The organism is Ornithinibacillus massiliensis (assembly GCF_018310345.1).
Taxonomy (GTDB): Bacteria; Bacillota; Bacilli; order Bacillales; family Amphibacillaceae; genus Ornithinibacillus; species Ornithinibacillus massiliensis.
On record NZ_JAGXBY010000007.1, the window covers coordinates 1 to 115343 of the forward strand.

Genomic DNA, 115343 nt, shown 5'->3' on the forward strand with positions numbered 1-115343 from the left:
TTCCAAGCTGATGTCGAGGGTTCGATTCCCTTCACCCGCTCCATTAATTTATGGGCCTGTAGCTCAGCTGGTTAGAGCGCACGCCTGATAAGCGTGAGGTCGGTGGTTCGAGTCCACTCAGGCCCATTAGGCAAGTAAATTGATCGATCAACTTATACAGATTCCATACAATTGTATGTTGATATATTTTGCGCCCTTAGCTCAGCAGGATAGAGCAACAGCCTTCTAAGCTGTGGGTCAGAGGTTCGAATCCTCTAGGGCGCGTTGATAAAGGTACACACTAGGAAGGTCTTGCATATTATGAAGTCCTTCCTTTTCTCTGTGTTTTTATTCAATCTCCTAACATAAGTTCCCTTACTCAATGAATACAATATCCCCAATTATTGAACCTCATCACCATATCTTCATAAATAACACATCTATATAAAAAATCTAACTTTGAGAAGAACCACTCCAACACAAGCAACAACTAAATTCCTCTAATATTCAACCGAGGCTTAGCTATCCATTAGAATAAAAAAAGGGGAAAGAGAGCCTTAATCTCTTTTCCCCCGCTATTTTATTCTATAAGTCAAAGTATTTAAAGTTACGTTCTAGTTTCTTTTTATAACGCTCTAATCTCCGTATCTTTTTAAACGTAAGTAGAGAGCATATTGTAACAGCAATCAGTAACCATTCATGTGCTTCACGATTATTATCAATTATTCTTTCCATCGCAACCTCCTATAGTTCTGATTTATTACTTATTAGTATATAGGAATCAGAGCTTTTTTTAAAACTATATAAGAGTATTCGTTGTGATAAAAGGCGAGCTATGTTTGCATTTCGTAGTTAAAAACTATTGGACTCGAAACGTCATTTTAGAAAGGAAAAGAAAAAGTAATAAAAAAGCGAACAGAATGGCAATTGATAAGAAGTAAATAGAAACATGATTTTCTAAAATGGAGCGATAACCAGATTGTAGCCATTCTACAGGATTAATCCAACTAATCCATTGTACCCACTTAGGAGAATTGTCGAGATTGAAAAACACGCTACTACATAAAAAAAGTGGAATCATGACCAAATTAGTCGTGATACTTAATTGCCCTTCGTTTTTGGGAAAGCTAGAAAGGCAGAATCCAATTAGCGTGAATAAGGCTGAACCGACAAAGAAAAATGGAAGAAATAATAGAATCTGTAATACCGATAAGGTTAAATCAAATATACCATTTTCGATTATCAATAAAATATTTGAAACGGTACAGGCAATAATTGTTTGGCTAATGGTAATGCTGCTAAGATATTTCCATAAAGAGAATGGTGTAATGGTCAATAATTCATAAACCCCACGCTTTCTTTGGGCAAAGATGGCAAAGCTATTCGTTGTACAGCAATAAAAAAAGATACTTAATGTTAAAATGCCGAACAATAAATTGCCATTAACATTGATAGCCAAAAGAGACAAGGTAGTAAATATACCAATTGGTAGAAAAATAGACCAGAATAAGAGATAGTAATCTTTAATATCCTTACTAAGCGAAATTCCAATTATATTAAACATAATATTCCTCCTTTTTCATGAGATGATTAAATAGCTCTTCAAAATCCCCAACGTTGTATTTATTAAGTAATGTTTCAGGTTTTCCTTCTACTAACAATCTTCCTTTTCCCATAATGAAGATGCGGTCAGCCAAATTGCGAACTTCCAACATATCATGAGAAGAAAATAAGACACTTTTCCCTTTCGACTTTAGGTGGCGAATCATGTTTTGTACCTCGCGTTGTCCACTAGGATCTAGACCGGCAGAGGGTTCATCTAAAATAACAAAATCAGGGTCATGTAAGGTTGTAATACTAATGGCTAACCGTTTTTGTTGACCTAAGGAAAGCTTAGAAGCCAATGTGTTCTTTACATCCAATAGATTGTAGTCTCTTAATATTCGTTCCATCTTTTCAGTAGTAATCTTAGATTGATAAAAGGTATTGAAAAGCTTTAAGTTATTTATGACACTTAGGCCTTCAAAAAATGGTGTTGTTTGTAACTGAGCCCCTACCTTTTGGTTAAAGTCTTTTGTCCATCTCGTGATTCTTCCACTATCTGGTTTGCTGATACCTAATAGCATTCGAATCGTAGTCGTTTTCCCGGACCCATTGGCCCCGAGTAATGCAACGACTTCATTTGCGTGAATTGAAAAATTCAATCCACTGATTACTTTTCTACCTTTAAAGCTCTTTTCAACATTGATAAATTTGATCAATTCCATACACATTCTCCTTTGTATATTCAACTTTGACTATGTGGGTAAAAATCAAAGCCATTGCTAGTGGATTTGTTATTTCTGCTTTATGATGGAAATAGTAGCTTCGATAAGCCGAAGCTGTGATTCAATCATTTCAAACATATGCTCAAATACAATACGAGTTAATGGGGGAATTTCACCCTGTAGAGCTTTTTCTTTTGCTTTTAAACCTGTTTTTACAGCTTGTGATTCAAGCAATAATTTTTCTTTATTCTTAGTTAAGTGATCAATTGCTTCTTCTTTAGGTAGTTGATCAGCCAATGATATTCCGGAATATAAATCAGTCGGATAATAGACCTTGGCGTTTCCAAGGCATTCTAGTGCTAACTCTCTTTGAAATGCTTCACCACTTGCGGTGATTTTATAAATAGCCTTTTGCCGATGTCCATTGCTTTCGATACTGGCTATTTCAATGTATCCCTCTTTTTCAAGCTTTTTAAGAGCATTGTAGATGGAACCGGGCAAAACACCAGCCCATCTTGGGGAATCGTTTAGTTCAAGCATAGATTTAATTTCATAACCAGACATTGGCTGGATACTAAGCATAGCTAATACTAATAATTTTGTCACAGTAATACTCCTTTGATTATTCAACGTTGAATATATAAGTAAATATAATAGGTAATGGCTGGATTGTCAATAGGTAAGTAATAAAGTGGTGTAAGTCAGGGAGAAGAAGTATAGAGAGGAATATGCAATGTTCTTTTTCAATTATATTAAGTTAAATGCTAGAATGTATTTAACAATCATTAAATATGAGGGTGGAAAATGAGAAAATTAATGAAATATAGATTCATCGTTATCATCGCACTAGTTGTTATCTTAGCTGGATGTACAACAAAGGAATCAGGAAATAATGATGATTTATCCAAAGAAGATTTAGATACGGAGCCGGAAGAATATATTCCGAGTGAAACAGATGTGGTATTTAAGCATAATGCTTTACGAAATGTAGAGCTACTGGAAGAATTTATTGAAACTGCTGGTGGAAACGGAGAAGACAATGAAAGCAATATTAGAATCATAAAGTATGAGCCACAAGGAGCTCTTATTTACGATTTACAATCAAGATATGATGATAATGCCAATCAATCTTGGATTGAGGTTAAACCAGATCTAAGCTATTTCAATACATCGGAAGTGCCTGTACAGGACGTGTTTTATAATGCTCCAGAGCAATGTTGGTATATGTCAAAGGATACAGAAAAAGGGTATTACAAATTTCATGAATGTAGGACACATTGGGAATATTACTTGTTTCCAATCGTTAGCAATACCTTATCGTATGAGGAGCTAATAAATCCCGTTGAGGAAGAGAAATATGAAATCATGAACGGGAAATATTATGATTTGGAAGATATTACGCTTGAGCTATTCACATCAAAAAGAGATGCTGAAAAATGGAAAGAATATGATGAAAAGGACAAGCTAGATAAGCGGGATAATTTAACATCGGATAATGCGTTAAACTTGATTGCAGGAAATGTAGATCTAACCAACATTTTAGGAAATGAAGTACTTGTTACGTCTTGTGAGGATGGATTATGTGACATATACTCGGAGCAATCACACTTATTAAGGGGATTTGTTGTTCCAGAGATTAGAATAAACAAGTATTCAGCAAGGGAGGATTCCGAAAACGAACCAGAATATGAAGTGAATATAGATAAAGAAATATTCTGGGGAAAGATTAAACGACAACTAGAAAGTCTTCTGGCTGAATCTGAAGAGCTTATTATTATGTATGAGAATGGTGTCTATAAAGAAGGTAATCAAGATGATGCTAAGTTGTTATACAATAAAGTTAATGGAAGGGTAAATATTCTAAGACATACTTTGCCTCCTGATGTTAAAGAAACAGTAGCTGAATATTATCAAATCTTGATGGCTACAGAATATTTATTTAATAGTCTTTACCAGGCACAAAGTTATATTGAACGAGGGCAAGAAAAGGATTTAAGGGTGTTGGTAAAGGAGGAAATTATCCCATTAAGGGAGGAACTACAGGTGGTGTGGGACGCAGTGAACATTCCTAGGTAAACATTCGTTATTAAATCAAGTAATCAGTAAAAATGAATCGCCTTGTTATCTAAAAATAATACTTCTCGAGTGCGGATAATCTAACATGGGACATTCGACATTGTTGGAGAATCATTTGGGTGGTTTGAATTATTTATTGGTATTATCATGGTAGCGATTGTTAGGAAGGCTGCAGAACATGCTTCCACGTAAGTAATAGCAAATTAAAATAACATGGATGTAGCCGTAGAAATTTCGATAGGATATACACTACAAGTCGAAATGTGTGTTTTACCTGTCCTTGTGCTACTATCGCTACTATTTCCTACATTCATGCCACTTGTATTTACCTGGCCAGAATTAATTAGTATGGTAAAGCGGTACTTAACAATTGTAATAACCAATGATGGTGATATAAATTGGTTTGAAGGAGCTATTTTACTCCCTGCTTATTTGGTTATGGGCATTGGGGTGTATTTTTTATAGAAGATGAATGGAGAAAGGGACTTTAGTCTCCTTTCTATAAGGAAAGGAGCTTTGCCCCATTCTATATTAACCCGTATGGATTCATAGCAGGAGGGACAGAGTTTAGTGTCCCGCTAGTTCACTTAGACTCCCAAAAAAACCAGGATAAGAAACATCTATCGCCGTACTGTTTTCCAGGATAGTCTCTCCCTCTGCAATCGTACCGGCAATTGCTAACATCATTCCAATTCGGTGATCCCCGTGGCTATTTACAATGGCACCTTTCAGTTTAGTGTTACCATGAATGATCATGCCATCTTCTGTTGTTTCAATATGTGCTCCCATCTTACTCAGTTCTTGTGCTACGATGTCAATGCGATTTGTTTCCTTTACCTTGAGTTCTGCGGCATCTTTAATGACAGTGGTTCCTTCTGCTTGTGTAGCAGCTAGGGCGATAATCGGAATTTCATCAATTAGTCTAGGGATAATTTCTCCGCCGATTTCTACTCCGTGTAGGGAGGAGGCTTTCACTTGTATGTCTGCGTATGGCTCCATTGCTTCTTCGTTTTGATTTAAAGTAGTTAAGGTGGCACCCATGTTCAACAGGACATCGATGATTCCAGTTCGGGTAGGATTGATTCCGACATGGTGTAAGGTAATCTGACTTTGAGGAACAATGGCTCCAGCCACTAAAAAGAATGCAGCAGATGAGATATCACCTGGGACTTCGATGCTAGTCGCAGTTAAGTGTTGTTTCCCCTCAATCGATACGTTATTTCCTGACCTGTTTATGGATACTCCGAATGCATGCAGCATTCTTTCCGTATGATCACGTGTACGTTCGGGTTCGATAACGGTTGTCGTTCCGTCCGCTAATAATCCAGCTAGTAATATGGCGGATTTTACTTGGGCACTGGCAACTGGTAATTCATATTGAATCCCATGTAAATTTTGTCCTCGTACGGTTAGTGGTGTATACATTCCACCTTGTCTACCGTCAATATTTGCTCCCATTAAACGTAGTGGGTCGACTATTCGCTTCATCGGTCTTTTGGCAATGGATGCATCCCCTTGGATACAGGAATAAAATCCAAGTCCTGCAAGAATTCCGGACAGAAGTCGAATGGTAGTACCAGAGTTTCCGACATCGAGTACTTCCTTCGGTTCCTGTAGGTGTTCGATTCCGAGCCCGTTAATTTCTACTTGGGTTTCATTCTGGACAATATCAACACCTAGTTGTCTAAAACAGGAAATCGTATTTAAGCAGTCTTCACCAGGAAGGAAGCCTGTTACACTTGTTTTACCCTTCGCTAATGCGCCAAACATAATCGCTCTATGGGAGATGGATTTATCTCCTGGTATATGAATAGTTCCAGAAAGACCGTGTTCCAATTTGCTTAATTTTTTTCTTGTCATGTTTATCCTCCTTAGGCCGTTTCACAGGTTTTATAGTTATGATAGGTTAGGAGCGTTTGTGCTTTACTGCGGTCGTCATGCTTTGAAAAGTTAATTTGTAAAACACCAAGCAGTCCCTTTCTATTTTCCATAATGTGCAGGTTCGTAATGCTTATCCCATGCTCAGCAAGTAATGTCGTGACTTTTGCAATGGCTCCAGGGACATCAAGGACATCAACATATAAATCATAATACGCAGGGATGGCGCCTTTAGAACGAACTGGAAGAGAATCACGGTATTCCTTTGCATCTGCAAAGAAGTGAGAAATGGCTAGGTCATCGCCTCTTTCTAACACTTGCTGGAACTTCTCGATTTCCTCTGTCCACTTGTTTAATAATCTTAATAAATTGCTGCGATTATGAAATACAATATCCTTCCACATCTGTGGATTACTGGATGCGATTCGTGTAATATCTCGAAAACCTCCAGCGGCTAGCATTTTAATCAGAGGGTTTCTTTCATCCTCTTTTCTGGCGAGATTAACCAAACCAGATGCAATAATATGTGGAAGGTGGCTGATAACGCCGGTAACATAGTCATGTTCTTCTGTGTCTACTACTAGGAATTTTGCATTCGTTCCACGGAGCCATTGCTTTAGCTCATCTACTCGAGTGAGAGAATGGTTATAAGGGGTGAGAACGTAATAGGCATTTTCGAATAGGTGATCCTTAGCGCTTTCTACCCCGGATTTATGTGAGCCTGCCATCGGATGTCCGCCGATGAAGGTTACGTTGGTATCATGCCATAGCTGTTCTGCAAGTTTCATTATGCCAATCTTCGTACTACCAGTATCGGTTATGATGACATCATTCTTTAATTCGATCTGTGACAATTGCTTCATTACTTTCTCCATTTGTAAAACAGGAGTAGACAGGATGATGACGTCCGCTATTTCTGCACCTTCACGTAGAGAAGTAGCTTCTTCGTCAATTACATGTAGCGACTTAGCTGTAGTTAGTTCATTAGTATTTACATCATAACCATAGATTCGTGCTTCTGGATGCTGTTTTTTTATTGCAAGGGCTAAAGATCCACCAATTAGCCCTAGTCCTACAATTAATATTTTACCATGCATGCTAATACCTCCTGTTGTTTATGGCCTAACTTTTTCGGTAATTAGTTCTTGTAATGCATTTCTTACCTTCTCGTTTTGCTCTTTTTTGCCAATGGTGATGCGGACGGAGGTTGGAAATCCTAATGATTTCCCAGAACGTACAATAAGTCCTTTGGTTAATAAATATTCCGCCACTTCATCAGCATCTCGTTTTACGTTAATTAAGATGAAATTCCCTTGTGAAGGAAAGTAAGGTAGACTATGTTCCTCGCAAAAGCCATAATACTGTTGTAACTCAGCTGTATTATGCGCTCGGCAAGATTGTACGAAATCCTGGTCTGAGAGAGCGGTTGTTGCTGCAAGTTGACCTAAGACGTTTGTGTTGAACGGAAGACGTACAGGCTCTAAGCACTGAATAGTAGTGCTAGTGGAAATACCGTATCCAATCCGAAAGCTTGCAAGACCGTAAATCTTAGAAAAAGTTCGCATGATAATCAAGTTCGAAAATTGTTGTGTAAGTGAAAGGGAATTAGATGGCTCGGTCACATATTCCTGATATGCTTCATCGAGGACAACTAAAACATCGCTTGGAACCTGTATTAAAAATCGGCGAATTTCTTCTTCCGGGATATATGTCCCAGTTGGGTTATTCGGATTACACAGCCACACAATTGCGGTTTGATCATCCATTTTAGTGAGCATCGTATTCAAATCATGGAATCCATTGACTAGCTCCACTTCACGTACTTCGGCACCTTCAATAATAGCGGCATGCTTATACTGTGGAAAGGTGCAAGCAGCCATCACCGTATTCTTTCCAGGCTCTAGCATGGCACGTGAAATGATTTGAATTAATTCATCGGTACCGTTCGTAATGAGGAGCTGATTTTCCTCTACATGTAAATGGGAGGCTAGTGTCGTTTTTAAGTTCGCTGCGCTTCCATCTGGGTAAAAGGTATAGGATGAATCCCCATTTAGTAATGCTTGATCGACACTTGGTGAATAGCCATACGGGTTTTCATTGGAAGCTAGTTTGATGATTTCTTCAAGGTGGTACTGTTTTTTCACCGATTCAATGGACTTACCGGGTTGATATGCGCGTAACGGTAGAATTTGCTTTTTCCATTTCATGACGAGTCCTCCTAAGGTAGGTTAAAATGTTTTGGCATAGTTCCGCTGTTCTGCCACAGCTTGTTTTAATGCATCCATACGATCACTAGTAAATTGCTCGGTAATAGCTGCAGCAAGTTCCCAGGCCACTACTGCTTCGGCAACAACACTTGCGGCAGGAACAGCACAGCTATCAGATCGTTCAATACTTGCTGTAAACGGTTTTTTTGTCTCGATATCAACACTTTGAAGCGGCTTGTATAAGGTAGGGATTGGCTTCATAACGCCTCTGACAACAATAGGCATTCCAGTCGACATTCCACCTTCAAAACCACCTAATCGATTCGTGTTTCGAACATAGCCGGTTTCTTCATTCCAAAGAATTTCATCATGCACCTGACTGCCAGGCTTTCTAGCCATCTCAAATCCTAAACCAAATTCTACCCCTTTAAATGCGTTGATACTGACAATGGCTGCTGCTAGCTTGGAATCGAGCTTCCGGTCGTAATGTACATAGCTGCCAACCCCTGGTGGCATTCCTTCGACTACTATTTCTACGACTCCCCCGATGGAATCCCCATTTTTCTTTGCTACATCAATTGCTTTCATCATTTGCTGTTCTTTAGTTTGATCAAAACAGCGCACTGGGGAAATCTCTGTGCGTTGCTTCAAATCGGTAATATCATGGAAATCCCGATCTTTTGCTTGGATTCCGCCGATTTCAATGACATGGGCTGTTATGTCGATGCCAAGGAGATAGAGGAGTTTTTTCGCAACGGCTCCTGCTGCGACTCGAACCGTAGTTTCACGGGCAGATGAGCGTTCTAGTACATTACGCATGTCGCGATGACCATATTTAATCCCGCCAACTAGATCCGCATGGCCTGGGCGAGGGCGAGTGACTTTACGTCTAATGCCACTTGCCTCTTCTTCTTCAATGAGTTCGATTCCCATTACGTCCGTCCAGTGTTTCCAGTCGTTATTCTCCACGACTAGTGCAAGGGGGGAGCCGAGTGTATATCCATGCCGAACTCCACCTGCAATTGTCACCTGATCTTTTTCAATTTGCATTCTTTTTCCACGGCCATAGCCTTTTTGTCGATTTGCTAGCTCACGGTTAATATCACTGGCAGTTAGCTCCATTCCGGCAGGTAGCCCTTCAATAATGGTAGTTAGCTGTGGTCCGTGAGATTCTCCTGCTGTTAAAAATCGCATATTCATGTTCCTCCTTAGGATAGTTTTTCTTTGAATGCTTTTAGTCCGTCCATGAACTCATGGAATTCAGGAATATTCATTTGCTGCTGCGCATCCGATAGGGCGACAGTAGGGTCCGGATGAACTTCTGCCATAATCGCATCGGCTCCAATAGCTAGAGCTGCTTTTGCAGTTGGGAATAGTAAATCCTTTCTACCAGTTGAATGGGTAACATCGACAACAACCGGTAAATGTGTTTCCTTTTTCAAAATAGGTACAGCAGAAATATCTAACGTATTGCGCGTTGCTTTCTCATAAGTGCGAATTCCGCGCTCACATAGAATGACTTGATCATTTCCTTGGGCGAGAATGTATTCTGCTGCATTGATGAATTCCTCTATGGTTGCGGCTAGTCCTCGTTTTAGCAGAATCGGCTTGTTGAATCTTCCGACTGTTTTTAATAGCTCAAAGTTCTGCATGTTACGAGCACCAATTTGAATCACATCCGTGTATTGTAAAGCAACTTCTACATCATGTGGGGTTAGGATTTCACTAATAATAGACATTCCCACTTCATCCGCTACTTGACGTAAAATCTGTAACCCTTCCATACCAAGTCCTTGAAAATCGTATGGCGAGGTACGTGGTTTAAATGCGCCACCTCGCATCAGTGTAAGACCTTGAGCTTTCATCGCTAATGCGACAGCTTTGACTTGCTCATAGCTTTCTACCGCACACGGTCCCATGATGAAATGCTGTTCTCCACTGCCAAGCTTGGTACCATTTATCTCGACAATGGTGTCGTTAGGATGTGCCTTTCTTGATACTAATAATGCTTTGTTCTGTTCGTCCTCTTGAAGCTCTAAGCTAGCTTTGAATATTTCCTTGAAGATATGTTTTATGGTGGATGCTTCAAAAGGTCCTTCATGGTGTTCCATAATTAAATCTAGTGCTTGCCTTTCACGAACCGGATCGAATCGTACGACTCCTTGCTTTTCTTTGTATTCGCCAATTTGTTGCACGATACGCCCACGTTGATTTAATAAAGCGAGTATTTTTACGTTCACCTCATCGATTTGATTACGTAGCTCACTTAATTCATTGACCATCATTTTTCTATTCCTCCTGTGTGTAAATAGTATTGTTCATGCAAAAAAATCGTCCCTGTCGTTTATGTATAATAAACGACAGGGACGATTCTCATCGCGGTACCACCCTAATTGCGAACTAGTTATAGCTCACCTCTTGATTATGTTTAACGATCAATGACCGTCTTTCTCGAATTCACTCGAGAAAGAAGCTCGGGGATTGTAATTCATGCTTATCTATGACTGATTTCCACCAATCATCAGCTCTCTGGACAGGGAGATAAGACACTACTGCGATCCTTTCTTTGCTTTTGTGTTATTTAATTTTGAAGTAGGGTAGACTTATTTATAGGAAAATAAAAAGTCCCTACTGAGGTTAATCAGTAGGGACGAATATATTCGCGGTACCACCCTAGTTGTGAAAAAAGATTTTCACCACTCTAATCGGTTAACGATCAATGACCGTCCTTCTCGAATTTACTCGAGAAAGAAGCTCCGGGATTGTAATTCATGCTTATCTATGACTGATTCACACCACCATCAGCTCTCTGGGACAGGGAGATAAAACACTACTAAGGGTCCTTTCGTAGCCTTTCTATTTATGAAAATGTTATTTGCTTCTTCAATGTTATAGTTTCACATTATATGTAACATGGAGAAGTCTGTCAACAAGTTTTTTTGATTTTGAATGAAGCGTTAGGTTTTACGGCTTACATGGGATTGTTAAAATTATGCGATCGAAAGCAACGAGATTAAAGGAAAATAGGCGATTGTTTATTTGGATGGAAACTATCGATTTATTAATTTTAATGTAGTTGTTCAAGTAGTCTGTAGACTTAGTGCAAAATGGTTTGGAAGAACGGAATGATTAATAGACTACTACAATCCAATTACTATAGTCTTAGCATCAAATGAAGTTCTAAATGGTAATAGTCAAAGGAGACTAATTAATAGTTGCTTAATACGCATAATAATGATAACATATCGATAATTTACCATAAAAAAGGAGGCGCTTTTTGATGAGGACTGTCACATTATCCGATATTTACAATCATCCGATTACCCAAAAGTATGTTAGACGTTCCGGGATGGCACATGCGATATCTGTCGCTTATCATGCGTTTCATATCGGACAAGAATATGAGGTGAATCTAGATTGGGCAGCTAAGGCTGGATTCTTGCATGATATTGGTCATTATGAATGGTATCGTGACGGAGAATGGGACTACCAGCTTTATCAGGATTATGATATTCACCCGATTAAAGGTGCCGAACGTGCGCATAAGTTATTAGTACGTCTAGGTGAGGATAAACAAGTAGCGAAGGAGATTGCACATGCTATTTTATTTCATACGGATTCCGCTCTACCAAAAGGGCAATTTGAATTTACTCCTCTGCAAAAAGTGGTTCATTTAGCAGATGAAAAGGATAAACAGCCTGGCAATTTACATCATTATCGAAATATTGATCAAAAGAAAGAACGTTCATTAATTCAAGAGCTTGATAAAAAAATAGACGAGTGGAACGACCCGGCTTGACTCCTCTATTTAATAGTTTTTTAGAATCTAATCCACAGGAAAACAATTCATTTCACAACAGGCATCCATCCTAAAGGCATATGTCCCATAGTTGATGGGACAGCAAACCTTTCCCTCATAGCCCCTCTTATCCCTGTTTCTTGCTTTCTACATAATATGTCCATCCTTCTGCAACGGCTCCATTGACATCGGTAACATTTCCTTCTTGGTCTTTTATAACGGCTTCGTCTTTAACTACGGCATTGTATAATAGTGGATCAGCTTTTAATAATGCATGTTTTAATGTTGCTCCTTTAAATAAAGATATGGTTTTCTTATTAATGGTTACGTTCATCGGGCACCCTCCTAAACATGTACATTCTTCTTATAATTATACAACAATGTTTGGATTTGAATGAAAGTTTTACAAAAAATTAATGTCGGATTATTAAAAATTATGTAAAATGGTAGAAGATAATAGATTATTCTATTATGAATATAGCGCGAAAAAGGAGAGAAGTAGATGGGAAGCAGAAGAAAAATGCAAAGAACTTGGATGAGCTTTGTAGCTTTTGTCATGTTAGTTTATACCATGTTGGGACCGATTGCCTCCGTCTCAGCGGCAGAAACTTCAGAAGACAATTTAGTAGAATTGACAGTATTACATACAAATGACCTTCACGCGAAGATTAATGATTTTGGAAAAATTGCTGCGTACATAAAGGCAGAGAGAGAAGCGGCAGAAAACTCTCTATATTTAGATGCTGGGGATATATTTAGTGGGAACCCAGTAGTTGACCTCCAGTATGGTGTTCCAATTGTTGACCTATTAAATGATATAGGTGTTCAAGCGATGGCAATTGGTAACCATGATTTTGATTATGGACAAGCGGAAACAGTTAAGCGTATTAACGAATCTAACTTTCCATGGTTGAGCGCTAACACGGTCGTAAGTGCTGATACGGAAGTAGATTTTCCACAGCCAAATCCGTATCATATTTTTGATGTGAATGGATTAAAGGTTGGCGTGGTTTCGGTTACAGAGACACCTCCATCTACTGCTCCTGCTAATGTAGTAGGGATTAGTTTTGAAGATCCAATTGAAACGATGAAGCAATATGCGTACTTAAAAGACGAAACAGATGTACTAATAGCCTTAACACATATGGGCTATTCAGAGGATCAAAAGTTAGCACGGGAAGTAGACTTCTTCGATGTTATTATCGGGGGTCATTCCCATACAACGTTAAACCAACCAAATGTAGTTAATGGTACACCAATCGTACAAACAGGCGCGAATGGAGAGAATGTAGGTAATCTAACCATTACATTTAACCAAGCTACTAAGGAAGTAGAATCAGTAACTGGTAAATTACAAAAGGTTAGTAGTTTAACAGAAGTAGATAGTGAGATTCAGGCTAAAGTTGATCATTACAATGCTGAAATGGACGAGCTTTTGTCTGAAGAAATTGGTTATACTGAAACGGGATTGACCAGAAGTGGAAATCGTGATTCGTCATTAGGAAATTTTTGGACGGATGCGATGCGTTATAAAACTGAAGCAGATGTTGCGCTAACCAATGGTGGTGGTATCCGAGCGAACATTGCTGCGGGTCCAATTACAGTAAATGATATTTATACCATTGAGCCATTTGCTAATGAAATAATGAAATATAAAATGACAGGTGCAGCACTGAAGGAAGTTATCAAGTATTCCTATGAGCGCCGTAACTCTATTGATTTACAAACGTCTGGCCTACACTATAAGATTATCACCAATAATACCGGAAAATATATAGATTCGGAATTAGTAGTAAACGGTGAGCCATTAGAAGATAATAAAACTTATATTGTTGCAGTTGGAGATTATATCGGTACAGGTGGAAGTGGATATAATTTTGAAGGCGAAGTATTAGAAGCGTTATCTGGTACAATGACCGATGCTATGATTACTTATGCGAAGCATCTGACTGAAAACGGCGTGAAAATAAATTATACGAATAACCAACGTATTTCAATCGAAGTCTCTAATGATGCACCAATTGTAGGGAATGAGATTGGATCGACAAACAATGGTCTATCTTCTGATAATAAAGCATTAGGAGACGCAGGATTAGGAAACTTATATACCGATTCTGTTCGGGCTATTACAGATGCTGATTTTGCTTTCCTTAACGGTTCATCTGTATCAGGGAATATTCCAGCAGGTGTTATTACCGATGGACAAATAGAATACCTTGATAGCTTTGGGAATAAAATCGTTGTCGTAAAGACGAACCTAAATAAGCTAAAAGATGTCATTTTAACACAATCTAATTATCATAATAGTGTAGATCTACAAGTGTCTGGATTACACTATGAATTGATAAAAGAGAATAATGTTTTTACTGATGTTGTATTCTCAACACTAGAAGGTAATCCTTTAGATGAGGAAAAGGAATATGTTGTAGCTTACAATGATTATATGCATGGAAGCAGTTTTTATAATCTAGGGGATGAAACAGTCGGTGAGTATGAGGAAGTTTGGAAAGCGGTAGTGGCCTATGTGTCTAATCATAATGGTCCGATTGATTATGAGGAAGGTTCTCGTATTACGATTCAGGATAATACGGAAATCGTACCACCAGGGGAAAGAGATTATATTACAGTAGCTGAAGCAATTGCCAATAATACCGGAACAAACACGGTACAGGGTTATATTGTCGGAACCATGACAGGGAATTTCGATGGTAATTTCGCTAATACAAACTTAATGTTAGCTGATTCACCAAATGAACGTGATATGAATAAAATTCTTCCTGTTCAATTACCAAACAACTTTATTCGTACAGACTTAAATCTAGCAGATAATCCTGATAATTTAGGGAAATTGATTCATATTACTGGGTCGTTAGAAGCGTACTTTTCAAAGCCTGGTCTAAAATCCCCTACTGCATATGAGTTTGTCGAGGAAGTAGAAGTTCCAGAAGAACCAACCCCAGAAGAGCCAAGTGAGCCGATGGATATTGCTGCAGCTCGTCAAGTAGAAAATGGTGAAAAAGTTACAATTGAAGGTACTGTAACAACAAAAACTGGTAACTGGGGCAGCAAAGGTTTCTATGTACAGGATGAAACAGCAGGGATTTATGTCTTCCAAAATAATATCGACCTTGAAGCAGGAGATGTTGTTCGTTTAACAGGTGAAAAGGGTGTTTATTCTGGAGAAATTCAAATTTCAGCAGTAACAAACATTGAAAAGCTAGGAAATAGTGCTGTACCGGCAGCTAAAAAGGTTACGCCATCTGAAATCTCTAAAGAGAATGAAGCACAACTTGTACAGGTTGAAGGTGCTGTAATTTCTGAATTAGAGAAAGTAAATGATTACGGAACGTTTGAATTTATAGCTACAGTAGGTGGCGAGAGTGTACTAGTACGTGTTGATAACCGTACAGGTCTATTATTTGATGATTTTGCATTTGATAATGGAGATCAAGTAAATGTGACTGGTATCTCTAGTCAATTCAACGGTACTATTCAACTAAAACCACGTGGTGTAAATGACATTGTAGTATATGAGGAAGAGCCGGTAGTAGAACCACCAATTGAAGAAGAACCAGGAGAAGAGAACCCAGGGGAAGAAACTCCAATTGAAGAAGAACCAGGGGAAGAGACCCCAGGAGAAGAAACTCCAATTGAAGAAGAACCAGGGGAAGAGACCCCAGGAGAAGAAACTCCAATTGAAGAAGAGCCAGGAGAAGAGACCCCAGGGGAAGAAACGCCAATTGAAGAAGAGCCAGGAGAAGAGACCCCAGGGGAAGAAACGCCAATTGAAGAAGAGCCAGGGGAAGAGACCCCAGGAGAAGAAACACCAATTGAAGAAGAGCCAGGGGAAGAGACCCCAGGAGAAGAAACGCCAATTGAAGAAGAACCAGGGGAAGAAACCCCAGGAGAAGAAACGCCAATTGAAGAAGAGCCAGGAGAAGAGATCCCAGGAGAAGAAACGCCAATTGAAGAAGAACCAGGGGAAGAAACCCCAGGAGAAGAAACGCCAATTGAAGAACAGCCAGGAGAAGAGGCACCAAAACAGGACCGTGTCGATGCTAAGATTATTATCTCAGATCAGACTGTAGCAATTGCAGATGAATCTATTGCATTGCTAGAAGAAAACGGGATTATTTCTGTTGACCTTTCGAAAGTTCAAGGGAATAAAGTACAATTAGATTTGACAAGTGAGCAATTAGCTAGCCTACTTGAAAAGAATGCAACAATTGAAGTAGTTAGAGGGAAAGAGGTAAGCTTGCAAATCCCAGCATCACTCTTTGCAGACCGTCATGAATTATCAATCGTGCTAGAAAAGCTTTCCATAGAGAACCCTATTAGTCCAGTATATGACTTTACCATTTTGGACGGGGAAACTATTATTTCCGAATTTACTGGAGAAGGTATCACATTACAATTTGCTGTTAATGTTGATGGTGTAACCGATATAAATGCACTGGGTGTATACTTCTTAAACGATCAAGGTGAATGGGAACTTATTGGTGGAGAATATCGAGATGGTTATGTTATAGCTACAACAAAGCATTTCAGTACTTTTACAGTATTAGAGGCTGACGATAATGGCAAAGAAGACCCGCAAACACCAGGTGATCAAAATGGAAATAACGATTCCGATAAAGACAAAGACAAAGATAAAGACAAGGATTCCGACAAAACACCTGGACCTGGTAATAACAAAGACAATAAGAATGAAGAAGGCAAAAAACTACCAAAAACAGCTAGTTCCATGTATAACTGGCTTATGGTAGGATTCCTATTCATACTACTAGGTGGTGCAGTTTGGTACATGCAACGTAAGAGAATGGTGGAATAATAGGATAACACAACAGAATTCCTGTATAATCCAGCTAGGAATCGATTGTCACTGCTTATAATTTATACGAATAATTTCGACCATTATCGGGTCCTACTAGCTAGCATTTTTAAACAGGCGATAACTTTCAAATGATTTAGAACAAAAGAGACAATCTAAACGAGAGTCTCTTTTGTTCTTTTTTGTAGGAAACATTCCTGAAATGTAGAACCACTAATTATCAAGTTTCAGATAAATGAATAATGAATAGGTAAAAGTAATATGTATAGGAAGTAGACAAGTTTATTACCACTGAAAAGGAGATTTTTAAATTGACGGTCGTTCTACTTCTTATCTTAGTACTCGTACTGCTCTTGCCATTCTTTATGAAATCGATTGAGCGTAATTTAGAAGTATTTTTATTGGTAATGGGGACCATAGCAGCGATTAGTAGTGGTGTGTTAGACATAGCACTGTTGATGAAGGCAATTCAAAATCCTATCAAAATAACACTGGTGGTTTTGGTTGCAAGCATATTATTTAAATGGTTGAGGCAGCCAATTCAGACAGGAGTATCTAGCGTAGTTCGAAAACTAGATATGAATGTTTTTCTAACCTTAATGATTGTCGTGCTGGGGATATTATCTAGCGTTATAACGGCCATCGTTGCTGCTATTGTATTAGTATTTATCATTAGTATGTTACGAATTGATCGGGATACACTGGTGCGTACGACGATATTAGCTTGTTTTTCCATTGCGTTTGGTTCTGTATTAACACCTGTTGGGGAGCCGTTAGCAACGATTACGACGAGTAAGTTAAATCAAGACTTTTTCTTCCTGTTTCATCTGATTGGTTTAGAAGCCATTGTTGGGGTATTAGGAATTGGGATTTTTTCGCTATTTTTCCTTCGACCGAAGCATACGGAGGGGAAGGAACAGCCGGGTCAGGTAGAACGTTATGGGGAAATTCTATCTCGAACTGTGAAAATCTATTTTTTTGTTATGGCATTAACTTTACTCGGTTCCAGTTATGGTGAGCTTGTTGAACGTTATTTGTTAGATTTAAATACGGGTGTATTGTACTGGGTTAATATGGTGTCAGCAGTACTAGATAATGCGACATTAGCTGCTGCGGAGATTAGTCCAGCTATGCAAATAGAAACAATCCGATTCATTTTGCTTAGCTTAATCATAAGTGGTGGGATGTTGATTCCGGGTAATATTCCTAATATCATAGCAGCGAATAAATTAGGTATTACTAGTAAGGAATGGGCACGATATGGCATTCCAATGGGGTTAATTATCATGATATTAGGGTTTGGATATCTTATTATTATGTGATGGAAAAGGTCATCGACAATATTCTTAGGGTGATGTCGATATTTCCCGGGAAATGAAAGAACTCTTTAAGGTTACATACCACCTAATTAGAAAGGATATTCATTCCACGTTTACTTAAGTCGAATGAATATCCTTTTCATCAAACCGTTCATCTATTATATTATTTCTTCTTATTCTCTCTTGCGGCCTTTTTTCTTGCCTTCTTGCTTTGGCTAAATTCTTTAGCTTTAGAAATTGCTTTTGGATAACTAATTGCAAAATTAACTATTTTTACCAACTAAGACATGACTAGAAAAATCAAATAAGTTATAATTAAAGTAAGAAAACAGGAGGTGGGATATATGAAGATCACTATAGGAATTCTATTTTTCACCGTAATTGCTTATCATCTATTTCACTTTATCCGTTTGCTAATCAAAATGAAAGAGAATGTTGTATTTCCTGTAAATGAAGCAGAATCTTCAGCTGTTAGAAAATTTCCAGACAAAAAGTTAGAGCCCCCGACATACAAATCGCAGAAGGTAGGCATTATATTTTATTCATTTCTGCTCGTGTTCATGATCGGATTTTTTGCTATATTTGCATCAGTACAGGAATTTAATAATTGGCTTATCTTCTTATTTATTCTGTTGCCTTTTTCTTATTCCCATGATCTTTTTAATTTGTTTGCAGTATTAGAAGATGGTCTTCTAGTGGGAAGTCGTTTTATCCCTTGGAAAAGGGTGAAGTCCGTTCAATTTAAGCGGATTGATATCAAACACAGATATTACGGTCATGATAAAGAAGTGAATGACAAAGGGTATGAAATGATTATTAATAAAGGATTAAGCAGCAAAAATTGTATTGTTGCCTCAAGTGAGATGAAGGAGAAGTTAACAGAGGTGATACAAGAGCGGATGATGCAACAGGGTGAAAAAGTAATTTGGAAAGAGTCTCTTGAATAATAAGGGGACGTGTATGCTTCTTGAATTAAACCTTACTTGTCTTAACCCCTCCTTATCTTCCTTTCAAGGTAGCTATCATTGGACAATCCAGGTATCACAGAAATTTTTATGATATCACCCCTCATAATCTGGAGTACTTTCGCTTCCTCTTTTTTTGATAAATTACTATCCATGCTTCTTCGACAATTCGCTTTCCTTCCTTTTATTCCAGTAACTACTCTGGCGAAATGGCAGATTCTATTATTTTTAGTAAGTGAATGGGATTTGGGGTGTAATTTGTTATCTAGAAATAGATATGTTTATAGACATTAGTACTGGGTTCTAATATATAAAGATAAATGAGAGACGGTACGAATGTTTCGTTTAAACATACAAACCGTCTTTTTCTTATTTGAAAATCTCTACTAGTTATAGAAAATTCCCATCTAAGATAGATACAATACGTATAGAAATAAGGACTGGAGGGAAATTGGTATGTTAGGATTTATTGGTTTTTTATTAGTAGTAATAATTATGACGTTCATCATACTTATTATCAAGCGAATTATCATAGAGAACTCGAATAATCAAACAACTAGGCGACATCGAAACATACATGTCAATCAACCTTCTAAAAATTGGAGTAGCAAGGTTATTCCGCATCCAAATAGTAAGCCCATCGAACCATCTGTAAGACATCCAAGCTATAAGGAAGCAAGTGGAAATGGTTTTCTAAGTACATTCTTGAATAAAGGGAATTATGGGGAATACTTAACCTATAAGGAACTCACCCGATTGAAAGGGTATCATCGAGTGATGACTAATTTATATATACCGACAAAATCCGGAAAGAGCACGGAACTAGATCTAGTAATGATTTCTCAAAAAGGAATTTTTGTATTGGAATCAAAGAATTATAGTGGATGGATATTTGGAAATGAGAGAAATAAGAATTGGATGCAAATGCTCCCAGGAGGCAGGAAGTTCCCATTTTTTAACCCAATCTGGCAAAATAGTGGTCATATCCAGGCATTAAAAGCTGTAGTAGGTATAGAAGAAGACTCATACTACCATTCTTATATTATTTTTAGTGAGCGCTGTAAATTGAAACAAATCCAAGTTTCCTCGCCGAATGTGGTGGTAATAAAGAGAAATAGGCTTATTGCAACTATCAAACAGACAATCCAACAAACAGAGGATAAGTTGACTACGAAGGAAATCGATCAATTATATGAGAGATTGAGAGAATACACGCTAGTAGATGCTGAAACTAAACAAGCACATATTCGTCAAGTGAGCAAAAGATAAATAAATGGTCAGGTTTCTTATCCATCATAAGGAAAAAAACTGACCATTTATTATACGAAATGTAATCGATGGCTATACCATTTTCAAATAATTCCACACCGCATTGGTAAATAATTGTATTTGGGAGGTATTATCTGCTCCTTTAAATAAATCTAGAAATGGTTTCAATAGCTTTTGTACAACTATCTTGCGGATACGCTCCCGTTCCAATTCACTAAGAATGACATCAAAAAGGTCTTGCTGTTCTTCGTTAAAATCATATTGTTCCTTCAATTGGTACGCCATATCTAATAATTCCGACTTTGTGATGGCGTTTCGATGTACATTTGTTTTCAGTGTTTCAATTGCAAAATTATTTAAAAACGTACTTCCCGTCTTCTTCATATGACCTATTATAAGTTCGATAAAGGATAACAATGTTTCAATCAAGTCATGTAATACATAAGGGCTGTTTGTTACCTTGAGGGTAAATATCATATAATGCATCATTCCAAAATAAAGCACCGTTGCCTCTGATGCATACTCCCGAATATCTTCTCCTATTACCTCAACTAGTCTATTTGATAGCCATTCCATTTCGATAACGCGATGCAGCATGACGAGCTGTTTTAAATCCTCTTGGTTAGTTGAAAGGATATTTTCAAATAAGAGTTGGAGATTATTTTCCTTATTTAATTTCATTAAGATCGTAATTTGTTCAATTAACACGTCACGATCCGTAGGGTCCTTATCAATTTGCATGGCAACACGTTGCTGGCTAGCCTCATAACGGATATCCTCTAGTATCTCTGCTAAACAGTCATTCTTTGAAGAGAAGTAATTGTAAAATGTCCCCTTCGATATATTCGCTTTATCAATAATTTCCTGGATGGAAGTTTGTTGGAATCCTTTTTCGACAAATAGCCTTAAGGCGATACTAGCTACTTTACGTTTACGTTCGTTCATCATATTAATCGATCCTTTCCTTATGTGTAGTATACGTTTCTTAGGGCTGGAAAACAATACTTTTATACTAATAGTAAAAAAACCTTGCAAAAATTGAACTGCAGGTATAAAATAATCAAATGCAAACAAATTAGTATAGAAAAGAAGGGAACAATCATGAATACACAAATGAATAAACCGCCATATTTAATGATTAGTATATTATTTATTGGTGCTTTCGTTTCATTTCTAAATAATTCATTATTAAACGTAGCGCTTCCGTCGATTATGGTGGATTTAGAGATTAAAGATTATTCTACGGTACAATGGCTTGCTACGGGTTATATGCTTGTTAGTGGGATATTAATTCCAGCATCGGCATTTTTAATTACACGCTTTTCTAACCGTAGTTTATTTATTGCATCAATGGCTATTTTTACGTTAGGTACAGCAATTGCTGCTTTTGCTCCTAACTTTGGCCTATTGTTAACTGGTCGTATGATTCAAGCTGCAGGCTCTGCAGTGATGGGACCATTATTGATGAACATCATGTTAGTAAGTTTTCCACGTGAAAAACGTGGTACCGCAATGGGGATTTTCGGTATGGTAATGATTGCTGCACCTGCAATCGGTCCTACCCTATCCGGATATATTGTTGAGTATCACAATTGGCGTTTACTATTTGAAATGATCTTACCATTAGCGGTGATTAGTTTATTGCTAGCTATTTGGAAGTTCGGAAATGTCATGGAGCAAAATAAAAATGCGACACTAGATTATTTATCAGTCGTGTTATCTAGTCTTGGTTTTGGTGGGATTTTGTACGGAGTAAGTAGTGCTAGCTCAGATGGTTGGAGTGACCCGGTGGTAGTGACTACCTTAGTAGTTGGTGGTATCTCTTTAATCCTATTTATCGTTCGACAATTGAAAATGGATGAACCATTATTAGATTTGCGACCTTATAAATATCCAATGTTCACCCTAGCATCCATTATCGCCATCGTTAATGCGGTTGCAATGTTCTCCGGTATGATTTTAACACCTGCTTATATCCAGGATGTACGTGGTATTTCACCATTTGAATCTGGTTTAATGCTTTTACCGGGTGCGATTATTATGGGAATTATGTCACCAATTACGGGAAGATTATTTGATAAATTTGGACCACGTGCTTTGTCTGTAATAGGGTTAACAATTACTGCTGTTTCTACGTACATGCTTGCACATGTACAAATTGATTCAACTTACACATACATTGTAATGGTCTATTCATTACGTATGTTTGGTATGTCCATGGTAATGATGCCAATCATGACAAACGGATTGAATCAGCTACCAACACGATTGAATCCACATGGTACAGCTATCAACAATACAGCACAACAAGTATCTGGCTCAATCGGTACTGCTGTTATGGTTACAATCATGACTACGGTTGCTACATCAAAAGGTGAAAGCTTAATGAGTGGTGTGGATCCTTCTACCTTAACCGAAGCATCTGTTGCTTCGATGTCTCAACAAGCATTGCTAAATGGGATACAGTACTCATTCTATGTAGCACTTGGAATTAACATTGTCGTGCTAATCCTTGCTCTATTTATTAAACGAGTGGATACAAGCGATAAAGCAATTTATGAACTTGAGAAGCAAGAAAAAGGGCCTGAGAAACCGGAACCTGTCGTATCTTAATTTAATATAATCTCATAAGGAAGGTGTGGTGTCTGTGGATGCCATGCCTTTTTTATAGGTAAAAAGCGTTGTTTTTGATTCAAATAGTAGCTATGGTTTAGTTAAGTAGTCTATTGATTAAATAGGAAGGAAACCTTTTCCCAATAAAACAGTAGAACGTGGGAATTCATTAATAAAATAGAGGACACCTTCCAGAATGAATGACTGATTGGGTCAATTGATTAAGTAGGAAAGAAAGCTCCTTCAGAAATGAATGATTAAGGTAATTGATTAAATGGGAAGGAAACCCGATTGCAATTGAACAATAGAACATAGAATTAATTAATCCTAGAGAGTGCCTTCTTTAATTTGAACAATTAAGGTAGGAAACTTAGTTTTCAATGCTTAATTCACTCATGCTATCGCAGTTTCCACTTCTAACTGGTATAATTGACAAACACAATGGAAAATATAGCTACGAACTACCGAAAGAAAAGGAGGAATCATGATGGATCCAATAGAAGTAGGCGAAGTATTTACAATTAGCGATGAAGAACAGGAAGAGAGTGAAGTGGAAGTTATCGCGAAAGTAACATTACAAGGTACGGATTATGTTGCGGTTAGCTTTGTGGAGGATTTGAAAGAAGAAACAGAAGAGGATATTGATATCTTTTTCTTAAAGCTGGATGCTGATGGTGAATTGTCTGCTATAGAAACCGATGAGGAATTTGATCAAGTATCAGAAGCATTTGACGCGATTATAGATGAGTAAAAATTATCTACCTTTCGATGGGCATAATGGAAAATCAGTTATTTGTGTCCCGAAGCGTTAGACCAATATGAAACTTCGAATTGGCTGGAGTGATTTCGATGTATAATCGGATTCATTCCAGTCAACTTTTTTGATTGTAAGAAACAAAAGCATACTGTGTGTTCTTGTCCATAATTATTAGGTGGCTAACTAAATTGCACATTATGATTGAATCAATAAAAGAGTGATGGTAGTATAGTTAAGTATGATTTAATTAGGAGGCTAAGTATTTTGGAACGGCAAATAGAAGAGCATATTGGATATCAAATTAGGGTTGCTGCTCATTTATTTCATAATCAATTCAATGAGCAACTGGCTAAATATGATGTAACGGTAGCCCAATCAAGGGTGTTGTTCCTACTCGTTGAGAAGGGACCACAAATGCAAGGGGAATTGCAGCAGCAACTATATATTAAAGCCTCTACTATGAACGGAATTATTGAATCACTTTTAAATAAGCAATTAATTGAGAAGAAGGAATGTCCACAGGATAAGCGTTCGAGAATGATTACCCTAACTGAAAAGGGAAGAATGATTGATCAAAGCCTCTGGGATGATGTATCTGAAACAGAGGAAAGGATTTTAAAGGGGTTTAAGAAGGAAGAAATTGCCCTATTATGGATTTGGTTAGAACGGATAAAGGATAATATTATGGATATGAAAGAAGGGAAATAAGCGTGGAAATGAAAAAGCAGACAGAATTACTTGGTACACAAAAGATTACAACCTTATTGCGTAATTTATCGATTCCAGCAATGATCGGTATGTTTGTCATGACATTATATAATGTAGTCGATACTATTTTTATTTCTTATGGAGTTGGGATTGATGCAGTAGCTGGAACAACCGTTGCATTTCCTCTAATGATGATTGTAATGGCTATTTCTGCTGCACTTGGTGTGGGTGGAGCATCGGTGATCTCGCGCCGATTAGGAGAGCAAAGAGGAAACGAAGCGAATTTAGTATTTGGTAATATCATTTCGATGATTATCATCGTGAGTGTGGCTGGTTTACTTATTGCCTTCTTTTCATTGGAGCCACTACTTGTGCTCTTTGGGGCAACACCATCTACACTAGGTTATGCGATGGATTATATGTTCCCTATTATGTTTGGAACATTTTTCTTCTCATTCGGTTTTGCGACGAATAATATCGTTCGCTCTGAGGGAAATGCACGTTTTGCCATGATGACCATGATTGTACCTGCGGTTATCAATATTGCGTTGGATCCAATTTTTATTTTTGTTATGGATATGGAAGTACAAGGTGCGGCAATTGCTACGGTTATTTCGCAAGCTAGTGTGACATTGATGATTTTTAACTATTTTCGTAAAGGAAAAAGCTCCCTAAGTCTGTCTATGAAAGATTTAGCATTAAAGTGGGCTATCCTGAAGGAAGTAATGGCAATTGGTATGCCTGCATTTGTTCAACAGGCTGCAGGAAGTATTATGATGATTGCGATTAATAGTATGCTGATTCAATTTGGTAGCGAATTTTATGTTGGGATATATGGTTTAATTCAACGTATTTTAATGTTCACCATCATCCCCATTATGGGTGTTATGCAAGGAATGATGCCGATTGTTGGCTATAATTATGGTGCAAAGCACTATGAACGAATGAGGGAAACTATTTGGATTACCATGAAAATCGTTACAGCATGTGCTACCCTCATCATGTTATTGTTAGTCATCATCCCTTCACCATTTTTACGAATATTCACTGCGGATCCGGAAGTAATTAAAGAAGGCTCGAAAGCAATGCGTATTCTATTCATAGCCTTCTTTGTTGTTGGGGTGCAGGTTGTAGCGGGTGGTTTATACCAAGCATTAGGTAAACCAAAGCAAGCGCTAATTTTATCTTTATCTAGGCAAATCCTGATGTTAATCCCGTTAGTATTAATACTGCCACATTATTTTGGTGTGATTGGTGTGTGGCTGGCATTCCCAATTTCAGATGTATTATCCTTTATAATAACAGCAATCCTGCTTTATCGGGATAGGAATACGATGTTAGTAAAAGGAAAGAATGAGGATAATGATGAAGACGAATCAAAAGTTGCATTAGAAGTATAGGCTGATGTTGTAGTTAATGAGGAGTAATCACTTTCGGGTGGTTACTTCTTTTTGTTTTGAAGGGAAGGTGTGATAGAGAACGTATCTGTTACCAAAATGAGAAAGGAAAGCGAAAGAAGATAACAGAGGGAGGTTATCAGTTCCCTAAATGAGAAAGGAAAGCGGAAAAAGGTAACAGAGGGAGGTTATCAGTTCCCTAAATGAGGGAAGGAAAGCGGAAAAAGGTAACAGAAGGAGGTTATCAGTTCCCTAAATGAGAAAGGAAAGCGGAAAAAGGTAACAGAAGGAGGTTCTCAGTTTCCTAAATGAGGAAGGAAAGCGGAAAAAGGGCACAGAAGGAGGTTATCAGTTCCCTAAATGAGAAAGGAAAGCGGAAAAAGGTAACAGAAGGAGGTTTTCAGTTCCCTAAATGAGGGAAGGAAAGCGGAAAAAGGTAACAGAAGGAATGCCTCTGTACCCTAAATGAGAAAGGAAAGTGGAAAAAGGTAACAGAAGGAATGCCTCAGTTCCCTAAACGAGAAAGGAAAGCGAAAAAAGGGCACAGAGAGTGTGCCTCAGTTCCCAAGATGAGAAAGGAAAGCTGAAAAGAAGAGAGCCACTCCAGCTGTATAGTGGTTCACTGGGGGAATGGCTCTAATGCTTTTCGTTCTTGTTCGGTGAATACTCTTGATCTTGTGAGGAACCTCTTTCCTTCAGGTCCTTCAACAGAAAACATGCCGCCTCTACCCTCGACTACATCGATTATCAGTTGGGTATGCTTCCAATAGTTATACTGATCCCGTGAGATATAGAAGGGGGTATCTCCTATTTCGCCTAATAGAATGTCTGAATCGCCAACTCGGAATTCGTTTCTTGGGTAGCACATTGGTGAACTACCATCACAGCAGCCGCCGGATTGATGAAACAATAATTCTCCATAAATTGCTTTTAGCTTCACTAATAGCTGAAGACATTCTTCGGTTGCGATTACACGCTTAACCATTTCTCACACCCCTTTTGGGACAAGGGACATTCCTTGTCCCAGACTGCTTAATGCATTTTTTATAGGTTCAATCGATTAGAATAAACCTCCAGGACCGTCGCTGTAGCTAATTAATAGATTCTTTGTTTGTTGATAGTGGCCAAGCATCATGTGGTGATTTTCTCTACCAATCCCAGATTTCTTATAGCCACCAAAAGCAGCATGGGCTGGGTACTGGTGATAGCAGTTAGTCCATACTCTTCCTGCCTCAATTCCACGGCCAAAGCGGTAGGCAGTATTGATATTACGACTCCACACCCCTGCACCTAAACCGTATAAGGTATCATTAGCGATTTGCATTGCTTCTTCTTTTGTTTTAAAGGTTGTAACAGAGAGAACTGGTCCGAAAATTTCTTCTTGGAACATACGCATGTTATTATGTCCTTTGAAGATAGTTGGTTGGACATAATATCCTTCTGATAATTCGCCTTCCAGCTTATTCACACTACCTCCGACAAGAACCTCTGCACCTTCTTGTTTCCCGATATCTAAGTAGGAAATGATTTTTTCTAGTTGCTCGGAGGAAGCTTGTGCTCCCATCATTGTGTCTGTATCAAGTGGGTGACCAATTTTAATTTGATTCACTCGCTTAATAGCACGTTCCATAAATGGCTCATAAATGGATTCATGGATTAATGCTCTAGAAGGACAAGTACATACCTCCCCTTGATTTAAGGCAAACATGACTAGCCCTTCTACTGCCTTGTCTAGGAAGGCATCATCTTGTGCCATAACATCTTCAAAGAAAATATTTGGTGACTTACCACCTAATTCTAATGTAACAGGAATGATATTTTCGGATGCATATTGCATGATTAAACGCCCAGTGGTGGTTTCGCCAGTGAAAGCAATTTTAGCGATACGACTGCTTGTAGCAAGCGGTTTACCTGCCTCTAGTCCAAAACCATTTACAATGTTCACAACTCCAGGTGGTAATAGATCATGTATTAATTCCATTAGCACATGAATGGATGCTGGAGTTTGCTCAGCGGGCTTTAAGACGACACAATTTCCTGCAGCTAGTGCTGGTGCTAGCTTCCAGGTTGCCATCAATATTGGAAAATTCCATGGGATGATTTGGCCCACTACCCCTAATGGCTCATGAAAGTGGTAGGCAACGGTATCTTGGTCAATTTGACTAATACTACCTTCCTGTGCACGAATAGCTCCTGCAAAATAGCGGAAATGATCAATAGCAAGTGGTAAGTCAGCGGCTAACGCTTCTCTTACTGCTTTACCATTATCCCACGTTTCCGCAACGGCAAGCATTTCCAAGTTTTCTTCCATACGATCGGCGATTTTATTTAAGATATTGGCCCGTTCAGCTACTGATGTAGCTCCCCATGCATCTTTTGCTGCGTGTGCTGCATCAAGTGCTGCCTCAACGTCCTCTTTTGTAGAGCGAGCAATTTCACAAAATACTCCTCCTGTGACAGGGCTTACATTTTTAAAGTATTGACCATGAGCTGGGGGACGATATTCCCCACCAATAAAGTTGTCATATCGTTCTTTAAATTGAACTAATGCTCCTTCAGTATTTGGATTTGCATACTTCATTTTATCCATTCCTCCTTTATAGTTAATGAAAATCAAGATGCTACCTCTATTAAATTGCTATTCCAATATCTAGTAATTTATTCATGATTTTGGGATATTGAAGGCTTATTTATGGAATTTGCTCGAATGGAATGGAACAACCGTTCAACACTGGTAGAATGGTGGATTGAAGCAACGGAAAATATAGAAGAAGAGATGGTGAGCTATATTCCGGATATGGTTAAGTAAAACTATTAATAGGTGGGTACGGATAAAGCTAGTTACAATAAAAAAATCCAGCCTAAAACTAGACTGGATTTTATACATGTTAAGAATAAATATGAAACTTAATAAAAACGTTTAAATCCTTCAAAGTGTTTTTTCCAATAAGAGCTGTTTAGGCTTGTTATCTCCACACCATTAGATCCTGCATGGATGAATTCATTGTTACCTAAATAAATTCCGACATGGGAAATGCCAGCTTTATAGGTTCCTTCAAAGAATACTAAGTCCCCAACTTGCGGTGTATTCACATAATAGGAACGCATGTGATAACCTTCACTGGAGTATCGTCCTATGTTTAAGCCTGCTGCTTTATAGGCGTAGTAAATGAAACCACTACAGTCAAATCCACTAGGAGTAGACCCACCCCATACGTAGCTGACACCTAATTGACTTTTAGCAGTTTTAATCAATTTGTCGACATTATAGTCAGTCGCTTTAGTTGGTGTATCGGATTTTGGTGTTTCTACTTTAGCTCCATCACCAATATTTAGCTTTTGGCCTACATAGATAAGGTCAGATTTCAAGTTGTTCCACTTTTTAAGGTTTGCAACGGTTACTTTGTACTCTGATGCAATTCGTGAAAGTGTATCTCCTGATTTAACCGTATAGACTGTGGTGGAGTTAACTTGTGTTTCTTTTGGCTGCTCTGTTTTTGTTCCTGTGGAATTAGTTGAATTATTCGATGTTCCCGTTGTAGATGGTTTACTTACAACGAACACATTTCCTGGATAAATAAGGGTTGAATTCAAGTTATTCCACTTCATTAAATCATTAAGTGAGATCTTGTGTTTGGAAGCAATACCGCTAAGTGTATCGCCGGCTTTTACTGTATATGTAGTGGCAGCAGTTGATGTATTAGGTGTGGTCGTTTGATTTTTCGTAGGCTCTGTTTTATTACTTGGTTTTGACTCAGTAGAATTGGCCTGGGTCTTTAGAACCTGATTAGGGAAAATAATATCGCTAGTTAAATTGTTTAATGTTTTTAATTGTGTCACCGTCGTGTTATGTTTCTGAGCGATTTTCCATAATGAATCTCCACTTTGGACTTTGTACGTGCTAGATGCTTCGGCTTCTTCCATTCCGAATAATAATGAAGCAATGAATGCCGTTGAAGTGACTGACATTATTATTTTCTTGTTAGCCAAGTAAATGTACCTCCTCACAAAACTATTATTTGTAAAATAGTATACTATAAATTTGTCAAGTTTAGTAGATTAATGTGTAATATAGGTATCATTAACTACGAATAATTTACTATAAAATGAAATTATTATGACGAAATTCTATGAAAAAAGGGTTTGAATCGCTTAGATAGAGGGGAATTTTCTACTTTTTACGACAAATTATGCAGACAAGTTGACAATGTTATACTATAATAGAATTGTTACAAGTTTATTACAAAGAGTGAATATAAAAAGTAATTCTTTGAATCTATTTCTTTCTTTTTATAGAAATGACGTATTTGACTTACGGTATACCGTAGTCTTTTTTCTTTGCTTGAATTGGATAGTAGATGCTTTTTGCTGATTAGTTGAAAATGAATAGGATGGAGGAAGGAAGCTCATTGAAGAAGAAAAATGATGAAGTCCTAAAGCAGCTTGAGAATATGCTAGATGAGCTTAAAAAAGGTGAAGACGAAAGTACTGCAACTGCAGTGGTCGGAAGAAGAAAAGGACGCACTATGTTCGGAGCATTTTCAAAGCTGTTCTTTCGATTTTGGGGTATTAGAATTCTAATTATTGTCATCATACTTGCGATATTTATATTCGGGGGTATGCGTTTCTTCTCTGGAAGTACGCTCAAGAAAGAAACGACTACTTATGTGGAGCAGGTGCAGGATTTGGCTACACTTGCAACGGCCCAGGCTCATTTGAAGGTAGTAATTGAACAAGTGGATAATAAGTTGTTTGGAAATGAAATCTCGATTAATTTCCCAGGGACAAAGCGTGAACTAATATTAATTGTTCCCGCAACAGTTACCGCTGGGGTTGATCTTAAAACTTTAGATTCAGATGCGATTAAAGTGGATGAGAAGAATAAAGAAATTAAAATAGCCCTACCTAAAGCAACACTATTACAGGATCCAGCTATCCAAATGGATGGCGTAAGAGCCTTTTCTGATGAAGGGTTATTCCGTGGTAATGTCAGATGGGATGAAGGGTTTGACCTAGCAGCGGAGGCGCAAAAGGAAGCGGAAGAAGAGGCAATTGAAGTAGGGTTATTTGATTCCGCTGAGGAGAATGCTAGAAAGTTACTAGAGGAGTTCTTTGGTGAATTAGGTTATCGTGCAAGTGTAAGTTTCAATGAATAAACTATAAGGGAGACGGCTCTTTTGTTTCAAGAAACATGACAAAAGAGCCGTTTTTCTATTGTTAAAATGCCGTCCTATTGGACTAGTATCGAACTGAAACAGACTATTCTCCCTTTATGAAAAATTAGGTGGCAACCTTTAAAACTAATTTTCAATTAGAAAGTACGACCTTTATCTCGGCGGAAACATGTAGTAAAAGCATCTATTATATCAGCATTGTATCATTCATCTAACATTCTATTTTCCAAGAAATTTTTTAATTTATCAATTTGGTCCTTGTAAACAAATTTACCTAATCCACCGAACAGCTTGGTGATGACTCGGTAGTATAAATTGCTCGGGATGATACTAGATTCCAATACGATCCTTGTTCCGTCAGGTTCCCTATAAAGGAAGTATCTAGTAAAACTCTTTCCTTCTTTAGAGGTAGATTCCATTTCAATTCTATGTGGTGGATCATATTCTGTGATGATAACATCTACTTCAATGGTCTTCTTCTCGAAACGTTGTACACTTCTAAATTTGGTTCCAACCGCATTGACTTTCACATCATTTTCATAAATGTTTTCAATAAAATATTCATTCCATAGCTTGATCTTCTCGTCGTCATCCACATATTCAAACACAACTTCTAGTGGTGCATAAATGAACTCTTCTAATCGAAATAATAATTTTTCTTTCATTTTATTCCCTATCCTTATATGTAATGTAGAAGGTATCTCCATAGATTAGTATACGTTGAGAAGCTATGGCTTGTCGATAACAATTTGCAATGGTGGGGCGATTTATCTGCTTAAGTAGCTATAAGGAGTATAGCCTCTCTAACTAATATTTGCGCTTAGTTCGTTTCAGTAGGTTGAATTTAACAGGAAAATTAGGAAATATTCCCATTTTGCAATGCTTATGTTGTACAATAAATTAAATACTGTTCGGAAAAGGATATAGGGAAAAGCATTTCTGTCTATTTACTTGTTTAAATTGGGGGTTTCATATTGGGGAAAGAGGAGAGGAAAAGTACTCGCATTAATCATGGTAAAATCTGTCCAAAAGAAATTGAGACGATAGTAGAGCAACTGGGGAAATTGCGTGAAATACAACGAGATGCATATATTAGTAAACTAATAGAGAGAAGTGATAGACAGAAGCTCGCATTTTCTTCACTCATATATTTACGTAAGCTGATAGTACATAATTCGAAATTTGACGATAAAACAAAGAACTATTATTTAAATATTATTGAGCAATTAACCCACCAACTACAGCATACATTATCTCCAATGGAAGTTCGTTTCATCTTTACGGAGATAGCGGACTTGAAAAATAGGTTAACATCAAGAAGCAGATATTTCATACGACGGTTTTGGTCATTCTTGAGTGAGATGAGAGACTCCGCAGTAAGTTTATTGCGTACCATATTTTCAGGGAAAAAACCAAAATAAAGTCCTTGGGTCCTACTGCCCAGCTGCATGTGGGGTCTTTTTTTGATGACTTAAACGTATACAGGATTTCTGCACATGTAATAGTTGAAATGGGACACGAAGAAGTTACGTGCGGTGATAACGATGGATAGTATTATGGAAGATAGGGATACGTAAGCCACATTGCCAGTACTAATTACAGAGAAAAGAAATTTCGTATTTAATTTCTGGTAATCTTCTACCCCTTTTAGTAACTCCTCCAACTAAGTCCTCCTATTTCCTTGTACAAGAAATATTCTCAAGATGAGTCTAGCTATTTTTAAGGTAGCAATACCTAGGAGAGAAATCGTTCTATTATCCTAAATATTTTTAATCCTACTTAACACTGCTTTGTTAGCATAAATACTAGTATTAGTAGAGGGGAGGCACGTATGTAAAGACGGTTCTTCATACTTAAGTCTCAGGTTTGGGTTTATGTTTCTGTCGGATTTTGCCGATGATTTAGTTCTATTGCTGTGTATAGCTAATTCCAGACTATTAGTACAATAAGAGTGAAGGATAGTTTCATAGAGGAGGGGCTAGTATTGAATCGAAAATGGTTAAGTGGGTTCTTAGTTGGGGTACTTGCATTATCTAGTTTTACACCAGTAGTAGGAGCTGAAAGAAGTCCAATTGCAGATGCAAGATCAGCTTCATCGAATAAGTATGAACCAGTTGTTACGGTCGGTCCTAGTGGGAAAACGATACTAACAAATGAAGAATCGACCAAAATTGGTCCCGGAATGGAATTGACCGCATTCGAACGGTTTGATGCACGTGGCTGGTTGAATGGAGAAGTGATGACCATTGATTTAGGTCATCGTGCTGTTTCAACTGATTTATTGTATTCTGGAGTAGTTACAGATGCAAAGCCGGTCTCGGAGTTGGTTAAGCAATCGGGTGCAGTTGCGGGGGTGAATGGGGATTTTTTCGATATTAATAATACAAATGCACCGTCTGGGGCAATGATTCAAAATGGTAGTTTATTAAAAGGACCACAAGGGTCGCATACGTTGACTGCTGGGGTCGATGAAAATGGAATTGGAAGCATTTCTAATCTCTTCTTAGAAGGTACGGTTCAGCTTCCTTCCGGTAGTGTAGAGCTGGCAGCGCTCAATCAATCTAGTATTCCGACAGGAGGTATTGGTCTATATACATCCGTGTGGGGACAGGCTCAGCGTCCAGGTGGGAGTACAGGATATGAGGTTGTAGTACGTGATGGTGTGGTAGCGTCAACATCTAGTCAGGTTGGTCGTGGTGAAATTGAGGAAGGAAGCTTTGTTCTTGTTGGTAGGGAAGCTGGCGCAAATAAATTACAATCGATATCGGTTGGGGATGAGGTTGCGGTATCCTATGCACCTAAGGTAGATGGCGATTCGTTAATGAATTTTGCAATTGGTGGCAATGCTATTTTAGTAGAAAATGGCGAGGTTCCAAGAAGATTAGATGACAGTACTACAGCTCCTCGGACAGCAGTTGGTTTTTCAGAGGATGGACAAACGATGGTGTTAGTGGTCGTAGATGGTCGCCAATCCAATAGTCGTGGGATGACATTAAAGGAATTAGGGCAATTGATGGCAGAATTCGGTGCTCACCAAGCATTGAATATTGATGGCGGTGGTTCCACAACGATGGTAGCACGTATGCCAGGGAAGGAAGATGCAGAAGTTGTAAACAGTCCATCAGATGGCACGGAGCGTTCAGTACCTAATGGAATCGGAGTTTTCGTGGAAGCTGGAAGTGGTGTATTAAAGAGCTTTGCTGTAGAAACGGTGATGAACAACGAGCAAAGTGATCGTGTATTTCCTGGGCTAACAAGAAGTTTTATTGGAAGAGGGTATGATGAGAATTATTCACCTGTTTCAGTTGATAACATCAAGTGGAAGGCACTACCAGCTAATGTCGGATCGTTTGATAAAAATGGTGTTTTCCATGCGGAAAAGTCTGGTAAAGCTGTTGCTCAAGCACAGGTTCGTTCTTCTAAAGGGACGACGGAACTTACTGTACTTGGTGCGTTAGACCGGATTGAGCCTTCTTCTTCCTATATTGGTTTAGAAATGGGAAGAACTGCTAGCTTTTCTGTTAATGGTTATGACAGGAATGGCTACTCAGCACCAATTGAACTACGTGATATGACATTGGAATATGATGAATCTGTAATCTCGTTAGAGGAAAATGAAAATGGTAGTTATACTGTTATTCCAAATGAAGATGGTGGAGCAACGACAATCCAGATAACCGTACTGGATAAAGTAGTACAGCTACCGGTTACAGTTGGTCTTACCACAGTAGAGATTTCTGATTTTGAAACGACAGAAGGTTGGAGCTTTACCAAGTATCCAGACGCAGTAGGTGCTTCCATAGAGTTAGTGGAAGGTAGAAGTGGGAATGGGATTCAGCTAAACTATGATTTTTCAACAACCACCGCGACACGGGCAGCTTACTTGCAGACCTCTCCAATGCTAGAGCTACCTAGAGATGTACAAAATATCGGTTTGTGGGTACATGGTGATGGAAATGGTGCCTGGTTACGTACAGTAGTAGAGGATGCCACTGGTACCCGGTATACGTTGACACTTGCTGATGCAGTAAATTGGACAGGCTGGCAGTACGTGGAGACGACTTTACCAGAGGGGATTCAATATCCAGCGAAGCTATGGCGAGTTTATCCAGTTGAAACAAATAGTAATAAGCAATATACTGGCTCACTTATCTTTGATGATTTAACCGTGAAAGTGCCGCCTGCATTAGATGAGGTAGAAGAATCAAAGGTGATACCGGATTCCCTTATTGTACAACAGAATGGATTTAATCAAGATGCTTGGAAGTTTGCTGTCTTAAATGATTCTCAATTTGTAGCACAGGCACCTAATAGTGAGCAGGTTCAAATGGCTCGGAAGGCATTACGTGAGATTGTGGCACAGGAGCCAGAGTTTCTTGTTATTAACGGGGACTTAGTAGATACAGCTTGGAAAGAGGACTTTGATTTAGCTAAGGAAATATTAGAAGAGGTAGTTGGGAATACAATTCCTATCTATTATACTCCTGGAAATCATGAAATTGTTGGAAGTGGTTCTTTAGATAATTTCTTAGAGGTATTTGGTGATAATCGTTATACCTTTGACCATAAAGGAACACGATTTATATTACTTGATTCCTCAACAGGCAGCTTTAGAACAAGTGATTTTGACCAAATAATTGAATTGAGACAGTCATTGGTTGATGCTGCTTCAAATCCAAAGATTAATAATGTAGTAGTATTCGGACACCATCCAACCCGTGATCCACTGCCAACCAAAAATAGTCAATTGTCTGATCGTAAGGAAGCGGAGCTGATTGAAAATTGGTTGACCGAATTCCGAGAAGCATCCAAAGGAAAAGGGGCCATTTATATTAGTGGTCATGCTCACACGGTTCATTTAGAACGCGTTGAAGGGGTACCGTATATGGTGACTGGTTCAGCAGGGAAATCACCGTATGGTTCACCAGCTAATGGTGGATTTTATTCTTGGACGATGTTCGGTGTGGATCCTACACCGACTCCGGATAAACTATTCGGACCAGAGCATGCATCTTCTAGTAAGAAAAAAGGGGCGGAATGGATTCAAGCAGAAGTACGCCCAATTTTAGAGGACATTACGATTGATGCACCAGACAGAATCCATGTCGGTGAATCAGTAATCATTTCTGCCGATGGACACCAATCAGGAAATCTTGTTTTCCCACTTCGCTATCCAGCATCGGTTACATGGGAAGGCAGTGCGGACGTATTTGTTGGCACTGGTGCTGCGTTAGAACGTGCGAAGGATTCTGGCAAGTATACAGCTACTTTTAATCCGAGTACTAGGGAATTAACCGCTATAAAGAGCGGATTAGTGGAGTTAGCGGTAAGTTCTAATGAGATGAAGGCTGTGGTCGAGGTTGTAGTAGAGTAAACAAATTAATGCATATGAAAATCTATTTTCTAATGTATAAATTGTTTACCTTGTGGAGATAATAATTGATAGATTCATATTTTAATCTCCCCCTTATTATAGGAGCACAAATGATACAGATCATTTGTGCTCCTTTTTATTTTTGAATGATATAGCTTTGGTGACACTAATATGATCCCTTAAAGTATCAGCCTGAATCAGCAGGGTTGCAATTATTAGTCGCAACTTGTTCAGCCCATCTATTTATAAAACATAAATCAGGCTATAATTAGGTGAATATTAATATTGCTTCATGTATGTGCTTTAGACTATCTTTAAAAGTAAGCATATATTCGGAGGAGCCTGTTCATGAAAAATAGCACCTTTATCTTATATCAATCTCTATTATGGGTTGTGCTTCTAGTAACTAATATTGTATTGAATCCATATATTGGACCTCCATTTGAGTGGATAGATGTCGTTTCGATGATGATGTTATTCCTCAGCTTTTTCATCGTGTTTCTTCTCTTAAAGAAAGTATTTATCCGACATGTACGATCGGTGCGGTATAAAATAGGCCTATCTATCCTTGCTTTTATTATTGCCGTACTGTTTTTAGTGGTATTAGAAAATGTGTGGTTTGAAGTAACTGGTAAGATGTTGTTTTAAACTACTCTATTCAGCTTTTTCATAGAAGTAGGACTAATTTCCTGAAAAGTTCATAAAATCGGCTATTTCTCTATCATTTAGTCGTTATGCTTCGTGGTAGACTAAAGTTGGAGTTGATGAAGATGAATACAACACATGATGAAAAATTAATAAATGAAGCAATAACATTCATTAAAGCCTGTTATGATGAACTTCAACTTTCAGAGGAACAACAACAAGAGCGAATAAACGAGATTGAAAAGGAAATTCTCCAAACAGGGAGTTATACCCATAAAACGTTTGAATTGACCCACGGAGCAAAAATGGCTTGGAGAAATAGTAATCGTTGTATCGGACGTTTGCTCTGGGATACATTACATGTGTTTGATGAGCGGGACATTCAAACAGCAGACGAAGCGTTTGACAAATTAAAGAGACATATTGAATTTGCTACGAATAATGGAAAAATCCGGTCAGCTATCACCATATTTCCACCACGAATGAATGGAAAAAATCCGCTTCGTATTTGGAACCATCAATTAGTCCGCTATGCTGGATATGATGAAGGAGAGCAAGTTATTGGTGATTCCACATCTATTAAATTTACTAAAATGTGCCAAGAATTAGGATGGGAAAGTAAGAAAACCCCTTTTGAAATCCTACCTCTAGTTATCCAAGAAGATGGAAAAGCGCCTAAATTATACAACCTACCAGAGGAAATGATTAAAGAAGTACCTATAACCCATCCGGACTATCCTGATCTGAAGAAATTAGGTGTAAAGTGGTATGCTGTTCCGATTATTTCCGATATGCGTATGGAAATCGGTGGTATTGATTACCCAATGGCACCATTTAACGGTTGGTACATGGAAACGGAAATTGGTGCCCGTAACCTTGCAGATGAAGAACGCTACAATCTTTTGCCAAAGGTAGCAGAAATCCTAGGCCTAGATACAAGGTCCAATCACTCCCTTTGGATGGATAAAGCATTGGTAGAGCTAAATATTGCCGTACTACATTCTTATCAAGAGGCTGGTGTTACACTCGTAGACCATCATACCGCAGCAAAACAGTTCAAAAGCTTTGAACGAAAGGAAAAAGAATCCGGGAGAGAGGTGACTGGCAACTGGGTATGGTTAATCCCACCTGTATCACCAGCCACTACCCATATTTTCCATAAGCGATATAACAACCAAGTGAATGTACCAAATTATTTCTATCAAAACGAACCAAGCTAATGTAATAGGAGCAGAGGGATTGAAACCCTTCTGTTCCTATTTTTATGGATTAGAAATTCTCCATTGTTTAAGTTGCAAATGATTCATTAGAAAGAGTGCGTTTGTATGATGAATGATAGAAACACGCATTTACTCAAGTAGGAAGTAATGAAGTAGGAGAATAAAAAATTGCCAGGTGCGTGTAATTAATCAATTAACTCGAAATGAAGTTAATTGTACGAGGAGTCTCTATTTCATTCCGTTGTTTCCGATAATCTAGCTCATTATCTTAATAACAGAATAAAATTAGAAATACAACTCATAATAACTCTGATACATAATCGCAAGAAAGTAAGGATGATTATAATGAGACGAGTGGTTACGGAAAGAAAACAACTATCCAAGCCCAAATACCAATCCCATGAAAAGAAATTAGTTTGGTTGTCCTTTATTGTTGCGGCAATTATGCTGTTATCGATTATCGGAAGATTGGTTAGCGGCTAAAGGAGGAAGAATATTGATTAACGAGGAAGCGGTTTATTACAGTAGAATCTTAACGGAGGTTACGCTTTCCTTTCATATTATTTATGCAACCATTGGGGTAGGGGTTCCGTTATTGATTATGATTGCCCATTGGGTTGGGATTAGGAAAAATGATAATCATTATATATTACTTGCTAGAAGATGGACACGAGGCTATGTTATCACGGTCGCGGTTGGGGTAGTAACTGGTACAACCATAGGTTTACAGCTTTCACTATTATGGCCAAACTTCATGGAGCTCGCCGGTAACATCATTGCACTCCCAATGTTTATGGAGACCTTTGCATTTTTCTTTGAAGCAATCTTCCTTGGGATTTATTTATATACATGGGATCGGTTTGAAAATCAGTACAAGCATTTGTTGCTGTTAATACCTGTTGCTATCGGCGCTTCATTTTCAGCTGTATTTATTACGATTGTTAATTCGTTTATGAATGCTCCTCAAGGGTTTGATTTGGTAAATGGAGAAATTGTGAATGCAAATCCAATCTTAGCGATGTTTAATCCAGCAATGCCGACTAAAGTTTCCCATGTGGTTGGAACTGCCTATATGACTTCTGCCTTTGTACTTGCTTCGATTGCTGCATTTCGTTTGATAAAAGGTTCTAATCACATATATCACAAGAAGGCACTCCTATTAACAATGAAAGTAGGATTTGTTTTTACTGTTACCATCTTAATCACAGGAGATTTATCTGGGAAATACTTGGCAGAATACCAACCGGAAAAATTGGCCGCTGCAGAGTGGCATTTTGAAACGACTGAATCTGCGGAACTAATTTTGTTAGGAGTAATGAACGATGAGGGGGAAGTGAAATATGCGTTACGAATCCCTTATGCGCTGAGTATTCTTGCTCATGGCTCACCGACAGCGGAAGTAATTGGGTTGGATCAATTTGCTGAAGATGAAATACCACCGCTTTCTATTCATTATCTATTTAATATTATGGTTGGTGTTGGCATGCTAATGATAACTATATCCATTCTATTTATTTTCAGTAAGTATCGAGGTTGGTCATTTGTAGATACGAAACTTTTTCGTTGGTTGATCGTGTTAGGTGGACCGTTAACGATTATTGCAATAGAAGCTGGTTGGTGGTTAGCAGAGGTTGGTAGACAACCATGGGTCCTTAGAGGGATTATGCGTACAGCAGAAGGGGCAACAACTAATAATGATGTTGATCTTATGCTCATTTTATTCTGTGGGCTGTACGTTATCCTTGGAATTGGTTCAATTGTTATTTTGACAAGAATGTTCCGTAAGAACCCGGTGGAAAGAGAACTAGCGGAACGAAAAGGAGATGTTCCATCATGAGTGTAGACCTAGAGATTATTGGAATAGTTGTATTATGGACATTTCTCTTCGGTTATATATTAATTGCATCGATAGACTTCGGTGCAGGTTTTTTCAATGCTTATGGTCTCTTTACCAATAGACAACATATTCTAACTAAAATCATCCAACGCTACCTTTCTCCGGTTTGGGAAGTGACCAATGTATTTCTTGTTTTCTTTTTTGTTGGGGTAGTTGGATTTTTCCCGAGTACGGCTTTTTATTATGGGACAACGTTACTTGTTCCGGTGAGTATCGCGATTTTGCTTCTGGCTATTCGGGGGTCTTACTATGCATTTGAAACATATGGTTCCCGTTCCCATAAGGGGTATGCATTTATGTATGGATTATCCGGCCTCCTTCTACCTGCTGCTTTATCTATTGTATTGACGATATCAGAAGGTGGTTTTGTGTTTATGCAGAATGGGAATCCGGTTCTCGATTATTGGGCATTGTTTAGTAGTCCGCTGACCTGGAGTATTGTGGTGTTAAGTGTTTCCGCGGTACTTTATATCTCTGCCGTATTCCTTACCTGGTATGCGAATAAAGCTAATGACAAACCCGCAACCGCTTTACTCCGTCGCTATGCATTAATCTGGGCATTGCCAACCATTATTACTGCTGGTGGAATTATTTATGAGCTTAGATTTCATAATCCAGAGCATTATGAGCGTCTCCTGGGGTTGGGGTGGATGTTTTTGATTTCAGGAGTATTATTTGTGGGAACAGTGTGGCTTGTTTGGAGACGGAAGAATTATGGAGTAGCGTTTGTTCTCCTCTTTGGGCAGTTTGCATTTGCCTTCTATGGGTATGGTATTTCACATTATCCGTATTTGTTGTATCCACATTTAACACTATATGACAGTTTTACGAATGAAGCTATGGCGATTGCGCTCATTATAGCATTTATTGCTGGGCTGGCTTTGTTGATTCCATCACTATATTTAATACTTCGGCTCTTCTTGTTTAATAAGGAGTATGTCAGTGGAAAATCAAAACAGGAACATTGAGGTGACTTTGCATGGATTTTTTTCTAATCTTTATTGCGCCATTTCTTGTGCTCCTTACAGGGATTGTGGTGGCGTTTTGGTGGGTGCTTCGGGATGAGGGAGTCCATAGAGGAAAGTAATAAAAAAGTTGGCACTAGAAAAGTTTGGGTAGGAATAGATAGAATACCTTGAGGACAAATAATGCACCCAAATTATAAGTGAAATGTTGACAACTAGCTAGTATGTGTAAGCGAATGGGATTCCAAATCTAGTTAAATTTCATGAGTAAGCTTGACAAATCACTTTATTCTGGTAATATAGTGAACTATATTTCAATTTCATATTGAACCTTGTCATTCGATGAGGTAGAGGTGCGGGTAATAAGAGTAAGCAATCGGAGTATGACATCGATGAGGATTGCCTGAAAGGATTATTTGCCGAAGCGTAATGAAGGTCAAATTCATTATTGCTGGTGTGTCTTCTGAATAAGAAGCATACTGTCATGCAATTTTAGTGCATGGAGAACTACTGATCAGGATGGAGGATAACGTATTGTGTAAAGACAATGGTAGGTTATTTTCCTATTCGTTGTCTTTTTTGTTTAGTCTTGTTCGTTTGCTATACCCCAGCTAGCGGAACGTTACTCATAACAAAAAGACCTCAATCATACCTCTCTCAAGTTTTCTATGCACACCCAAAAACGTTATTTATAGAAAGGGATGTGCATCATGAGCAAAAACTCACCAAAAACACGGAAAAAATTTGAATTTCCACATAGCTTTATTATTTTATTTGGCTTAATGATTATTACAGCTATTACGACCTACTTAATTCCAGCAGGACAATATGAGCGTGTAGTAGATGAAAACGGTCGTACGATTGTAGCTGACGGAACCTATCAAACAATTGAATCTACCCCAACAGGCTTTATGCAGTTATTTGAATCGTTGCATCTGGGAATGGTTGATGCAGCGGAGATTATATTCTTTATCTTTATCGTTGGTGGTTCCTTTGGAATATTAGCTGCAACGAAATCAATTGAAGCAGCATTTGGTTCCCTTACGAAAAAACTAAATGGGAAAGAAATCTTCTTGATCCCGGTTATTATGCTATTCTTAGCGATTTGCGGTGGTTCTTGGGGAATGGCGGAAGAAGTTATTCCATTTATTTTAATTGCGGTACCACTTGCATTACGTATGGGATTTGACTCGATGACAGGTACAGCAATGATATTAGTTGGGGTATATGCTGGGTTTGGATCAGCGTTTATGAATCCATTTACTGTAGGAGTTGCCCAAGGAATTGCAGGCTTACCTACATTCTCTGGAATGGGAGTCCGTATTGTTTTCTGGCTTATCTTTGTTGCAGTAGCTATTGCTTATGTGATGATTTATGCAAGAAAAGTAAGAAAGGATCCGACTATCAGTTTAATGTATGAAGAAGATAAGAAACGTGATATTAGCCTTGATGACCAAAGCAGTCAAGGACTAACAAAGCGCCAGGTAGCAATTTTAGTTGTTCTTGCGCTGACACTAGTTGGACTTGCTGTAGGGGTTATTACACAAGGCTGGTATATTACTGAAATCGCAGCATTATTTGTCATCATGGGGATTGTTGTAGGGATTATTGCTAGATTTAGAATGAATGAGATTGCTAATGCCTTTGTAAAAGGCTGTGAAGAAATGGTACAAGGGGCATTAATTGTTGGCTTCGCATATGGTATTTTAAGAATCCTACAAGATTCTAATACAATTGATACCATTCTTTATTTTGTTTCTAATCTAGTTGCAGACTTACCTACAGCACTTGCAGCAATTGGTATGTTCATCGTACAAAGTCTATTAAACTTTATTGTTCCTTCTGGAAGTGGACAGGCAGCAATCAGCATGCCAATTATGGCTCCACTTAGTGATTTATTAGGGGTTAGTCGCCAAACTGCAGTACTTGCGTTCCAATATGGTGATGGAATTTCGAACGTCTTCACACCGACAGCTGGTGTTTTAATGGCTTCATTAGCTCTTGCGAAAATTCCTTGGATTAAATGGTTGAAATGGATTCTACCATTAGTATTAATTCAATATGCTCTAGGGGCAATATTTGTAACGGTGGCTCATTTATTTATATGGTAGGTGGATTTTTAAGGTTACCAAGTAATGGGTGATATGTCCGTGGGAGATAGAACTTACATGGACATATTGGAAAATAGTGACAAGGAAGTATTGTTAGTACATCAGTGACTCGTGATGGGTTGGAATAAAGGCTTTGTTCAATGAATCAACCATTGTCTTACCCTATAATTCCTTTTCATTTATCATGCACTTTTAAGGGATAGAGAGAAATAGCGCAGAATTCTACCAAAAAGGGTATAATATATAAAACATATTTATAAACGAGTTAACCAGTAAGACATCGGAGGAATAGAATATGCTAGAATCAATATTTACCAGATTAGAAGAAATTTATCCAGAGTTAGTTAAGCTTCGTCGTGATTTTCATATGTATCCAGAGCTTTCCCATCAGGAAGTGAATACGCCTAAAAAGATAGCGACATATTTAGAAGGTCTAGGAATCGAAGTGAGAACAGAGGTCGGTGGAAGAGGTGTCGTTGGGACGTTAAAGGGTGGTAAACCTGGTAAAACGATTGCGTTACGTGCGGATTTTGACGCCTTACCAATTCAAGAAGAAACCGGACTTGCCTTTCAATCTCGTGTGCCCGGTGTGATGCATGCATGTGGACATGATTTACACACTGCTTCACTACTTGGGGTTGCTAAAGTATTAAGTGAATATAAGGATCAGATTCCTGGAACAGTGAAATTTATCCATCAGTTTGCTGAAGAAGCTACCCCAGGTGGAGCACTACCGATGATTAAGGATGGTTGTTTGGACGGTGTTGATGTCATTTATGGTGCCCATGTGATGTCTACGGAAGATTTAGGGACGGTAAGTGTAAAAGAAGGTTACTTCTCTTCTGCACAGGATGATTTTAATATTACGATTTATGGAAAAGGTGGACATGGTTCACAGCCACATCTAACGGTTGATCCACTTGTCACAGGTAGTCAACTCGTCGTTAATTTGCAACAAATCGTAAGTCGCCGTGTCGATCCACAACAAGCGGCAGCTGTAACGGTTGGTTCATTTGTTAGTGGGGAAGCGAATAATATTATTCCGGATACAGCTGTCATAAAAGGAACAGTTCGTACATTTGATGAAGAGGCACGCACAATCATTGAGGAAGCATTGGAAAGTGTTACACGATCTACCTGTGCACAAAATGGCGCGAAAGTAGATTATGAATATATTAAAGATTGTCCATCTATTTATAATGATCCAACCGAAACAAAGCGAGTAGAGGACGTTGCTAAAGGATTGTTTGGTGAGGAAAATCTATCGACGGATGCACCAATGATGGGGAGTGAGGACTTCGCGTTTTATACGAAGGAAGTTCCCGCTGTTTACTTTACTGTCGGTGGTCGAAGTGAAGCGTTAGCGGGTGATTATCCGCATCATCATCCAAAGTTTGATGTAGATGAACGTGCGATTATAAATATTGGGAAGATGTTTATTTCATTGGTAACAAAATAAAACTACTTTAGCACTAAGGCGCATCTTATGACGTCTTAGTGCTTTTTTAATCTATTAGAGGGAGGACAGTCCCTACTTCAGGAGAGAATCTTTCCTCATTTAGGGCACATACAGCCTCTCTCTGTTCCCTTTTTCTGCTTTCCTTCCTCATTTAGGGCACAGACAACCTCCCTCTGTTCCCTTTTTCAGCTTTTCTTCCTATTTAGGGCACAGACAATCTCCCTCTGTTCCCTTTTTCCGCTTTCTTTCCTCATTTAGGGCACAGACAACCTCTCTCTGTTCCCTTTCTTCGTGTTCTTTCCTCATTTAGGGTACTGATAACCTCCCTCTGTTCCCTTTTTTCGCGTTCTTTCTGGTACCAACCGAATATATGATTGAGTAGAAGGAATATACCATGAAACGAGACTTAATGAGGTGGAAGAGTTAGAAATGCTAATCGTGCCAGCAGAGTAATTCATAGAAGGATCAAGTCACACCCCAAACTTTTTGATTTAGAAGAGCTATTAGTGTATAGGTGCTAGTAGCTCTTTCTATTTGGAAAGATTCTATTATGCTATGAAGTATTTTTTACAAGTATCTCATATAAACTTCATATTCTAGCTTTATAATTAAATCGGTTAACACAATATGATTATGGGGGAACAAAAATTGAAAAAATTATTGTATGCCATCGTGTTTGGTATGTTTATTAGCTTGTTAGCAGCATGTGGATCTTCGGATGATGCAGAATCAAATAAGGCAAAAAATCCAGATAATAATTCAAAGGAAGGGTCTAGTAATCAAGCAATTGATAGGTTATCAATTGGATTCGTTCCATCGAGGGAGCCTGACGAAATTATTACAGCAACAGAACCATTGAAGAATTTACTAAAAGAGGAATTAGCAACCTTAGGTTATGATATCAATGAAGTAGAGATAACAGTAGGTACGAATTATGAAGCAGTTGGGGAAGGGCTATCAGCTGGAACTATTGACGTTGGTCTAATTCCTGGTGGTACCTATGTATTATATGATGATGGTGCAGAGGTTATCTTAACTTCAACCCGTGCAGGCTTAAGTATTGATTCAGAAGACGCTAAGGATTGGAACGATAATAAACCAACAGAAGCTTCGGATGAACAAGTTACATATTATCGCGCATTAATGATAGCAGGCCCTTCTGAAAAAGGGCAAGCTTTAGCAGAAAAGGTTAACAATGGTGAGGAATTAACATTTGAAGATGTAAACAGTGCTTCATGGGCAGTTATGTCTTCTTCTTCTCCAGCAGGTTATATTTATCCTGCGATTTGGCTAAAAGACAACTTTAGTAAAACAATTACTGATTTAGAAAAGGTCGTACAAATAGATTCATATGGTAGTGCATTTGCTCGTCTAGCAGCAGAGCAAATCGATGTGATGGTTACTTATGCAGATGCTCGACGTGACAATGCTGATGCATGGGAAGCAGATTTTGAACGTGAAGCATCAATTTGGGATGAAACGAATGTAATCGGTGTTACACCAGGAATTTACAATGACACAATCAGTGTCAGCAAAAACTCTGAATTTATGGATGAAGATTTCAAAAAGGCTATCCAAACTGCATTTATAAACATTGCAGAAACTGATGCTGGAAAAGAAGTAATTTCTATTTATAATCATGAGGGGTATCAAGAAGCAACTTCATCTGATTATGATAATGAAAGAAAAGCACAAGAAATAGTACAAAGCCTAAATTAATTCTATTTTCTACTATGATGAAAAAATAAATGAGAGCATCCAATGTGATGTTCTCTTTTTTACAAGAATGGGGATTATACATGATTGAATTTAAAAATGTAGAGAAAATTTATTCGAACAATGTAAGAGCATTGCAAAATATTAACTTAACTATTAATCAGGGGGAGTTTGTGGCGATTATCGGCTTATCTGGAGCAGGTAAGTCTACATTAATCCGATGTATTAATAGAATGCATGACATTACCAGTGGACAATTATTCGTAAACGGCATGGAGGTAAGTTCTCTCAAAGGAGGAGAAATCCGTAAGTTTCGCAAACGAATTGGTATGATATTTCAATCATTTAATTTAGTAACCCGTATGTCTGTACTGAATAATGTTCTTGTTTCGTTTGTACCGGAACTTCCATTTTGGAGAAAACTTACAGGAGTTTTTCCAAAAGAATATAAAATTAGAGCGTTAAGTGCATTAGAACAAGTTGGCATATTAGATAAGGCGTTTGTTCGGGTCGATCAGTTATCAGGAGGTCAACAACAACGAGTAGCACTGGCAAGGACATTAGCACAAAATCCGGAAATTATACTAGCTGACGAGCCGATTGCTTCATTAGATCCTGTTACGGGTAGGCAAGTATTGAATGATTTCAAGCGAATTAATCAGGAGATGGAGCTTTCCGTTATTATGAATATCCACCATGTAGAGATTGCCCTGGAATATGCTAATAGGATTATCGGTGTGAGGGAAGGACAAGTTGTATTTGACGGGAAAGTAGAAGCTGTAACACAGGAGGTTCTGGATTATATCTATAATAGCCATTCTAAGGAGGGACTAGCGACTAGTGAGGGAGAGACAGTTCATGTATGATAAAATTTTCCCGCCAAAATCGCTTACCTTACCAAATGGTAAGATCGTAAAAGAAAAGCGTTCTCGGACACCAATTGTTATCGTTTTCCTTATGATTGCATTATTCTTTTCAATTAAATATACCGGATTTGACATCAATATGTTAGTAAATCGCTGGCGGGAATTTTTTGTGATTGTATCTGAAATGATTCCTCCTAAATGGGAATATGTTTCTCATATATGGCGACCACTTCTGGATACAATTAAAATGTCTTTACTTGGCTCGATGATAGGTTCACTCGTCGCGGTTCCGGTAGCTTTCCTTGCTGCTTCTAACATGATAAAGAATAAATGGATTGTCGGGATATTTAAGATTTTATTAAGTATGTTGAGAACCATGCCAACATTAGTTTCAGCACTTATTGCTACATATATTTTCGGGTTAGGAACACTAGCAGGTACTATTGCCATTTTCTTATTTACTCTTTCATATGTAGGTAAGCTCTTGTATGAGCAAATTGAAAATGTTGATATGGGGGCATTTGAGGCAATGGAAGCTATTGGGATGACAAGGATGCAAGCATTTCGGTATGCTGTTATTCCGCAAATTTTGCCTAATTATCTATCGGTATCTTTATTTTGCTTCGAAGGAAATGTTCGCTATGCAGCTATCTTAGGTTATGTTGGTGCAGGTGGTATAGGACTCATTTTAAATGAAGGCATGGGATGGCGTGACTATGCTAGTGTCGGGATGATTCTATTAATGCTTATTGTTACCGTTTATGTGATAGAAGCAATAAGTGAACACTTCAGAAAAAGGTTAATCTAAAGGAGTAATTCATAAATGGATATATTAGAAAAACAACTTTATGGTTCAACGAGAAATACGCGTTATTTATGGATGATTGCCAGTATCGTTTTTGTGTTATTTGCGTGGTCTTGTTCTGCTATTCATCTACAAAATGTAGAAAAAAGTGGTTGGACTATTGCTTCTAGCATTTTATCGGGTATCTTTAGTCCTGATTTAGATTTATTAGTTAATTTTACAAAGCAGGGTGTCCTCTATTTACTCGTAGAGACGGTCGCTATAGCCTTTTTAGGTACCATTATAGGATCAATTTTGGCTTTACCATTAGCGTTTTTATCCGCCTCTAATATTGTTCCAAAACCGGTTGCATGGTTAACTAGACTATTATTGATAGTTATTCGAACAATTCCAGCCCTAGTTTATGGGTTAATGTTTATTCGTGTAACAGGACTTGGTCCGTTCGCAGGTGTATTAACCATCGCACTTGTTTCAATAGGGATGCTAGCGAAATTATTTGCTGATGCGATTGAAGAATTAGATAAGAAAATTCTAGAGTCGATGACATCTATCGGTTGTACAACCTTCGAAAAAATACGATTTGGGATTGTACCACAGCTGGTTTCTATCTTTTTGTCCGTTATTATTTATCGATTCGATATGAACTTACGAGAAGCATCTGTGCTTGGTCTTGTAGGAGCTGGTGGGATTGGTGCACCTTTAATATTTGCAATGAACTCTTACCGCTGGTCAGAAGTAGGTTCCATTCTAATAGGCCTTGTCCTACTCATTCTAATCGTCGAATTTATATCCAATCGGATACGACAAAAGTTAGTTCACGGATAGTCGTATGCTAATGCTTGTGGACCTTATCAAATTACATATGCTAGACTTGCCGATTTAGTTGACGATTCGGTCGTGGACAATAATATTATGTTTAAGAGGTTGTAAACGGAGGGGGGACGTACCCCCCTTTTTCTATATAACTATCATCTTTACGAAAAATTGCGATAATTTTGATAAGAGGAGAAAAACAGACATAATATCGTGAGACAATAGTATTATAGAAGTATAAGAGGATATAATCTTGATTAAAAAATATAAAATAACTATTGCCAAGAAACATATTATATTTTATGCTATACTTATGTTCTATATAAAGAACCACACTACGCACTTAATTGAACTGAAAAAGGTTTATATAAGTGTTTTTGTTTTATAATTTGGTTCTGTATAGTGAACGAAGTCGGCGATGTCTACTATGCCGTTATCGTTGTAGGCACTCGGTCATGCTGTGGGTTGAAATTACCTTAGACGCTTGTCGTCGATAGCCTGATGTGAGGGCGGGTTAGATGCCCAAGATAAAATTTATAAGTATTCCGATGAGAAGGAGGAATAACGTTGAAAGCTAACACAAACACAACTAGATTGAATAACGATTATACGACTTCAACAAGCATGCCAAACCTCCAGGAAAAACAAAAGGCTGACTTCTATCGTTACTTTAAACGGACAATAGACATTATGATGTCACTACTTTGCTTACCGGTTGCCATTTTAATAGTGGGGATATTTTCTATTTTAATTAAGCTAGATTCACCTGGTCCTTTATTTTATCTGCAAGAAAGAGTAGGACAATATGGTCGGTATTTTAAATTGTACAAACTAAGGTCTATGTATGTAGACGCGGAAAAAGATGGGCCAAGATGGGCATCAGAAAAGGATCCTAGGGTAACAAAGGTGGGCAGGATGATGAGAAGAACGAGAATAGATGAGCTCCCGCAAATTATCAATATTTTAAAGGGGGAGATGTCTTTCATTGGACCACGCCCTGAAAGACCTATATTTACTGCAGAATTCGAAGCGAGGTACCCTGGGTTTACAAAACGATTAGCAGTAAAGCCTGGATTGACTGGGCTAGCACAGGTCAAGGGTGGCTATCATATTTCTCCTAAAGAGAAGCTGGAGCTAGATCTTTATTATATAGAAAATAAAGGGATTCTACTGGATTTACAGATACTATTGAAGACGGTAAAGGTCGTCTGTTTAGGGCAAGGAGCAAGGTAATAGTCTTGTGAGGTGAATCATACGGTAATGTTCCTTCTGTCATTCAGTACTGGATTGGGATGAAGAAATCCATTGGAGGGGGACTTAAAATGAAATGTTTAATCGTAACAACATTAGAGCGGCAAATTTTATTATTTCTGATACCACATATTCAGTTACTACAGGACATGGGCTATCATGTATCCATTGCAACCTCAATCGAAGATAAAGACACACTTCAAGAAAAAGTACCAAATGTATCGCTGTACAATATATCATTTTCCCGTAGTATTCAGAGCTTATCAAATTTCAGAGCCTACTTGGAGTTGAAGAGTCTGTTTCATAAGGAGTCATTTGACCTCGTTCATGTACATACCCCTATTGCATCCTTTGTTGCTAGATTAGCTGCACCAAAAAAGGTACCTATTGTATATACTGCTCATGGATTTCATTTTAATGAAAATGGCTCAAAGCTAGGAAATCGGATATTTTATCTTGCTGAGAAACTTGCAGGAAAAAAAACGCAGCATTTAATTGTCATGAATCAGGAAGATTATCAAAAGGCACAAGGGTTGTTAGATAAAGAAAGGATCCATTTCATACATGGTATTGGTGTGGATACGGACTATTACAATCCAAGAAGCATTTCTCACAGTGATAGGTTTAACCTGAAAGAGAAGTTAGGAATAGAGGAAAGGAAATTAGTCATTACCCATCTCGCAGAATTTAATGAGAATAAGAGACAAATAGATATTGTTCAAGCAGCGGAACAATTAAAAGATGCTTATCAGGATTTCATTATTTTATTAGTGGGAGACGGTACATTATTCGGTGCTATCAAACAGGAAATCAATCGGCGGGGATTATCTGATTTTTTTCGCTGTCTAGGATTTCGGCAAGATATCCGGGAGATTTTAAGCATTACCGATGTTGGGTTATTAGTCTCATTGAGAGAGGGGTTGCCTAAGTCATTAATGGAGATGATGGCTATGGAAATTCCGATAGTCGTTACGGACATCCGAGGTAGTAGAGAGTTAGTTCGCGATGGGAAGAATGGATTCCGAATTCCAATTAAAAGTCCTAATGAATTGAAGAATAAGCTATTATATTTACTTAAATCTCAGTCGCTACGAAACAGAATGGGGGATATTGGAAGACAAGAAGTGTTAGCTAAGTATGATTTAAAGCTAATTCTTGAAGAAACGAAAAGCGTTTATGAAAGAATCCAGGTGCGTAATCTGAATAAAGCGGCTATACGTACGGAGGAAATACAATCAATCCACTATATGGATTAGGTTTATCGGTGGTGAAAAATGCATAACAAAGGTAAATTTGTCATTTCACTTGATTTTGAATTAAATTGGGGTGTATTTGATGTATTAGATTTCAACCAATATAAGCAGCATTTAATCGGTGCTAGAAAGGCTGTTCCGGTGATGCTACACCGATTCAAGCAGCATGATATTCATGCGACTTGGGGGGTTGTTGGTTTTTTATTTTTTTCAACGAAACAGGAATTAGTAAAGGAAGTACCGCAAGTACAACCACAGTATGAGGATAGTACTTTATCCTCCTATCGCCATATTCAGAAGATAGGGGAGAATGAAGTGGAGGATCCGTATCATTATGGGTTGTCACTTATTAAGCAAATCAAACGTATTCCGCATCAGGAAATAGCAACACATACGTTTAGTCATTATTATTGTCTTGCTCCTGGACAGGATGCTCGTACATTTGAAGCTGATTTAGTCAAGGCAATCCAAATAGCAAAACAACACAGTATCTCAATCAAGTCTTTAATTTTTCCTCGTAATCAAGTAAATCAAGCTTATTTATCCATATGTGAGGATCATGGTTTAATTAGCTATCGAGGTTGTGAGGCACATTGGTTATACCAAATCAAGTCCAGTGTCAACGGTAAGGTAAAACGAGCAATCCGACTTATAGATAGCTATATAAATCTTTCAGGCCATCACATATATCCTGTGGAGAACAGGGGACAGGAAGCTAGTCTGGTGAATATCCCATCAAGTCGTTTTCTAAGGCCATATTCCAAGCAGTTCCGATTTCTTGAGGGATTAAAGCTAAAGCGAATTAAGGCGAGTATGACGAGAGCCGCAATAGAAGGGAAGCTATATCATCTTTGGTGGCACCCACATAATTTTGGGGTTCATCTTGAAGAAAATATCCAAATGCTTGATCATATCATCGAGCATTTTCACATGCTAAGACATCAGTATGGGATGGAAAGCCTAACGATGCAGGAAGTAAGTGAGCGAATGGCAAGCCAATTAACAAACGAAACAAAGATCATCTAGCAAAAAAATATAAAATGTGGTGTTTAGAATGTATGTTTCTCTAAAGAAACTGGACTTCTTTCTAATCGGATTATTAGTATTTTGTTTACCATTTATGTTTCATCTTCAAGTAATCATTCAGTTAAATGCTTCTATTAGTGATATTATCTTGATTTTCCTATTGTTTTGGGTCTTTGTAAATAAGGAAAATTGGGATATTATTTCCCGTGTTCTAGCTTATTACCATCTTATTATTATCTATGTTCTACTTCTACTCTACTTTTGTCTAGTCAGCATGATTAACTATTTTACTAATATTTTTGTTGATTATCCGTATGGGATATCAGCTGTAATGAAGTTATCGATTAATTTTATGTATGTAGTGGTGTTTTTGATCTATATCGAAAAATATAAAGAAGAAATGCTTTTACATGTCTTGCGATGGTGGAAATATGCGGCAGTTGTAATATCGATTCTCTGTATTGGTAGTGTGCTATTGTTTCGATTGGGGATTGATAATGGCTTAACATTGCAAGGACGTGCACAAGCAACGTTAAATGATCCGAATTTAGCAGCGTTGTATCTAATCGTTTCGCTAGCAATCATCGCGCTTTATTCGCTTCAAAAAAAGAAAAAAATAGCAATTAATCTATCCATTTTCCTTGTACTGGTTGCTCTTTTTTCAACTGCTTCACGTGGTGGAATCTTAAGTATTGTAATCGGAGTATTGGTGGTAATCTTTCTAGTAGTCATGGCAGGAAGGCTGAAGGAACTCATTCTATTTCTATGCCTAGCATTAATTGGTTTCGTGATCATCTATTTGGTCAATACCTCCTCTAGCATATTAAGCTTTGCTGTAGAGAGAGTAACTAATATCGGATCTGAAGGGGACGGCACCTCTTATCGAGTATTCTTATGGGAATCTGCGATTGAAATGTGGATTCATAATCCTTTGATTGGGGTTGGTATTGGTCAGTTTATTGCGTATTCACAGGAGATGTTTGGGGTTACTTTTGTCAATATTCCTCACAACACCTATTTATCTTTTTTATCAGAGACTGGATTTTTAGGGTTCGCTGCATTTATTTGGTTTCCATTGTATCTGATGAGTAAGCTGGTCCTTGGTTTGATAAGTAGTAGTAATACAGTATTCTTCTATTTGCTTATTACACTAACTGCCATTGGCATTCAAGCGATATCAATAAACATTGAAAACATCCGCTTTATCTGGATTTTTATAACCTTAGCGTTTGTGTTAATTAGGAATGTAGTGAACCACGAATCTTCTCTACAAGTACAGAATCTGGAGGTGAAAAGATGAAGGACACACTTTCCATTCAAGAAATCATTCAGACCTTAAAAAAACGAATGGTTTTAATTATTGGCATAGCGGCTGGCTTAGTTTTAATTGTCGCACTACTTAGCTATTATGTACTACCCTCTACTTATCAATCTTCCTCACAATTTATCGTTATCGAGCAGCAGAATGAAAACATCCAATTCAGCATGAGCCATTTAGAGACTAACTTGGAGCTGATTAATACGTATAAGGAAATCATCAGTAGTCCATTTATCCTGGAAAAGGTGATAACGGAGTTGAATCTTTCTATCCCACTGGATGACCTTCAAAAGGATATTGAAATCACCAGTGGAGATAACTCGCAGGTTGTTACTGTTTCAGCTATTGGACCTAATCTAGAAGAGGCAGCCTTATTAGCTAATACAGTCGTTAATCAGTTCCGAAGTAATATTTCCGATATTATGCCCGTAGAGAATGTTTTTGTGTTATCGGAAGCAAATCCAGCTCTTTCACAGAAACCAATTGCACCAAGACCAATGATGAATATGATAATTGCTAGTATTGTTGGGATGGCGACAGGAATTGGGTTAGCTTTATTTCTAGAACTAGTTAATACAAAGGTAAAGGTCGAACGAGATATAGAAGAGCTAGGAATTCCTGTGTTGGGAGTTGTTTCCACTATGAATAAACATAAACCGAATAGAAGAAAGAGAAAATTAAGCTCTAATCGAAAGGAGGAGAAAAGACTAGATGCGCAAGAGGGATAAAGGTATGCGAGGAACCCTTGTTACGATGGAACGAGTTGAAAATCAAATATCAGAGGAATTTCGAAGTCTTCGATCCAATATTAAATTTGCGTCATTTAATAAGAATATCAAAACAATCGTGATTACCTCGCCAAGCTCTGGGGATGGGAAGACGATGACTGCAGCAAATCTTGCTATGGTATTCAGTCAAGAGGGAAAGAAAGTACTATTAGTAGATGCGGATTTAAGAAAGCCTAGTATTCACTATATGTACGGATTAGTGAATGACTGTGGCTTATGTAATTTTCTTATTGGTCAAAAGGATATCAACGCCATCATTCGAAGTGTCTATCCTAATATAGATGTGATAACTAGTGGACTTACTCCGCCAAATCCACCTGAATTACTTGGTTCTGTCCAAATGAGCGATTTTATTTCTGAGGTAAGAGAACAATACGATGTAGTGGTTTTTGACACACCACCTGTATTAGCTGTAACAGATGCTACTTTAATCGCTAACCAGAGTGATGGTTGCTTATTAGTGGTAAGGGTGAAGAAGAATGATGTAAAAGATGTGATAAAGGTGAAGGAGCAGCTTCATTTTGCTGGAGCTAATTTACTTGGAGCCGTTATAAATGGGAAGAAGCAGGTCAAGAACGAATATTATTATAAGAAATAATGGCTAAAGGAGATTAATAGTATGTTACGCGTTCGGTATAAGCGAGGGTTTCTTAGAGTATTAGAGGTCATGGAATATGAACAAATGGAGAAAGCAACATCGATTGATCTTGCTTTCTATTCTAAAGTAGTCTATCCATTTGAACACCAAAATATGCCATTACGAGATAGAGAGGGTAGGAGTCAAGTAGTGGTACAGCATTGTAAAACGTTACTAATAGATTTACGTGAAACAGAGGAAGCGATTTTTCAAGCAATCCATAAAAATACTAGATACAAGATTAATCGCGCAAGAAAAAGGGATCTGATTTCGTATTATGAAGTAGAGTCACCAACCGATGCAGATTTACATCGGTTTTGCACGTTTTACAACAGCTTTGCCAAACAAAAGAAGATTCCACCGGCAAATATCGACAAACTGCAAGGTTTACGAGACCAACAATCGATTATCTTAACTTATATAACAGATGAAGATGATAGGATGCTATGCTGCCACATCCATTATCTAGTAAAGGAATCTGCTGTCTTGCTTTATTCTGCTTCTGGACGATTTGATAATGCCGAAATGCGGAATATAATTGGAAGAGCAAACCGATATCTGCATTGGAGAGATATGTTGAGCTTTAAAGCTAAAGGGATTGATTGGTACAATTTCGGTGGTTTGTTTGTCGATCCATCTTCTAGTGAAACGAGTAGTATTAATCGTTTTAAGAAGGAGTTTGGGGGTATAGAAGTTAACGAATGGAAACTGCTTCATGCCCAGTCGTTTCTAGGTAGGTTAGTAGCTTTTGCATATAGGATGAAGATTTGTAAGCGGCCAGAGTATGTCAGGGCAAAGATGGTATTTTGAGAAGTAGATCCAGTATACACTCGGGTAGAAAGGATGAATGGCATGTTACAGGTTTTATATAAAAGAGGATTATTAAAGATGGTGAATGCGTTTGAAGTAACAAATATAAAAGAGTGTCAGCCTTCTGATACGGTAATCACGACAAATGTTATCTTCCCTGGAAGCAACTTAGAATGGAATTCAGATGATAAAGCTTTCGTATATTTACTCGGTAAAACATCGCTTATACATTTAAATAGGGAAGAGGAGGAGATCTTTGCCGATATTCACAAAAATGCAAGATATAAGATTAATCGAGCAGAAAAGCGTGACCCTATTCAGTGTTATGTAACAGACTCCCCTAGTGACGTACAGCTTCAACAATTTGTAACCTTTTTTAATAGTTTTGCAAAGCACAAGCAAATTCAAGCTGCCAATTTGGAGAGATTAAAATCTTTTCGTGATCGACAAGCTATTATTTACTCTTATGTAACCGATGAGAAAGATAGACTTCTTTGTGCACATATTCACTATATCGTAAATAATTATAGCTGTTTGCTTTATTCTGCTTCGGCAAGATTTGAAAACTCTCAAATAAGAAATATGATTGGTAGAGCAAATCGACTCTTGCATTGGCAAGACATCAAATTAGCAAAGGCAAAAGGATTAACATGGTATAACTTTGGTGGCATATCAACGAATGAAAAGGATATACCACACCAAAAGATTAATCAATTTAAAATGGAGTTTGGTGGCCAAATAGTAGATGTGTTAACAAGCGTATATGGAATTACGATGTTTGGGAAATGTGCTGCTTTTCTATATAAATTAAAAGCTAAACATCGTCCAGAATATATTACGCAAGAAACAGTAAACAAACATAGTACCTATTCACATTAAAGTGTAAAAAATATAATGGGGCATAAGGAGAAAAGTCGTGATAATTGAAAAATTACCTTTATGGAAGAACATGTCATGGACGGTGGTTGGGAATATTTATTATTCTTTGTCACAATGGTTTATGCTTATTATTCTTGCGAAGTTAGGGACACCAGAATTAATGGGAATATATATGCTAGGATTAGCGATCACGGCACCTATTATATTTTTTTTCGAAATGGATTTACGCGTTATCCTAGTAACGGATGTGAAGCATAGTGTTGAATTTAGTCATTATTTAGGAACAAGAATGATTTCCTTGTTATTTGCTATCCTGACAATCTGTTTATTAGCTATCTTGTTCAATTATACTTTGCTGACGATGTGTATTATTATCATCATTGGGCTGGCAAAAGTCTCGGAATCGATTAGTGATATCATACATGGGCAATTGCAACGATATGAGCGGATGGACTTTATTTCCATTTCTCATATTATAAAAGGAACATTGACTTTGTTGATTTTTTTTCTTCTTTTATTCTTCACTGGGAACTTAGCAATGGCACTTATCGGTCAAGTAATCACTTGGTTTTCCATCCTTTTTTTATTTGATCGAGTCGTATTGAAGCGCTATATCTCCATGAAACCCAAGTTTAAAGTCCCGATTATGAAATCACTACTAACAATTGGATTTCCATTAGGAATTGTTACACTTCTCGCGACATTAAATACAAATTTACCCTTATACTTTGTGGAATATTTCTTAGGGAAAGAAGTGCTTGGTTTTTTTGGCGCACTTCTTTATTTATTATTTGCCGGGAATCGGTTTGTTAATGCTTTAAGGCAACCAACCATTCCGATTTTATCCAATTTATTTGAGCAAAAAGCGTTGAAAGCATTCAATCGTTTTATGATTAAATTAGTAGTCGTTGGTGTTGGCATTGGTATTGTTGGAGTACTACTAGCCTACTTTCTAGGAGAGTGGATTCTAACGATGCTCTATTCGGCAGAATACACTAGCTATAAGGAGGAGTTTGTTCTAGTTATGGTAGCTGGAGTCTTCTTGTATCCACTAATGTTTCTAGACGCTGCTGTTGATTCTGCAAGATATTTTAAGATTCAACCTTATCTCACCCTGCTTTGGATTATTAGTAGCGTGATTATTGGGGAGTTGCTTATCCCGAATTATGGGATAATTGGAGCGGTGTATGTGGTGCTCCTTTCATCTATTATCCAATTTTTCACCTATGTGATTGTTTATAGCTATATTTTAGTTAAGGCAAAAAGGGTGGACAAAGTCGAGGGAGTTCATCCCCACCGAGAGGTTGTTCCCGAGATGAAACATGTACCGTAAGTTTAAAGGAGGGGGATCTATTGGCTATATTAGTGACAGGTGGTGCTGGCTATATAGGAACACATCTTTGCGTAGAATTACTTTATGCTGGATATGATGTGGTCGTTATTGATAATTTTTCAAACAGTAATCCAGAAGCACTTAGAAGAGTGAAAAGGATGACTGGTAAGTTACTTAAAATATATAAACTGGATTTAATGGATAAGAATCGGCTAGCACAGGTATTTTCAATGGAACGCATTGATGCTGTTATTCATTTAGCTGGTTATAAATCCGTTAGCGAATCTACCTCAACACCATTAAAGTATTATGCGAATAATATTGCAGGGACGATTAATCTCTGTGAAGTGATGCAGCGTAATCAGATTAAAAGGTTAGTGTTCAGTTCATCTGCAACGGTTTATGCACCCACTGCTCAACAAGCTCCCATTACAGAAGAACATCCTGTAGGTGCTAGTAATCCATATGGTTACACGAAGCAAATGATTGAAGGGATTTTGCATGGAATAGCACAATCCGATCCATCTTGGAGCATTCGTGTTTTACGTTACTTTAACCCAGTGGGTGCCCATGAAAGTGGACGTATAGGAGAAGATCCTCTAGGTGTACCGAATAACTTAGTTCCTTATATAGCAAATGTTGCGGTCGGTAATTTACCGACGCTTTTTATCTATGGAAATGATTATCCGACAAAGGATGGTACAGGAGTAAGGGATTATATCCATGTAGTCGATCTAGCTAAGGGACATCTACACGCGCTCAAGAAAGTAATGGAATCAATAGGCTTTGATACGTATAACCTAGGAACTGGTAAAGGGTACTCAGTATTAGAAATGGTAAAGGCGTTTGAGGAAGTATCGAACAAAATAATTCCGTACAAAGTTGTATCGAGGCGAATAGGTGACGTAGCAATTTGCTATGCAGATGTATCCAAGGCACGGGAGAAGTTAGGCTGGGAGGCAAAGCGGGATATCATGGCAATGTGTAGGGATACATGGAGGTGGAAAAAGCGTAACCCAAACGGTTATGGCATAGGGGATAGCAAAGCCGATGAAAAAGAGGTAATGGTACATGATTGGTGAAAATCTTAAAAAAGTTAGAGAAATTAGGGGACTCAGTCTATCCGAGTTAGCTGAAAAAGCAGGAATATCTAAGTCTTATTTAAGTAATATGGAACGAAATCTCAATGAAAATCCTTCTATCCAAGTATTAGATAAGATTTCGAAAGCTTTACAAGTTGATATTCAAACATTGGTTGGTGTAAAGACATCAGGTAATGTTGAATTGGATATAGAGTGGATGGATTTTATTGATGAACTAAGGGAATTACGAATTGAAAAAGAAAAGATAAAAGAGCTACGACCCATCATTGAGTTTTTAAAATGGAGGCAAGAGGTTTCAAGTAATGATGGGGAATTGGATTAATGGATTAGGGCCATCTCTCACCTAAATAATAGATGGAAAGCGGGGGACATCCTTTTCTCGCCGAGGAGAGTATAAAGTGAAGAGAATATGGAGGAAATTAAGTCGTATCTTTTTCATTTTAGGACTATGCATGCTAGCTATTTATATTTTAAATGAAATTTCATCTGAAACAATTGGTAGGATTGCGTATTATCCTGACGAGTCATATGGCAGGAGTTGGGAGTATGTCGCCTATCAAAAAAAATTATTGTTTGGGTTACATAAAGCGTTAGAAAGGAAGTCTGAATCCGATTTACTCATTGCACTAAATCATTTTCCAGTAGTAGATGAACGGGTAGATGAAATCATTGATAGTACACTTTTATCTTGGCAGAACTTTGATCTAATCATCTCTGGACATTATCATGGTGGTCAAATTCGAGTTCCCATCCTGGGTGCCGTATTTGTTCCAGAATCCTGGTATCGTTCTGGTTTTTTCCCACCACAGGATCGTGTAAGGAGATTATGGGAGTACTATAACACAAAGCACTATGTAAGTACGGGGTTAGGGAGTAGTAATGCGGTTTCGTTTTTGAACTTTCGATTGTTCAATTCTCCTGAGATAAATTTATTAACGTTTACGGGAGGATGATTTATTAGGTATAAAAAGTGGATGGGAAAACTATTTCTAACATAGGATAAACCGAACATTAAAGTTAGCGCATCAACCCCACCCCGGAAATATATTTGCGGTTGCTTTCAGTACAGGGGCGATATCTGCTCGAAATGACCTCGCAGTGTCTTCTTTACACTTTATCACAGCATAAGTGCACATCTGCTCGAAAAGACCATTGCAGTGTCTTCTTTACCGTTGGGCGGCTGGTGAGCCTCCTAAGTGCTAACGCTCCCCAGGGGTCTTACCGATGCCTTTCCTCCCACAGGAGTCTCCGTATATTTCCGGGGTTAATGTGGTGATGGTTCGTTCTTCATTACCTTTGTTTTAGTTTTGTCCCAGCCTCTGGTATTTGTAAAATAACTCAATTTTTATAAGTCCTTTCTTTAGTATGATGAAAGATAAAGAATAGATTCACTTTGGACAATTTTAATGTACGATTAATGCATGCTTACCCATTTCAAAATAACTATTAAAAAATACATCCGCATTATATGTGACCTGTCCTTGTAGTGGGTCCATCACATGAACTTGATCACCGATTTTTCCGTATAAAACTACCACATGTAAATTAGTAGTCGCGGCATAATACTCTCCAGAATCTTGAAAGTACCAATGAGAATTAATCTTAGGTGCACTTAAATCTAATGTTACCCACATGACAACAGGAATTCCTTTATGAAGATAATCGATAATTGCTTCCTTACTGCTTCCTGTTATATTGTATGCTTTTTTATTACTTCCTTGTTCACTTAAGTATGTATTCGCAGCAGTTACAATAGGTGGGGCATAACTATACCATCCACCAGGCTGTTCCCGAGGATCCCCAACATAATATTCGTATGGATTCGGTCCAAAGCGCTTTTCTCCTTCATATGTAAAAGGCTTCTTTGGTAAATAGTTATCTGCCATGTTCGTTTTGGATACCTGATAACCATAATAGTTTAGTACACTTGTTAAGGTGGTTATCTCGCAGCCATTTGGTAACTCTGGTTTTTGCATGATGGTAGGAACTGGAATATATACTTCCTGTGCTTTCGCTTCTTTTTTCTTCTTTTCTTCTAATCTGTTTTTTTCTTCAGCTGCCGCTAAATTGCTAGGTTCCAAGGATTGTAGTTTGTTGTAGGTAGTCTCATCCACTATTCCATTAGGTTCGAGTTGTACGTGGGACTGAAAGCTTTTCAGAGCTTTTTTTGTTTGGGGATTAAAATTACCGTCTGCAAGAATGTCGTAGCCAAATTTTTGAAGTAGAATTTGTATCTCTTTGACATTTATTCCAGAATCCCTGAGTTTAATGGGGAGGAAAGATTCGTTTTCCATATCTTGTTCTGGGGAGATAGAACGATATAACGCATCATCTTTTGAAAATGCCTTTGCTGCTGAGGTCGCTTGACTTTCTGTATGTCCCGTAATTATGGTTGAATCATTACCTAATATGGTATCTTCATCAGATTGAAAAGTTGTCGCAGAGTCAATCTCGGGAAGTAATAATTGCGCAGCGGCTATTACAATGATGACAATTACTATAAGGGTGACCCACTTTTTCACTTGTCCGCATCCTTTCCATAAAGTATCCTGTATTGCTACGAGTTAAAAATACGCAAAATTCCGTTTATTATAATTATACCATATAATCGAATAGAAAATGACTTAAATGAGTTTCACTATCTAAACCGATATGACAGTTACTGGCTTCAATTTGGATTTTTTAGAATTACCTACACTTGATTTTAAACACTACAACAAAGTGTGGTAGAATAAAGAATATAAAATAAACTGAAAATTTGAGGGGTATAGATTGGAAAAAGAAACGAATAACCGAGGTCCATGGACGTTAGTTGCGGTGCTATCCGTCATCTTAATTGTGGGCTTACTTTTAAATCAACCAATGAATCGAGACAAGGCAATTGAAAAGGCAAAAGAATTCGCACCTGCTGAATTTGAAGAAGTTATCTCAGCCCAATTCATTCCTATAAATGAGAATCAGCTAGGAGCGGAATTATGGGAAATTCAGTTGGGTAATGATGACAATCAGAAGGCCATTTTAACTATTAATGCGCAAAGCGAAAAATTAGTTGAAGGTAAAATAATTGATGGCGATACTGGAGAAGTATTGGACGAGTTTTAGTGTGGTAAGTAAAAGTAGCTATGGAATCCTACAAGGTAAAGATTGAGGATTTCATAGCTGTTTTTGTTGAATGTAAGGTGTTATTATTATCCAACTAACTAATCATCCTTATGCATTTCATAATTTAGCTGTATATGTATAACCTTACGATATTATAAAAATCTTGAATACTCATAGAAACGGGCTATTAAGTTGAATTTTTCAGTAGTTAGAAGAAGCAATCATTATCTGATTCTCTTCCAACTTTTCCCGGATCACGCGAATCATCTCCACAGCAGATGGTGTATCACCATGCACACAAATTGTTTGTCCTTCTACTGCTATTTTCTCACCAGTAATAGTCGTAATATAGTTCTCAGTCACCATTTTTAACACATTCACGGCAACTTGATGTGGGTCTGTTATTACCGCTCCTACCTGGCATCTTGGTACTAACGTTAGATCCTTATTATAGGCTCTATCCGCAAATAACTCTAATACGATAGGCTGTCCCTTTTCGTTGGCTACTTTTTCTAATTCTGAGTTTGGCTTAACATATATAGGAAGCTTAGGATTAATAGATTGGACGGCATCAACGATAGATGTCGCAATCATTGTATCAGTATCGGCCATATTATTTAAGTTGCCATGTGGCTTTACATGCTGCATGGTTACGCCATGCTTTCGGCAAAAAATATCAAGTGCGCCAATTTGATAGATAATCAGATTAGTTAGTGTCTTAGACGGTATATCCATGTTCCAACGGCCAAATCCGAGTAGATTTGGAAATCCAGGATGTGCTCCGATACCAACATTATATTTATTTGCCATTGCAACGGTATGGTCCATTACATCCGGGTCACCACCATGGTATCCACAGGCGATGTTTACAGAGGATACGAGCTTAATTACGTCATCATCATTTCCTAATTGATAGGCACCAAAGCCTTCTCCCATGTCACAGTTTAGATCAATCTGTCTTCTTTGCATGGTAAACCTCCTTTTTAGTACTGGCCTGCATTTAATTGTTGGAACAGTTTTTCTTGTTCACGAAGTATCGCGTGTGCTTCCGTTAGCGTAACACATTCAAACGTAATCGAGTCCTTAGGTCTAAGCTGTGCTACCTTAGGAAAATCTGCCTTGATGACTCCGGCAATTTTCGTGTAGCCGCCTACACTTTGCCTACCTACTTGGAAAAGGATGGGTTGGCGATTTTGTGGAACTTGTATGGCTCCTTGGAATAATCCTTCTGAAACAATATCAGCACCGTTCCTGTGCTCGATAGCTGGTCCTTCCAAACGACAGGCCATCCGATCTGAAGCTATTGATACTGTATATTCAGAGGAGAGAAACGTATTGATCCCCCTCATAGTAAATGCATCATCTTGAGGGCCAAGTACAACGCGAATCTTGATATGGTTAGGATATTCCGGAATTAGGCTTGGCAGTAATCTTCTTCTAAAAGGACAGTTAGAAATTCGGGGATAGGTTTCAATGATATCGCCTTTTCTTAAGGCTCTTCCTTCTATCCCGCCTATTCCGCCAATTATATCAGTCGCTCTACTGCCCATTACCATTTCTGCGTTAATCCCTCCAGCCACAGCAATATATGCACGGCATCCGGATAAACTTCCATTAAATTTCAGTATATCGCCTGCTTGAATAGGGAATGAAGTCCACATCGGGGCGGGTTGATTGTTTACTTCGGGTTGTAGATTACCACCGGTGATGGCGATGACCATATTATTCAGTACCTTTAATTGTAAGCCGACTAACGTTGTTTCTATTGTTGCCTCCTGTTCTCTGTTTCCAACGAGAAGATTTGCTATTCGATGTGCATAGGAATCCGCTGCGCCGGAGACTGCGAGACCATATTTTTGATAGCCTTTTCTACCTAAATCTTGTATGGTCGTGAGAAGACCGGGTTTCAATACTTCAAATATAGGAACCACCACCTTGTTGTTGGCGAATGAGTTGATCATGTTCTTCCTTTGTAATTGCTTTAAATGTAACCCTGTCACCAGGTGAGAGTAAAAAAGGATTATTCCGTTGTGGGTCATATAAAGTTATTGGCGTATGGCCGATTAATCGCCAACCTCCTGGACTAATTACTGGATAGATACCGGTTTGGTTGTTGGCAATCCCAACACTCCCTGCATGAATCCGTGCCCGTGGGTTTGCTAGTCTAGGAGTTGCGATTTTACTAGATAAGCCACTTAAAAATGGGAACCCTGGTGTAAATCCTAAGAAGTTTACAGTATAGCTAGGAGTGGTGTGAATTCGAATCACTTCTTCTTCAGATAAATTATGGTAATGGGCTACGTCAGCTAAATCAGGACCAAGCGCTCCGCCGTATAAGACAGGAATTTCAACTTGGTTAGTCTGTTCTCTTTTGGATAAGTCGATTTGCTGAAGGAGCTCTTTCAGTATTTGAAGCATGGACTCATAGGTAATTTTCATTGGATTATAGTGAACGAGTAGGCTGGAATAACCTAGAATTACCTCTTCCATTCCTACTACCTTTTTTTGTTCAACGAGCTCTGCAAGTTTTCGAACGGATTTACTAGTTTCATTACGAATATGTTGTCGAGAGAAAGTAACTAGAATGGATTGATCTCCTGCGATGTTAAATGTGACATTCATGTGAAGCCCCCTTCTCCATTATACATGAAGTGAAAAAAATCACTCAATTTGAATGTGCTTCATAAAAATTCATAGTAGTGTTTGAATACATATTACTTTGCTTGATATGAAACCTATCCATGTATAGAAAATCCATGATGGCCAAGAGTTTATTTTAGTTCCGTCTAGTAGATCTACTAAATTGTAATAGTTAACAAAGAGTTTACAGAGGGTTTATATTCTACTAATAAATGGTATTTATAATATAAATTGTAGTAAGGATTACTCTTCATTAGTTGTTTTCTGGTTTATGATATATACCCCCTACTTAAGATAAAAGGACACGAACTGCTCACACCACTACGGCAGTTGGTGTCTTTTTATGTTTGGTTTAGTATGTGTGTACGGCGGATGGCTTTGGCATTTTTCGAACCATAGAAGATTTATTAAAGGAAAGAGCAGCGTAGAGATTTTTAAAACTACTGTAAGCTCACCAAACAGCCCACCGGTTTCCCCATGACTTCATGGGACTAGTAGGCTGTTCTCATTGTTAATGAAAAGGTTGTTAGTACGATATTACGTCCACCACATATCTTCAATAGACTCTTTCACCATAACGGCTTTTAAGGTTTGGATGGCTTTTGTGAAGCCTTCTTCTATCGACATTAGTCCGTCTTCGTGTTCAATACTTACAACGTAATCATAGCTGTAAAGGCGAAGTGTGCTAATCATATCAGCCCATTCTTTTCCGTCATGACCGAATCCTACTGTACGAAAATACCATGCACGATTTTGCATGTCAGAATAGGGGGTCATATCGGTTAAGCCATTTTTGTTCGTATTCGGTTGGTCGATAATCGTATCCTTGGCATGGAAGTGATGAATAGCATTTTCCCTACCAAGTATTTTAATGGCCTCAATTGGGTCAATGCCTTGCCACCACATATGACTTGGGTCCAGATTTGCTCCAATGGCCGGTCCACATGCTTCTCGTAGTCGTAATAGTGTTGCAGGTGTATGTACAGAAAATCCCCCGTGGAGTTCAAGACCAATTTTTACATGATGCTTCTCGGCAAAGGCTGCTTTTTCCTTCCAATAAGGAATGAGCTTTTGTTCCCATTGCCACGTTAAAATTTCTTGAAAGTCATTTGGCCACGGTGCTACTGGCCAGTTTGGGTATTTTGCATCTTCATGGTCCCCTGGACAGCCTGAGAAGGTATTGATTACTGGAATACCTAGTTGGCTAGCTAGTTTAATTGTTTTTGTCAGTGTTTCATCTGCTTCTTTTGCGATCTGTTTTTGTGGGTGAAGTGGGTTACCATGACAACTTAAAGCGCTTACAATCAATCCGCGATCATTAATCTTATTTAGAAAATCCGCTTGCTTCTCTTGGTCATCTAGTAGTTCATCTAATGAGCAGTGAGCATTTCCTGGGTATCCACCTGTACCTAACTCGACTGCTTCGATTCCTTTTGCGACAACATAATCTAACATATCTTCAAGACTTTTATCGGAAAATAGTACGGTAAAGACGCCTAACTTCATGTAAAAAACCTCCTAAAAATGTAATCCGTTACATTCATTATACATAAAAGTAATCAAAATCAATATAATTTTATAAAAAAATAGTCAATTCATTATTGACAAACAATTCTTATAACTCTACAATCAAATTGTAATCGATTACATTTAGAATGAACTGAAAGTAGGAATCATCATGGCAAATATACATCAAATCGCCGAGCGGGCAGGTGTTTCTGTTGCAACGGTGTCCAGGGTATTAAATAATGCACCTACCGTATCACCAAAAACTAGAAGTAAAGTGGAGAGCGCGATCAAAGAATTAAATTATCAACCGAGCATGCTAGGAAGGAATTTACGAAATTCAGAGAGTCGTCTTATCTTAGTATTATTACCGACCTTCTCTAATCCATTTTATTCCGAAATTATTAACGGCATTCAAGATACGGTGATTGCTAAAGGGTATAATATTCTGTTATGTGAAACAGATTCAAGACCAGAGCGAGAAAATATTTACTTTAATATGGTAAAGAACAAGCTTGCTGATGGTGTAATTTCGATGGATCCAACCATCAATATGAAAAAACTAAAAGAATTAGCGGAAAGCCATCCCGTCATCCTTTGTAGTGAATATGAAGAGGGTGGTTGTATTCCATATGTGACCGTTGATAGTGAGCTAGCTGCTTATCAAGCGGTAAAGCATTTAATTCAGCTTGGCAATGAAAAGATTGCGCTAATCAATTCGGATGAAAAATTTCTCTATGCTCGACAACGACGTGCAGGATTCGAGCGAGCGTTAAAGGAATTTAGTTTACCAATTCGTGAGGAATGGATATATCATACGAAGGGATTAGATTTTCAGCATGGTGTTCATGCGATGCGCATGCTACTTCAACAAGAAGAAAAACCGACTGCAGTGTTTGCGGTTTCTGATACATTGGCTATAGGCGCATTGAAGGCAATCAATATGGAATTGAGAGCGATGGAGCCAATTGCAGTTGTCGGTTTTGATAATATTAGTTTTTCAAGTATGACGAACCCGACTCTAACAACGGTATCCCAGCCAATGTATAACATGGGCTGTACGGCAGCAGATATGCTGTTGAATAGTATGAAGGGGGAGCGGGTGGAAAATATCGTATTGGATCATGAATTAATTATTCGTGAATCCACGATGGGATAGTACCAGTGATTTTCACCAAAGAGGGAGGTTTTGCTGATGGGGTTTAATGTAGGTATCATCGGATGCGGATCTATTACAAGGTTCCGACATGCTCCAGAATATAAAGCGAATCCACATGTGGAGGAGATTGTTTTTTATGATCGAAATATCGAGCGTGCAGAGAGTCTTGCTTTAGCGTTTGGCGGGCGGGTTGCAACGAGTTTAGAGGAGCTGTTAAATGATCCTTCCATCGTTGCTATTAGTGATTGCTCCTCTAATGAAGCCCATCACATTCATACCACTAAAGCGCTTTTGCAGGGCAAGCATGTATTGTGTGAAAAGCCACTAGCTATAAGTGTGGCACATGCAGAAGAAATTGTCGAAGCAGAGAAAACGTCAGGAAAAATCCTCATGCTTGATCATAATCAACGGTTTACTAAGGCACATATAAAAGCAAAAGAAATCATTGCCAATAAAGAATTGGGTGAGGTCTTAACATTTAAAACTACCTTCGGACATGAGGGGCCAGAAAGCTGGGGCGTTACGAAATCGAATGCAACCTGGTTTTTCCAAAAGGATCGTTCCTATTCTGGGGTTGCAGGTGATTTAGGGATTCATAAGATTGACCTCATTCATTGGCTACTTGATGATGAAATTGTAGATGTAAAATCCTTTTCCGGTTCACTTGATAAAGTAGATGAGAATGGAAATCCTATCGAGGTTCCAGATAATGTTGTTTGTGCGCTAAAAACGAAACAAGGTAGGCTTGGGACGGCCACTTTTTCTTGGACCTATTATGGAGTAGAGGATAATTCCACAACGATTTACTGTCAAAAAGGAATAATTAAACTCTATCACGACCCCAATGCACAGCTGATTGTAGAAATGCGTGATGGAACGGTTGTGAAATATGAAATGGAGCAGCTACAAACCAATGATAATCAAACTAGTACGGGTGTCATTGATGCATTCATTGATTGTATTGTAAATGAGAAAGCTTCCCCTGTTACGAGTCGAGAGGCGATTGCATCATTGAAGGTAATTGAAAAAATACTTCAAGGATAAAATTCCCTTACTATTGTAATGGATTACATACAGAATAAAAATCCTTCATCAGTCATCAAAAAAACTAGATTGAAAGAGTGAAGGCAATGAAGAGAGTAGCCCTTGTAGGACTAGGGTTTATTGGAAAAAGTCATCTTGAGGCTTATCGGCAAATGGAGAATGTAAAGGTTGCCGCTATTTGTACAAAACATAAACATGATGCGAAAGCGTGCTCATCAATTCCTTTCGTTTCAGATTACGATGCGTTATTAAATGATGAATCTATCGATGTGATAGATTTATGCGTGCCTACGTATTTACATGAAGAGTTTATCATAAAAGCAGCACAAGCAAAGAAGCATATTATTTGTGAGAAACCACTAACTCTCACAAAGGCCAGTGCAGATCGCATTTATGAGGAAGTTCAACAACATGGTGTGCGATTATTTGTTGGGCAGGTGCTGAGATTTTGGCCTGAGTATCAAACAATTAAGGATTATCAGGGAAAAAAGTATGTAGATCATGTGGAGATTGTTCACGCTAGGCGTCTAGGGCAATTGCCTTCATGGAGTACATGGTTCCAACATCCAGAAAAAAGTGGTGGCGCTTTATACGATTTACATTTACATGATATCGATTTCGTTTATTACTTGCTTGGCGAAGTTGACAGCGTGTACGCAGTAGGAACACAGAATCCGTTTGGTGCATGGAATCATATAATGACAACGCTTTCTTTTAAAGGTGGAGCAAAGGCATTTATCGAAGCGTCTCATCGAATGCCAGAAGGTTACCCATTTACAATGGCTTTTCGCATTCAAGGGAGCAAGCAAACAATCGATTTCGAACTGAAGGCTTCAGAGAATATTGATCAGATTAAAGGAAGCAACTTTACTGTTTATGATGAAGGAAGTAAAACAGATATCCTAATTCAACAAGAAAATGCGTTCCAAGCAGAGCTTCGTTATTTTATAGATTGCATAGAAAATAATCAAGTAAATAGCATTGTTCCGTTAGCAGATGTTTTATATGTCATAAGGCTTCTAGAGGCAGTAGAGACATCACTGAAGACGAATCAAGTAGTAAAGGTTTGATAAACATTGGTTTCATTATTTTTACTATATTTTAGGGGGTTAGGAAATGAGAAAGTTTGTGAAGGTGTTTATTTTACTTGTGCTAGTCATAGTGCCAGTGCTTGCTGCCTGTGGAGCTGACAATACGTCAGGGGATGAGGGTACTGGCGATAAGTACAAAGTCGGTATTCTTGCACCTGCTGTTACACACGGTTGGGTAGCGGCTGTAGCTTATCATGCAGAAAATCGTGCGAAAGAATTATCTGATGAAATAGAGTATCAAATTTATACGAGTAGTGACGCATCAGAAATGACTTCCCAATTAGATGATCTTATTACATGGGGAGCTGAGGCAATAGTAGCTTTCCCACAATGGGAAGGAATGGAAGTTCCGATTCAACGTGCATTAGATGAAGGAATAAAAGTAGTGAATTTCGATATCGTCATTGATGTGGATGATGTCTATCGTGTTGCAGGTGATAACTATGATATGGGTGTGCAAGGTGCTAACTATATTGTAGATAAGATTGGAACGGAAGGTGAAGTTGTTATTCTAGAAGTGCCTTCATCTGGTTCTGTATCTGAACTAAGAACAGGAGGATTTCTGGACACTATCGAAGAGATTGCACCAGATATAAACCTGCATACGTATGCGACACAATTTACGAGAGAAGATGGTTTGAAGGATTTTGCTGATATTCTAACAAGCTTAAATCATATTGATGCCGTGTTCTCGTTAGATGATGAGACTTCGATTGGTGTATTACAGGCAATTGATGAGGCTGGTAGATCGGATATCCAAGTAGTAACAGGTGGTGGTGGCATGCAAGAGTATTTTAACATGATGCCAGAGAATGAGGACATTTGGATTCAATCTGCGCTTTATAGCCCGGCGATGGTTCAGGATGCAGTGGATACAGCAGTTAAGATATTAAAGGGTGAGGATGTAGAGAAGGAGACAATTATTCCTACTACTGTAGTAGATCGGGATAATTATGAAGAGTTTCTGGATGCAGAGTCTCCTTATTAAAATGTTGTCTGGTACACTTGCGATTTGGGATTTAATTTATCTAACGTGATGAAATAAGTGAACAAGAAGAGGCTGGAAAGCAGCAGGTAGATGAAAGGAAAACCCTAACGCTTAAGTTAGTATTCGTAATAGTTATCGGATATATATTGGACTATCGACTGGTAAGGATCACCATGCATTATTTTCAGTGGTAACGATATATTTTCCGGAGTTGGGGTATAAATTTGGATTTTGCATTTCATTTAGCACACTTCCATCCTCTTCTTTCTAATTGGTCCATTTTCTTACTTGGTATGAAAAAGCTAGACCGGATAAATGAAGACTTTTATTTCATAGTTTCTTTTTATAGCTTTTTTTATAAAATTACTTGGAAGTGATGGCATGAGAATTGAGATGAAAAATATAGTTAAATCCTTCGGAAGTAATGATGTGTTGAAGGATGTTTCCTTCTCGTTAAAGGGGGGAGAGATTTGTGCATTGCTTGGTGAGAATGGGGCTGGTAAGTCGACGTTGATGAATATCCTTGGTGGTATTATTCCGATGGATGCAGGAACTATACTGGTGGATGGCGAGGAGATAGCATTCCATTCGCCTGTCGATTCTATGGAAGCGGGAATTGCTTTTATTCATCAGGAATTAAATCTTATCAATGATTTACCTGTCTATGAAAATATGTTTCTTGGGCGAGAATTAAGGACGAAGCATGGAAGTTTAGACTTAAATCAGATGTATGACCGAACAAACGAGATGTTTAACAAAATGAATGTGGATCTAGATCCTGGGAAGATGGTAGGGGAGCTAGATGCGTCTTATAAGCAAATCGTTGAAATTTGCAGAGCTATGATGATGAATGCCTCTATTATTATCATGGATGAGCCTACTACATCCTTAACAGAATCTGAAATTGAAAGAGTCTTTGGGATGATGAGAACACTCGCAGAACACGGTGTTGGCATTATTTTTATATCTCATAAATTAAATGAAGTAATGGAAATTTGTAATCGTTATGTTGTGTTAAGAGATGGAAAATTGGTATCTGAAGGTACTGTAAAAAATGTTACGAAAAACGAATTAGCTAGCTTTATGGTTGGCTTTGATGTGCGGACAGAATCATTAAGAAGAGATAAGGATAAAGAAGAAATAGGGGAAGAGGTGTTGCGAATTGAAGCTTTAACAGAGGAACACCACTTTCGCGATATAAGCTTTTCGATACATGCTGGTGAAATAGTAGGAGTAACAGGTCTTCTTGGTGATGGGCGAAGTGAATTATTTCAAGCTATCTTTGGGGCTGAACAGTATACGTTAGGAAAAATATTTTTGAATGGAGAGGAAGTAACCATTCGTAGTACATATCAAGCAATTAAACAAGGAATTGCCTATCTTCCAAGAAATCGGAAGGAGAACGCGATTATAAAGGATATGGATATTCTTGAAAATGCATCGATTGTTACGTGGCCTAAGTTTGCGAAGCGGGGTGTGATCAATCGAGCAAGACATAAACAAATGTTTGAAGGCCACCGAGATAATCTGAGGATTAAAATGGACCAATTAACCGATAGTATTACAAGCCTTTCAGGAGGGAATCAGCAGAAAGTCGTCCTGTCGAAATGGCTCGCTGCCAATCCTAAGGTTCTTATATTGGATAATCCGACACAAGGAGTAGATGTAGGGGCCAAGGAGGATATTTACGATATTATTTTAAAACTAGCGGAAGAAAATATTGCAGTCATCGTTTTATCTAGTGAAGCACAAGAGATTATTCGTGTATGTGATCGAGCATTGGTTATGTATCATGGCGTAATTCAAGGGGAAGTCACAGGTGATGAAATGAATGAACATACCATTATGAGGCTGGCTACAGGCGGGAAGCTTGAGGAAGTAAAGGGGGTACATCCGAAATGAAACCAGAAATGGAACCTAAGGTAGATAGTACAGGGGATATAACAGAGAATAGAACATTCATTAGATGGATTAAGTGGAAATGGAAGAACGATCCGTTATTTAGTATTCTTATTGCCCTTATTATTATGGTTATATTACAAACATTGACACTTGGATTTGACTATAATTCCTTCGGTGAATGGTTCCAAGCTTGGACGAATAACTGGATAAATATTCTACGCAATAATGCAGGTGTTGGAATTGTTGCGTTAGGGATGACCTTTGTCATTATGACAGGGGGAATTGATCTATCAGTTGGTTCTACTTTAGTTATTACAGGTGCTTTTGCTATGTATTTATTAGATACTGGGGCACAGGGAATTCTTAGTTCAGTTGGTATCACTGGAGTTCCGGCTATTATACTAACCGTTGTTCTCGTGATGGCTTTTGGCTATTTATTAGGCACTTTAATCGGTGTTACCATTACAAAGGGAATGGTTCCGCCATTTATTGCTACATTGGGTGCGATGATGATTTTTCGAAGTGTTACCCAGCATTTTGCCCAAGGATATAATACAACCGTTCCAACAGAATTTTTACAGATTTCAAGTTTTAAGATTGGTAATTATATGATTATGCCAATTGTTTATTGGATTATTATTGCGGCAATTCTCTATTACGTATCGAAGCGGACTATATTCGGGCGGCAGATTATTGCGGTTGGGTCTAATGAACGGGCAGCTAAGCTATCTGGTGTTAATGTGAATAAGGTGAAGCTTCGTGTTTATAGCCTAATGGGGCTTCTCGTATCGATTGCTGCGATTATTCAAGTATCTCGTATCGGTTCGATGGACTTCTCTAATGCGGGGAGAGGGATGGAAATGGATGCAATTGCTGCAGCGGTTGTTGGTGGCACAAATATGCTTGGAGGAAGAGGGTTTATTCTTGGGACAGTATATGGAATGCTGATTATTGCTGTTATGAATAATTTATTAAATCTATTTGGTGTACCACCTTATTTAAGAGAAGCATTTAAAGGTGTCATTGTCATCGTTGCGGTTCTGTTGCAGCGGAAACAGAAAGCGGCTTAAATTGGGACAGGATGGTTTCCTGTTCCTTTTCATGTGGGATAGGAGGAGTTTTTATGGTGAAAGTTGTTATAGCAAATTTAAAAAAGGTTCAATTGGATAGAGAAGTTGTTCGTTCGCTAGATGGCGTTAGTGATCAAGCAGTATTAATGGATTGGCATGACGTTTCATGGGACGAATTGGGAGAGCATGATGTATTTGTTCCAGCTAGCTTGCTAGATTCGATTGTAAATGATCAAGCATTTATTTATCATGAGCTTAGTTTATATCCATTTTTCCAAGAAATAAAAGCGAGAATAATAGAGGATGGAAGTCCTTCTGGTGTGTTTCGATTTAGGCGAGTGGTAGATGAAGCAGTAAACAGTGCTATTATTACGAGTGATTTATGTGTACTGGAATCTATCTTTGGTCAGCCAGGAAATCTTGTATTGAAGCGTAGCAATGAAGATGTTGTACCACATCATGTTATTTTGATGGTTCAATATAAAAAGGTAATCGCTCATATTGAATATACATTCTCTGGTGATGAATCTATTCAAATAGAATGGAGTGGTGCTTTGAAGATGATAGAATTTCATAGTGATGAACGAACATCATTGAAACCTGGGGGGAATAAGTTACCTCTTTCGTATCGGATAGATTCTATTTTAACTCACTCCAAGAAGTACGAGTTAGTGATAGGGACATTTAATACTTATCAGAAGCAGATTGAAATGGGGGGATAGGAATCATGAAAATAGGAATCATGAGTTTTGCTCATATGCATGCCTTTCGTTATGCAGACTGCCTTAGAAGTTTAAAAAATGTAGAACTAGTCGGGATATGGGATGATAATATCTCTCGTGGGAAGGAGGTAGCCGCTAACTATAAGACAATGCATTATATCGATCAAGATGCCTTCCTTGCACTCGATATGGAGGCTGTCATTATTTGTAGTGAAAATGTACGTCATAAAGAGATGGTGCTAAAGGCAGCGGCTTGCGGGAAGCATATTTTATGTGAAAAACCAATTGCTACGAATCTAGATGATGCAAAAGAGATGATAAAAGTATGCGAGGAGAATGGCGTTATATTGCAAATAGCTTTTCCTGTACGATTTAGTGAACCTATCATTCATTTAAAGGAGCTAATTGATGCAGGAGTACTAGGTGATATTGTGGCTTTTCGCACCACAAATCGTGGTCAAAATCCAGGGGGATGGTTTATTGATAACGCGTTAAGTGGAGGGGGAGCGGTATTAGACCATACCGTACATATGATTGATATTATGCGCTGGTTCCTAGGGAAGGAAGTGGTAGAGGTTAATGCGTTAGTAGATACGTATTTTAATAACATTAATATGGATGATGCGGGTTTACTTACATTGGAGTTTGAAAATGGTGTCATCGCCTCACATGATGCAAGCTGGTCAAGACTTCGTGAATATCCGATATGGGGAGATGCAACAATCGAAGTTATTGGTACTAAACAGACAGTGAGTGCGGATGCCTTTGGGGAATATTTCCGTCTATATACAAATGATCGTAAACCACTAACCTATGTTTTATATGGTAGTGATATGGATTTAGCCTTAATCAAAGATTTTGTGGCATGTGTTGAAACTGGTCGGGAGCCGTTTATCACTGGGGATGATGGACTGAAAGCATTAGAGGTTGCATTAGGGGCATATGAATCTAGTAGGAAGGGGATGCGAGTAAGGATTTAAATAGTCGTTTGATTAAAAACTGTTTGTGGAGTAGGCGGAATGATTGATAGAAGTGTTCAATCGATTAAAACAATCTGGGATATTAGAGATATTGATTAATAAAAGCAGTTAATTATTCAAAGTCGAGAGGGAGTGGAGAGAATTGATTAATAGTAGTATTAAACTATCCAAACCTAAAAGCAAGACCAGATAAAATGGGGTTGTCAAATGAATAGTGTAAGTTTTAATACACACTTCCTTTCAATCTACCAAAAAAACAGGTCAGCCCTACCTCATTTCAGGTGAACTGACCGTGTGATGTATGCTATGCATTACTATTTATTTAAATATCCCCATGCATACTGAGCATAAAGCTCTGCCCCTACGACAAGAGCGTCCTCGTCGATATTGAATTTTCCATGATGATGCGCCCATTCGGTATCTTTTTCTGGATTACCACTACCGACAAGTGCGAAGCAACCAGGTGCCTTTTTAAAATAATCGCTGAAATCTTCGCCACCCATGGTTGGCTTTTCGTGATACAATGCGTTTTCTCCAAAAGCTTCATGTACGATGTTTTGTGCCAGCTTAGCACTTTCCTCATCATTAATAACGGCTTGTGTTCCTCGGGTGTATTCTAGTTTTGCGGTCGCCCCATATAAAGCGGCTACCTGATCTGCATAGTGCTGGAGCTGGCTTTCGATATGGTCCCGTACTTCGGGATCAAAGCATCGAACGGTTCCCTCGATTACGGCATTTTCGGCAATGACATTGAAGCGGGTACCGACATCCATTTTTCCGATGGTCACTACAGCTGGTTGCTGTGTATCGATCGTTCTTGATACAATGCTTTGCACATTCATGACAAAGGAAGAGGCTACAATAGCTGTATCGACACAGGCATGAGGAAGTGCTCCGTGTCCACCTTTCCCTTTGAAGGTTACTTTAAATAAATCAGCAGAGGCAAAGGAAGGTCCTGCTGTACAGGATACTGTCCCTGTCGGCATTTGCGACCATATGTGAATGCCAAAGACATTGTCTACATCATCGACAGCCCCCTGCTTAACGAATGCTTTCGCTCCTTCTGCTACTTCCTCAGCTGGTTGGAATAATAACCGTACATTGCCGGGCAGGTCGGCTTTTCTTTCATTTAACACCTTAGCTGCAATCAATAGCATAGCAGTATGGGCGTCATGGCCGCAGGCGTGCATTTTTCCGGGGTACTTAGAAGCATATGGTAAAGCTTGATTTAATTCTTCAACGGAAAGGGCGTCCATATCACCTCTTAATGCTACGGTTTTTCCTGGTTTTCCCCCAAGAATAGTAGCAATTACACCAGTTGGCTCTGCTCTACGATAAGAAATTCCTAATTGACCGAGGTAATCACAAACAAAATTGGTTGTATTGTATTCTTCCCAAGAAAGTTCAGGTTCGCTATGAAGTTTCCTACGAAGGGCAGTTAATTCTTCCCTGTATTGTAAAATGCTTTTTTTTATCGTTTCATTAATCATGATCCTCTACCTCCGTTAATTTCTTGGCAGTTTCAAATAGAATTTCAACCGCTCTAGTAATATCCAAGGAGTCAGACCATTCTTCCGGGGTATGGCTAAGTCCATTTTTACTAGGAATGAATAGCATACCCACATCGGTCACTTCTGCAAGTACCATTGCATCATGACCAGCTCCGCTATTAATGAAACAATACGGAATCTCTAAATTATCGCTAGTTTGTTTTAATAGATTAACAATGGTCGGATTCATTACTTTAGGCTCCATATATAATTGTTGGGTAGTCGTAATTTGAATTCCATCCTCCTTATTGGATTCAATTAAATTGTTCATTTTACGAATTACATTTTGGATATGCTCTTCTTTACCAGAACGTATATCTACGGTGAAGACGGTCTTTTTCGGGATGACATTAGAACCGTTTGGAAATACATTTAGTTTTCCGGTAGTTACCACGGTACCATCACCTTCTGCGATTGCCAGAGCAGGTAATTGGCTGATAATCTGTGCTGCTTTTACTAAAGCATCAGCCCGGCGATTCATTGGAGTTGTCCCTGCATGTCCTGCCTGACCTTCTACTGTGATTTCAAATTGAGTTAGACCGACGATTGTTTTGACTACCCCGATCGGGATTTTCTTATCTTCTAATATAGGCCCTTGTTCAATATGCAATTCTAAGAAAGCTTTGATTGTTTTTGGATCTCTCTTTTTCGGAAGTGATGGATTAAGGCCGATTTCAGTCATTGCATCTACTGTAGTGATCCCATTAGAATCCGTTAGCTTAAAAAATTCCTCTTCACTAAGTAAACCAGTGATTCCTCTGGAGCCCATTAATCCACCACTAAATCTAGCACCTTCTTCCTCAATAAGGGCGATCACTTCTAGGGGATATTTAGGTTTAACGCCTTTTTCTTTAAACAAAGCAGCTACCTCAAGTCCGGCTACTACTCCTGCAGGCCCATCATAGGATCCGCCATGCGGAACCGAATCAAAATGGGAACCAATTAGAACACTTGGTGCATCTTTTAACGTTCCTTCAAGTTTTCCAAAAATGTTACCTAACCCATCTTCATGAACCTGTAATCCGTATTCCTTCATCTTTTCTTTTATATATTCCCGAGCTTGTTTGTCCTCCTGACTATATGTGAGTCTAGTTGTTCCTTGGCCAGGGGTTGCTGTGAAATTACTTAAGGTTTCGATTTGTGCTTCAATACGAGCTTGTAGATTGTTCATGTTAATATCTCCTCCATCTATTTACAAGAAGCTTACGAAAATGCCTGCTAGTACTACCGATACAATTGTAACGGTGATAAATCCTCCAACGAGCATCGGTGGTAGCATGTGGCTTGTTAGAACTTCTTTTTCTTTTTCATCTTTCGTTAGCGAGTTGATAACTTCATTTGTAATAATGTAGTCCGCAGGGAATCCATAGAGTGCCGTTAACGAAACAGCAAAGGCCATTTCTTTGCTTACCTTTAAGAGCTTACCAGCAATAAAGGAGAAAATGTACATCCCAACAACCCCAATAATGATAGAACCGAGCAGCGGAAGAATAATTTCCGCCATCATACTTGGTGTTGCTTGCTTTAATCCGTCAAAAATGAAAAGCATCAGAGCCATGATGGCAAAGCCAAATCCGTTTGCCTTTTGCAATACTTGTTTTTCCAAAAAGCCAATACTTTTCCCAATAATACCGAATAGTAAGCAAAGGACAAATGGACTAATGGACACAACAGGTTCTACTAGTGTTGAAACAAAGTATGCTAGGAATGCTACGATAATCAATCTAAAGAATTTAAAGAATTCTGTGTTGTATTTATCAGGTAGATTTTTAAATAGTTTCAGACTAGATTCGTTTGATCCAGTCGTTTTATCAGCTGCTTGTACGTTTTCAGTTACTGCTAATTCACCATTTCTATATTGTTGAAGGAGTCTTTTTCCTTCCTTCTTTAGCATAATGGATGTAATTGGATATCCTGCAAAGCCTTGCATGACATAGATGACGATGGCAAATACAGCTAAAGAAGTAAGTCCCGCAGCACTAGCTCCATCAGACATGATGATTGCGGATACTAGACCACCAATTAATGGGGGAATAGCGACAACCATCGTTTTAAATCCAAAAATAAAAGTACCAATTCCGAGTAAAAATACGATAATTCCGACAATTCCGGATATAGCAATAAGAATCGTTTTCCATTGGGCTTTCAGTTCCTGTATGGAAAGAAGTGTACCCATGTTGGTAATTAACAAATACATTAGCATCGTGGCTACTGCAGATGGGATACCAGCGATGGAGACAATATCTTGTGGGAAAAATGTCCAATATCCAATAAGGAATAGGACAGCACTAATGAACATAGATGGTATCCATGCCTTTGTTCTAATGGCGACCCAATCCCCAACTAAAAGGATAAAGACAACAATAACTAATGCTAGCATTTGGGACATAAATACACCTTCTCTTTGTGTTTTTTCACAATTATTTCGAAAAACGAAAAATTGTGATGTTATTAATAGTAATACTATTTAATTAATATGACAATCGTATTTTTTGATGTAAAGGTTTCCATATGAAAGATTATTAATTGCTAATATTATGATAAAATTTGCTATTTTGAGGGGGTTTATAATAAATGAAGGGGACTGACCCTTCTTGTTATTAGGTCCAGTCCCTATAAGACTTTCTATCTTATTAGAAGTGAAAAATTCACCTTTAAAATTGTCTTTTATTTTTATCTAGATCTAGTATAACGGATATCATTTCACCGTCGTATATTGGTGTTGTACTAATAATTTTTGCTCCACTATATGCTGCATTCCGTTTAATCTCTTCCAACTCCTTCTGACTATAGACTAATCGGGTGATTCTAATGACATTCCTACTTTTGCTTTGTAAGCTTGTCACGAACTTTCCTCCTTCTTCTATGATATGGAGATTCGCTCTTGTAGGCTTTCTGGATTCGATTCCTTTTTACGCGTAAATTTGGTTGCTATCAATCTATGTTTTTTGCCTTTAACCGCCCTCTGAGTAATATTCAGTGTATGAGATTAGTGCTTTTATCATGCGTGTAGTTTTAGTAAAAAAAGCTTGTTCTCCTTGTAAATTAGTAATAATTCGAACTACTCATGATAAAATTAGTTTACTAGGAGGAAGGGAGTGTTGTTGAATGATTAAGAATTTGGCGGATACAGTAGTATTAAATAATGGTGTCAAAATGCCTGGTTTCGGCTTAGGGGTATACAAGGTAGAGGACGGTGAAACAGTAGTCTATGCAGTCCGTACAGCAATTGAATATGGTTACCGACATATTGATACAGCATCTTTCTATCATAATGAGCGTGGAGTTGGGAAGGCGATACGGGAATCTGGAATCCCACGTGAGGAGTTGTTTATTACTTCTAAAGTGTGGAATGATCAACAAGGCTATGAATCTACCTTAAAAGCATTTGATGAGAGCTTAGAAAAGCTTGGGACGGATTACTTAGATTTATATCTAGTTCATTGGCCAGTCTCTGGGAAGTATAAAGAAACGTACAGAGCACTCGAAAAGCTATATGAAGATGGTAGAGTTCGGGCCATTGGAGTTAGTAATTTCCATGTGCATCATTTAAACGATTTACTAGCTGTTTGCAAGGTGAAGCCTGCGATTAACCAGGTGGAGTATCATCCTCATTTGACTCAAGTGGATCTGAAGGCTTTTTGTGAACAAGAGAATATACAGCTTGAGGCGTGGTCTCCATTAAAGCGTGGTAGACTGCTAGATGACCCAATGTTAACTGAAATCGGAAAAAAATACCGTAAGTCCGTACCACAAGTCATTCTACGATGGGACATTCAGAATCATGTGATTACCATTCCAAAATCAATAAAGGCAGAAAGAATTCGCGAAAATGCTGATATCTTTGATTTTGAATTAACAGATGGTGAAATGAAGCAAATCAATGAATTAAATATTAATGAAAGATCTGGATCTAATCCGGATGATTTTTAATATGAAAAGCTCCTTGTCGATAGGACAGGAGCTTTTTGTTTAGAGAGGAGGCCTATTTGAGCTCGTGATAAACTTGCAATATTTATGTTGTATAGCAACTGTATTTTATTGTTCTATAATGTAGTAATAATTGGTCCTTCTTTTGTCAAAATAATTGTATGCTCATATTGAGCCACAATGCTTTCATCAGTTAGGAAAGTCCATCCATCTTCTGATTGGAAAACTTCCTCTTCTAATGTAGAGATAAAGGGCTCAAAGGCAATTACCATTCCATCTTTTAAAATTCCATCATCCCAGCGAGAATAGTAATTCAGAATATGGTCTGGTGCTTCATGAATGGAGCGACCAATACCGTGTCCAGTAAGATTTTTAACGACTGTTAAGCCATGCTGTTTTGCTACATTGTGTGCAGCTTTTCCGAGTCCGCTTAATTTCGAACCGGGTTTTGCTTTTTCTAGTCCAGCGTAGAATGCTTCCTTGGCAACTTCACATACTTTCTGTGAAATGCTCTCTCCATTTCCAACTACAAAGGAAATTCCGGTATCTGCAAAATAACCGTTTTTTGAACCGGAAACATCGATATTAACCAGGTCACCTTCTTGAATAGTCCGGTCACCTGGAATCCCGTGTGCTACTTCTTCATTTATGCTAATGCACGTATAGCCTGGGAAATCATAGACTCCCTTTGGTGCAGATTGAGCCCCTGCTTTTTCGAACATTTCACCGGCAATTTCATCGAGTTCCTTTGTCGTAATGCCAGGCTTAGTACGGTGGACTAATTCATCTCGAATCGCTCCACATATTTTTCCAATTTCTTTTAAACCATTAAAATCTTCTTCAGTCTTTGCAATCATCCTATATCCTCACTTTATAAAGTTTTTATACCATTTAGATTCTAGTATGCATAAAAAAGCGGATTTTAGCTATTATATTAAACTCTCTTTAACTATTATAATCTATTTAATAATCTAGGATGAAGGTGGATTCTTGGATAAGAGCGGTTATTGTTGGAAGTTATCTAAAAAAAATAACGGGTGAGATGGGGGAGAACGGTAAAAATGGGGTATCAGTGCCCTAATCACGGTGGAGAGGGAGAAAAAGGTAACAGAGAGCAATTATCGATGCCCTAATCACAGTGGTGAGGAAGAAAAAGGCAACGGAGAGCAGTTATCGATGCCCTAATTATGATGGAGAGGAAGAGAGAGGTAACGGAGAGCAATTATCGATGCCCTAATTAAGATGGAGAGGGAGAAAAAGGTAACGGATAGCAGTTATCGATGCCCTAATCACAGTGGAGAGGGAGAAAAAGGTAAAAGAGCAGGGTTATCAGTGCCCTAATTATGGTGGAGAGGAGGTTAAAGGTAACAGAGAGCAGTTATCAAATCCCTAATAACGGTGGAGAGGGAGAGAAAGGTAACGGAGAGCAATTATCGATGCCCTAATTAAGATGGAGAGGGAGAAAAAAGGTAACAGAGAGCAATTATCAAAGCCCTAATCACGTGGAGAGGAAGAAAAAGATAACGGAGCAGTTTTATCAGTGCCCTAATCACGGTGGGGAAGAGGATAAAGGTTATGGAGCACTGCTATCAATAGAAGAAGCTGCTTCCCCCGTTAATCAACCCCGATTAACATACCGGATACGACGCCCAATAAAGCCTCCTCAATTAGCAATTAAATAACCCCCTTCCAGTAAATAGATTTATATCTACCTACCCAAAGGGGGATTAATGAATTTATTAAATTATAATACTTCTTCTACTGCTTTCACGACGTTTTCTACCGTGAAGCCGTATTTTTCGATTACTTCATTTCCAGGTGCGGATGCGCCGAAGCGGTCAATACCTAGTACTTTACCATCTAGGCCTACATAACGTTCCCAGCCGAATGTAGCTCCCATTTCTACAGCTACACGCGCTTTGACGTTTGAAGGGATTACGCTATTTTTGTATGCTGCATCTTGTTTTTCGAATCGGTCCCAAGATGGCATGCTTACTACGCGGACGTCAATACCTTTTTCTTTTAGGATACTTTGAGCTTGTACAGCTAGTTGTACTTCGGAACCAGTTGCTAAAAGAAGTGCGTCTGGTGTTTCTTTTTCTGAATCACTGATGATATAAGCACCTTTTTGAACACCTTCATAAGCATGTTCTTTTGTTCCTTCTAAAGTAGGAAGTGCTTGTCTAGTTAAAACTAGGGCTGTTGGTGTATCAGTAGATTCTACAGATAAGCGCCATGCTGCAGCTGTTTCATTGGCATCAGCTGGGCGGATTGTAGATAGACCAGGCATTGCACGTAATGCTGCAAGATGTTCGATTGGTTCATGTGTAGGGCCATCTTCTCCAACTGCGATAGAATCATGTGTTAAAACATATGTTACAGGTTGGTTCATAATTGCTGCTAAGCGAATAGAAGGACGTAGGTAGTCATTGAATACGAAGAACGTACCACCGAATACTTTTAATCCACCGTGTAGCGCCATACCGTTTAATGCAGCACCCATAGCATGTTCACGTACACCAAACCAGATGTTACGACCTGTGTAATCGTTTCTAGTGAAGTCCTCTTCACCGTTAATTGTTGTTTTATTGGAACCAGCTAAGTCGGCACTGCCTCCGATAAAGTTAGGTACAGCTTTTGCAATGGCATTTAATACTTTTCCAGAAGAGTCTCTCGTTGCAAGCTTGTCTACACCAGCTTCGAAAGTAGGGATTGCTTTTTCCCAGCCTTCAGGAAGTTCGCCATTAATTGCTTGCTTAAGCTCTTTGGCTAATTCTGGATATTGTTCTTCATATTGAGCTAATAATGTATTCCATGCTGCTTCTTTTTCAGCACCGGCTTTCACGATTTTTTCATTAAAGTCAGTATATACTTCTTCTGGTACTTCGAAAGGTTCATGCTCCCAGCCGTAAAATTCTTTTGTTAATTTTACTTCATCTCCACCAAGTGGTGAACCGTGAGAAGCAGAAGATGCTGATTTATTAGGTGATCCGTAACCGATAACTGTTTTAATTTCGATTAATGTAGGTTGCTCGCTATTTGCTTGTGCTGCTTGGATTGCTTTTCTAATTTCTTCAATATTAGTACCGTCTTTTACGTATAGCACTTGCCATCCAAGTGCTTTGAAGCGATCTTGTGTGCTTTCTGAGAAGGAACGGTCAAGATCCCCATCCAGTGAGATATCATTTGAATCATATAAAACGATTAGCTTTCCTAAACCTAAATGTCCAGCTAGAGAAGCTGCCTCTTGAGAAATTCCTTCCATTAGATCACCATCACCAACAAGTGAATACGTATAGTGATCCACAACAGCTAAATCTTCCTTATTATATTTACTTGCTAAATGACGTTCTGCCATTGCCATACCAACAGCCATAGCGATTCCTTGGCCAAGTGGACCAGTTGTCGCTTCAACACCGTCTGTATGGTTAACTTCTGGATGTCCTGGTGTTTTAGAACCCCATTGTCTGAAGTTTTTCAAATCATCAATGGTTACATTATAGCCAGATAAATGAAGCAAGCTGTATAAAAGCATAGAACCATGACCAGCAGATAGGACAAAGCGGTCGCGGTTAAACCATTTTGAGTTTTTAGGATTGTGATTCATGAAATCGGTCCAAAGTGTATAGGCCATCGGTGCAGCGCCCATTGGTAAGCCAGGATGTCCTGAGTTTGCTTTTTCAATTGCATCGATTGATAATGTACGAATAGCATTAATCGATAATTGTTCAACAGTCGTCATATCTAATAATCTCCTTTTCTATTTAACTAGATAAGTGAAATGAAATTGCTTTCACAGATTAATAGTATAACGAATAAAGAGGAATAACAAGGATTTAATTGTACATAACTGTGAACAATAATTGTAAATCCTTTGATTAATGATGTAAATCACAATATTGTACAATGGATGTTCAACTAATTGGGATGAAATCGGATACAAAAGGTGTATAATAGGTGTTACAATAAAACATGTCAAGGGGAGATGCAAGTGGTACTAAGTGATCGATACAAAATGATCTTAGATGAACTAACTAGTAATCCAAGTATTACTAGTGTAGCACTTGAGAAGAAATTTAAATTAACGCGTAGGCAGCTTGGTTATAGTATTCAAAAGATTAATGAATGGCTGATGAGTAATAATCTCCCAGTTATTGAAAGAACAAGGCAAGGCCATTTCGTAGTAAACCAAGCCGTGTTTACGAAGCTTAGTGGAAACAGCGAAGCTATTTCTACTACTATCGAAACACCGATTCTTCGTGAGGTAGAGCGAGTTCAGCTTATCTTGATGATGATTCTTAGCTCAGAAGAAGAGTTGTCACTTAATCATTTCACATATGAACTGGATGTTAGTAAGAACACCATTCTAAATGATTTAAAGCAAGCTCAAAGCTATGTGGATGATTATGAATTAACGATTCGTTATTCGAGAAAGTTTGGTTACTTACTCGAAGGAAAAGAATTTCAAATTCGGAAACTGCTCATGCATATGACCTACCATATCTTGCAGCTGAATGATGGCGAAACTCGGTTAAAGAAAATAGCCACCATTCAGGATGAGGAGATTAACGAGTTTAAGAAGCGTGTTGAAAAGGTGGAGAATCAGCTTAATTTGAAATTCACCGACGAAAAACTTCAAATGATGCCACATGTTTTAATCCTATTGTTTAGAAGGATTAAAAAAGGGCATCTAATGAAATCTTTTTCCATTGAATACCAGGAGCTGTCTAATACAAAGGAATATAAAGCAACCGAAGAGTTACTAAATGATATAGATCATATTCCTTTATCGGAGCGACTTTTTATTACATTACACCTTCTGACGACCAATGTCTTTTCAACCGAGATGATGGAAGGAAAAGAAATTCCGAATTTATTACCAGCGATTGATAATATGCTACGTCATTTTGAAAAAAGTGCATGTATCTATCTTCAAGATCGCGATCAGTTATTAGATAAGCTTATGCAGCATATGAAACCAGCATATTATCGAATCAAATATCATCTTACTGACACCGTCCTTTTCCAAGGATCAGTAAGCAGAGAGTTTAAAGAATTACATCATTTAGTGAAACGTTCCATTGGTCCGATTCGAGAATTGCTAGGAACTGATATTCCTGATAATGAAACGGCTTTCATCACCATGTTAATTGGTGGGTGGATGAACAAACACGGTGAAAGTATTGATAAGAAAATCAAAGCAATCGTTGTTTGTCCACAAGGAGTTTCTGTATCCAGGCTGATGTTTAATGAGTTGAGAGAGTTGTTCCCAGAGTTTGTATTTCTTGATTATTTATCGGTCCGAGAGTTTTTAAAATATCCATTAGAATATGATGTGATTTTTTCTCCTATTAATTTAGAAACAAATAAAAAATTGTTTGTAACAAAGGTTTTTCTTGGAAAGCAAGAAAAATATCGATTGAGAAGACAGGTGATGCTGGGTGTCCATGGTTATGTTCAGGATGACATCCAGGTTGAGGGTCTGTTAGATATTATCTCAAAGCATGCTACGGTTCATAATGAAAGGGCTTTAAAAGAGGCGCTATTACAATATCTAGATCCGACTGAACGTGGGAATTATGTCACGCAAGATTTATCTAAAAATGATTTAGGATTACGTGATCTCCTAACAAGTGACACGATTTCATTAGTTGATTCAGTCGATTCTTGGGAAGCGGCGATTCGCTTAAGCGCTAAGCCACTTATAGAACAGGGTAAGATTGAACCTCAATATGTAGATGCCATGATACGGTATTGTGAGAAAGACCCATATATTGTGATTGCACCAGGTGTCGCGATTCCACACGCTGCACCTGAGGATGGGGCACGAGAGGTTGGGATGAGCCTTTTACGAATTAAACATGGGGTATCGTACACGAGTGAAAATGATATTCATTTGATCATTGCAATTTCGGCTGTAGACAAGCAGAAGCATATCCATGCTTTAATGCAGTTAATGAATTTAGTAGGTTCAGAGAGAGAAGTGAATGAATTAATTAGTGCCGAATCAGTAGAGCGTGTATACGAGATTATTACACGTTACTCAATCGACTGAGGTAAGCGGCACGAAAGTTAAAGAAGTGGAGTGACAACAATGGGGAAATTAGTATTTGATGAATCTGTAATCTTGTTAGATGTAGAAGGGGAAACGAAGGAAGTTGTATTAGAAACAGTGGCACAGAATTTGGTGGATAGAGGGCTTGTCAAGACGAGCTTTATCCAAGCTATCTTAAAGCGTGAAAGTGAGTTTGCAACCGGACTACCAACTGCAGGAGTTTCTGTAGCAATTCCACATACGGATGTAGAACACGTTAACGAGAAAACAATTAGTGTTGCTGTTTTAAAAAAACCAGTAGACTTTGTCATCATGGGGGATGACAGTGAAACTACACCAGTACAAATCGTATTTATGCTAGCAATGGATGAAGCACACTCTCAATTAACCCTTTTACAGAAGCTTATGCAAGTCTTCCAAGATGAACAGACATTAAGAACTATTGTGAGTGCGACGGATAAGTCAACTATAAAAACATTACTAGAGGAAAAGTTAGAATTACTTGCATTTGAAGGAGGTGAAAGATAATGGCGAAAAAGACTGTTTTAGTAGCATGTGGAGCTGGTATTGCCACTTCTACTGTTGTAAATAGTGCGATTGAAGAAATGGCTAAAGAAAATGGCATCGATGTGAATCTAGTTCAAATCAAGATTGCTGAGGTAGGTAGCTACGTAGACACAGCAGATTTACTAGTAACTACTGCAATGACAAAAACGGAGTATCCATTCCCGGTTATTAATGCTCGTAATTTCTTAACTGGTATCGGGATTGAAGATACGAAGAAACAAATCTTAGAGGAACTTAAAAAGTAGTGAAGAAAATGTTTGTCTATGTGAGGAGGCTAGCGCATAGATTGGCCTCCCTGGACAAATCTGTTGCTTCACCTCATAAGGGGGAAAAAGAATGCAATCATTCGTTGATTTTATACAAGGATTTTTAGGATTAGGGGCAACCGTTATCCTACCCGTAGCGATATTTTTACTTGGTTTATTCTTCGGCCAAAAGCCTGGTAAAGCATTCCGTTCTGGTTTAACTATCGGGGTTGCTTTCGTTGGTATTTTCTTAGTAATTGATTTGTTAACGCTTAACTTAGGACCAGCAGCACAAGGAATGGTTGATCGTCTAGGCGTCGAACTTAATGTAATTGACGTTGGTTGGCCAGCTACATCTTCTATTGCATGGGCATCTGTTGTAGCGGCATTTATTATTCCGCTAGGTCTAGTTGTAAACGTTGTTATGCTTTTAACCAAAACAACAAAAGTAATGAACGTAGATATTTGGAACTACTGGCATTATACCTTCATGGCTGCTGTTATCTATGCTATTTCTGGAAGCGTTATCCAAGGATTAATCGCAGCTGTAATTTTCCAAATCTTATGTCTTAAGATTGCTGACTGGACTACTCCAATGGTTCGTGACTTCTACGAAATGCCTGGTGTATCCGTAGCAACTGGTAGTACTGTATCTTACGCACCTTTCATTTTCTTAGTAAAAGGGTTACAAAAAATTCCTGGAATCAACAAATTAAAAGCAGATTCTGATTCTATCCAGAAACGCTTTGGTGTATTCGGTGATTCTATGGTAATCGGTTTAGTGCTAGGTGCTGCCATTGGGGCGCTTGCAGGTTATGACATTGGTGACATTATTGGTATCGGTATGTCTATGGCTGCTGTTATGATCTTAATGCCTCGTATGGTTAAGATTTTGATGGAAGGTTTAATGCCTGTTTCTGAGTCTGCACGTACTTGGTTAAACAAGAAATTCGGTGATAGTGATATCACAATTGGTCTTGATGCAGCTGTACTTTTAGGACATCCATCTGTTATCGCAACTGCACTAATTTTGACACCGATTACAGTTTTAATCGCAGTAATCTTACCTGGTAATAATGTATTACCATTTGGTGACTTAGCAACGATTCCATTTGTTATCGCATTTATTGTAGGTGCGGCTCGTGGTAATATCATTCACTCTGTCATTGTAGGTACCATTATGATTGCATTATCCCTATATATGGCAACAGATATTGCGCCGGTATTTACACAAATGGCAACAGAAGCAAGTATCAATTTACCAGAGGGTTCTGCAATGGTTTCCAGTATTGACCAAGGTGGTAACTTAATTAACTGGGTTATCTGGAGATTCTTTGACCTATTTAACTAATTACATCGTTTAATTTCGGTGGGGGTTTAACGATAATCCCCACTGAAATTATTTGATTGTACCGTTATTCATAAGGAGGAGAACAACAATGAAAGCACTAGTAAAAACGGAATTAGGATTTGGAAATCTAGAAGTACAAGAAAAGCCTGAACCATCACCAGGTAGAGATCAAGTGAAAATTGAAGTGAAATATGCTGGAATCTGTGGTTCTGATATTCATACGTATGAAGGGCATTATAAAGTGGCTACTCCAGTAACATTAGGCCATGAATTTGCAGGGGAAGTTGTTGAAGTTGGTGAAAATGTAACCGAGTTTAAAGTTGGGGATCGTGTCACTTCTGAGACAACTTTTTATATTTGTGGAGAATGTGAGTATTGTAAGACACAAGATTATAATCTTTGTAACCATCGTAAAGGACTCGGTTCACAACAAGATGGTGGATTTACAAAATACCTAATTGCTCGTAAAGAAAGTGTTCATCATCTTCCTGAGAATGTAGATTACCAATCTGCTGCTATGACAGAGCCATTAGCGTGTACCCATCATGCTGTAGCGAAAACAGAAATAAATGAAGGAGATTTAGTTGTCGTTATCGGTCCTGGACCAATTGGCTTATTAGCTGCTCAAGTAGCAAAAAGCTATGGCGCAACCGTTATTATTACTGGCCTAACGAATGACAAAGTCCGTTTGGATAAAGCATTAGAAGTTGGAATCGACTATACGGTTAATACACAGGAGCAAGATTTGAAAGCATTTGTTAATGAGTTAACCAATGGTTATGGAGCCGATGTCGTACTAGAATGCTCTGGTGCAATTCCTGCTGCTAAACAAGGTCTAGATATTTTACGTAAGAAAGGTCAGTATGCACAGGTTGGTCTATTTGCTAATCCAGAAATTCAATTTGATTTAGATAAAATCATTCAAAAAGAAATCCGTGTCGTAGGAAGTAGAAGTCAAAAGCCTGCTGATTGGGAGCCTTCTCTAGCATTAATGAACGAAGGGAAAGTGAATGCGAAAGCACTAGTTACCCACATCTTTGATATAACGAAATGGGATGAGGCATACCAAGCAATTAAGAGTGGTGAAGCAATTAAAGTTTTACTCACACCAGCAGAGTAATAGATTACTAGATTTCAGGGAGGCTATGTCAAATGAATAAACAAGAATTAATCGATTTAATAGATTACACATTGTTAACACCTACTGCAACAAAAGCGGATATTAAAGCATTCTGTGAAGAAACCATTGAATATGGCTTCAAAACCGTATTTGTGAATCCTTACTATGTATCTTATGCACATGAATTATTATCCCCACATGGAATTAAAGTAGGGGTTCCGATTGGATTCTCACTTGGTGGAGCAACAACCCATGTGAAGGTAGAAGAAACGAAAGAAGCGATTAAGAATGGTGCGACTGAGATTGATATGTTAGTTAACTTAGGTGCACTTAAATCTGGTGAATATGATGTCGTACGAGATGACATCGCCGCTGTGGTAAAAGCTGCTGATGGTTTAACCACAAAAGTAATCATTGAAACGGCTTTACTAACGGATGAAGAAAAAGTAAAAGCTACCGAACTAATTATAGAAGCTGGAGCTGATTTTGTTAAAACAGCTACTGGATTTAATGGTGGAGGAGCAACAGTGGAAGATGTTAAATTACTTCGTTCTGTTGCTGGAGACAAAATTGGCGTCAAAGCTGCAGGTGGCGTGAAAACATTTGAAGATGCTGTGAATATTGTAGCAGCCGGTGCAAATCGTATCGGTGCAAGTGGAGCAGTAGCGATTGTAAGTGGTGGCGTATCTACATCCTCTTACTAATCTAGTAACTAGTGTATAAGGCGGTAGGTTATGGAGCTTATAAAATCTTTTAAAAGGAATGAGGGAAAATAATGGTAGATTCATTATTAGACTTTATGTTAGGGCCTTTTCGGTCAATAAGTGCGTTTTACTTTGAACATCAAATGATTTTTAACGCGATTATTATAGGTTTTGCAGGATATAAACTTTTCACTAGCACCAAGAAAACGGAAAATAAGTCAGCTAGTTAATTGGCAACAAGGGAAAGGGTGTTTGTTTTGAAAGCATTAAATTTATATGGAGTAGAAGATCTCCGTTTTGAAGAGAACACGCCAAAACCAGTCATTGAAGATTTGAACGACGTGATTATAAAAGTTAAATCTGTAGGAATATGTGGATCGGATACGTCTCGCTATCGTAAACTTGGTCCATATGTGGAAGGGATGACGTTTGGTCATGAGTTTGCTGGAGAGGTTGTAGAAATTGGAAAAGGTGTAACCAATGTCAAAGTTGGTGATCGTGTTGCAGGCTGCCCAGCTTTTGTTTGTGGTGAATGTGATTACTGTATGAAGGGGGAACCAGCACGATGTGAGAAGCTATCTGTCATTGGTGCTTATCGTCCTGGTGCCTATGCTGAATATACGAAGCTTCCAGCAACACATGTTATTCCACTACCAGATAATGTGGATTTTGACACAGCAGCTATGGTAGAGCCTTCAGCTGTTGTAGCGCATGGCTTCTATCGTACAACTATTCAACCTGGTGCAGAAGTAGCGATTATGGGTGTAGGTAGTATTGGTTTGCTTGCAGTACAATGGGCGAAGATTTTCGGAGCGAAGAAGGTCTATGCAATCGATATCGATGATAAAAAGCTAGCAATTGCGAAAGAGCTTGGTGCTGATGTCGCGATCAATTCACTAGAGAAGCCTGCTCATGAACAAATCATGGAGCATACAAACGGACGTGGTGTAGATTTAGCGGTGGAATCAGCGGGTTCTCCCATTACATCAGCACAAGTATTCGCCCTACCACGTAAAGGTGGAGAGGTCGTATTCATGGGGATTCCGTATGCAGATATCAACATCGAGCGCTTTTTCTTTGAAAAAATCGTTCGTAATGAGCTAACAGTTTATGGTTCTTGGAATGCCATCTCCGCACCTTTCCCAGGTAAAGAATGGAGTTCAACTATACATTATATGAGTACCGGACAAATAAAGTCTGCACCGATGATTTCTCATCGTTTACTATTAGAAGAAGGCCCAGCAACATTCCAAAAGATTACGAATCGTGAAATGGATTCTGTTAAAGTAATTTTCCATCCTTAGAAAGAGATAAGTTCCATAACTAGTTGCTTGAGTGAGGGGAGTAGGTTAGCTACTCTCCTTTTTGTTGCCTGATGTTGACATAGTCATTACGTATCTTGACACTGTGTAGATTACATCTTATCATCTTGGTAAGATAGAAAAATGCGATTCTAGAAAAGAGCGATACTATGTTAAGTTGGGAAGAACGACGGTTATTAGTAAAAGTAGCGATGCTATATTATTTTGAAGGACAAACACAGGCTGAAATAGCAAAGAAATATAATGTATCACGTCCCGTCATATCTAAGCTATTAAATAATGCCAAAAAAGAAGGAATTATAGAGATTTATATTAAGGATGAGACGTTTCAAACAGTAGAACTTGAGCAGAAGTTAGCTAAGAAATTTAAATTGAAGGAAGTAATGGTGGTTTCTACGGCAGGATATGCACCAGAAATGGTAAAGCGGCAATTAGGGAAATCGGCAGCATCTTATCTTGTGAAACGCTCAAATAATATTAAAAGCTTAGGGATTTCTTGGGGATCTACCTTGCTTTCTGTAGTAGAAGAATATCCTTATGAGCGCAAAAAGGATGTTCATATTGTTCCAATTGTAGGTGGAATGGGTAGCGAATTTGTTCATCTTCATTCCAATCAACTAGCTTTTAACCTAGCCCAAAAAATGAACAGTAAATGTTCTTATTTATATGCTCCAGCACTTGTAGAGTCTTTAGATTTGAAAGAAAGATTAATTAGTACAAAAGATATTGCAGATGTGTTGGAGGAAGCAAAAAATGTGGACTTAGCAATCGTTGGAATAGGAAATCCATTCAAAGGCTCCACAATGGAAAAAATCGGCTACTTAAATGAAAGTGATTTAGTTTCGTTACGTAAGGCAGGAGCTGTAGGAGATATCAGCTCTCGCTTCTATGATGCGGTTGGTAATGAGTTGGATCATCCACTAAATCAACAGGTTATCGGGTTAAATCTAGAAGAAATTAAAAATATTCCTGAGGTTATCGGAATAGTAGAAGGCTCCTATAAATTAGAAAGTATTGAGGCAGCTCTTCAAGGTGGTTATTTAGATGTTTTAATAACAGACGACCGAACTGCTCAGGAATTAATAAAATCGGAAATTTGATTGGTCAGAAAATCCCTCCTAGTGATAGAAGGGATTTTATCTAATTATGAGGAAGTACAATACATTTTAAGCCATCTTTATTTAGTGCAGTTTTAAATGCTAATTCAGTTTCTCGCAATGAAAACCTATGCGTGATAAAGAAAGAAAAGTCGATGATACCTTCATCAATCCACTTTACTGCCTCAACATGTAACCTTCTAGGTGCACCATGGGTTCCCACAATTTTCAGTTGTTTATAAATGATATGATTAGTATTTAGAGATATTTCATTCAATTGCTTTACTCCGGCAAAAAATAATACTCTCCCAGTTTTTTTGGCGATTTCTAGTGCTTCTTTTTGCACTGATGCTGAAGGAGCGGTAATAATCACGACATCGGCTCCAAGTCCATTTGTTTCTTCCATCACTTTTTCGAATGTGTTGGTGGAGTTTGGATCTATTACAACGTCTGAACCGACCTGTAAAGCTTTGTCTTGTCGAGGCTTTGAACGTTGAATAGTGATTACCTTTGTAGCCCCCATTTTTTTGGCTGCAGCAATATACATACATCCAATAGCACCTGCTCCATATACAACAACCGTATCGCCAGCATTTATTTCTACTTCCTTTAAACCACTTAAAACACAAGAAAATGGTTCGGATAAAGAGGCAAGCTCATAGGAGGTAGAATCTTTGATTTTTTGGATGGAGCCATATTCAACAAAATTTCTTGGTAACACAACATATTCACTAAAGCCACCATCAATCTGATAGCCAACAGACTCTCCTTTTACACATTGATGCCCTTCTTCTTTTTGGCAGAATAAACATTCACCACATGGAATATGAGCACCTAATGTAACACGATCCCCTATTTTAAAGCGTTTTACCATTTTCCCTATTTTAACAACTTCACCAGCAATCTCATGTCCAATAACTCTAGGATAGTTAACTCGATCATCCCCATTTTTATAGATACGTAGATCGGAGCCGCATACTCCAATAGCATGAACTTTTAGTAGAATTTCATTTTCTGTAATATCTGGGATAGCCTTTTCCGTATATTGAAGCGTCTCTTTATCTGTCAGTGCGACAATGTGCACGTATATTCCTCCTTATATTACTTTATTTAAAAGAATGGGTCTTACTTATGGCATAATATAGTTGTCTTTTTTCCTCTTGTTTTTTTTCGGGTGTCCAACTTAATAGTTTTGCTAATTCATCACTTACTAGATCTAGTGAACTAGTTACTTTTTGAGGTTCAAATAGTAAGTAACTAGTTCTCCGATCATAAAAGTCTACTAAAGAAGTGACCATCTCATGCTCAACGGTATACCTAAGCTCCCCTAATATCGCCATATCTTCTTTACTTTCAAGCTGTTTATAGCTACTGATTGATTGTAAAACTAGATCCGTATTAGAACCATATCTATAGACTAAATTTAGAATATCCTCCTTATCTAGGTGAATATCATGATAATATCCAGTAAGCTTCTCTGCATAGGATTCTAGCTCCTGTTGATTGTTAAACTGAGAACCTGATAATTTTATAGTGTCTGTTTTGGATGGGGTTACATCCTTCTTCTCTTTTTTCTCGATATATTGCATGACTCTTTCAGCCATTTTTCGGTAACCTGTTAACTTGCCTCCTGCGATAGTAATAAGTCCGGTATCGGATTCGAATATCTCATCATGCCGAGAAAGTTCTGCAGGTGATTTTCCCTCTTGACCAATCAGTGGTCTTATACCGGCCCAACTAGATATTACATCGCTAACACTCAAGGTAAGATTCGGGAACATATCTTTTAAACAACCGAGTAAGTAATGTACTTCTGTAAGATTTACATGAATATCATCCATATCCTCCTTATATGTTGATTCAGTGGAACCCACATATGTTCGATTACCAATGGGGATTACCGCTATCATTCGGCCTTTATGCTGGAAGTAGATGGAGGAGTTTACTGGTAAAGACTTTCGATTAAATACAATATGGATACCTTTTGCTAGAACCATATATTTACCAGTAACGGGTCTATCCTTTTTTCGAACGACATCAACCCATGGACCAGCAGCATTTACAATATGTTTTCCATAGATAGTAAAGGTTTTGCTTTCAATATGATCTTTAACTACAATCCCTTTTACTATATTTTCCTCATTCTTGAGAAATTCGGTCATTTCAGCATAATTTAAAACTTGAGCTCCTTTCTCCGCTGCGGTTTTGGCTACCTCCATCGTTAAGCGGCTGTCATCTGTTCGATATTCAACATAAACTCCACTACCTTTAACCGTATTTGGGTTAAAGAGAGGCTCATTTTGAAGCGTTTTCTTTTTGCCGTAAATTCTGTGTCGCTCTTCCTTTTTTACTCCTGCTAGACGATCATATAAAGTTAGACCAGCTTTTAATGTTAATAGGTTATAAGATTCATTTTTGATTAAAGGAAAGTTCATTTTGATTGGATAAACGAGGTGAAGAGCATTATTGTAAACAATTTCTCTTTCAGAACCAGTTTCTTTGACTACTGGAAAATCAAAGTTTTGTAGATATTTCAAGCCACCATGTATCAGCTTTCCAGAACGACTACTAGTACCTGAAGCAAAGTCTTTTCTCTCAATTAATGCCACGTTTAAACCTCTACTAATAGCATCTAATGCAATTCCACTTCCTGTTATACCACCGCCAATCACGATTACATCAAAAAGCTCTTGTTCCATTTTGGTAATGATTGTCTTTCGATTTTGAGTTGAAAAAGAAATTGAATTATTCATTGCCCATCTCCTTTACAAATAATTGTTCATATGTTCTAATTAAGAACAATTGTAAATTTAGTTTCAGTATATCTGGTAGGGTAATGATAGTCAAGAAAGGGTTTACAATACGAATCTATTAGGATTCATTATATATTAATATTGTGAAATGATTTTAATTAATTATGATATTATGTTATCGGTGCTAAAGAAGACGGGGGGATAAAAATGGATAAATTAGAAAGGGAGTTACTTATTAGAGTTGCAAAGCTATATTATTTCGAAGGTTGGACACAAAGTGAAATTGCTAAAAAGGTCAATAAATCAAGACCTATTATTTCTAAGCTTTTAAAACAAGCAAAAGAAAGTAATATTGTGGAGATTTATATAAAGGATGAGACAATACACACCGTTGGATTAGAAAGATTAATCGAAAAAAAATACGGGTTACATGAGGTTATTGTGGTTGCAACTGGGGATGATGGACCGGATATGATTATGCGTAACATAGGAAAAGCAGCGGCTGAATACATCGAAAGAAGGCTTGAAAAGATTAATTCAATTGGCGTATCGTGGGGGAAGTCTGTTCATGCTGTGGTAGAAGCAATTGAATATCAAGATAAGGGACATGTACACATTACCCCTCTTATTGGTGGGATGGGGCAGTATAATGTTCATTACCATTCTAATCATCTGACATTTCAAATGGCAAAGAAATTAAACACATCGTCCTCTTATTTATACGCTCCAGCAATAGTTGAGAATATGGATTTAAGAAATCGAATAATGTCGTCAAAGGATGTACACGATGTTTTACTTAAAGGAAAGTCAGTAGATCTTGCCATAGTGGGTATAGGTAATCCAGGTTATAATGCAACGATGAATGAATTGGGCTATGTTAGTCAAGAAGAACAAAATAGTTTAATTGAATTAGGGGCGGTTGGTGATATAAACTCGATCTTCTATGATGTAAATGGAAACCACGTTGAACATTCGTTAAACTATAGAACAATTGGTATTAATTTACAAGATTTAAAAAGTATACCAGAAGTAATCGCGGTAGTAAGCGGGTGCCATAAAGTAGAAGCTCTTCATGTTGCTTTAAAGCATAAATGCTTGTCCACTATAGTGTTAGACGATGTTACGGCAAGAGAATTAACTTTAATTTCGAATTAATTATAAAAATTCATTGACAAGAATTTGAAAGCGCTTTATCATGTTATTTAACATTAGTAATATCCCATTACAGATGTAAAGGAGGGTTGGTATGTGGGGGAATTTCATTATCATTTTTGCACTAATTTGGGGATTACAATTTTTACTGACTCATCTCCAAGTGAAGCAGTATCGTAAGCATATACGAGAATTTACTAAAAGAAAGTCTGGGTACCTAGGTACAGGATACTATAAGAAAAAATTTGGTACAGGTGCGTTGGTATTGTTAGTTTGTGATGAGGAGCTAGATATAGTTGAAGCAAAAGTGATGAAAGGAATCACTGTATTTGCTAGATTTAAAGATCGTAAAGAGCTCATCGGAAAAAACTTATTGCAAAGTAAAAATTCTCAAAATTTAAACAATATAGAAAAGCATGCACTGTCTGGTGCGATTGACATGATTCAAAAAGAAATTAACAAAGGAAAGGGGAATGAAGCATGGATTTCTTAATTCATTTAGCAGAAGGCTTTATTGGAATGTTCCAAGAAGGTGGAGAAACTTTCATGGGTCTTGTAACTGGAATTATTCCAATGCTAGTAGTACTAATTACAGCAGTTAATGCACTTGTTAGATTTATAGGTGAGGAAAGAGTTAATAAGTTTGCGCAGAAATGTACTAAATTCTTTATTCTTCGCTATACTATATTCCCATTTTTGGCTGTGTTTTTCTTAACTAATCCAATGTGTTACACATTTGGGAGGTTTTTACCAGAAAAGCAAAAACCTGCATTTTATGATTCAGCAGTATCTTTTGTACATCCAATCACTGGACTATTCCCACATGCCAATCCTGCTGAATTATTTGTTTGGATGGGAATTGCAGCTGGGATTACGGAACTAGGATTATCACTTGGGCCATTAGCGTTACGATTCTTATTAGTAGGAATTATAGTTATGTTAATTAGGGGTATTGTTACTGAAATTATTACAGATCGTATGCTAAAAAGCAGAAATGCTGCTTAGATATGAAGAATATGCAATTGAGGAGGGTGTCGCATGAGTGAGTACAAATCAGTGAAAGTTGTAAAGGGACCATCCGGTTGGGGTGGGCCATTAATCATAACCCCTAGTGATCAGCAAAAATACATTATTTCTGTTACTGGTGGTGGAGTTCATAAAGTCGCTCAGGAGATAGCAGATCGTACTGGTGGTATTGCTATTGATGGTTTTGAGAAATCAGTACCTAAAGAAGAAATAGCAGCTGCGGTAATTAACTGTGGTGGTACTGCAAGAAGTGGAGTATATCCTCGAATGGGTGTTAAAACGATAAACACATATAGTAATTCACCATCTGGACCTCTACTAAAGTTTATTAATGAAGGAAATTTTGTATCTGGAGTAGATGTTCGGAATATCGAGGATTTAGAGGCAGAGGAGATTGCTGCTTCATCTATAGAAGAAAGTCAACCTAGTAACTTAATGGACAAGAAGATAGCCCAGCAGCTAAAAGAAGAAGCAAAAGCGAAAGTTAGAGAGAACAACAGTGAAAAGGGCAAGAAAAAGAACCCGATTATGAAGTTAATCGAAGTGTTAGGGAATAAAGTTGGAAATGTTGTAAGCGTATTCTTCCAGTCTGGTAGGGACACGATTGAAACTGTTATAAAGAACATACTACCTTTCATGGCATTTGTAAGTGCACTTATGGGAATTATTACATTTACTGGAATTGGAGATTTTATCGCTAATCTAGTTGCTCCGATGGCCACAAGCCTAATTGGTATGTTGATTATATCTTTAGTTGCTGCAATCCCAATTGTCTCCCCATTATTAGCACCAGGTGCTGTAATTGCACAAGTTGTTGGGGTGTTAATTGGAGTAGAAATAGCTAATGGCAATATCCCTCCACAAATGGCATTGCCTGCATTATTTGCAATAAATCCACAAGTAGGAACAGACTTTGTACCAGTTGGTCTGACTTTGGGTGAAGCAGAACCGGAAACGATTGAAGTAGGAGTGCCTGCAGTCTTATTCTCACGTCTTATTACTGGACCAATAGCAGTTATTATCGCTTATTTTGCTAGCTTTGGTTTGTACAGTTAAAAGGAAGTATAACTTGACTAGATAAAGAAAGCGCTTTATAATTACAAATGTAACATATAGTTACATTTGTAATTTCATTAGAGGGGTGAAAAAATGAGTGTATATTTAGAGTTAAACGTTGTTGAAGTTGGCGAAGAAGCTACTTTAATGTTTGAAGAATCGATGATGATTTTATTTAATGATACGGTACCAGCAGATTTGAAGGGAATTTCTGTCATTCATAATACGCGAAACATAAAAGAAGAGATCCAAGCAGGAGATATGATGGAAATAGATGGTGAGAGCTTCAAAATCTTATTTGTTGGCAATAAAGTAAATGAAACTTTACAAGAATTAGGACATGCAACCTTTAATTTCAATGGGGAAATGCAGGCGGATCTTCCTGGAACTGTTTGTTTAGAAAAAAAGGAAATTCCAGATATTCGTGCAAAATCAACAATTACCTTCCAAAGGGGTTAATAAATACAACAAAGGGGAGTGGAGTAGATGTTAAATATTAATAGAAAACTAGCGAAACTAGAAAATGAAGGTTCGTATATTAAAGTTGGTTTAGTTGGTGCAGGGCAAATGGGACGTGGGATGATCTCTCAAATAGAAAGTATGAAAGGTATGCGAGTAGTTGTTACAGCAGATTTATTTATCGACAATATTACGAATGCGTATAGCCATGCTGGAATTGAAGCAAATGAAATAGTAGTTACCGAGGATGCAAAAGATGCATCAACAGCGGTGCAAGAGAATAAAGTTGTCGCTACTACTAATACTCAATTAGTTACTACATTGCCAGAAGTAGATGTAGTTGTTGATGCAACTGGCGTGCCGAATATAGGTGCTGAAATAGCTTGGGATACAATTTTAAATCGTAAGCATATTGTTATGCTTAATGCTGAAGCAGATGTCACTGTTGGACCATTGCTTAAGAAAATGGCTGATGCAAGTGGAGTAGTGTATACGGGTTCCGCTGGAGATGAACCTGGTGCGATAATGGAATTATATGACTTTGCAGATGCTATGGGGTTTGAAATAGTTGCTTTAGGTAAAGGAAAAAATAATCCATTAAATTTAGAGGCTAATCCAGAAACAGCGAAAGAAGAGGCAAAACTAAAGGGAGCATCACCAAAAATGCTAGCATCTTTCCAAGATGGTACAAAAACGATGGTAGAAATGAACGCTGTAGCTAATGCAACTGGCTTTTTACCAGATCAGCCAGGAATGCACGGATTTGAAGCTACTGTAAATGAACTTCCTGGTATCTTTTTGGAAAAAGACAAAGGTGGCAAATTGAACGGTAGAAAAGTAGTTGAATTTATAAACGGAATTGCTCCTGGGGTATTTGCTATTATCGCTTCTGACAAAGAAGAAGTAAATGCGGAAATGAAATATTTAAAAATGGGAGATGGACCGAATTATGTTCTATATCGTCCATACCATTTAACAAGTCTAGAAACGCCATTATCGATTGCAAAGGCCTTTTTCGATAATGAAGCAACCATAGCACCATATAAAGGGATACAAGGAGAAACTGTCACAGTAGCTAAAAGGGATCTTGAAGCTGGTGAATACTTAGACAGCATTGGTGGATTTACCGTATATGGTAAGCTGTTGAAGGCAACAGAAGCAAAATCTCTTAACGCACTTCCTATTGGTCTAGTAGACTCAAATGTTATGCTTAAACGCTCTATTAAAAAAGGTGATATTATCACTTACGATGATGTTGAACAAACAAAAGAATCAACAATCTGGAAAATACGTTCATTGCAAGATAGAGAGTTTTAACTGGATTAACATTCCATAGGGATGTATGAACTATAGTAATTACAACATATGTTTTGCTTGGTAAAGGTAAAACATATTTTATTACATTAAATTTTACAAAAGTAACAAGTGAAAACAAATGTAAAGGAGAGGTAAAATGAATAATAGCAATGTGTTAAACATTCCAGAAGTTATAACTAATGAAAAACTACTAGACCTATACAAACAAATGTGGTTAATCCGTCTATTTGACGAGAAAGTAGATGAATTTTTTGCAAAGGGCATGATTCATGGTACGACACATTTAGCCGTAGGTCAGGAAGCAAGTGCTGCCGGTGTGTGTGCGTTACTATCTGTAGAAGATAAAATCACCAGTACTCACCGTGGACATGGGCACTGTATTGCTAAGGGCGCGACCCCTGATCGAATGATGGCAGAGCTGTTTGGCCGGACTACTGGTTACTGTAAAGGTAAGGGTGGATCCATGCATATTGCTGACGTAGATATGGGGAATCTGGGGGCAAATGGGATTGTTGCTGGTGGTATACCGTTGGCTGTTGGTTCGGCATTAACGGCTAAAATGAAAAAGCTAGATTATGTAACAGTCTGCTTCTTTGGAGATGGGGCTACAAATGAAGGAAGCTTCCATGAAGCAGTCAATTTAGCTGCCATCTGGGATTTGCCTGTCATCTTTGTCTGTGAAAATAATCAATACGGAATGTCAGGTTCCGTAAAAGAGATGACACGAGTAGAAAATATTGCTGACCGAGCACACGCCTATGGAATCCCAGGCGTTGTTGCTGATGGTAACGATATTATCGAAATGATGAATGTAACAGATGAAGCGATACAACGTGCGAAACGAGGAGAAGGTCCAACATTAATTGAAGCAAAAACATATCGTTGGAAAGGTCATTCAAAGAGTGATGCGAAGAAATATCGTACCCGTGAGGAAGAACAAGAATGGCGTAAAAAGGATCCAATAAAACGTTGTAAGGAAGTATTAATCGAAGCGGGATTATTAACGGAAGAAAAGGCAGAAGATATTCGTCTGGAAGCGAAAAAAGAAATTGAAGATGCGGTTACTTTTGCAGAACAGAGTCCTGCGCCGACACTAGATGACTTATTAACGGATGTTTATGCATAGGAGGGGATACCAATGAGAGAAATTACTTACTTAGAAGCAGTACGTGAAGCGATGAGTCAGGAAATGCGTAAAAACGAGGATGTCTATATTTTAGGGGAAGACATTGGCGTATATGGTGGAGCATTTGGCGTAACTCGAGGCATGATTGAAGAGTTTGGACCAGAACGTGTACGTAATACACCGATTAGTGAAGCGGGAATTGCTGGTACGGCTGTTGGCTCAGCTTTAACTGGCATGCGTCCAATACTAGAATTACAATTCTCAGACTTCATTACGATAGCTCTAGACCAGCTTGTCAATCAAGCGGCGAAGATTCGCTATATGTATGGTGGAAAGGGTAAAGTTCCGATGGTAGTTCGAACTCCAAGTGGTTCTGGTACTGGTGCAGCCGCACAGCATTCGCAAAGTTTAGAAGCATGGGTCGCCCATATCCCAGGTCTTAAAGTTGTACAGCCATCAACTGCATATGATGCTAAAGGACTTTTAAAAGCTGCAATGGATGATGAGAATCCAGTTATTTTCTATGAGCATAAATTATTATATAAAACTAGTTCAGAGGTTCCAGAAGAGCAATATTCCATTCCTTTAGGCAAAGCGGATATAAAGCGGGAAGGTACAGATGTAACAATTGTCGCCACTGCGATTATGGTGCATAAAGCATTGGAAGCAGCAAAAGAGCTTGAAAAAGAAGGAATTAGTGTGGAAGTAGTTGATCCACGTACCCTTGTACCGTTAGATAAGGATACCATTGTGGAGTCAGTGAAGAAGACTGGTCGTGTTGTTGTCGTACATGAGGCAGTCAAACGAGGCGGATTCGGTGGGGAGATTGCTAGTGTTATAGCAGAAAGTGAAGCATTTGATTTTCTTGATGCTCCAATCAAACGTTTAGGTGGTGCGGAATCACCAATTCCATATAACCCCGAGTTAGAAAAGGCCCATGTACCACAAGTACCGGATATTATCCAGGCAGTTAAAGAAACCGTAAACCGCGTATAAGGGAGGGAACAACATGGCAAAAGAAATATTCATGCCCAAGCTAAGTAGTACGATGGCTGTAGGTACACTGCTTCAATGGTTTAAAGAGGAAGGTGACTCCGTTGAGGTTGGTGAACCATTATTTGAGATTATGACAGATAAGATAAATATTGAAGTTGAGTCCTATGAAGAAGGGATTTTACTAAAAAAATATTTTCAAGAGGATGATGAGATTCCCGTTAATACGGTTATAGGATATATTGGCAGCTCAGATGAATCGGTCCCAGCTGAGTCTCCAGGAGTGAGTGGTGAAGAATCTAAGAAAGAAGTAACTAGTACTAATGAAAACTCTAATGAGCCACTCACAACCTCTACAAACGGGGAAGTCGTAGAAACGAGTTCTACTTCTTTGAACGGAAAAGTACGTGCGACCCCAGCCGCAAGGAAGCTAGCACGAGAAAACGATATAATACTAAGTTCGGTATCTGGAACAGGTCCTAAAGGAAGAATCCAGAAGCAAGATGTGTTACAAGCACTGGAGGATACTCGCGTACTAGTAACCCCATTAGCAAGGAAAATCGCTGAAGAAAACGGTATGAATTTAAAAGAGATAACGGGTACTGGTGTTCATGGCAAGATTGAAAAAGCAGATGTTATCGAGGCTATCGAGAAAGCGAAAAAACAATCGACATCTACAACAGGTAAACGCGTGAAGCTAAAAGGGTTACGCAAGGCAATAGCGGAAAAAATGCTCGAAAGTGTTCGTACAATCCCACATGTAACTTTGACTAGTGAAGTTGATATGACAAAAGCAATAGAGGTTAGAAAAGCATTGTTGCCAGTGATTGAAGGGCAAACAGGCTACCGTTTGTCTTATACAGAAATTATCATGAAGACAGTGGCTCATGTACTTGGTAATCACCCTAAAGTTAATGCCTCTCTTATAGATAATGAAATTATTTACAATGAGGACATTAATATTGGTCTAGCAGTGGCTGTTGAGAATGGATTGGTTGTTCCTTCCGTGAAGCAAGTTAATACAAGAGGATTTGCTGAACTAACAGAAATGAGTAAAACATTAGGAAAGAAAGCCCGAGAAAGCAAGCTTACACCAGATGAAATGCAAGGAAGTACATTTACAATTAGTAATTTGGGTATGTATGCAATTGACGGTTTTACACCGATTATCAATCCACCAGAAACGGCAATACTTGGTGTTGGTAGAATCATTGAAAAGCCAGTCGTGGTGGATGGTCAAGTGGAAGTTAGACCAATGATGGTACTTAGCTTATCCTTTGATCACCGCGTAATCGACGGAGCGCCAGCAGCGGAGTTTCTAACCAATCTGAAAGCAAGCTTAGAAAATCCATTTAGTCTGTTGGTTTAGGAGGGAATACCGATGAAAACATTTGATGTAGCGATTATAGGAGGCGGACCTGGAGGTTATGTAGCTGCAATTCGGGCTGCAAAATCCGGGTTATCTGTAGCTCTTGTAGAAGGAAGCGAACTTGGTGGAACCTGTTTAAATCGTGGATGTATCCCTTCAAAAACGTTACTAAAGCATGCAGAGGTGTTAAATCAAATTAATCATGCTAACCAATTTGGAATACAGGTACGGGACGTCTCTTTTTCTTTTCCTGATATGATAAAACGTAAGAATCAGGTTATAAGGCAATTACAGAATGGAATTAAAGGATTATTACGTCAAAATAAAATCACGCTTTTGAACGGATATGGAACCGTCCATGCCGATAAAAAGGTTACAGTTGAATTAGATGAAAGGAAAGAAGAAATACAGGCAGCGCATATCTTACTTGCGACTGGATCAAAGCCGTTTATTCCTGAGATTCCAGGGATTTCAGATATAGACTATTATACTAGTGATACGATATTTGATTTAAACGAGGTTCCGAAACGACTTGTTATTATGGGTGGAGGTGTAATTGGTTTAGAGATAGCTTGTGTGTTTAATAGCTTAGGCTCAGCAGTGGATCTTATTGAAATGGCAGATCGAGTCATCCCTGCAGAAGATCCCGATGCATCGCACTTCATAACTAAGCAATTAGTTGAAAAGGGGATCAATATTCATACCACAACTAAGGTCACAGGCTTTAAAAAGGAAGCAAACACGATCGTAGAGCTAGAGGGAAATGGCGAAAAGGCTTCCATCGAAACGGATGCAATCTTAATCTCTGTTGGGCGTATTCCTAATACGACTGGAATCGAAGAGACAGGTGTTTCCTTTGACGGACGATTTGTAAAAGTAGATGAGTATATGCGTACATCTGTGGATGGTATTTATGCGATTGGGGATGTAATTGGCGGGTTCCAATTAGCGCATGCAGCCAGTGAAGAAGGAATTCATGCTGTAGATCATATTCTTGGAAAAGAGAAGAAGTTTGATTTAGCCATGCCACGTTGTGTATATACATTCCCCGAGATTGCAAGTGTGGGGATGACAGAAGAGCAAGCAAAAGCAAAAGGTTTTACCGTACGTACGAAAAAGGTAGATTTAGCTGGAAACGGCAAGGCAATTGCTTCGTTAGAAAATAGAGGGTTTATGAAGATTATCGTGGATGAAAAATACGGAGAAATTCTTGGCGTTGTCATGGTAGGAGCACATGTGACTGAAATGATTAGTCAAGCAACTTCTTTTATTCATTTAGAAGGAACAGTGGAAGAACTAGACTCCATGATTTTCCCCCATCCAACCATGTCCGAAGCTTTATTTGAAAGTGCTGCTGCGTGGTTAGGAAAAGGAATCCATTACTAAATGTTACCTTTAACCTACAGTAATAGAAATAGAAGTTTTTTTAAAGGAGTCATACCAGATTGATGTAATTAATCTGTATGACTCCTTTTTTATAAGGGTATTGTTTATATATTATTTAAAATATTCCAAATAATGATTGATATCATATTTTAAATAATATATGATTATACATAGACGAGAGCTTTTTCATATTCACATCAATGTAAGCGTTTTCTTTTTAAAACGAAATAAGGAGTGGTCACATTGAAGAAAGCTTTTCAAAGCAGGAGTAACGTTTTATTCATGCTCGTGGTTGGGTTTGGAATCGTAATGTTAGCAGCATGTGGTAGTGGAGCTAGCTCAGATAGTCATGCACATGAACTAGATTTCTCACATTTCTTTCCCCCAACACATTTTATGGAGGAAGAAATTCAAAGCTTTGCAGCTGAATTAGAGGAAAAGACGGATGGAAGAATTAAGATTACTTCTTATCCAGGGGCTGCTTTAGCGGCACCAGATGAACATTTTGATGCAGCTGCTACAGGATCGGTAGATTTTGCCTTAAGTGTACATGGATATACACCCGGGGAGTTTCCATTAACATCGGTAATGGAACTACCGTTTATGGCAAAAACAGCAATGTCCGGATCAGAAAATTTATGGAAGTTGATGAATGAATTTGATGAATTTGACGCGGAGTATGCGGGGACTGTCCCTTTATGGTTATATACAACAGACCCAGGACAGCTGTTTACAGTGGATAAGCCGGTTAAGCGTATAGAGGACTTAAAAGGAATGAAAATTCGCTCCCCCTCACCAGAAACAAGCGAGTGGTTAGAAGCGCTGGGTGCGACACCAGTTTCGATGCCAATGAACGAAAACTTTGAGGCATTAGAACGTGGTGTAGTAGATGGGACGATAGCACCTTGGGAAGCGGTGAAGACTTGGGGGTTAGATGAGGTTATTAACTATGCGACAGTAGGAAACTTCTACTCTACTACGATGTTTGTTGTTATGAATGAGGATGTGTTTAATCGTTTGAATCAGGGGGATCAAGACATGCTTTTAGAGCTTGCTGGAGAAAGAATGGCGAAGAAAACAGGAGAAGTATTCGACCAGTACGGAAGAGATGCTGTCGAGCAAGCAAAAGTAAAAGGAGTAGAAATCTATGAGTTGTCTAGTACAGAATTAGCTGAATGGAATGAATTTATCAATCCGACAATCGAAAGTTGGATTAATCAAGTCGAAGGTAAAGGATTACCGGGGCAAGCGGTGTATGACCGGGCAGTAGAGTTAAGTGGACAGTAAGCTGGGAGTGAATAATCCATGCCAAAGTTACTAGAGAAATCGGAGAGTCTTGTGATAAAAATTGTCGGGATTCAAGGACAAATTGCTAATGGTGTGCTGTTATTTATGATGGCCATTATAAGCTTCGATGTAATTGGGCGCAACTTTTTTAATCATCCTTTAAAAGGGACTTATGAAATGACTGAACTAAGTTCGGCGATGCTTGTTTTTTTGGCTCTTGCTATCACCCATCAAAGAGGGAACCATATTACCATTGATTTCCTAGTAGAACGTTTTTCGAAAAAAGCTCAGAATCTATTACTTGGTGTAGTAGAAATGGTGATTGCCCTAGTAGTGTTGCTCATCGCAATGCATATTTTTGAAAATGGGTTACGCATGATGGAAAGAAATTCTGCAACCACCGATTTAGGACTCCCGGTATATCCCTTTCTTTTTATCATTGCTTTTACGTTGACTACATTTATGCTACTAGCATTCTTTAAAGCTATCGCATATTTTCGAATGGCGGTGATAAAAGGATGAGTCCTGAATGGATTGGGATTATTGGTATTGTAGCATTGCTCTTATTATTTGTGCTTCGAGTTCCTGTGGCGGTTTCACTTATTATGGTTGGAACGGTTGGTCTAGCACTCATACGAGGCTGGGATGCGGCACTAGTACAACTTGGGACGACGCCATTTTCCACAGCTAGTTCGTATTCACTGAGCGTTATTCCACTTTTTATCTTAATGGGGATGTTTCTTTCTTATAGTGGGTTTGGTAGAGATTTATATACAGCAGTGGATGCGTGGATTGGCCATATTAAAGGTGGTCTAGCCATGACTACCATTGGAACGAGTGCATTCTTCTCTGCAATCTCTGGGTCGGTAAATGCAACAACAGCGACGATGGCAAGAATTTCATTACCCGAAATGAAAAAATACAAATATGATGATGCACTATCGACATCCTGTGTGGCCGCTGGGGGAACGCTCGGTATCCTGATTCCTCCTAGTGTTATACTTGTCTTATATGGGATATTGACTATGGAGCCGATTGGTAAGTTATTGATTGCGGGGCTCGTGCCAGGTATTTTGCAAATGATTTTGTTTATGTTACTGATTTATATTATGGTATGGAGAAAGCCAAGTCTTGCGCCAGTTACAGAGAAAAAGCCTTTTGCTATGAAAATAAAATCGTTAACCTTTGTTTGGCCCTTTATCCTGTTGTTTGCATTAAGCATTGGTGGAATATATTATGGTTATTTTACGCCAACAGAAGCAGGTGGAGTAGGAGCTTTTGGTGCATTTCTGTTAACGATTATGGCAAGAAGATTAAGCTTTGAACATTTTAAAAAGTCACTAAGTGAGACAACGCGTTTAACAGCAGCGATTTTCTTCATCATTATTGGTGCAGATATTTTTAGTAAATTCCTGGCACTTAGTACCATTCCGGTTAAAATTACACAATATGTTTCCGGGCTAGCGTTACCTGCGATGGCAATCTTAGGACTGATTTTATTAGTTTACTTAGTGTTGGGATTATTTCTAGAAGGCATTGCGATTTTTGTATTAACGTTGCCGGTAGTGTATCCACTAATTACGATGCTTGGCTTTGATGGGGTCTGGTTCGGTGTGGTCATGATTCTAGTCATGAATATTGGACTATTGACACCACCGATGGGACTAAGTATTTATATCATTAGTAGTGTAGCGAAAGAGATTCCAGCCCAGCGAATTTTTAAAGGAGTTATCCCGATGCTTGGAATGATGGTTTTGTGCTTAATCTTAATTGTGGTTTTTCCTGGTATTGTACTGTTTTTACCAGAGTTGATGAAGTAAACCAGTAAATGCTCTGAAGAAAGGTGCGTTTCTTCAGAGCATTTTTAGGTTGTTATAAAGGGAAAGTATAGAATGTATGTTGTTTTGTTATATTCACGCTACACGATCCCTTATAGACCTAAATCTCGCATAGATTAATAGTCCAATCATTAGAATACTCAATCCTAATAATACGATAGCGTCCCAGAAGTATTGACTACTAGGTGTCCATAGGTATTTCCATATATGAGCGAATATAGCAATCATTTGTGGTAGGAAATAGAGTGCAAATAAGCACGTAATCAGTACTATTCCAATAACATAGAACACACTATACAGTCTTACTGCAGATAACTCACTCTTGTAGACAGTTGTAGTAGTATCTTGCTTGATAAAAGAGAGCCATTTACTTAAATAATTCTTCCCACTCTCCATTAGATTATAGCTTCCAGTTATATTTTCAATAATAAAATAAATATCGGTTTTCATAAAGAAACTAAATTGATAGATTGTTTTTACAAAAATATCAAAAATGATAATCCCGAGTAATCCGAATAGAAGTGGATTCGAATCGCCAATTAATAATGTAAGTGAAAAAGCTATAAAAAGTGTCACCTGTTCAAATGACATCCCGGCGAAATATAACGGGTTTCGCTGCCTTGGGGCAAGTTTCCAAGCAGCTGTTAAATCTGTTTCGAACACAATTAAAAAAAGCCTGTTGCCAATATCGAGCTTGGTTGGCAAATTATATGAACGGATAGCTAGAATATGGCCGAATTCATGAATCAGAATAAGTATTAATGAAATCCCCATATATGTCAGCATATTCGCTATCATGGAATCAAAAATAAAAATATCTTGATAATGTGGTAAAAGTTCTGGATGTAATAGGATGAATCCTATATTTATGAACAACAAAAGAAGATAAATTTTGTTGGAAATCTTATTGAAAAAAATGCTGGCGAAATTAGCTGAAATCCAATCAAAGGCATTTGTTGACTTGTTCTTTTGGGAAGTGGTAACTATCTCACCATCGATTTCTTTCACCAAACCAAATTCAACTAATTGTTCAACAAAAGGAATAATCTCTACGTCCTCATTAGGGTAATTAGTCTTCAATATCTGTTCGATTTCGGCTAACCCTTTGCCATTATTGATTAATTCAATTGCATCGATGCAAACCTTAGGCATTTCATAGAATTCACCAGACTGATTGTCTTCCACAATATAATGTTTTTTATCTTGGCGAATCTCTAAATCGACTAAGCTAAGTGTTGATTCAAGTGTTAGATTCATGTTTACACCGCCACTTTTTATAATAATAGGATGCTAGTAATCTAGCATCCTTATGCTTTTTAGTATGGGCGTCCAAAGATGCACCACCAGCACGTAACTTTTATTTTTTTAAGTTTGCGGATTTTCAAGTTTAAACACCCCCTTTCAAGTTATGCCTAGTTGCTATTGTGTTTTGAGTGAATTTTTTCCCAATCAGGAAATATACTTTGAAAGATTTCTACTAATTTAGGATCAAATTGTGTTCCTTTTCCTTCAATAATACGTTCATATGCATCTTCCAAAGATAAAGCAGGCCTGTATGATCTAGATGAAGTCATAGCATCAAAAGCATCAGCAAGTGCAGTAATTCTTGCTAATAGTGGCGATTCTTCACCTTTCAAGCCATCAGGATAGCCTTTTCCATCCCAGCGCTCGTGATGATGTAATACAACATCTATATTAGCTGATATCCCTTCAACATCTTCAACAGCTTCTGCCCCTACACGTGGATGTGTTTTGATTATGTCATATTCCTCGTTTGAAAGTTTTCCAGGTTTAGTTAAAATAGCATCAGGTATATGAATTTTTCCAATATCATGTAATAAGCAAGCATAATAAAAATATCTTAACTCATCTTTATCAAATTTTTCTGTTGCAGTAGCTAATGACATTGCATACTCAGCGACACGTTCACTATGGCCCCGGGTATATGGATCTTTAAGTTCAAGGGTGGCAATAATTCCTTTTACAATCCCTTCTATTTGTCTATCATAAGAACTCATAACCGTTTCTACGTAACTAATGATACGATGTAAAATAATGAAACTAATCATATAGAGAACAATGACTACTAATAAGGGTAGCATTACTTCTGAGAAGTCGAGAAATAAGCCAACCATAATATATTTTATAGTGGTACCTAAGAAGACTACGTAGAAGTATTTTTTATTTACGAATATAGGTGCGAATAAAATAATTACTACTTCTACTAAATTTCCACTACTATATGGAAAATCGGTAGTTGAATAATACCAGATGTCACCTATCATAGTGATTGTAGTATAGCTGATAAAATAAAGGTATTTAATTAACCATAATTTCTTCTTTTTGAACAGATAAAAGGTTACGGGTACAAGGAACCCGACCACTAAATATAGAAAATAGTCTTTAATACTTAGCGAAATACCTTCCTCAGATCCCCATGGAAGTATAGGAAATAAGTAATAATAAATAACATCATAGATTAAAAACGTCCCATAAAATAACCCTAAAAACCACTTTGTGGCTTGTTTCTCTTCATATAATAAAGATTTGTGAAGTGTTTTTTCCATGATGAATCCTCTCTGAAAAATAATAATGGAAATTAGTTACACTAGGATTGACTTATTGAAAATAGTTAACCGCATACATTTTATTCTCTAAAGCGAAAGTCACCTATCAAATGTTTGTTTATTTATTGATTAATTAATTATACTAGGATGTTAACTAGTAGATAATTCCCTTGAAGTACGATCATCAAACCTATGACACTATGTATGTAATGAATTAAATCATTTTCAATGGTAAAAACAGTAAAAGGCTCAATCTTTCACATGATGCTAATGGCTAAGTAATTATTTTCCCCCATATATACCAGCTTAATAGTCATGTTGATTGGAATATAGGATATAATTTTTTCAAACAGTCCAAGCAATCCCGATACTTGGGACATTAAATAAAATATGTACGTTTATTCTACTCAAAATATGACCTATCAAAGACAAGGTGTAATAGTGATTTATTTGCATGATTTTCATAGGTGTAAACTACTATTTTTTTCACTAATGTATTTAGTATAAAGCAACTTTTATAAACTGTAAATTATAAATAAACGCACATTAATAGTTCTTTATACCTAAATGTTACGTGCTCTTCTCTTTGTTAGTGAAGATTTGATTGAGGATATATAGGGAGATAGACTGTCGTAATCTTCAAATTTATAATAAAGTTGTACAGTGTAGGTACGTTTTTACGATTAGGGGTTAGTAATGTTATTAATCCACAAATCAATCCATTGGTTTTTTATAGAGTTATACGATTTCTTTATTTTGACGATAGGAGCCGTGAAATAATGAAGAAATGGATTACCTTTGATTTAGATGGAACTTTGATGCAGAATCCTTTTGGAAAGTGGGTATTTCCGGAGATTGAACAACTATATAACGATTGCATTGGTGATGATCAAGCGAATGGGATTAGAAGTGAACTGATTAAAGAGCATCGTAGGCGAATGAAGGCAGGATTAATTGTTGATGCTTATGATTGGGATGATATTGTAAGGCATGTATTCTCAACAAATGGTGTATTTGTACATGTAGATGTTGCGGAGCTGCTAGTCAAACACACGAAGCCTCCTAAGGTATATCTATTGGAAGAAAATATTCTTCAAGATTTACAAATTCTTCGGGAAAAGGGCTTCAATTTAGCGGTAGTCACCAATGGATTTGAAAAATACCAGAAGCCTGTCATGGACGCATTAGGTTTAACAAGTTTTTTCGATGTTATTATTACCCCTGAAAAAGCAAGGTATGGCAAGCCACAGATTAATATGGTTAAGGAATTACATGATACAAATAATGAAATTGTAGCTCATGTAGGTGATAGACTAGATCATGACGTGACTATGGCAAATGAATTAAATGTGTTATCCATTTTGTTCCATCAAGAAATGCCAGAAACAATTCTTAGTGTAGACCCTAAGAAACGACAATATACATGTATGGACTGGCTTGAAATGAAATGGAAGCGGGAAACTGGGGTAGAAACCCTTCCACTTCCATTGTCCGCTATCCCTAAAATGATTATTTGCACCATGAAGGAGATTAGTATGGAGTCCCTCAGCTAATAGCATGAGGGACTCCACTCTTAGGCTTCTTTTTCTAACAGGTTACTAACTGCTCCAATTAATACACCAAGTGCTGCGCCCCCTAATACTTCAACAGGCATGTGACCAAGCATTTCTTTTAATTCCTTTTCTCGCTTGCGATACTTATATCCTGGATGGTGCTCTGCTAATTTCTCAAGCTCTTCATACATATCATTCACCGCTATAGCGGTTTGTCCTGCTTGCCAACGGATTCCCATTGCGTCATACATGACGATTAAGCTGAATATACTACTAATTCCAAAATCCATCGATGAGATCCCTCTTTTAAAGCCGACGTAACTTGTTAAAGATGTAACCGCAGCGGAATGGGAGCTCGGCATATCACCGGACCCAAACATCTTCTTCCAATCCCATACACCGGTTTCCTTATAATGAAGTGGTACTTTTAAGAACTGTGCTGCACCTATTCCAATTAATGCAGTAGTCATGGCACGATTTAGCATAAATTCACCTCAGCTTATTCATTTGCAAATAAAATAGGATTTATGTATGAAAGGCTCGTTATTCTAGAGAGGTTTTAATGGTTCGATTGGAAGTGTGTAGGAGTACATGGAACCATAGAAATTTAGCCAAATAAACGATAAATATTTGAAACATAACTGTAATCGAATTCCTAGATGAGATGTTGTATGATAAGTGATAGATTGGAATATATTTCAACTTAGGGTGAGGGCTATGGGACGAAAGAACAGACAGGATTATCAACTAGATGGATTTAGTCAAGAAATAAGTCAGACTGTTCAGCAATTAGGGGATTTAAGAGAGCTTGACTTAGAAAATTATATCAGCAAGCTTATAAGGCGTAGTGACTCGAAAAAATTTGCATGTGAAATTATTCGTTGCCTGGAAATAATCAATGATCAGGGAATGAAGATAACAGAAAAAGATAAGAAGAAAAATGCGGCTAAAATTGAAGAGCTGAAAGAAAGCATGCAGAAAAAAAGTCTAACACCAATGGAAAAAAGATTCATCTATGAAGAAATTGCTGATTTAATACGGGAGATGGAATCGATTCGTCGCTATTGGCTACAGAAATCGCTCACTAGTTTTAAATATGTTGGTGCAGCAGGGGCAGTTTTAGGTGTAGCGCTTTTATTTAGAAAAAGAAAATAATACAGGTTTCCACCTCATCTATTGATGGGGTGTTTTTTGTTATAAATATTTTTCGGATTTTGTCGGAATTTATTGATTTTCATGTATGATTGTCTTTATACTAATATTACGGTCTTATTAGGATTACTAATACTTATAATTTGTCACAGTAAACATTAAACCTACCCTAGAAGGAGGAGCAGCTTTGAGCGTAACAGATGAAAAAAATCAAGTCATCACTGCCTTATTAAATGGCACCATCATGTCAGTTAGAAATTCAATTCCTATTCAGGCTAATATAGGAAAGCCTGAACTTTTTAGTAATGCTCTACAGTTCCAATTTGGTGTTTTTATTGGCATTACCGGCGATGTTAGAGGTAAATTAGTTTTATCTGGTGATAGGCAAGTCTTTAGTAGAATTGGCGAGGCAATGTTTGGCATGCCCATTCAGGATGATATGCTTGTCTCACTAAGTGGAGAATTAGGTAATATCATTGCAGGTGGACTATCGACTAATATTGGACAAAATGGGATGAAAACAGATATAACTGCTCCAACGATTATGGAAGGGATAACAAAGCTTCTAGGGTATGATAAGGTCATTCGATTACCGATAGGCTTTCAAGCTGTTGGTGACCTCCATTTATACCTTGTAATAGATTAAATTAGGAAGC

At 38.1% G+C, this 115343-nt stretch carries 104 protein-coding genes, 2 tRNA genes, 1 pseudogene, 1 riboswitch and 2 other annotated features; of the genes and pseudogenes, 75 read left to right on the plus strand and 32 right to left on the minus strand.

From position 1 onward, the window contains the following. Positions 1–52 precede the first annotated feature (52 nt). Positions 53–126, plus strand: a tRNA-Ile gene (locus KGF86_RS16770). Positions 127–190: 64 nt separating this feature from the next. Further along, positions 191–264, plus strand: a tRNA-Arg gene (locus KGF86_RS16775). A 300-nt stretch (positions 265–564) separates the two neighbouring features. Here the strand turns inward: KGF86_RS16775 and KGF86_RS16780 are convergent. The 4 genes from KGF86_RS16780 to KGF86_RS16795 all read right to left on the minus strand — a co-directional run bounded on the left by KGF86_RS16780 (position 565) and on the right by KGF86_RS16795 (position 2852). Continuing rightward, the gene (locus KGF86_RS16780) at positions 565–714 is read right to left on the minus strand and encodes a hypothetical protein (protein WP_186870660.1); all 150 of its coding nucleotides are present in this window, start codon (positions 712–714) and stop codon (positions 565–567) included. A 124-nt stretch (positions 715–838) separates the two neighbouring features. After that, positions 839–1543 carry an ABC transporter permease gene (locus tag KGF86_RS16785; protein ID WP_211742516.1) on the minus strand — a complete coding sequence of 235 codons (705 nt, stop codon included), beginning with the start codon at positions 1541–1543 and terminating at the stop codon, positions 839–841. Next, the gene (locus tag KGF86_RS16790; protein WP_211742517.1) at positions 1536–2246 is read right to left on the minus strand and encodes an ABC transporter ATP-binding protein; all 711 of its coding nucleotides are present in this window, start codon (positions 2244–2246) and stop codon (positions 1536–1538) included. Before KGF86_RS16790 ends, KGF86_RS16785 begins: the two co-directional genes overlap by 8 nt. A 69-nt stretch (positions 2247–2315) precedes the next feature. Beyond that, positions 2316–2852 carry a helix-turn-helix transcriptional regulator gene (locus tag KGF86_RS16795; RefSeq protein ID WP_186870663.1) on the minus strand — a complete coding sequence of 179 codons (537 nt, stop codon included), beginning with the start codon at positions 2850–2852 and terminating at the stop codon, positions 2316–2318. 198 nt (positions 2853–3050) lie between these two features. Here KGF86_RS16795 and KGF86_RS16800 point away from each other — a divergent pair, with 198 nt between their 5' ends. Together KGF86_RS16800 and KGF86_RS16805 are read left to right on the plus strand one after the other, a co-directional pair. Next, on the plus strand, positions 3051–4322 hold the full coding sequence (locus KGF86_RS16800) for a hypothetical protein (protein ID WP_211742518.1): 1272 nt from the start codon (positions 3051–3053) through the stop codon (positions 4320–4322). A 90-nt stretch (positions 4323–4412) separates the two neighbouring features. After that, positions 4413–4787: pseudogene (locus KGF86_RS16805) on the plus strand (calcium/proton exchanger); the annotation flags it as partial. 102 nt (positions 4788–4889) lie between these two features. On the opposite strand, the gene aroA reads toward KGF86_RS16805, so the two are convergent. Genes aroA through KGF86_RS16830 form a run of 5 tightly spaced genes read right to left on the minus strand, consistent with a single transcriptional unit; the run spans position 4890 to position 10692 of the window. Beyond that, entirely contained in the window at positions 4890–6182 is a 1293-nt protein-coding gene (gene aroA / locus KGF86_RS16810; RefSeq protein WP_211742520.1) for a 3-phosphoshikimate 1-carboxyvinyltransferase, read from the minus strand. Positions 6183–6193: 11 nt separating this feature from the next. Then, the gene (locus tag KGF86_RS16815) at positions 6194–7297 is read right to left on the minus strand and encodes a prephenate dehydrogenase (protein ID WP_211742521.1); all 1104 of its coding nucleotides are present in this window, start codon (positions 7295–7297) and stop codon (positions 6194–6196) included. 18 nt (positions 7298–7315) lie between these two features. After that, positions 7316–8407: a histidinol-phosphate transaminase gene (hisC, locus tag KGF86_RS16820; protein ID WP_211742522.1), complete on the minus strand. Its 1092-nt coding sequence runs from the start codon at positions 8405–8407 to the stop codon at positions 7316–7318. 21 nt (positions 8408–8428) lie between these two features. Next, positions 8429–9601 (minus strand): chorismate synthase, encoded by a 1173-nt coding sequence (gene aroC / locus KGF86_RS16825; RefSeq protein ID WP_211742523.1) that lies wholly within the window; start codon positions 9599–9601, stop codon positions 8429–8431. A gap of 14 nt (positions 9602–9615) precedes the next feature. Next, positions 9616–10692, minus strand: coding sequence for a bifunctional 3-deoxy-7-phosphoheptulonate synthase/chorismate mutase (locus tag KGF86_RS16830; protein ID WP_186870670.1), 1077 nt, complete (start codon positions 10690–10692; stop codon positions 9616–9618). Between the two features lie 74 nt (positions 10693–10766). After that, positions 10767–10983 (minus strand) — a binding site (T-box leader). 67 nt (positions 10984–11050) lie between these two features. After that, positions 11051–11265 (minus strand) — a binding site (T-box leader). 422 nt (positions 11266–11687) lie between these two features. Between KGF86_RS16830 and KGF86_RS16835 the strand changes: the two genes are divergently transcribed. Then, entirely contained in the window at positions 11688–12206 is a 519-nt protein-coding gene (locus KGF86_RS16835; protein WP_186870671.1) for an HD domain-containing protein, read from the plus strand. A 127-nt stretch (positions 12207–12333) separates the two neighbouring features. Here KGF86_RS16835 and KGF86_RS16840 read toward each other — a convergent pair whose 3' ends face one another. After that, positions 12334–12540, minus strand: a complete 207-nt coding sequence (locus tag KGF86_RS16840; protein ID WP_186870672.1) for a hypothetical protein — start codon at positions 12538–12540, stop codon at positions 12334–12336. 168 nt (positions 12541–12708) lie between these two features. On the opposite strand from KGF86_RS16840, the gene KGF86_RS16845 reads away from it, so the two are divergent. The 4 genes from KGF86_RS16845 (at position 12709) to KGF86_RS16860 (ending at position 20590) form a co-directional block, all read left to right on the plus strand. Next, a complete protein-coding gene (locus KGF86_RS16845) occupies positions 12709–17037 on the plus strand; it encodes a 5'-nucleotidase C-terminal domain-containing protein (RefSeq protein ID WP_211742524.1) in 4329 nt (1442 codons plus the stop codon). Between the two features lie 311 nt (positions 17038–17348). Next, positions 17349–18359 (plus strand): DUF1646 family protein, encoded by a 1011-nt coding sequence (locus tag KGF86_RS16850; RefSeq protein WP_211742525.1) that lies wholly within the window; start codon positions 17349–17351, stop codon positions 18357–18359. A gap of 341 nt (positions 18360–18700) precedes the next feature. After that, the gene (locus KGF86_RS16855; protein ID WP_211742526.1) at positions 18701–19303 is read left to right on the plus strand and encodes a hypothetical protein; all 603 of its coding nucleotides are present in this window, start codon (positions 18701–18703) and stop codon (positions 19301–19303) included. Between the two features lie 474 nt (positions 19304–19777). Then, positions 19778–20590 carry a nuclease-related domain-containing protein gene (locus KGF86_RS16860; RefSeq protein WP_211742527.1) on the plus strand — a complete coding sequence of 271 codons (813 nt, stop codon included), beginning with the start codon at positions 19778–19780 and terminating at the stop codon, positions 20588–20590. A 72-nt stretch (positions 20591–20662) separates the two neighbouring features. On the opposite strand, the gene KGF86_RS16865 is transcribed toward KGF86_RS16860, so the two are convergent. Next, a complete protein-coding gene (locus KGF86_RS16865; RefSeq protein ID WP_246521678.1) occupies positions 20663–21538 on the minus strand; it encodes a TetR/AcrR family transcriptional regulator in 876 nt (291 codons plus the stop codon). Positions 21539–21691: 153 nt separating this feature from the next. Here KGF86_RS16865 and KGF86_RS16870 point away from each other — a divergent pair, with 153 nt between their 5' ends. The 4 genes from KGF86_RS16870 (at position 21692) to KGF86_RS16885 (ending at position 26068) form a co-directional block, all read left to right on the plus strand. Then, positions 21692–23203 carry an MDR family MFS transporter gene (locus KGF86_RS16870; RefSeq protein WP_211742528.1) on the plus strand — a complete coding sequence of 504 codons (1512 nt, stop codon included), beginning with the start codon at positions 21692–21694 and terminating at the stop codon, positions 23201–23203. A gap of 487 nt (positions 23204–23690) precedes the next feature. Further along, on the plus strand, positions 23691–23954 hold the full coding sequence (locus KGF86_RS16875; RefSeq protein WP_186870678.1) for a DUF1292 domain-containing protein: 264 nt from the start codon (positions 23691–23693) through the stop codon (positions 23952–23954). A 270-nt stretch (positions 23955–24224) separates the two neighbouring features. Beyond that, positions 24225–24668, plus strand: a complete 444-nt coding sequence (locus tag KGF86_RS16880; RefSeq protein ID WP_186870679.1) for a MarR family winged helix-turn-helix transcriptional regulator — start codon at positions 24225–24227, stop codon at positions 24666–24668. Positions 24669–24676: 8 nt separating this feature from the next. Beyond that, complete coding sequence (locus tag KGF86_RS16885; RefSeq protein WP_246521689.1) at positions 24677–26068, plus strand: MATE family efflux transporter; 1392 nt, start codon at positions 24677–24679, stop codon at positions 26066–26068. 616 nt (positions 26069–26684) lie between these two features. Here the strand turns inward: KGF86_RS16885 and KGF86_RS16890 are convergent. From KGF86_RS16890 to KGF86_RS16900, 3 genes are all read right to left on the minus strand, one after another. After that, a complete protein-coding gene (locus KGF86_RS16890; protein WP_186870681.1) occupies positions 26685–27050 on the minus strand; it encodes a DUF779 domain-containing protein in 366 nt (121 codons plus the stop codon). A gap of 75 nt (positions 27051–27125) precedes the next feature. Further along, positions 27126–28646 carry an aldehyde dehydrogenase gene (gene adh / locus KGF86_RS16895; RefSeq protein WP_211742530.1) on the minus strand — a complete coding sequence of 507 codons (1521 nt, stop codon included), beginning with the start codon at positions 28644–28646 and terminating at the stop codon, positions 27126–27128. A 326-nt stretch (positions 28647–28972) separates the two neighbouring features. After that, positions 28973–30055, minus strand: a complete 1083-nt coding sequence (locus tag KGF86_RS16900; protein WP_211742531.1) for a C40 family peptidase — start codon at positions 30053–30055, stop codon at positions 28973–28975. A gap of 419 nt (positions 30056–30474) precedes the next feature. Here KGF86_RS16900 and KGF86_RS16905 point away from each other — a divergent pair, with 419 nt between their 5' ends. Further along, positions 30475–31221, plus strand: a complete 747-nt coding sequence (locus tag KGF86_RS16905) for a DUF4230 domain-containing protein (RefSeq protein ID WP_246521680.1) — start codon at positions 30475–30477, stop codon at positions 31219–31221. Between the two features lie 221 nt (positions 31222–31442). On the opposite strand, the gene KGF86_RS16910 is transcribed toward KGF86_RS16905, so the two are convergent. Continuing rightward, the gene (locus tag KGF86_RS16910) at positions 31443–31904 is read right to left on the minus strand and encodes an SRPBCC family protein (RefSeq protein WP_186870684.1); all 462 of its coding nucleotides are present in this window, start codon (positions 31902–31904) and stop codon (positions 31443–31445) included. A gap of 309 nt (positions 31905–32213) precedes the next feature. Here KGF86_RS16910 and KGF86_RS16915 point away from each other — a divergent pair, with 309 nt between their 5' ends. Further along, the gene (locus KGF86_RS16915; protein ID WP_211742532.1) at positions 32214–32660 is read left to right on the plus strand and encodes a hypothetical protein; all 447 of its coding nucleotides are present in this window, start codon (positions 32214–32216) and stop codon (positions 32658–32660) included. 50 nt (positions 32661–32710) lie between these two features. Here KGF86_RS16915 and KGF86_RS16920 read toward each other — a convergent pair whose 3' ends face one another. Then, a complete protein-coding gene (locus KGF86_RS16920) occupies positions 32711–32902 on the minus strand; it encodes a hypothetical protein (RefSeq protein WP_211742533.1) in 192 nt (63 codons plus the stop codon). A gap of 321 nt (positions 32903–33223) precedes the next feature. On the opposite strand from KGF86_RS16920, the gene KGF86_RS16925 reads away from it, so the two are divergent. The 25 genes from KGF86_RS16925 (at position 33224) to KGF86_RS17040 (ending at position 60461) form a co-directional block, all read left to right on the plus strand. Then, complete coding sequence (locus tag KGF86_RS16925) at positions 33224–36613, plus strand: phosphodiester glycosidase family protein (RefSeq protein WP_211742534.1); 3390 nt, start codon at positions 33224–33226, stop codon at positions 36611–36613. Between the two features lie 348 nt (positions 36614–36961). Then, positions 36962–37261, plus strand: a complete 300-nt coding sequence (locus tag KGF86_RS16930) for a hypothetical protein (RefSeq protein ID WP_186870688.1) — start codon at positions 36962–36964, stop codon at positions 37259–37261. A 122-nt stretch (positions 37262–37383) separates the two neighbouring features. After that, entirely contained in the window at positions 37384–38478 is a 1095-nt protein-coding gene (locus tag KGF86_RS16935; RefSeq protein ID WP_246521681.1) for a nitric oxide synthase oxygenase, read from the plus strand. 345 nt (positions 38479–38823) lie between these two features. After that, on the plus strand, positions 38824–38961 hold the full coding sequence (locus KGF86_RS16940; protein ID WP_186870690.1) for a hypothetical protein: 138 nt from the start codon (positions 38824–38826) through the stop codon (positions 38959–38961). 13 nt (positions 38962–38974) lie between these two features. Then, positions 38975–40315, plus strand: a complete 1341-nt coding sequence (locus KGF86_RS16945) for a cytochrome ubiquinol oxidase subunit I (RefSeq protein WP_186870691.1) — start codon at positions 38975–38977, stop codon at positions 40313–40315. After that, the gene (locus tag KGF86_RS16950) at positions 40312–41343 is read left to right on the plus strand and encodes a cytochrome d ubiquinol oxidase subunit II (RefSeq protein ID WP_186870692.1); all 1032 of its coding nucleotides are present in this window, start codon (positions 40312–40314) and stop codon (positions 41341–41343) included. The genes KGF86_RS16945 and KGF86_RS16950 overlap by 4 nt, the downstream gene beginning before the upstream one ends. Before the next feature lie 11 nt (positions 41344–41354). Next, complete coding sequence (gene cydS / locus KGF86_RS19695; protein ID WP_425516502.1) at positions 41355–41462, plus strand: cytochrome bd oxidase small subunit CydS family protein; 108 nt, start codon at positions 41355–41357, stop codon at positions 41460–41462. A 218-nt stretch (positions 41463–41680) separates the two neighbouring features. Beyond that, a riboswitch (Lysine riboswitch) is annotated at positions 41681–41858 on the plus strand. A gap of 192 nt (positions 41859–42050) precedes the next feature. Further along, positions 42051–43451 carry a YfcC family protein gene (locus KGF86_RS16955; RefSeq protein ID WP_186870693.1) on the plus strand — a complete coding sequence of 467 codons (1401 nt, stop codon included), beginning with the start codon at positions 42051–42053 and terminating at the stop codon, positions 43449–43451. Positions 43452–43746: 295 nt separating this feature from the next. Then, positions 43747–44910: a M20 metallopeptidase family protein gene (locus KGF86_RS16960; RefSeq protein WP_186870694.1), complete on the plus strand. Its 1164-nt coding sequence runs from the start codon at positions 43747–43749 to the stop codon at positions 44908–44910. Positions 44911–45558: 648 nt separating this feature from the next. Then, positions 45559–46629, plus strand: coding sequence for a phosphate/phosphite/phosphonate ABC transporter substrate-binding protein (locus KGF86_RS16965; protein ID WP_246521683.1), 1071 nt, complete (start codon positions 45559–45561; stop codon positions 46627–46629). A gap of 80 nt (positions 46630–46709) precedes the next feature. Further along, on the plus strand, positions 46710–47492 hold the full coding sequence (gene phnC, locus KGF86_RS16970; protein WP_186870696.1) for a phosphonate ABC transporter ATP-binding protein: 783 nt from the start codon (positions 46710–46712) through the stop codon (positions 47490–47492). Beyond that, positions 47485–48300: a phosphonate ABC transporter, permease protein PhnE gene (gene phnE / locus KGF86_RS16975; RefSeq protein WP_211742537.1), complete on the plus strand. Its 816-nt coding sequence runs from the start codon at positions 47485–47487 to the stop codon at positions 48298–48300. The genes phnC and phnE (KGF86_RS16975) overlap by 8 nt, the downstream gene beginning before the upstream one ends. Before the next feature lie 15 nt (positions 48301–48315). Beyond that, positions 48316–49122, plus strand: coding sequence for a phosphonate ABC transporter, permease protein PhnE (gene phnE, locus KGF86_RS16980; RefSeq protein WP_186870698.1), 807 nt, complete (start codon positions 48316–48318; stop codon positions 49120–49122). A 555-nt stretch (positions 49123–49677) separates the two neighbouring features. Beyond that, entirely contained in the window at positions 49678–50343 is a 666-nt protein-coding gene (locus KGF86_RS16985; RefSeq protein ID WP_255488157.1) for a sugar transferase, read from the plus strand. 89 nt (positions 50344–50432) lie between these two features. Next, on the plus strand, positions 50433–51617 hold the full coding sequence (locus tag KGF86_RS16990; RefSeq protein WP_186870699.1) for a glycosyltransferase family 4 protein: 1185 nt from the start codon (positions 50433–50435) through the stop codon (positions 51615–51617). 18 nt (positions 51618–51635) lie between these two features. Continuing rightward, positions 51636–52640 (plus strand): polysaccharide deacetylase family protein, encoded by a 1005-nt coding sequence (locus tag KGF86_RS16995; RefSeq protein WP_186870700.1) that lies wholly within the window; start codon positions 51636–51638, stop codon positions 52638–52640. A gap of 28 nt (positions 52641–52668) precedes the next feature. After that, positions 52669–53940: an O-antigen ligase family protein gene (locus KGF86_RS17000; protein ID WP_186870701.1), complete on the plus strand. Its 1272-nt coding sequence runs from the start codon at positions 52669–52671 to the stop codon at positions 53938–53940. Beyond that, the gene (locus tag KGF86_RS17005) at positions 53937–54686 is read left to right on the plus strand and encodes a YveK family protein (protein WP_186870702.1); all 750 of its coding nucleotides are present in this window, start codon (positions 53937–53939) and stop codon (positions 54684–54686) included. The genes KGF86_RS17000 and KGF86_RS17005 overlap by 4 nt, the downstream gene beginning before the upstream one ends. Beyond that, complete coding sequence (locus KGF86_RS17010) at positions 54670–55344, plus strand: CpsD/CapB family tyrosine-protein kinase (protein ID WP_186870703.1); 675 nt, start codon at positions 54670–54672, stop codon at positions 55342–55344. Before KGF86_RS17005 ends, KGF86_RS17010 begins: the two co-directional genes overlap by 17 nt. 21 nt (positions 55345–55365) lie before the next feature. Continuing rightward, a complete protein-coding gene (locus KGF86_RS17015) occupies positions 55366–56193 on the plus strand; it encodes a GNAT family protein (RefSeq protein ID WP_186870704.1) in 828 nt (275 codons plus the stop codon). Between the two features lie 42 nt (positions 56194–56235). After that, positions 56236–57072 (plus strand): peptidoglycan bridge formation glycyltransferase FemA/FemB family protein, encoded by an 837-nt coding sequence (locus KGF86_RS17020; RefSeq protein ID WP_211742538.1) that lies wholly within the window; start codon positions 56236–56238, stop codon positions 57070–57072. A gap of 37 nt (positions 57073–57109) precedes the next feature. Continuing rightward, the gene (locus KGF86_RS17025) at positions 57110–58405 is read left to right on the plus strand and encodes an oligosaccharide flippase family protein (RefSeq protein WP_211742539.1); all 1296 of its coding nucleotides are present in this window, start codon (positions 57110–57112) and stop codon (positions 58403–58405) included. 20 nt (positions 58406–58425) lie between these two features. After that, positions 58426–59487 (plus strand): UDP-glucose 4-epimerase GalE, encoded by a 1062-nt coding sequence (gene galE, locus KGF86_RS17030; RefSeq protein WP_186870707.1) that lies wholly within the window; start codon positions 58426–58428, stop codon positions 59485–59487. Further along, positions 59477–59830 (plus strand): helix-turn-helix domain-containing protein, encoded by a 354-nt coding sequence (locus KGF86_RS17035; protein ID WP_186870708.1) that lies wholly within the window; start codon positions 59477–59479, stop codon positions 59828–59830. The genes galE and KGF86_RS17035 overlap by 11 nt, the downstream gene beginning before the upstream one ends. A gap of 76 nt (positions 59831–59906) precedes the next feature. Continuing rightward, the gene (locus tag KGF86_RS17040) at positions 59907–60461 is read left to right on the plus strand and encodes a metallophosphoesterase (protein WP_186870709.1); all 555 of its coding nucleotides are present in this window, start codon (positions 59907–59909) and stop codon (positions 60459–60461) included. 450 nt (positions 60462–60911) lie between these two features. Here KGF86_RS17040 and KGF86_RS17045 read toward each other — a convergent pair whose 3' ends face one another. Then, complete coding sequence (locus tag KGF86_RS17045; protein ID WP_211742540.1) at positions 60912–62030, minus strand: C39 family peptidase; 1119 nt, start codon at positions 62028–62030, stop codon at positions 60912–60914. Positions 62031–62280: 250 nt separating this feature from the next. Between KGF86_RS17045 and KGF86_RS17050 the strand changes: the two genes are divergently transcribed. Continuing rightward, the gene (locus tag KGF86_RS17050) at positions 62281–62610 is read left to right on the plus strand and encodes a hypothetical protein (protein WP_186870711.1); all 330 of its coding nucleotides are present in this window, start codon (positions 62281–62283) and stop codon (positions 62608–62610) included. 201 nt (positions 62611–62811) lie between these two features. Here the strand turns inward: KGF86_RS17050 and KGF86_RS17055 are convergent, their stop codons facing one another. The 4 genes from KGF86_RS17055 to KGF86_RS17070 all read right to left on the minus strand — a co-directional run bounded on the left by KGF86_RS17055 (position 62812) and on the right by KGF86_RS17070 (position 66756). Beyond that, the gene (locus KGF86_RS17055; protein WP_211742541.1) at positions 62812–63579 is read right to left on the minus strand and encodes a LamB/YcsF family protein; all 768 of its coding nucleotides are present in this window, start codon (positions 63577–63579) and stop codon (positions 62812–62814) included. A gap of 14 nt (positions 63580–63593) precedes the next feature. Then, a complete protein-coding gene (locus KGF86_RS17060) occupies positions 63594–64541 on the minus strand; it encodes a 5-oxoprolinase subunit C family protein (protein ID WP_343221477.1) in 948 nt (315 codons plus the stop codon). Further along, positions 64525–65232 carry a 5-oxoprolinase subunit PxpB gene (pxpB, locus tag KGF86_RS17065; RefSeq protein ID WP_211742543.1) on the minus strand — a complete coding sequence of 236 codons (708 nt, stop codon included), beginning with the start codon at positions 65230–65232 and terminating at the stop codon, positions 64525–64527. Before pxpB ends, KGF86_RS17060 begins: the two co-directional genes overlap by 17 nt. A gap of 555 nt (positions 65233–65787) precedes the next feature. Then, the gene (locus tag KGF86_RS17070; protein ID WP_211742544.1) at positions 65788–66756 is read right to left on the minus strand and encodes a sugar phosphate isomerase/epimerase family protein; all 969 of its coding nucleotides are present in this window, start codon (positions 66754–66756) and stop codon (positions 65788–65790) included. A 172-nt stretch (positions 66757–66928) separates the two neighbouring features. On the opposite strand from KGF86_RS17070, the gene KGF86_RS17075 reads away from it, so the two are divergent. From KGF86_RS17075 to KGF86_RS17110, 8 genes are all read left to right on the plus strand, one after another. Beyond that, positions 66929–67915 carry a LacI family DNA-binding transcriptional regulator gene (locus tag KGF86_RS17075; protein WP_211742545.1) on the plus strand — a complete coding sequence of 329 codons (987 nt, stop codon included), beginning with the start codon at positions 66929–66931 and terminating at the stop codon, positions 67913–67915. Positions 67916–67951: 36 nt separating this feature from the next. After that, complete coding sequence (locus KGF86_RS17080) at positions 67952–68959, plus strand: Gfo/Idh/MocA family protein (RefSeq protein WP_186870717.1); 1008 nt, start codon at positions 67952–67954, stop codon at positions 68957–68959. 86 nt (positions 68960–69045) lie between these two features. Next, a complete protein-coding gene (locus tag KGF86_RS17085; protein WP_211742546.1) occupies positions 69046–70029 on the plus strand; it encodes a Gfo/Idh/MocA family protein in 984 nt (327 codons plus the stop codon). Positions 70030–70075: 46 nt separating this feature from the next. Then, on the plus strand, positions 70076–71038 hold the full coding sequence (locus KGF86_RS17090) for an ABC transporter substrate-binding protein (protein ID WP_211742547.1): 963 nt from the start codon (positions 70076–70078) through the stop codon (positions 71036–71038). A gap of 381 nt (positions 71039–71419) precedes the next feature. Beyond that, positions 71420–72940, plus strand: a complete 1521-nt coding sequence (locus KGF86_RS17095) for a sugar ABC transporter ATP-binding protein (RefSeq protein ID WP_186870720.1) — start codon at positions 71420–71422, stop codon at positions 72938–72940. Then, on the plus strand, positions 72937–74010 hold the full coding sequence (locus tag KGF86_RS17100; RefSeq protein ID WP_186870721.1) for an ABC transporter permease: 1074 nt from the start codon (positions 72937–72939) through the stop codon (positions 74008–74010). The genes KGF86_RS17095 and KGF86_RS17100 overlap by 4 nt, the downstream gene beginning before the upstream one ends. A gap of 53 nt (positions 74011–74063) precedes the next feature. Then, complete coding sequence (locus KGF86_RS17105; protein ID WP_186870722.1) at positions 74064–74732, plus strand: hypothetical protein; 669 nt, start codon at positions 74064–74066, stop codon at positions 74730–74732. A 5-nt stretch (positions 74733–74737) separates the two neighbouring features. Continuing rightward, complete coding sequence (locus KGF86_RS17110; protein ID WP_186870723.1) at positions 74738–75712, plus strand: Gfo/Idh/MocA family protein; 975 nt, start codon at positions 74738–74740, stop codon at positions 75710–75712. A 314-nt stretch (positions 75713–76026) separates the two neighbouring features. On the opposite strand, the gene KGF86_RS17115 is transcribed toward KGF86_RS17110, so the two are convergent. The 4 genes from KGF86_RS17115 to KGF86_RS17130 form a co-directional block, all read right to left on the minus strand. Continuing rightward, entirely contained in the window at positions 76027–77202 is a 1176-nt protein-coding gene (locus KGF86_RS17115) for an amidohydrolase (protein WP_211742548.1), read from the minus strand. Then, a complete protein-coding gene (locus tag KGF86_RS17120) occupies positions 77195–78433 on the minus strand; it encodes a Zn-dependent hydrolase (protein WP_211742549.1) in 1239 nt (412 codons plus the stop codon). Before KGF86_RS17120 ends, KGF86_RS17115 begins: the two co-directional genes overlap by 8 nt. Before the next feature lie 21 nt (positions 78434–78454). Continuing rightward, the gene (locus KGF86_RS17125; RefSeq protein WP_211742550.1) at positions 78455–79651 is read right to left on the minus strand and encodes a hypothetical protein; all 1197 of its coding nucleotides are present in this window, start codon (positions 79649–79651) and stop codon (positions 78455–78457) included. A 265-nt stretch (positions 79652–79916) separates the two neighbouring features. Further along, a complete protein-coding gene (locus KGF86_RS17130; RefSeq protein ID WP_186870727.1) occupies positions 79917–80108 on the minus strand; it encodes a hypothetical protein in 192 nt (63 codons plus the stop codon). A gap of 262 nt (positions 80109–80370) precedes the next feature. Between KGF86_RS17130 and KGF86_RS17135 the strand changes: the two genes are divergently transcribed. Beyond that, positions 80371–81195: an aldo/keto reductase gene (locus KGF86_RS17135; protein WP_211742551.1), complete on the plus strand. Its 825-nt coding sequence runs from the start codon at positions 80371–80373 to the stop codon at positions 81193–81195. A 113-nt stretch (positions 81196–81308) separates the two neighbouring features. Here the strand turns inward: KGF86_RS17135 and map are convergent, their stop codons facing one another. Then, entirely contained in the window at positions 81309–82049 is a 741-nt protein-coding gene (gene map / locus KGF86_RS17140; protein WP_211742552.1) for a type I methionyl aminopeptidase, read from the minus strand. A gap of 645 nt (positions 82050–82694) precedes the next feature. Here map and KGF86_RS17145 point away from each other — a divergent pair. After that, positions 82695–82874 (plus strand): hypothetical protein, encoded by a 180-nt coding sequence (locus KGF86_RS17145; protein WP_211742553.1) that lies wholly within the window; start codon positions 82695–82697, stop codon positions 82872–82874. 62 nt (positions 82875–82936) lie between these two features. Here the strand turns inward: KGF86_RS17145 and tkt are convergent, their stop codons facing one another. Then, positions 82937–84934 (minus strand): transketolase, encoded by a 1998-nt coding sequence (tkt, locus tag KGF86_RS17150; protein ID WP_211742554.1) that lies wholly within the window; start codon positions 84932–84934, stop codon positions 82937–82939. A 243-nt stretch (positions 84935–85177) separates the two neighbouring features. Here tkt and KGF86_RS17155 point away from each other — a divergent pair, with 243 nt between their 5' ends. The 8 genes from KGF86_RS17155 (at position 85178) to KGF86_RS17190 (ending at position 93656) form a co-directional block, all read left to right on the plus strand. Continuing rightward, positions 85178–87247 carry a BglG family transcription antiterminator gene (locus tag KGF86_RS17155; protein WP_246521685.1) on the plus strand — a complete coding sequence of 690 codons (2070 nt, stop codon included), beginning with the start codon at positions 85178–85180 and terminating at the stop codon, positions 87245–87247. A 39-nt stretch (positions 87248–87286) separates the two neighbouring features. Next, positions 87287–87775, plus strand: a complete 489-nt coding sequence (locus KGF86_RS17160; protein WP_186870733.1) for a PTS sugar transporter subunit IIA — start codon at positions 87287–87289, stop codon at positions 87773–87775. Further along, positions 87775–88059: a PTS sugar transporter subunit IIB gene (locus KGF86_RS17165; RefSeq protein WP_186870734.1), complete on the plus strand. Its 285-nt coding sequence runs from the start codon at positions 87775–87777 to the stop codon at positions 88057–88059. The genes KGF86_RS17160 and KGF86_RS17165 overlap by 1 nt, the downstream gene beginning before the upstream one ends. A 91-nt stretch (positions 88060–88150) precedes the next feature. Then, positions 88151–89410 (plus strand): galactitol-specific PTS transporter subunit IIC, encoded by a 1260-nt coding sequence (locus tag KGF86_RS17170; protein WP_186870735.1) that lies wholly within the window; start codon positions 88151–88153, stop codon positions 89408–89410. 88 nt (positions 89411–89498) lie between these two features. Then, entirely contained in the window at positions 89499–90530 is a 1032-nt protein-coding gene (locus tag KGF86_RS17175) for a zinc-binding dehydrogenase (RefSeq protein ID WP_186870736.1), read from the plus strand. Positions 90531–90562: 32 nt separating this feature from the next. Continuing rightward, positions 90563–91234 carry a deoxyribose-phosphate aldolase gene (gene deoC / locus KGF86_RS17180; protein WP_186870737.1) on the plus strand — a complete coding sequence of 224 codons (672 nt, stop codon included), beginning with the start codon at positions 90563–90565 and terminating at the stop codon, positions 91232–91234. A gap of 257 nt (positions 91235–91491) precedes the next feature. Next, positions 91492–92538: a galactitol-1-phosphate 5-dehydrogenase gene (locus KGF86_RS17185; protein ID WP_186870738.1), complete on the plus strand. Its 1047-nt coding sequence runs from the start codon at positions 91492–91494 to the stop codon at positions 92536–92538. 167 nt (positions 92539–92705) lie between these two features. Further along, entirely contained in the window at positions 92706–93656 is a 951-nt protein-coding gene (locus KGF86_RS17190) for a sugar-binding transcriptional regulator (RefSeq protein WP_186870739.1), read from the plus strand. A 40-nt stretch (positions 93657–93696) separates the two neighbouring features. Here KGF86_RS17190 and KGF86_RS17195 read toward each other — a convergent pair whose 3' ends face one another. Together KGF86_RS17195 and KGF86_RS17200 are read right to left on the minus strand one after the other, a co-directional pair. Then, positions 93697–94737 carry an alcohol dehydrogenase catalytic domain-containing protein gene (locus KGF86_RS17195; RefSeq protein WP_186870740.1) on the minus strand — a complete coding sequence of 347 codons (1041 nt, stop codon included), beginning with the start codon at positions 94735–94737 and terminating at the stop codon, positions 93697–93699. Between the two features lie 22 nt (positions 94738–94759). Continuing rightward, the gene (locus KGF86_RS17200; protein ID WP_186870741.1) at positions 94760–96406 is read right to left on the minus strand and encodes a glycerol-3-phosphate dehydrogenase/oxidase; all 1647 of its coding nucleotides are present in this window, start codon (positions 96404–96406) and stop codon (positions 94760–94762) included. Positions 96407–96613: 207 nt separating this feature from the next. Here KGF86_RS17200 and KGF86_RS17205 point away from each other — a divergent pair, with 207 nt between their 5' ends. From KGF86_RS17205 to KGF86_RS17265, 13 genes are all read left to right on the plus strand, one after another. Continuing rightward, a complete protein-coding gene (locus KGF86_RS17205; protein ID WP_186870742.1) occupies positions 96614–97561 on the plus strand; it encodes a sugar-binding transcriptional regulator in 948 nt (315 codons plus the stop codon). Between the two features lie 91 nt (positions 97562–97652). Beyond that, positions 97653–98051, plus strand: a complete 399-nt coding sequence (locus tag KGF86_RS17210) for a transcriptional regulator GutM (RefSeq protein WP_186870743.1) — start codon at positions 97653–97655, stop codon at positions 98049–98051. Beyond that, on the plus strand, positions 98039–98563 hold the full coding sequence (gene srlA, locus KGF86_RS17215) for a PTS glucitol/sorbitol transporter subunit IIC (RefSeq protein ID WP_186870744.1): 525 nt from the start codon (positions 98039–98041) through the stop codon (positions 98561–98563). The genes KGF86_RS17210 and srlA overlap by 13 nt, the downstream gene beginning before the upstream one ends. Positions 98564–98596: 33 nt before the next feature. Further along, entirely contained in the window at positions 98597–99640 is a 1044-nt protein-coding gene (gene srlE, locus KGF86_RS17220) for a PTS glucitol/sorbitol transporter subunit IIB (protein WP_186870745.1), read from the plus strand. 93 nt (positions 99641–99733) lie between these two features. Then, positions 99734–100099 carry a PTS glucitol/sorbitol transporter subunit IIA gene (locus KGF86_RS17225; RefSeq protein ID WP_186870746.1) on the plus strand — a complete coding sequence of 122 codons (366 nt, stop codon included), beginning with the start codon at positions 99734–99736 and terminating at the stop codon, positions 100097–100099. 27 nt (positions 100100–100126) lie between these two features. After that, a complete protein-coding gene (locus KGF86_RS17230) occupies positions 100127–101416 on the plus strand; it encodes an NAD(P)H-dependent oxidoreductase (RefSeq protein ID WP_186870747.1) in 1290 nt (429 codons plus the stop codon). A 136-nt stretch (positions 101417–101552) separates the two neighbouring features. Continuing rightward, a complete protein-coding gene (locus KGF86_RS17235) occupies positions 101553–102542 on the plus strand; it encodes a thiamine pyrophosphate-dependent dehydrogenase E1 component subunit alpha (RefSeq protein ID WP_186870748.1) in 990 nt (329 codons plus the stop codon). A gap of 12 nt (positions 102543–102554) precedes the next feature. Next, positions 102555–103538 (plus strand): alpha-ketoacid dehydrogenase subunit beta, encoded by a 984-nt coding sequence (locus tag KGF86_RS17240; protein WP_186870749.1) that lies wholly within the window; start codon positions 102555–102557, stop codon positions 103536–103538. A gap of 13 nt (positions 103539–103551) precedes the next feature. Further along, positions 103552–104904 (plus strand): dihydrolipoamide acetyltransferase family protein, encoded by a 1353-nt coding sequence (locus tag KGF86_RS17245; protein ID WP_186870750.1) that lies wholly within the window; start codon positions 103552–103554, stop codon positions 104902–104904. A 12-nt stretch (positions 104905–104916) separates the two neighbouring features. Continuing rightward, on the plus strand, positions 104917–106290 hold the full coding sequence (lpdA, locus tag KGF86_RS17250; RefSeq protein WP_211742556.1) for a dihydrolipoyl dehydrogenase: 1374 nt from the start codon (positions 104917–104919) through the stop codon (positions 106288–106290). Between the two features lie 243 nt (positions 106291–106533). Next, positions 106534–107577, plus strand: a complete 1044-nt coding sequence (locus KGF86_RS17255; RefSeq protein WP_186870752.1) for a TRAP transporter substrate-binding protein — start codon at positions 106534–106536, stop codon at positions 107575–107577. Positions 107578–107595: 18 nt separating this feature from the next. Further along, the gene (locus KGF86_RS17260) at positions 107596–108099 is read left to right on the plus strand and encodes a TRAP transporter small permease (RefSeq protein WP_186870753.1); all 504 of its coding nucleotides are present in this window, start codon (positions 107596–107598) and stop codon (positions 108097–108099) included. After that, positions 108096–109397 (plus strand): TRAP transporter large permease, encoded by a 1302-nt coding sequence (locus KGF86_RS17265; RefSeq protein ID WP_186870754.1) that lies wholly within the window; start codon positions 108096–108098, stop codon positions 109395–109397. Before KGF86_RS17260 ends, KGF86_RS17265 begins: the two co-directional genes overlap by 4 nt. Positions 109398–109490: 93 nt before the next feature. Here KGF86_RS17265 and KGF86_RS17270 read toward each other — a convergent pair whose 3' ends face one another. Beyond that, positions 109491–110672, minus strand: coding sequence for a peptidase (locus tag KGF86_RS17270; RefSeq protein WP_186870755.1), 1182 nt, complete (start codon positions 110670–110672; stop codon positions 109491–109493). 155 nt (positions 110673–110827) lie between these two features. Then, positions 110828–111982: an HD-GYP domain-containing protein gene (locus KGF86_RS17275; RefSeq protein ID WP_186870756.1), complete on the minus strand. Its 1155-nt coding sequence runs from the start codon at positions 111980–111982 to the stop codon at positions 110828–110830. Between the two features lie 779 nt (positions 111983–112761). On the opposite strand from KGF86_RS17275, the gene KGF86_RS17280 reads away from it, so the two are divergent. Then, on the plus strand, positions 112762–113535 hold the full coding sequence (locus KGF86_RS17280; RefSeq protein WP_186870757.1) for an HAD family hydrolase: 774 nt from the start codon (positions 112762–112764) through the stop codon (positions 113533–113535). A 20-nt stretch (positions 113536–113555) separates the two neighbouring features. On the opposite strand, the gene KGF86_RS17285 is transcribed toward KGF86_RS17280, so the two are convergent. After that, complete coding sequence (locus KGF86_RS17285) at positions 113556–114020, minus strand: divergent PAP2 family protein (RefSeq protein WP_186870758.1); 465 nt, start codon at positions 114018–114020, stop codon at positions 113556–113558. 232 nt (positions 114021–114252) lie between these two features. Here KGF86_RS17285 and KGF86_RS17290 point away from each other — a divergent pair, with 232 nt between their 5' ends. Then, positions 114253–114690 (plus strand): hypothetical protein, encoded by a 438-nt coding sequence (locus tag KGF86_RS17290; protein WP_211742557.1) that lies wholly within the window; start codon positions 114253–114255, stop codon positions 114688–114690. 184 nt (positions 114691–114874) lie between these two features. Next, positions 114875–115333: a chemotaxis protein CheX gene (locus KGF86_RS17295; protein ID WP_211742558.1), complete on the plus strand. Its 459-nt coding sequence runs from the start codon at positions 114875–114877 to the stop codon at positions 115331–115333. Positions 115334–115343 lie beyond the last annotated feature (10 nt).

Coding starts and splice junctions, on each gene's coding strand:
- KGF86_RS16780 (WP_186870660.1), bottom strand. CDS start 714: ATGGAAAGAATAATTGATAATAATCGTGAAGCACATGAATGGTTACTG.
- KGF86_RS16785 (WP_211742516.1), bottom strand. CDS start 1,543: ATGTTTAATATAATTGGAATTTCGCTTAGTAAGGATATTAAAGATTAC.
- KGF86_RS16790 (WP_211742517.1), bottom strand. CDS start 2,246: ATGGAATTGATCAAATTTATCAATGTTGAAAAGAGCTTTAAAGGTAGA.
- KGF86_RS16800 (WP_211742518.1), top strand. CDS start 3,051: ATGAGAAAATTAATGAAATATAGATTCATCGTTATCATCGCACTAGTT.
- aroA (WP_211742520.1), bottom strand. CDS start 6,182: ATGACAAGAAAAAAATTAAGCAAATTGGAACACGGTCTTTCTGGAACT.
- KGF86_RS16815 (WP_211742521.1), bottom strand. CDS start 7,297: ATGCATGGTAAAATATTAATTGTAGGACTAGGGCTAATTGGTGGATCT.
- hisC (WP_211742522.1), bottom strand. CDS start 8,407: ATGAAATGGAAAAAGCAAATTCTACCGTTACGCGCATATCAACCCGGT.
- aroC (WP_211742523.1), bottom strand. CDS start 9,601: ATGCGATTTTTAACAGCAGGAGAATCTCACGGACCACAGCTAACTACC.
- KGF86_RS16830 (WP_186870670.1), bottom strand. CDS start 10,692: ATGATGGTCAATGAATTAAGTGAGCTACGTAATCAAATCGATGAGGTG.
- KGF86_RS16835 (WP_186870671.1), top strand. CDS start 11,688: ATGAGGACTGTCACATTATCCGATATTTACAATCATCCGATTACCCAA.
- KGF86_RS16840 (WP_186870672.1), bottom strand. CDS start 12,540: ATGAACGTAACCATTAATAAGAAAACCATATCTTTATTTAAAGGAGCA.
- KGF86_RS16845 (WP_211742524.1), top strand. CDS start 12,709: ATGGGAAGCAGAAGAAAAATGCAAAGAACTTGGATGAGCTTTGTAGCT.
- KGF86_RS16855 (WP_211742526.1), top strand. CDS start 18,701: ATGAAGATCACTATAGGAATTCTATTTTTCACCGTAATTGCTTATCAT.
- KGF86_RS16860 (WP_211742527.1), top strand. CDS start 19,778: ATGTTAGGATTTATTGGTTTTTTATTAGTAGTAATAATTATGACGTTC.
- KGF86_RS16865 (WP_246521678.1), bottom strand. CDS start 21,538: ATGATGAACGAACGTAAACGTAAAGTAGCTAGTATCGCCTTAAGGCTA.
- KGF86_RS16870 (WP_211742528.1), top strand. CDS start 21,692: ATGAATACACAAATGAATAAACCGCCATATTTAATGATTAGTATATTA.
- KGF86_RS16875 (WP_186870678.1), top strand. CDS start 23,691: ATGGATCCAATAGAAGTAGGCGAAGTATTTACAATTAGCGATGAAGAA.
- KGF86_RS16885 (WP_246521689.1), top strand. CDS start 24,677: ATGAAAAAGCAGACAGAATTACTTGGTACACAAAAGATTACAACCTTA.
- KGF86_RS16890 (WP_186870681.1), bottom strand. CDS start 27,050: ATGGTTAAGCGTGTAATCGCAACCGAAGAATGTCTTCAGCTATTAGTG.
- adh (WP_211742530.1), bottom strand. CDS start 28,646: ATGAAGTATGCAAATCCAAATACTGAAGGAGCATTAGTTCAATTTAAA.
- KGF86_RS16910 (WP_186870684.1), bottom strand. CDS start 31,904: ATGAAAGAAAAATTATTATTTCGATTAGAAGAGTTCATTTATGCACCA.
- KGF86_RS16930 (WP_186870688.1), top strand. CDS start 36,962: ATGAAAAATAGCACCTTTATCTTATATCAATCTCTATTATGGGTTGTG.
- KGF86_RS16935 (WP_246521681.1), top strand. CDS start 37,384: ATGAATACAACACATGATGAAAAATTAATAAATGAAGCAATAACATTC.
- KGF86_RS16940 (WP_186870690.1), top strand. CDS start 38,824: ATGAGACGAGTGGTTACGGAAAGAAAACAACTATCCAAGCCCAAATAC.
- KGF86_RS16950 (WP_186870692.1), top strand. CDS start 40,312: ATGAGTGTAGACCTAGAGATTATTGGAATAGTTGTATTATGGACATTT.
- cydS (WP_425516502.1), top strand. CDS start 41,355: ATGGATTTTTTTCTAATCTTTATTGCGCCATTTCTTGTGCTCCTTACA.
- KGF86_RS16955 (WP_186870693.1), top strand. CDS start 42,051: ATGAGCAAAAACTCACCAAAAACACGGAAAAAATTTGAATTTCCACAT.
- KGF86_RS16960 (WP_186870694.1), top strand. CDS start 43,747: ATGCTAGAATCAATATTTACCAGATTAGAAGAAATTTATCCAGAGTTA.
- phnC (WP_186870696.1), top strand. CDS start 46,710: ATGATTGAATTTAAAAATGTAGAGAAAATTTATTCGAACAATGTAAGA.
- phnE (WP_211742537.1), top strand. CDS start 47,485: ATGTATGATAAAATTTTCCCGCCAAAATCGCTTACCTTACCAAATGGT.
- phnE (WP_186870698.1), top strand. CDS start 48,316: ATGGATATATTAGAAAAACAACTTTATGGTTCAACGAGAAATACGCGT.
- KGF86_RS16990 (WP_186870699.1), top strand. CDS start 50,433: ATGAAATGTTTAATCGTAACAACATTAGAGCGGCAAATTTTATTATTT.
- KGF86_RS16995 (WP_186870700.1), top strand. CDS start 51,636: ATGCATAACAAAGGTAAATTTGTCATTTCACTTGATTTTGAATTAAAT.
- KGF86_RS17000 (WP_186870701.1), top strand. CDS start 52,669: ATGTATGTTTCTCTAAAGAAACTGGACTTCTTTCTAATCGGATTATTA.
- KGF86_RS17005 (WP_186870702.1), top strand. CDS start 53,937: ATGAAGGACACACTTTCCATTCAAGAAATCATTCAGACCTTAAAAAAA.
- KGF86_RS17010 (WP_186870703.1), top strand. CDS start 54,670: ATGCGCAAGAGGGATAAAGGTATGCGAGGAACCCTTGTTACGATGGAA.
- KGF86_RS17015 (WP_186870704.1), top strand. CDS start 55,366: ATGTTACGCGTTCGGTATAAGCGAGGGTTTCTTAGAGTATTAGAGGTC.
- KGF86_RS17020 (WP_211742538.1), top strand. CDS start 56,236: ATGTTACAGGTTTTATATAAAAGAGGATTATTAAAGATGGTGAATGCG.
- KGF86_RS17035 (WP_186870708.1), top strand. CDS start 59,477: ATGATTGGTGAAAATCTTAAAAAAGTTAGAGAAATTAGGGGACTCAGT.
- KGF86_RS17055 (WP_211742541.1), bottom strand. CDS start 63,579: ATGCAAAGAAGACAGATTGATCTAAACTGTGACATGGGAGAAGGCTTT.
- pxpB (WP_211742543.1), bottom strand. CDS start 65,232: ATGAATGTCACATTTAACATCGCAGGAGATCAATCCATTCTAGTTACT.
- KGF86_RS17070 (WP_211742544.1), bottom strand. CDS start 66,756: ATGAAGTTAGGCGTCTTTACCGTACTATTTTCCGATAAAAGTCTTGAA.
- KGF86_RS17075 (WP_211742545.1), top strand. CDS start 66,929: ATGGCAAATATACATCAAATCGCCGAGCGGGCAGGTGTTTCTGTTGCA.
- KGF86_RS17080 (WP_186870717.1), top strand. CDS start 67,952: ATGGGGTTTAATGTAGGTATCATCGGATGCGGATCTATTACAAGGTTC.
- KGF86_RS17085 (WP_211742546.1), top strand. CDS start 69,046: ATGAAGAGAGTAGCCCTTGTAGGACTAGGGTTTATTGGAAAAAGTCAT.
- KGF86_RS17090 (WP_211742547.1), top strand. CDS start 70,076: ATGAGAAAGTTTGTGAAGGTGTTTATTTTACTTGTGCTAGTCATAGTG.
- KGF86_RS17095 (WP_186870720.1), top strand. CDS start 71,420: ATGAGAATTGAGATGAAAAATATAGTTAAATCCTTCGGAAGTAATGAT.
- KGF86_RS17100 (WP_186870721.1), top strand. CDS start 72,937: ATGAAACCAGAAATGGAACCTAAGGTAGATAGTACAGGGGATATAACA.
- KGF86_RS17105 (WP_186870722.1), top strand. CDS start 74,064: ATGGTGAAAGTTGTTATAGCAAATTTAAAAAAGGTTCAATTGGATAGA.
- KGF86_RS17110 (WP_186870723.1), top strand. CDS start 74,738: ATGAAAATAGGAATCATGAGTTTTGCTCATATGCATGCCTTTCGTTAT.
- KGF86_RS17115 (WP_211742548.1), bottom strand. CDS start 77,202: ATGATTAATGAAACGATAAAAAAAAGCATTTTACAATACAGGGAAGAA.
- KGF86_RS17120 (WP_211742549.1), bottom strand. CDS start 78,433: ATGAACAATCTACAAGCTCGTATTGAAGCACAAATCGAAACCTTAAGT.
- KGF86_RS17125 (WP_211742550.1), bottom strand. CDS start 79,651: ATGTCCCAAATGCTAGCATTAGTTATTGTTGTCTTTATCCTTTTAGTT.
- KGF86_RS17135 (WP_211742551.1), top strand. CDS start 80,371: ATGATTAAGAATTTGGCGGATACAGTAGTATTAAATAATGGTGTCAAA.
- map (WP_211742552.1), bottom strand. CDS start 82,049: ATGATTGCAAAGACTGAAGAAGATTTTAATGGTTTAAAAGAAATTGGA.
- tkt (WP_211742554.1), bottom strand. CDS start 84,934: ATGACGACTGTTGAACAATTATCGATTAATGCTATTCGTACATTATCA.
- KGF86_RS17155 (WP_246521685.1), top strand. CDS start 85,178: ATGCAAGTGGTACTAAGTGATCGATACAAAATGATCTTAGATGAACTA.
- KGF86_RS17160 (WP_186870733.1), top strand. CDS start 87,287: ATGGGGAAATTAGTATTTGATGAATCTGTAATCTTGTTAGATGTAGAA.
- KGF86_RS17165 (WP_186870734.1), top strand. CDS start 87,775: ATGGCGAAAAAGACTGTTTTAGTAGCATGTGGAGCTGGTATTGCCACT.
- KGF86_RS17170 (WP_186870735.1), top strand. CDS start 88,151: ATGCAATCATTCGTTGATTTTATACAAGGATTTTTAGGATTAGGGGCA.
- KGF86_RS17175 (WP_186870736.1), top strand. CDS start 89,499: ATGAAAGCACTAGTAAAAACGGAATTAGGATTTGGAAATCTAGAAGTA.
- deoC (WP_186870737.1), top strand. CDS start 90,563: ATGAATAAACAAGAATTAATCGATTTAATAGATTACACATTGTTAACA.
- KGF86_RS17190 (WP_186870739.1), top strand. CDS start 92,706: ATGTTAAGTTGGGAAGAACGACGGTTATTAGTAAAAGTAGCGATGCTA.
- KGF86_RS17200 (WP_186870741.1), bottom strand. CDS start 96,406: ATGAATAATTCAATTTCTTTTTCAACTCAAAATCGAAAGACAATCATT.
- KGF86_RS17205 (WP_186870742.1), top strand. CDS start 96,614: ATGGATAAATTAGAAAGGGAGTTACTTATTAGAGTTGCAAAGCTATAT.
- KGF86_RS17210 (WP_186870743.1), top strand. CDS start 97,653: ATGTGGGGGAATTTCATTATCATTTTTGCACTAATTTGGGGATTACAA.
- srlA (WP_186870744.1), top strand. CDS start 98,039: ATGGATTTCTTAATTCATTTAGCAGAAGGCTTTATTGGAATGTTCCAA.
- srlE (WP_186870745.1), top strand. CDS start 98,597: ATGAGTGAGTACAAATCAGTGAAAGTTGTAAAGGGACCATCCGGTTGG.
- KGF86_RS17225 (WP_186870746.1), top strand. CDS start 99,734: ATGAGTGTATATTTAGAGTTAAACGTTGTTGAAGTTGGCGAAGAAGCT.
- KGF86_RS17230 (WP_186870747.1), top strand. CDS start 100,127: ATGTTAAATATTAATAGAAAACTAGCGAAACTAGAAAATGAAGGTTCG.
- KGF86_RS17235 (WP_186870748.1), top strand. CDS start 101,553: ATGAATAATAGCAATGTGTTAAACATTCCAGAAGTTATAACTAATGAA.
- KGF86_RS17240 (WP_186870749.1), top strand. CDS start 102,555: ATGAGAGAAATTACTTACTTAGAAGCAGTACGTGAAGCGATGAGTCAG.
- KGF86_RS17245 (WP_186870750.1), top strand. CDS start 103,552: ATGGCAAAAGAAATATTCATGCCCAAGCTAAGTAGTACGATGGCTGTA.
- lpdA (WP_211742556.1), top strand. CDS start 104,917: ATGAAAACATTTGATGTAGCGATTATAGGAGGCGGACCTGGAGGTTAT.
- KGF86_RS17260 (WP_186870753.1), top strand. CDS start 107,596: ATGCCAAAGTTACTAGAGAAATCGGAGAGTCTTGTGATAAAAATTGTC.
- KGF86_RS17265 (WP_186870754.1), top strand. CDS start 108,096: ATGAGTCCTGAATGGATTGGGATTATTGGTATTGTAGCATTGCTCTTA.
- KGF86_RS17270 (WP_186870755.1), bottom strand. CDS start 110,672: ATGAATCTAACACTTGAATCAACACTTAGCTTAGTCGATTTAGAGATT.
- KGF86_RS17275 (WP_186870756.1), bottom strand. CDS start 111,982: ATGGAAAAAACACTTCACAAATCTTTATTATATGAAGAGAAACAAGCC.
- KGF86_RS17280 (WP_186870757.1), top strand. CDS start 112,762: ATGAAGAAATGGATTACCTTTGATTTAGATGGAACTTTGATGCAGAAT.
- KGF86_RS17285 (WP_186870758.1), bottom strand. CDS start 114,020: ATGCTAAATCGTGCCATGACTACTGCATTAATTGGAATAGGTGCAGCA.
- KGF86_RS17290 (WP_211742557.1), top strand. CDS start 114,253: ATGGGACGAAAGAACAGACAGGATTATCAACTAGATGGATTTAGTCAA.